This window comes from Methylobacterium soli, from assembly GCF_008806385.1.
GTDB lineage: Bacteria > Pseudomonadota > Alphaproteobacteria > Rhizobiales > Beijerinckiaceae > Methylobacterium > Methylobacterium soli.
Window position 1 is genome coordinate 113,028 of the sequence record NZ_VZZK01000005.1, and the last position, 111,543, is coordinate 224,570.

Annotated in this window: 108 protein-coding genes (2 of these 108 running past the window's edge); 52 read left to right on the top strand and 56 right to left on the bottom strand. The window is 70.7% G+C overall.

All coding sequences use genetic code 11. The annotated features are described in order from the left end of the window. Both F6X53_RS06560 and F6X53_RS06565 read left to right on the top strand, forming a co-directional pair. Nucleotides 1-886, top strand: the 3' portion of a protein-coding gene (locus tag F6X53_RS06560) for a glycosyltransferase family 4 protein (protein ID WP_150998523.1). Its footprint begins 329 nt before the window's first position; the window shows 886 of its 1,215 coding nt (coding positions 330-1,215); its start codon lies off the left edge, out of view; the stop codon is at nt 884-886. Nucleotides 887-1,045: 159 nt separating this feature from the next. Next, nucleotides 1,046-2,581, top strand: coding sequence for an undecaprenyl-phosphate glucose phosphotransferase (locus F6X53_RS06565; RefSeq protein WP_150998526.1), 1,536 nt, complete (start codon nt 1,046-1,048; stop codon nt 2,579-2,581). A gap of 395 nt (nt 2,582-2,976) precedes the next feature. Here F6X53_RS06565 and F6X53_RS06570 read toward each other — a convergent pair whose 3' ends face one another. The 8 genes from F6X53_RS06570 to F6X53_RS06605 all read right to left on the bottom strand — a co-directional run bounded on the left by F6X53_RS06570 (nt 2,977) and on the right by F6X53_RS06605 (nt 8,993). Continuing rightward, nucleotides 2,977-3,336, bottom strand: coding sequence for a hypothetical protein (locus tag F6X53_RS06570; protein WP_150998530.1), 360 nt, complete (start codon nt 3,334-3,336; stop codon nt 2,977-2,979). Between the two features lie 183 nt (nt 3,337-3,519). Beyond that, nucleotides 3,520-4,152, bottom strand: coding sequence for a hypothetical protein (locus F6X53_RS06575; protein WP_150998534.1), 633 nt, complete (start codon nt 4,150-4,152; stop codon nt 3,520-3,522). Further along, entirely contained in the window at nt 4,149-5,033 is an 885-nt protein-coding gene (locus F6X53_RS06580; protein ID WP_150998537.1) for an ABC transporter permease, read from the bottom strand. Before F6X53_RS06580 ends, F6X53_RS06575 begins: the two co-directional genes overlap by 4 nt. A 22-nt stretch (nt 5,034-5,055) precedes the next feature. Next, a complete protein-coding gene (locus tag F6X53_RS06585; protein WP_150998841.1) occupies nt 5,056-5,835 on the bottom strand; it encodes an ABC transporter ATP-binding protein in 780 nt (259 codons plus the stop codon). A 5-nt stretch (nt 5,836-5,840) separates the two neighbouring features. Continuing rightward, complete coding sequence (locus tag F6X53_RS06590) at nt 5,841-6,083, bottom strand: hypothetical protein (protein WP_150998540.1); 243 nt, start codon at nt 6,081-6,083, stop codon at nt 5,841-5,843. 11 nt (nt 6,084-6,094) lie between these two features. Continuing rightward, complete coding sequence (locus F6X53_RS06595) at nt 6,095-6,544, bottom strand: cupredoxin domain-containing protein (RefSeq protein ID WP_373875898.1); 450 nt, start codon at nt 6,542-6,544, stop codon at nt 6,095-6,097. An 86-nt stretch (nt 6,545-6,630) separates the two neighbouring features. Beyond that, nucleotides 6,631-7,617 carry a YVTN family beta-propeller repeat protein gene (locus F6X53_RS06600; protein WP_150998543.1) on the bottom strand — a complete coding sequence of 329 codons (987 nt, stop codon included), beginning with the start codon at nt 7,615-7,617 and terminating at the stop codon, nt 6,631-6,633. Between the two features lie 143 nt (nt 7,618-7,760). Continuing rightward, nucleotides 7,761-8,993 (bottom strand): ABC transporter substrate-binding protein, encoded by a 1,233-nt coding sequence (locus tag F6X53_RS06605; RefSeq protein WP_150998546.1) that lies wholly within the window; start codon nt 8,991-8,993, stop codon nt 7,761-7,763. 298 nt (nt 8,994-9,291) lie between these two features. On the opposite strand from F6X53_RS06605, the gene F6X53_RS06610 reads away from it, so the two are divergent. The 7 genes from F6X53_RS06610 to F6X53_RS06640 are packed head-to-tail and all read left to right on the top strand — an operon-like array spanning nt 9,292 to nt 14,910. Then, nucleotides 9,292-9,840: a DUF3280 domain-containing protein gene (locus F6X53_RS06610; protein ID WP_150998549.1), complete on the top strand. Its 549-nt coding sequence runs from the start codon at nt 9,292-9,294 to the stop codon at nt 9,838-9,840. A 32-nt stretch (nt 9,841-9,872) separates the two neighbouring features. Further along, a complete protein-coding gene (locus tag F6X53_RS06615) occupies nt 9,873-10,595 on the top strand; it encodes a (5-formylfuran-3-yl)methyl phosphate synthase (RefSeq protein WP_150998552.1) in 723 nt (240 codons plus the stop codon). Beyond that, the gene (locus tag F6X53_RS06620; RefSeq protein ID WP_150998555.1) at nt 10,592-11,203 is read left to right on the top strand and encodes an amino acid kinase family protein; all 612 of its coding nucleotides are present in this window, start codon (nt 10,592-10,594) and stop codon (nt 11,201-11,203) included. Before F6X53_RS06615 ends, F6X53_RS06620 begins: the two co-directional genes overlap by 4 nt. Then, nucleotides 11,200-12,765 carry a DUF6513 domain-containing protein gene (locus tag F6X53_RS06625; protein ID WP_150998558.1) on the top strand — a complete coding sequence of 522 codons (1,566 nt, stop codon included), beginning with the start codon at nt 11,200-11,202 and terminating at the stop codon, nt 12,763-12,765. Before F6X53_RS06620 ends, F6X53_RS06625 begins: the two co-directional genes overlap by 4 nt. A 4-nt stretch (nt 12,766-12,769) precedes the next feature. Then, nucleotides 12,770-13,363 (top strand): DUF447 domain-containing protein, encoded by a 594-nt coding sequence (locus tag F6X53_RS06630; RefSeq protein WP_150998562.1) that lies wholly within the window; start codon nt 12,770-12,772, stop codon nt 13,361-13,363. 30 nt (nt 13,364-13,393) lie between these two features. Continuing rightward, nucleotides 13,394-13,930 carry an SRPBCC family protein gene (locus F6X53_RS06635; protein ID WP_150998564.1) on the top strand — a complete coding sequence of 179 codons (537 nt, stop codon included), beginning with the start codon at nt 13,394-13,396 and terminating at the stop codon, nt 13,928-13,930. 5 nt (nt 13,931-13,935) lie between these two features. After that, nucleotides 13,936-14,910, top strand: coding sequence for a beta-propeller fold lactonase family protein (locus F6X53_RS06640; protein WP_150998567.1), 975 nt, complete (start codon nt 13,936-13,938; stop codon nt 14,908-14,910). A gap of 13 nt (nt 14,911-14,923) precedes the next feature. Here the strand turns inward: F6X53_RS06640 and F6X53_RS06645 are convergent, their stop codons facing one another. Together F6X53_RS06645 and F6X53_RS06650 are read right to left on the bottom strand one after the other, a co-directional pair. Further along, nucleotides 14,924-15,124 carry a hypothetical protein gene (locus F6X53_RS06645; RefSeq protein WP_150998570.1) on the bottom strand — a complete coding sequence of 67 codons (201 nt, stop codon included), beginning with the start codon at nt 15,122-15,124 and terminating at the stop codon, nt 14,924-14,926. A 62-nt stretch (nt 15,125-15,186) separates the two neighbouring features. Further along, nucleotides 15,187-16,230 (bottom strand): hydantoinase/oxoprolinase family protein, encoded by a 1,044-nt coding sequence (locus tag F6X53_RS06650; protein WP_238296395.1) that lies wholly within the window; start codon nt 16,228-16,230, stop codon nt 15,187-15,189. 69 nt (nt 16,231-16,299) lie between these two features. On the opposite strand from F6X53_RS06650, the gene F6X53_RS06655 reads away from it, so the two are divergent. Further along, a complete protein-coding gene (locus F6X53_RS06655; protein WP_150998575.1) occupies nt 16,300-17,037 on the top strand; it encodes a HisA/HisF-related TIM barrel protein in 738 nt (245 codons plus the stop codon). 145 nt (nt 17,038-17,182) lie between these two features. On the opposite strand, the gene fae is transcribed toward F6X53_RS06655, so the two are convergent. The 7 genes from fae to F6X53_RS06690 form a co-directional block, all read right to left on the bottom strand. Then, complete coding sequence (gene fae, locus F6X53_RS06660; RefSeq protein ID WP_150998578.1) at nt 17,183-17,695, bottom strand: 5,6,7,8-tetrahydromethanopterin hydro-lyase; 513 nt, start codon at nt 17,693-17,695, stop codon at nt 17,183-17,185. A 215-nt stretch (nt 17,696-17,910) separates the two neighbouring features. Next, nucleotides 17,911-18,777, bottom strand: coding sequence for a triphosphoribosyl-dephospho-CoA synthase (locus F6X53_RS06665; protein WP_150998581.1), 867 nt, complete (start codon nt 18,775-18,777; stop codon nt 17,911-17,913). 4 nt (nt 18,778-18,781) lie between these two features. Next, a complete protein-coding gene (locus tag F6X53_RS06670) occupies nt 18,782-19,726 on the bottom strand; it encodes an ATP-grasp domain-containing protein (RefSeq protein WP_150998583.1) in 945 nt (314 codons plus the stop codon). 204 nt (nt 19,727-19,930) lie between these two features. After that, nucleotides 19,931-20,905, bottom strand: a complete 975-nt coding sequence (gene mch / locus F6X53_RS06675) for a methenyltetrahydromethanopterin cyclohydrolase (RefSeq protein WP_150998586.1) — start codon at nt 20,903-20,905, stop codon at nt 19,931-19,933. Next, nucleotides 20,835-22,043 (bottom strand): ATP-grasp domain-containing protein, encoded by a 1,209-nt coding sequence (locus tag F6X53_RS06680; RefSeq protein ID WP_150998589.1) that lies wholly within the window; start codon nt 22,041-22,043, stop codon nt 20,835-20,837. The genes mch and F6X53_RS06680 overlap by 71 nt, the downstream gene beginning before the upstream one ends. A gap of 37 nt (nt 22,044-22,080) precedes the next feature. Further along, nucleotides 22,081-22,974, bottom strand: a complete 894-nt coding sequence (locus F6X53_RS06685) for an NADP-dependent methylenetetrahydromethanopterin/methylenetetrahydrofolate dehydrogenase (protein WP_150998592.1) — start codon at nt 22,972-22,974, stop codon at nt 22,081-22,083. Nucleotides 22,975-23,170: 196 nt separating this feature from the next. Beyond that, entirely contained in the window at nt 23,171-24,178 is a 1,008-nt protein-coding gene (locus F6X53_RS06690) for a beta-ribofuranosylaminobenzene 5'-phosphate synthase family protein (RefSeq protein ID WP_373876015.1), read from the bottom strand. Between the two features lie 328 nt (nt 24,179-24,506). Here F6X53_RS06690 and F6X53_RS06695 point away from each other — a divergent pair, with 328 nt between their 5' ends. From F6X53_RS06695 to folK, 16 genes are all read left to right on the top strand, one after another. Continuing rightward, nucleotides 24,507-25,580 carry a molybdopterin-binding domain-containing protein gene (locus F6X53_RS06695; protein ID WP_150998595.1) on the top strand — a complete coding sequence of 358 codons (1,074 nt, stop codon included), beginning with the start codon at nt 24,507-24,509 and terminating at the stop codon, nt 25,578-25,580. Continuing rightward, complete coding sequence (locus F6X53_RS06700; protein ID WP_150998598.1) at nt 25,580-27,223, top strand: formylmethanofuran dehydrogenase subunit A; 1,644 nt, start codon at nt 25,580-25,582, stop codon at nt 27,221-27,223. Before F6X53_RS06695 ends, F6X53_RS06700 begins: the two co-directional genes overlap by 1 nt. Before the next feature lie 33 nt (nt 27,224-27,256). Then, nucleotides 27,257-28,195 carry a formylmethanofuran--tetrahydromethanopterin N-formyltransferase gene (gene fhcD, locus F6X53_RS06705; RefSeq protein ID WP_150998601.1) on the top strand — a complete coding sequence of 313 codons (939 nt, stop codon included), beginning with the start codon at nt 27,257-27,259 and terminating at the stop codon, nt 28,193-28,195. Continuing rightward, on the top strand, nt 28,192-28,989 hold the full coding sequence (locus F6X53_RS06710) for a formylmethanofuran dehydrogenase subunit C (protein ID WP_150998604.1): 798 nt from the start codon (nt 28,192-28,194) through the stop codon (nt 28,987-28,989). Before fhcD ends, F6X53_RS06710 begins: the two co-directional genes overlap by 4 nt. A gap of 105 nt (nt 28,990-29,094) precedes the next feature. Next, complete coding sequence (locus tag F6X53_RS06715) at nt 29,095-29,301, top strand: hypothetical protein (RefSeq protein ID WP_150998607.1); 207 nt, start codon at nt 29,095-29,097, stop codon at nt 29,299-29,301. Nucleotides 29,302-30,052: 751 nt separating this feature from the next. Next, nucleotides 30,053-31,672 carry a sensor histidine kinase gene (locus F6X53_RS06725; RefSeq protein ID WP_150998613.1) on the top strand — a complete coding sequence of 540 codons (1,620 nt, stop codon included), beginning with the start codon at nt 30,053-30,055 and terminating at the stop codon, nt 31,670-31,672. Then, entirely contained in the window at nt 31,669-32,373 is a 705-nt protein-coding gene (locus F6X53_RS06730) for a response regulator transcription factor (protein WP_150998616.1), read from the top strand. Before F6X53_RS06725 ends, F6X53_RS06730 begins: the two co-directional genes overlap by 4 nt. A gap of 176 nt (nt 32,374-32,549) precedes the next feature. Next, complete coding sequence (gene pqqA, locus F6X53_RS06735; RefSeq protein ID WP_109896664.1) at nt 32,550-32,639, top strand: pyrroloquinoline quinone precursor peptide PqqA; 90 nt, start codon at nt 32,550-32,552, stop codon at nt 32,637-32,639. 45 nt (nt 32,640-32,684) lie between these two features. Next, nucleotides 32,685-33,584: a pyrroloquinoline quinone biosynthesis protein PqqB gene (gene pqqB, locus F6X53_RS06740; RefSeq protein WP_150998619.1), complete on the top strand. Its 900-nt coding sequence runs from the start codon at nt 32,685-32,687 to the stop codon at nt 33,582-33,584. A 154-nt stretch (nt 33,585-33,738) separates the two neighbouring features. Beyond that, nucleotides 33,739-34,824, top strand: a complete 1,086-nt coding sequence (gene pqqC, locus F6X53_RS06745; RefSeq protein WP_150998623.1) for a pyrroloquinoline-quinone synthase PqqC — start codon at nt 33,739-33,741, stop codon at nt 34,822-34,824. Continuing rightward, the gene (pqqE, locus tag F6X53_RS06750) at nt 34,821-35,966 is read left to right on the top strand and encodes a pyrroloquinoline quinone biosynthesis protein PqqE (protein ID WP_150998626.1); all 1,146 of its coding nucleotides are present in this window, start codon (nt 34,821-34,823) and stop codon (nt 35,964-35,966) included. The genes pqqC and pqqE overlap by 4 nt, the downstream gene beginning before the upstream one ends. Beyond that, complete coding sequence (locus F6X53_RS06755; RefSeq protein WP_373875875.1) at nt 35,963-36,685, top strand: hypothetical protein; 723 nt, start codon at nt 35,963-35,965, stop codon at nt 36,683-36,685. The genes pqqE and F6X53_RS06755 overlap by 4 nt, the downstream gene beginning before the upstream one ends. Beyond that, nucleotides 36,666-37,034 (top strand): hypothetical protein, encoded by a 369-nt coding sequence (locus tag F6X53_RS06760; protein ID WP_150998629.1) that lies wholly within the window; start codon nt 36,666-36,668, stop codon nt 37,032-37,034. The genes F6X53_RS06755 and F6X53_RS06760 overlap by 20 nt, the downstream gene beginning before the upstream one ends. A gap of 238 nt (nt 37,035-37,272) precedes the next feature. After that, nucleotides 37,273-38,052 carry a dihydropteroate synthase gene (folP, locus tag F6X53_RS06765; RefSeq protein ID WP_373875876.1) on the top strand — a complete coding sequence of 260 codons (780 nt, stop codon included), beginning with the start codon at nt 37,273-37,275 and terminating at the stop codon, nt 38,050-38,052. Next, nucleotides 38,049-38,456 carry a dihydroneopterin aldolase gene (gene folB / locus F6X53_RS06770; RefSeq protein ID WP_150998635.1) on the top strand — a complete coding sequence of 136 codons (408 nt, stop codon included), beginning with the start codon at nt 38,049-38,051 and terminating at the stop codon, nt 38,454-38,456. Before folP ends, folB begins: the two co-directional genes overlap by 4 nt. Further along, on the top strand, nt 38,453-38,926 hold the full coding sequence (gene folK / locus F6X53_RS06775) for a 2-amino-4-hydroxy-6-hydroxymethyldihydropteridine diphosphokinase (RefSeq protein ID WP_150998638.1): 474 nt from the start codon (nt 38,453-38,455) through the stop codon (nt 38,924-38,926). The genes folB and folK overlap by 4 nt, the downstream gene beginning before the upstream one ends. A 96-nt stretch (nt 38,927-39,022) precedes the next feature. Here the strand turns inward: folK and xoxJ are convergent, their stop codons facing one another. The 6 genes from xoxJ to F6X53_RS06805 form a co-directional block, all read right to left on the bottom strand. Then, a complete protein-coding gene (xoxJ, locus tag F6X53_RS06780; RefSeq protein WP_191970724.1) occupies nt 39,023-39,877 on the bottom strand; it encodes a rare earth element methanol dehydrogenase accessory protein XoxJ in 855 nt (284 codons plus the stop codon). Then, nucleotides 39,877-40,488 (bottom strand): c-type cytochrome, methanol metabolism-related, encoded by a 612-nt coding sequence (locus F6X53_RS06785; RefSeq protein ID WP_150998644.1) that lies wholly within the window; start codon nt 40,486-40,488, stop codon nt 39,877-39,879. Before F6X53_RS06785 ends, xoxJ begins: the two co-directional genes overlap by 1 nt. 137 nt (nt 40,489-40,625) lie before the next feature. Further along, complete coding sequence (xoxF1, locus tag F6X53_RS06790; protein WP_150998647.1) at nt 40,626-42,428, bottom strand: lanthanide-dependent methanol dehydrogenase XoxF1; 1,803 nt, start codon at nt 42,426-42,428, stop codon at nt 40,626-40,628. Between the two features lie 939 nt (nt 42,429-43,367). After that, nucleotides 43,368-43,655 (bottom strand): hypothetical protein, encoded by a 288-nt coding sequence (locus F6X53_RS06795; RefSeq protein WP_150998650.1) that lies wholly within the window; start codon nt 43,653-43,655, stop codon nt 43,368-43,370. Nucleotides 43,656-43,889: 234 nt separating this feature from the next. Further along, complete coding sequence (gene rnd, locus F6X53_RS06800; protein WP_150998653.1) at nt 43,890-45,077, bottom strand: ribonuclease D; 1,188 nt, start codon at nt 45,075-45,077, stop codon at nt 43,890-43,892. A 125-nt stretch (nt 45,078-45,202) separates the two neighbouring features. Further along, the gene (locus tag F6X53_RS06805; protein WP_191970725.1) at nt 45,203-45,640 is read right to left on the bottom strand and encodes a hypothetical protein; all 438 of its coding nucleotides are present in this window, start codon (nt 45,638-45,640) and stop codon (nt 45,203-45,205) included. Nucleotides 45,641-45,820: 180 nt separating this feature from the next. On the opposite strand from F6X53_RS06805, the gene aspS reads away from it, so the two are divergent. From aspS to F6X53_RS06825, 4 genes are all read left to right on the top strand, one after another. Then, nucleotides 45,821-47,635 (top strand): aspartate--tRNA ligase, encoded by a 1,815-nt coding sequence (gene aspS / locus F6X53_RS06810; RefSeq protein WP_150998656.1) that lies wholly within the window; start codon nt 45,821-45,823, stop codon nt 47,633-47,635. Nucleotides 47,636-47,716: 81 nt separating this feature from the next. Then, nucleotides 47,717-48,589: a glycosyltransferase family 2 protein gene (locus tag F6X53_RS06815; protein ID WP_150998659.1), complete on the top strand. Its 873-nt coding sequence runs from the start codon at nt 47,717-47,719 to the stop codon at nt 48,587-48,589. After that, nucleotides 48,586-49,662: an acyltransferase family protein gene (locus tag F6X53_RS06820; RefSeq protein ID WP_150998662.1), complete on the top strand. Its 1,077-nt coding sequence runs from the start codon at nt 48,586-48,588 to the stop codon at nt 49,660-49,662. The genes F6X53_RS06815 and F6X53_RS06820 overlap by 4 nt, the downstream gene beginning before the upstream one ends. A gap of 8 nt (nt 49,663-49,670) precedes the next feature. Further along, on the top strand, nt 49,671-50,060 hold the full coding sequence (locus F6X53_RS06825) for a hypothetical protein (protein ID WP_238296730.1): 390 nt from the start codon (nt 49,671-49,673) through the stop codon (nt 50,058-50,060). On the opposite strand, the gene F6X53_RS06830 is transcribed toward F6X53_RS06825, so the two are convergent. Together F6X53_RS06830 and F6X53_RS06835 are read right to left on the bottom strand one after the other, a co-directional pair. Beyond that, the gene (locus F6X53_RS06830; RefSeq protein WP_150998666.1) at nt 50,018-50,281 is read right to left on the bottom strand and encodes a DUF3297 family protein; all 264 of its coding nucleotides are present in this window, start codon (nt 50,279-50,281) and stop codon (nt 50,018-50,020) included. The two genes, F6X53_RS06825 and F6X53_RS06830, sit on opposite strands and share 43 nt — an antisense overlap. Before the next feature lie 43 nt (nt 50,282-50,324). Continuing rightward, nucleotides 50,325-50,933, bottom strand: coding sequence for a CatB-related O-acetyltransferase (locus F6X53_RS06835; RefSeq protein WP_150998855.1), 609 nt, complete (start codon nt 50,931-50,933; stop codon nt 50,325-50,327). Between the two features lie 81 nt (nt 50,934-51,014). Between F6X53_RS06835 and F6X53_RS06840 the strand changes: the two genes are divergently transcribed. Then, nucleotides 51,015-53,348, top strand: a complete 2,334-nt coding sequence (locus F6X53_RS06840; RefSeq protein WP_150998669.1) for an NADP-dependent malic enzyme — start codon at nt 51,015-51,017, stop codon at nt 53,346-53,348. Between the two features lie 98 nt (nt 53,349-53,446). Here F6X53_RS06840 and ppx read toward each other — a convergent pair whose 3' ends face one another. From ppx to F6X53_RS06865, 5 genes are all read right to left on the bottom strand, one after another. Continuing rightward, nucleotides 53,447-54,988, bottom strand: coding sequence for an exopolyphosphatase (gene ppx / locus F6X53_RS06845; RefSeq protein WP_150998671.1), 1,542 nt, complete (start codon nt 54,986-54,988; stop codon nt 53,447-53,449). Between the two features lie 133 nt (nt 54,989-55,121). Beyond that, a complete protein-coding gene (locus tag F6X53_RS06850; protein ID WP_244965533.1) occupies nt 55,122-57,635 on the bottom strand; it encodes an RNA degradosome polyphosphate kinase in 2,514 nt (837 codons plus the stop codon). An 80-nt stretch (nt 57,636-57,715) separates the two neighbouring features. Next, nucleotides 57,716-58,447 (bottom strand): P-loop NTPase family protein, encoded by a 732-nt coding sequence (locus tag F6X53_RS06855; protein WP_150998674.1) that lies wholly within the window; start codon nt 58,445-58,447, stop codon nt 57,716-57,718. 88 nt (nt 58,448-58,535) lie between these two features. Beyond that, nucleotides 58,536-59,627 (bottom strand): AI-2E family transporter, encoded by a 1,092-nt coding sequence (locus tag F6X53_RS06860; protein ID WP_150998676.1) that lies wholly within the window; start codon nt 59,625-59,627, stop codon nt 58,536-58,538. A 72-nt stretch (nt 59,628-59,699) separates the two neighbouring features. Continuing rightward, nucleotides 59,700-60,245, bottom strand: a complete 546-nt coding sequence (locus tag F6X53_RS06865) for a CDP-alcohol phosphatidyltransferase family protein (RefSeq protein WP_150998679.1) — start codon at nt 60,243-60,245, stop codon at nt 59,700-59,702. A gap of 318 nt (nt 60,246-60,563) precedes the next feature. On the opposite strand from F6X53_RS06865, the gene purM reads away from it, so the two are divergent. Beyond that, nucleotides 60,564-61,631 carry a phosphoribosylformylglycinamidine cyclo-ligase gene (purM, locus tag F6X53_RS06870; protein ID WP_150998682.1) on the top strand — a complete coding sequence of 356 codons (1,068 nt, stop codon included), beginning with the start codon at nt 60,564-60,566 and terminating at the stop codon, nt 61,629-61,631. Continuing rightward, nucleotides 61,631-62,287 (top strand): phosphoribosylglycinamide formyltransferase, encoded by a 657-nt coding sequence (gene purN / locus F6X53_RS06875; protein ID WP_150998685.1) that lies wholly within the window; start codon nt 61,631-61,633, stop codon nt 62,285-62,287. The genes purM and purN overlap by 1 nt, the downstream gene beginning before the upstream one ends. Nucleotides 62,288-62,326: 39 nt before the next feature. Here purN and F6X53_RS06880 read toward each other — a convergent pair whose 3' ends face one another. Both F6X53_RS06880 and ndk read right to left on the bottom strand, forming a co-directional pair. Continuing rightward, complete coding sequence (locus F6X53_RS06880; protein WP_150998687.1) at nt 62,327-62,692, bottom strand: hypothetical protein; 366 nt, start codon at nt 62,690-62,692, stop codon at nt 62,327-62,329. Between the two features lie 191 nt (nt 62,693-62,883). Then, a complete protein-coding gene (gene ndk, locus F6X53_RS06885; protein WP_150998688.1) occupies nt 62,884-63,306 on the bottom strand; it encodes a nucleoside-diphosphate kinase in 423 nt (140 codons plus the stop codon). 311 nt (nt 63,307-63,617) lie between these two features. Here ndk and F6X53_RS06890 point away from each other — a divergent pair, with 311 nt between their 5' ends. Continuing rightward, a complete protein-coding gene (locus F6X53_RS06890) occupies nt 63,618-64,118 on the top strand; it encodes a DUF2147 domain-containing protein (protein WP_150998691.1) in 501 nt (166 codons plus the stop codon). A gap of 46 nt (nt 64,119-64,164) precedes the next feature. On the opposite strand, the gene F6X53_RS06895 is transcribed toward F6X53_RS06890, so the two are convergent. After that, nucleotides 64,165-64,800: a glutathione S-transferase N-terminal domain-containing protein gene (locus F6X53_RS06895; RefSeq protein ID WP_150998694.1), complete on the bottom strand. Its 636-nt coding sequence runs from the start codon at nt 64,798-64,800 to the stop codon at nt 64,165-64,167. A 262-nt stretch (nt 64,801-65,062) separates the two neighbouring features. Here F6X53_RS06895 and F6X53_RS06900 point away from each other — a divergent pair, with 262 nt between their 5' ends. The 5 genes from F6X53_RS06900 (at nt 65,063) to F6X53_RS06920 (ending at nt 69,237) form a co-directional block, all read left to right on the top strand. Further along, nucleotides 65,063-65,344 (top strand): hypothetical protein, encoded by a 282-nt coding sequence (locus F6X53_RS06900; RefSeq protein ID WP_150998698.1) that lies wholly within the window; start codon nt 65,063-65,065, stop codon nt 65,342-65,344. Between the two features lie 73 nt (nt 65,345-65,417). Then, nucleotides 65,418-65,843, top strand: a complete 426-nt coding sequence (locus tag F6X53_RS06905) for a DUF4345 domain-containing protein (RefSeq protein ID WP_150998702.1) — start codon at nt 65,418-65,420, stop codon at nt 65,841-65,843. Nucleotides 65,844-65,850: 7 nt separating this feature from the next. Continuing rightward, nucleotides 65,851-67,914 (top strand): FUSC family protein, encoded by a 2,064-nt coding sequence (locus F6X53_RS06910; RefSeq protein ID WP_150998705.1) that lies wholly within the window; start codon nt 65,851-65,853, stop codon nt 67,912-67,914. Between the two features lie 4 nt (nt 67,915-67,918). After that, the gene (locus F6X53_RS06915; RefSeq protein WP_150998708.1) at nt 67,919-68,113 is read left to right on the top strand and encodes a DUF1656 domain-containing protein; all 195 of its coding nucleotides are present in this window, start codon (nt 67,919-67,921) and stop codon (nt 68,111-68,113) included. Further along, complete coding sequence (locus tag F6X53_RS06920; protein ID WP_373875905.1) at nt 68,113-69,237, top strand: efflux RND transporter periplasmic adaptor subunit; 1,125 nt, start codon at nt 68,113-68,115, stop codon at nt 69,235-69,237. Before F6X53_RS06915 ends, F6X53_RS06920 begins: the two co-directional genes overlap by 1 nt. 531 nt (nt 69,238-69,768) lie before the next feature. On the opposite strand, the gene gatB is transcribed toward F6X53_RS06920, so the two are convergent. From gatB to F6X53_RS06945, 5 genes are all read right to left on the bottom strand, one after another. Beyond that, nucleotides 69,769-71,241, bottom strand: coding sequence for an Asp-tRNA(Asn)/Glu-tRNA(Gln) amidotransferase subunit GatB (gene gatB / locus F6X53_RS06925; protein WP_150998711.1), 1,473 nt, complete (start codon nt 71,239-71,241; stop codon nt 69,769-69,771). 166 nt (nt 71,242-71,407) lie between these two features. After that, entirely contained in the window at nt 71,408-71,707 is a 300-nt protein-coding gene (locus tag F6X53_RS06930; protein ID WP_150998714.1) for a hypothetical protein, read from the bottom strand. Beyond that, on the bottom strand, nt 71,704-73,197 hold the full coding sequence (gene gatA / locus F6X53_RS06935; RefSeq protein WP_150998717.1) for an Asp-tRNA(Asn)/Glu-tRNA(Gln) amidotransferase subunit GatA: 1,494 nt from the start codon (nt 73,195-73,197) through the stop codon (nt 71,704-71,706). Before gatA ends, F6X53_RS06930 begins: the two co-directional genes overlap by 4 nt. Nucleotides 73,198-73,303: 106 nt before the next feature. Continuing rightward, the gene (gene gatC / locus F6X53_RS06940) at nt 73,304-73,591 is read right to left on the bottom strand and encodes an Asp-tRNA(Asn)/Glu-tRNA(Gln) amidotransferase subunit GatC (RefSeq protein WP_150998720.1); all 288 of its coding nucleotides are present in this window, start codon (nt 73,589-73,591) and stop codon (nt 73,304-73,306) included. Between the two features lie 104 nt (nt 73,592-73,695). After that, the gene (locus F6X53_RS06945; RefSeq protein ID WP_150998723.1) at nt 73,696-73,971 is read right to left on the bottom strand and encodes a hypothetical protein; all 276 of its coding nucleotides are present in this window, start codon (nt 73,969-73,971) and stop codon (nt 73,696-73,698) included. 134 nt (nt 73,972-74,105) lie between these two features. On the opposite strand from F6X53_RS06945, the gene F6X53_RS06950 reads away from it, so the two are divergent. Next, a complete protein-coding gene (locus tag F6X53_RS06950) occupies nt 74,106-74,681 on the top strand; it encodes an SMI1/KNR4 family protein (protein WP_150998725.1) in 576 nt (191 codons plus the stop codon). Between the two features lie 69 nt (nt 74,682-74,750). Next, nucleotides 74,751-75,245, top strand: coding sequence for a Holliday junction resolvase RuvX (gene ruvX, locus F6X53_RS06955; RefSeq protein WP_150998728.1), 495 nt, complete (start codon nt 74,751-74,753; stop codon nt 75,243-75,245). Nucleotides 75,246-75,255: 10 nt separating this feature from the next. Here ruvX and dprA read toward each other — a convergent pair whose 3' ends face one another. The 4 genes from dprA to F6X53_RS06975 all read right to left on the bottom strand — a co-directional run bounded on the left by dprA (nt 75,256) and on the right by F6X53_RS06975 (nt 79,470). Then, entirely contained in the window at nt 75,256-76,464 is a 1,209-nt protein-coding gene (gene dprA, locus F6X53_RS06960; RefSeq protein WP_150998731.1) for a DNA-processing protein DprA, read from the bottom strand. 103 nt (nt 76,465-76,567) lie between these two features. Continuing rightward, on the bottom strand, nt 76,568-77,173 hold the full coding sequence (plsY, locus tag F6X53_RS06965; RefSeq protein ID WP_150998734.1) for a glycerol-3-phosphate 1-O-acyltransferase PlsY: 606 nt from the start codon (nt 77,171-77,173) through the stop codon (nt 76,568-76,570). After that, a complete protein-coding gene (locus tag F6X53_RS06970; protein WP_373875821.1) occupies nt 77,173-78,483 on the bottom strand; it encodes a dihydroorotase in 1,311 nt (436 codons plus the stop codon). The genes plsY and F6X53_RS06970 overlap by 1 nt, the downstream gene beginning before the upstream one ends. Nucleotides 78,484-78,522: 39 nt before the next feature. Beyond that, nucleotides 78,523-79,470 carry an aspartate carbamoyltransferase catalytic subunit gene (locus tag F6X53_RS06975; RefSeq protein WP_150998737.1) on the bottom strand — a complete coding sequence of 316 codons (948 nt, stop codon included), beginning with the start codon at nt 79,468-79,470 and terminating at the stop codon, nt 78,523-78,525. Between the two features lie 217 nt (nt 79,471-79,687). Here F6X53_RS06975 and F6X53_RS06980 point away from each other — a divergent pair, with 217 nt between their 5' ends. The 3 genes from F6X53_RS06980 to topA all read left to right on the top strand — a co-directional run bounded on the left by F6X53_RS06980 (nt 79,688) and on the right by topA (nt 84,352). Next, nucleotides 79,688-80,575, top strand: coding sequence for a cytochrome b/b6 domain-containing protein (locus F6X53_RS06980; protein ID WP_191970726.1), 888 nt, complete (start codon nt 79,688-79,690; stop codon nt 80,573-80,575). 5 nt (nt 80,576-80,580) lie between these two features. Then, on the top strand, nt 80,581-81,429 hold the full coding sequence (locus tag F6X53_RS06985; protein WP_150998868.1) for a molybdopterin-binding protein: 849 nt from the start codon (nt 80,581-80,583) through the stop codon (nt 81,427-81,429). A gap of 193 nt (nt 81,430-81,622) precedes the next feature. Further along, on the top strand, nt 81,623-84,352 hold the full coding sequence (gene topA, locus F6X53_RS06990) for a type I DNA topoisomerase (RefSeq protein WP_150998740.1): 2,730 nt from the start codon (nt 81,623-81,625) through the stop codon (nt 84,350-84,352). A gap of 72 nt (nt 84,353-84,424) precedes the next feature. Here the strand turns inward: topA and F6X53_RS06995 are convergent, their stop codons facing one another. Beyond that, complete coding sequence (locus tag F6X53_RS06995) at nt 84,425-84,613, bottom strand: hypothetical protein (protein WP_150998742.1); 189 nt, start codon at nt 84,611-84,613, stop codon at nt 84,425-84,427. A gap of 327 nt (nt 84,614-84,940) precedes the next feature. Here F6X53_RS06995 and parE point away from each other — a divergent pair, with 327 nt between their 5' ends. Beyond that, the gene (parE, locus tag F6X53_RS07000; RefSeq protein WP_150998745.1) at nt 84,941-87,016 is read left to right on the top strand and encodes a DNA topoisomerase IV subunit B; all 2,076 of its coding nucleotides are present in this window, start codon (nt 84,941-84,943) and stop codon (nt 87,014-87,016) included. Between the two features lie 226 nt (nt 87,017-87,242). Here the strand turns inward: parE and F6X53_RS07005 are convergent, their stop codons facing one another. Then, nucleotides 87,243-88,115: an outer membrane protein gene (locus F6X53_RS07005; protein WP_150998748.1), complete on the bottom strand. Its 873-nt coding sequence runs from the start codon at nt 88,113-88,115 to the stop codon at nt 87,243-87,245. A gap of 409 nt (nt 88,116-88,524) precedes the next feature. Here F6X53_RS07005 and F6X53_RS07010 point away from each other — a divergent pair, with 409 nt between their 5' ends. From F6X53_RS07010 to F6X53_RS07020, 3 genes are all read left to right on the top strand, one after another. Next, nucleotides 88,525-88,791, top strand: a complete 267-nt coding sequence (locus F6X53_RS07010) for a hypothetical protein (RefSeq protein WP_150998751.1) — start codon at nt 88,525-88,527, stop codon at nt 88,789-88,791. Between the two features lie 214 nt (nt 88,792-89,005). Then, nucleotides 89,006-90,571, top strand: coding sequence for a DEAD/DEAH box helicase (locus F6X53_RS07015; RefSeq protein ID WP_150998754.1), 1,566 nt, complete (start codon nt 89,006-89,008; stop codon nt 90,569-90,571). A gap of 132 nt (nt 90,572-90,703) precedes the next feature. Next, complete coding sequence (locus F6X53_RS07020; protein ID WP_150998757.1) at nt 90,704-91,768, top strand: GGDEF domain-containing protein; 1,065 nt, start codon at nt 90,704-90,706, stop codon at nt 91,766-91,768. Between the two features lie 28 nt (nt 91,769-91,796). Here the strand turns inward: F6X53_RS07020 and F6X53_RS07025 are convergent, their stop codons facing one another. From F6X53_RS07025 to F6X53_RS07055, 7 genes are all read right to left on the bottom strand, one after another. After that, nucleotides 91,797-92,177 carry a HesB/IscA family protein gene (locus tag F6X53_RS07025; protein WP_150998759.1) on the bottom strand — a complete coding sequence of 127 codons (381 nt, stop codon included), beginning with the start codon at nt 92,175-92,177 and terminating at the stop codon, nt 91,797-91,799. Between the two features lie 147 nt (nt 92,178-92,324). After that, nucleotides 92,325-92,705, bottom strand: coding sequence for an SUF system Fe-S cluster assembly protein (locus F6X53_RS07030; protein ID WP_150998762.1), 381 nt, complete (start codon nt 92,703-92,705; stop codon nt 92,325-92,327). Nucleotides 92,706-92,717: 12 nt separating this feature from the next. Then, complete coding sequence (locus F6X53_RS07035; RefSeq protein WP_150998765.1) at nt 92,718-93,962, bottom strand: cysteine desulfurase; 1,245 nt, start codon at nt 93,960-93,962, stop codon at nt 92,718-92,720. A 211-nt stretch (nt 93,963-94,173) separates the two neighbouring features. Further along, on the bottom strand, nt 94,174-95,496 hold the full coding sequence (gene sufD / locus F6X53_RS07040) for a Fe-S cluster assembly protein SufD (protein ID WP_150998768.1): 1,323 nt from the start codon (nt 95,494-95,496) through the stop codon (nt 94,174-94,176). A gap of 3 nt (nt 95,497-95,499) precedes the next feature. After that, complete coding sequence (gene sufC / locus F6X53_RS07045; protein ID WP_150998771.1) at nt 95,500-96,252, bottom strand: Fe-S cluster assembly ATPase SufC; 753 nt, start codon at nt 96,250-96,252, stop codon at nt 95,500-95,502. Between the two features lie 80 nt (nt 96,253-96,332). Then, nucleotides 96,333-97,802, bottom strand: a complete 1,470-nt coding sequence (sufB, locus tag F6X53_RS07050; RefSeq protein WP_150998774.1) for a Fe-S cluster assembly protein SufB — start codon at nt 97,800-97,802, stop codon at nt 96,333-96,335. 67 nt (nt 97,803-97,869) lie between these two features. Then, nucleotides 97,870-99,039, bottom strand: a complete 1,170-nt coding sequence (locus F6X53_RS07055; protein ID WP_150998777.1) for a cysteine desulfurase family protein — start codon at nt 99,037-99,039, stop codon at nt 97,870-97,872. Nucleotides 99,040-99,333: 294 nt separating this feature from the next. On the opposite strand from F6X53_RS07055, the gene F6X53_RS07060 reads away from it, so the two are divergent. Next, nucleotides 99,334-99,990, top strand: coding sequence for an alpha/beta hydrolase (locus tag F6X53_RS07060; RefSeq protein ID WP_150966623.1), 657 nt, complete (start codon nt 99,334-99,336; stop codon nt 99,988-99,990). A 100-nt stretch (nt 99,991-100,090) separates the two neighbouring features. Here the strand turns inward: F6X53_RS07060 and F6X53_RS07065 are convergent, their stop codons facing one another. Then, nucleotides 100,091-104,191 (bottom strand): Pls/PosA family non-ribosomal peptide synthetase, encoded by a 4,101-nt coding sequence (locus F6X53_RS07065; RefSeq protein WP_150998781.1) that lies wholly within the window; start codon nt 104,189-104,191, stop codon nt 100,091-100,093. A 229-nt stretch (nt 104,192-104,420) separates the two neighbouring features. Then, nucleotides 104,421-105,008 (bottom strand): histidine phosphatase family protein, encoded by a 588-nt coding sequence (locus F6X53_RS07070; RefSeq protein ID WP_150998783.1) that lies wholly within the window; start codon nt 105,006-105,008, stop codon nt 104,421-104,423. A 144-nt stretch (nt 105,009-105,152) separates the two neighbouring features. Here F6X53_RS07070 and F6X53_RS07075 point away from each other — a divergent pair, with 144 nt between their 5' ends. Beyond that, entirely contained in the window at nt 105,153-106,232 is a 1,080-nt protein-coding gene (locus F6X53_RS07075) for a polyphosphate kinase 2 family protein (protein ID WP_191970727.1), read from the top strand. 28 nt (nt 106,233-106,260) lie between these two features. Here the strand turns inward: F6X53_RS07075 and fabI are convergent, their stop codons facing one another. From fabI to F6X53_RS07090, 3 genes are all read right to left on the bottom strand, one after another. Beyond that, nucleotides 106,261-107,121 carry an enoyl-ACP reductase FabI gene (gene fabI / locus F6X53_RS07080; protein WP_150998786.1) on the bottom strand — a complete coding sequence of 287 codons (861 nt, stop codon included), beginning with the start codon at nt 107,119-107,121 and terminating at the stop codon, nt 106,261-106,263. A 162-nt stretch (nt 107,122-107,283) separates the two neighbouring features. Beyond that, nucleotides 107,284-108,234 (bottom strand): DnaJ C-terminal domain-containing protein, encoded by a 951-nt coding sequence (locus F6X53_RS07085; RefSeq protein WP_150998788.1) that lies wholly within the window; start codon nt 108,232-108,234, stop codon nt 107,284-107,286. 204 nt (nt 108,235-108,438) lie between these two features. After that, nucleotides 108,439-108,960, bottom strand: a complete 522-nt coding sequence (locus F6X53_RS07090) for an RT0821/Lpp0805 family surface protein (RefSeq protein ID WP_150998791.1) — start codon at nt 108,958-108,960, stop codon at nt 108,439-108,441. 87 nt (nt 108,961-109,047) lie between these two features. On the opposite strand from F6X53_RS07090, the gene pdxH reads away from it, so the two are divergent. Next, entirely contained in the window at nt 109,048-109,695 is a 648-nt protein-coding gene (gene pdxH / locus F6X53_RS07095) for a pyridoxamine 5'-phosphate oxidase (protein WP_150998794.1), read from the top strand. A gap of 199 nt (nt 109,696-109,894) precedes the next feature. Then, a protein-coding gene (locus F6X53_RS07100; RefSeq protein ID WP_150998796.1) for a YadA-like family protein crosses the window boundary here: on the top strand, nt 109,895-111,543 show its 5' portion. Its footprint extends 442 nt past the window's final position; 1,649 of the gene's 2,091 nt are visible here — the first part of the coding sequence; it begins with the start codon at nt 109,895-109,897; its stop codon lies beyond the right edge, outside the window.

Consider the following 111,543-nt stretch of genomic DNA (forward strand, 5'->3'; position numbering starts at 1 on the left):
AGCCAAGGGCGGCGTCTATGCCCGCCTCGCCCCCGTCCGCAGCCGCCCGGTGATCCGCGCCTACACGCCCCATGGCGGCAGCTACAATTACCGGCCGGGCACGATGCTGCACCGGCTCTACATGGGCATCGAGGGGCTGCTCGCCCGCCGCACCGACGTGTTCTTGTTCGAGAGCGAGTACGTGGCGGGCCGCCACCAGGCCGATGTCGCCGCCACCGGTGGCCTGCGGCGCATCGTGCATAACGGCATCGGCGAGTCCGAGTTCGCGCCGCTGACGCGTGGGCCGGACCCGTTCGACCTCCTCTATGTCGGCGAATTGCGGGAGGCCAAGGGCCTGCCCGTCCTCCTCGACGCCCTCGCGCGCCTGCGCCGGGAGGGCCGCCCGCTCCGCCTCCTGATGGTGGGGTCCGGCCCCGATGCGGAGATCCTCAAGGCCAAGGCCGAGGCCCTGGGGCTGTCCGAGGCGGTGGCCTTCGAGCCCGCCCAGGCGATCCGCCCGGTGCTCGCCCGCGGCCGGATCATGGTCGTGCCCTCCCTGGCCGAATCCCTGCCCTACGTGGTCCTGGAGGCCGCCGCCGCGGCGCAGCCCCTGGTCGCGACCAACGTGGGCGGCATCCCGGAGATCTTCGGGACGGCCGCCACCGAACTCGTGCCCCCCCGCGATGCGCAGGCCCTGACGCGCGCGATCGCGCGCGTGCTCGACGAGGAGCCGGAGGCGTGCCGCGCGCGCTTTGCCGCGCTCAGCGCCTCGGTGCGGCAGCGCTTCTCGATGCAGCGCATGGGAACCGACGTCCTCTCGGGCTACGCCGCCGCCCTGCGGGCCCGGCCGCAAGGCGCGCCGGCGCGGGGGCAGCCCGCGCAGACCGGCATGGCGGAGCCCGTCTGAGGGGCCCGCCTCTCTTCCGGCCTCGCAGCCCCTCCCCACTGCGGGTCCGAAAACGCGTCATCGCGGCGCGGCGCGGCCTTAAAGATTCCGAGAGGTCGGCCTGCCAGTGTGGGCCCGATCGTCGCGGGGGCGCGACGGCCGGCAGCGGGACCGTTTTCCATGAGTGCGTTCGACGTCCGCGATCTTCTGAAAGTGGCCGGGCAGCCCGGACTCGCGACGAGCGACGGAGCGGAGCCGGGCGCGCCCGCGATGCCGCCGGCCGAGGCCCTCGCCCCGCCCCTACCCGGTCCGCTGATCTCCCCCGTCGTGCTCGCCGGCTGCATCCGCGCCGCCGAGTTCGCCCTCGTGGTCGGGCTCGGGCTCGTCCTGCATCAGGTCATGCTGCGCGGCGTCGTGCCGCTCGAACTGTCCTATCTCACGGCGATCCTCGGCATCGGGGTGATCGCGATCCTGCTGTATCAGGTGAGCGGCACCTACCGGATCGGAGCGTTCCGCAGCGCGACCGGATCGGCCACCAGGATCGCGGCGGGCTGGAGCCTCGCCTTCCTGCTCGTGACGACCGCGATGGTGCTCGCCAAGGTCGCCGACCATTATTCCCGCCTCTGGCTCGCCGCCTATTTCGCGAGCGGGCTCGGGCTCCTGCTGATGGGCCGCGCCGTCCTGGCGCAGGTGATCGGCGCCGAGATGCGCAAGGGCCGCTTCGACCGCCGCACCGCGGTGGTGGGCGGCGGTCCGGCGGCGGAGGAGCTGATCCGCATGCTGGAGATGCAGGGCGAGACCGGCATCCGCATCGTCGGGGTGTTCGACGATCGCAACGACGACCGCTCGACCGACGTGGTGGCGGGCTACCCGAAGCTCGGCAATGTCAGCGACCTCGTCGCCTATGCCCGGCACACCCGCCTCGACCTGATCATCTTCACGATCCCGATCTCGGCGGAGGGGCGCATCCTGCAGATGCTGGCCAAGCTCTGGGTGCTGCCGATCGACATCCGCCTCTCGGCGCACGCCACGAAGCTCCGCCTGCGCCCGCGCGCCTATTCCTATCTCGGCGCCGTCCCGGTCCTCGACGTCTTCGACAAGCCGATCGCCGATTGGGACGTGGTGGTGAAGGCCATCTTCGACCGGGTCGTCGGGCTCGGCCTGCTCCTCGCCCTCTCTCCCGTGATGCTCGCGGTGGCGCTCGCGGTGCGTTGCACCTCGCCCGGCCCGGTGCTGTTCCGGCAGAAGCGGCACGGCTTCAACAACGAGTTCATCGACGTCTACAAGTTCCGCTCGATGTATACCGACCAGTGCGACCTCACGGCCGCCCGACAGGTGACGCGGGGCGATCCCCGGGTGACGCCGGTCGGGCGCTTCATCCGCAAGACCTCGCTCGACGAGCTGCCCCAGCTCTTCAACGTCATTAAGGGCAACCTCTCCCTGGTGGGTCCCCGCCCCCACGCGGTCCATGCCAAGGCCGCCAACACCCTCTACGACCAGGTCGTCGACGGCTATTTCGCCCGCCACAAGGTGAAGCCCGGCATCACCGGCTGGGCCCAGGTGAATGGCTGGCGCGGCGAGACGGACACCAGCGAGAAGCTGCAGCGCCGCGTCGAGCACGACCTCTACTACATTGAGAACTGGTCGGTGCTCCTCGACCTGAAGATCCTGCTCACCACGCCGGTGGCCCTGTTCAAGACCGAGAACGCCTACTAGAGCCGCGCCCGATCGCGTTGCAACGGGCTGGAAAATCGGCAGCCCCGGTCCGGTTCGGCGCGACGGACCCCCTCTCCCGTGCGGGAGAGGGTTGGGGTGAGGGATGAGCGCCTTCAGGATGGAGCATGCGGTCGTATCGCCGATCTCGGCGCCGATCGGGCGCACCTCGTTCTGAACGGTCTCGACCCTCACCCTGTCCCTCTCCCGCACGGGAGAGGGGATCCGCGCCCGCTTCGGCACGGGCGCGGCCGACGGTCCCGTCGCAACGCGATCGGGAACAGCTCTAGTCGCGACCGACCCTCGGGCAGGCGCCCCTCGGCACGGCCCGGCGGGGCCGCCTCCGGAGCGGGGGCGGTCCTTCGCGCGTGATGGGCGAGGTCGCCCGGCGGGGCCCGCTACGGCAGGGCGCCGGCCTTCTCCTTCGCCTTCAGGATCGTGTCGCGGCAGGCCTCGGCCTTGCCGGCCTTGTCCTCGGCCTTGGCCTGCTGGACGAGGGCCTTGGCCTCCTTCACGCCCCCCGCGGTCGAGGTCACGCCCGGATCGCTCGGCTTCCCGCCGGGTGGCTGCGCCAGGGCCTTGTCGGAATGCGAGGAGGTGGCTCCGCCCGGCGGCTCCTTGCCGGTGACCTTCTCGGCCCCGGCGCTGTCGAGGCGCCGCTCGAGGGTCGAGATCTCGTCGGCACAGGGCGTCGCCCTGGCGGGGCCTGCCGCGGCGAGGACGATGAGGGCGGCCGGTAGTGCGTAGGTCATTCGCATCAAGCGCTTCTCCCGAGTGCTGCGCGGGCCGCCGAGGGTCGGCAGCCCGCGTCAGAGGTGCGGGTCAAAGCGATGCGCGCGGCGAGAGTTCCGCAACGCCAGGTCGCCGCCGCTGCCCCCGTCTGCGACCTTGGCGCGCAGGTTCGGGGCGGCGCGGAGGGTCACCGGACCGGGGCGGCTCGCTCAGAGCCTCGCCTGGATCTTCCGGGCGATCTCGCCGAGGCGCTGCTCGAGGAGCTGGGGGACCTCGCAGACATAGGTGAGCGACTGGCTGCGCTCCTGGAAGATGCGGCGGTCCCAGGCGAACTTGGTCTCGAGCTCCGACTGGTCCTTGGGGATCTCGCGGGCATCCTCGGCGCTCGGCGCGTCCTTGGACTGGCTGATCTTGTCGGCCTCGTCGCGGATGCGCTCGGCCATGATGCGCTGGCCGCGAGCGTAGCGGCCGATGCCGCTCATCACCCGGTCGCGCTCGGCGTTGAGCAGCTCGAACACCCCCGCGAAGACGCGGGTGAGATGCTTGTCCTTCTCCGGGTCCTTGGTCTCCTGGAGCTTGGCCAGGTACGCGTCGAGGAGGCCATCGACCTCCGTCAGCTCCGTCCGCCGCGAGGCGAGCTTCTGGGCCAGGGCGGCCGCCTCGAAATCGTCGCCCCAGGGCCCCGCCGCCGCGAGGTCCGGCCCGGTCCAGACCGTGCCGGCACTGAGGCTCGACACCTTGCGCTGGACGCAGGGCCAGTCCGGATCGGATTTGGGCTGGGCGAGCGCGGGGCCCGCGAGCAGGGCGAAGCAGAGGAGGCTCACGAGAGGGCGTGCGGTCATGCGTTGTCTCCGGCCGGGCCGCCGCGCCGGGCCATGATGCCGCGGCCGGGGTCGTAGGCGATCACGGCGAGGGTGAAGAAGGCCAGGGTGGTGCCGACGACCACCGCGCAGGCGACGGGCTCGAACTGCCCGTAGAGGGCGAAGCGAACGAGCTGGACCGCGTGCGTGAAGGGGTTGAGCTCGCAGATCCAGTAGAGCGTCTCCGAGGATTCCCGGATGCGCCACAGGGGGTAGAGCGCCGAGGAGGCGAAGAACATCGGGAAGATCACGAAGTTCATCACGCTGGCGAAATTCTCGAGCTGGCGCACCATCGAGGACAGGAGCAGCCCGATCGCCCCGAGCATCAGCCCGGAGGCGACGAAGGCCGGCAGGGCCGCGAGATACCCGATGGTCGGGATATCGGTCTCCCAGAACCACGCGACGGCGAGAAACGCGTAGGCCTGCACCACCGAGACGGTGACGCCCGCGATCAGCTTGGCGAGGAGCAGGAGCCAGCGCGGATAGGGGCTCGTCAGCAGCACCTTCATGGAGCCGACCTCGCGGTCATAGACCATCGAGAGCGAGGATTGCATGCCGTTGAAGAGCTGGATCATCACGGCGAGACCCGGCACCACATAGACCTCGTAGAGCACGTAGGTCTGGTAGGGCGGCTCGATCGAGACGCCCAGCGTGTTGCGAAAGCCCGCCGCGAAGATGAACAGCCAGACGAGCGGACGCACCAGGGCCGAGAAGAACCGCTCCTTCTGGTTGAAGAAGCGCAGCAATTCCCGGCGCACGATGCCGCCGAGGCAGATCAGATAGCCGACCGCGTCGAGGCGGCCGTGATGGGCGAGCGTCGCCGAGCCCCGCGCGGGGGCGCTCTCGATGGCGGGATTCGTCATCTGCCTGCCCGTTCCTGCCTGCTCATGCGGCCTGCCGCGCCCCGTCCCTCGGCTCGGCGACGAGGCGTCGGAAGGCGGCCTCGAGGGATTCCTCGCCGCCCCCGATGGTGCCGGCCCGGCCCCGGGCCACGATGGAGCCGCGGTGCAGCACCACGGCGTCGTCCTGCGCCTCGATCTCCTCGAAGATATGGGTGGCCCAGAGCACCGACAGCCCCTCCTCGCGCACCAGCGCCCGCACGATCCCGACGATGTCGGCGCGCGATTCGAGATCGAGGCCGACCGTGGGCTCGTCGAGAAGGAGGAGGCTCGGCCCGTGCACCAGGGAGCGGGCGATCTCGATGCGGCGGGACTGGCCGCCGGACAGGGTCCGCACCTTGTCGTCGCGCCGCTCGGCGAGGCCGACCCGGTCGAGGAGCGCGTCGATGCGGCGCTTCGCGGCCTTGCGGGCGATGCCGTGCAGGCTCGCATGGTACAGGAGATTCTGCGCCACCGTGAGGTCGGTATCGAGGGTGCGGGCCTGGAACACCACGCCGAGATGCGCGAGCGCCCGCGAGGGCTCCCGGTCGAGCCCGTGCCCGAAGATCGAGACCCGGCCGTCCTGGTTGGTGTAGAGCCGCGTGATCACCGAGAACAGCGTGGTCTTGCCGGCCCCGTTGGGGCCGAGCAGCGCCATGAACCGGCCGCGCTCCACCGTGATCGAGACGTCCGACAGGGCCGCGCGCGCGCCGAAGCGGTGGCTGACATGGGCCACGTCGAGGGCCGGTGCGGCGTGCAGGGCCGCGCTCGCGGGGCCGCCCGCCATCTCGCTCACTGGCCCATCGCCCGCTTGGCGTCGCCGACGGCGTCGACACACTCGTCGTACTCGCCCTCGCCCTGCTCGCGCTCGGCCACGCGCAGGGCCTTCTTGAGCTTCGGCAGGGCGGCCTCCGACGGGGACTTGGCCAGCGCGTCCTTGATCATCGCGATGCCGTCCTGGCAGGCCGCCTTGTCGTCCGCGAGGGCGGGCGCCGCCAGGAGCAGGCCCGCGAGGGTGAGAAGGCTGAGGCGCATCGGGGGCTCTCCTACTTCACCGTGATGGTGCCGGTCATGCCCTTGGCCTCGAGGCCACGGGATTCCCACTTGTACGCCCCCGGCTTGATGGCGACGAACTCGATCGCGATCTCGCCCGGATCGTCGAATTCGAGGTGATCCGGCGGGCCGCCGCCATGGATTTCGAGATGGTTGATCACGATCTGGTTGAGCCAGATGTAGCGGAAGAATTCCGGCGCGTAGAACTTGTACTCCTGCCGGCCCTTGGCGACGATGCGCAGGCGGTAGGCCTTGCCGGATTCGAGCTCGATATCCTTGTTCTCGACGACGAAGTCGTTGCCCTCCTCGTTGCCGAGGACGAGGTCGGGCAGGTTCTGCCGCTTCTTCGTGAGATCGAGGGCGGAAGCCGGCCAGGTCGCCAGTGCGCCCGCCATCGCGGCGCCCGCGAGGCTCAGGGCCGCCAGCCGAAACATGCGCGTCATTCTAGGTTGTCTCCCCCCGAGCCGCCGCGCGGCGGCCGCGTTGCGTCCTGATCCGTCCCGGTTCCGGCCGATCGCGATCGGCGCCCTCATTGCGGCGAGACCGCAACCCCCCAGGGCAGCAGCCCGACCGGGATGCTCTTGACCACCTTGCCGGCCTGGACGTCGACCACCGAGACGTCGTTCGAGGTGCCGTTCGTGGAGAAGAGGAACTTCTGGTCCGGCGTGAAGGCGAGCTGCCAGACGCGCTGGCCGACGGGCAGGTACTTCTCGACCTCATGGGTCTTTGCGTCGATCACCGCGATGCGGTTGGCCGGGCCGAGCGCCACGAAGGCCTTGGTGCCGTCCTTGGTGATGCGGATGCCAACGGGCTGGATCGCCTCGTCGTTCACGCTCGGGATCTTGAAGGTGATCTTCTTGACGACCCGGCGGGCCGCGACGTCGATGATGCTGACGGTGCCGCCGACCTCGGCCGAGACCCAGAGGAACTTCCCGTCCGCCGTGAACTCGGCGAAGCGCGGGCGGGCATCGACCAGCACGTTGTCGATCACCTGGAAGGTCTTGGTGTCAATGAAATGGGCCATGTTGGTGGTCTCGGAGGTGTTCACCAGGACCTTGCCGTCGGGGCTGAGGCCCATCCCCTCCGGCTCGACCCCGACCGGCACCTCGGCCAGCACCTTGTTCTTCTCGATGTCGATGACCGTGACCTGGCTGTCATCCTCGTTCGCCACGTAGAGCGGGTTGCCCTCGGGGCCGAGGATGAACTGCTCCGGATCGGGGCCGGAGCGGAGCGAGCGCAGAATCTTGCCGCTCGTCGTGTCGAGGACGTCGATGCGGTCGTCGTCGCTGGCGCAGACGTAGAGCTCCTTGCCGTCCCGGCTGACCGTGATCCCGCGCGGGCGCCGCCCGACCTTCCAGGTCGCCGTGACGGCGAGGGTGTTCGCATCGATGACGCTGACCGAATTGCCCTTCTCGTTCGAGACGTAGACCGTGTAGGCCCGCGCCGAACCGGAGGCGGCGAGTAGGGCGGCGGCCATGGCCGCGACGCTCAGGCCCGCCTTGATGCAGCGGCTCATAGGGTTCCCTCCCTGGACGCTCGCCCTGCTGGCGATGCGATTGGCGCAGATTTTAGTGCGTTTTCCGCCGGTTGCGAGCGGCCAAGCCCTCCCGGGCCCGTTCGCGATTGCCGCAGGGCGCCCGTGCCGCCGGCAATCCGCACTCATTTGAACTTGCAGGTGGTCTCCGGCAAATCGACCCCGAGCGTGTCGAGCGGCGTGCGCTGGTGCAGGTAGCCGGCTTCCGGCGAGACCGATACCACCGCCTTGGGCTGCACGATGATGAGCGGCTGGCGCAGCTGATGGTCCCAGGGGCGGAAGCTCAGGGAGACGCCTTTGTAGGCCGGCAGGCTGAAGCTCGGATCGGCGAAGTAGGGGGCGATCACGGCCGGGTCCGCGCTCTTCTTCACGGTCACGGCGTCGCCGACCGCGCGCACCGAGGCCCAGACCTGATAATCGAGGGGACGCATCAGGCGCCCCGAGAGGCGCCGGAAGCGGTTCTGCGCCTGGGCGGCGCCCCAGGTCTCCAGGGTCGGGTGCCAAGTCGTGGCGATCAGCCCCTGCGTGCCGGCGACCGGGCGCGGGTCGACGGTCCGGAAGGGCACGTAATCGCCCCAATCCCCCGCCTCGTCCGCCACCACCGCCATGTCGTAGTCGACGCCCCGGGTGAACACCATCGCCTCGGAGCGGGTCGGGGTGTCGCCGCGCGCCTTGGCGAGCGGCCCGAAGGTCCAGGGCTTCTCGGCCTGGATCTTCAGGGCGAATTTGCGGGCCGAGTTCTTCCAGGCCTCGGCGTAGAGCCTGTCGGCTTCGTTGGGCCCGACGATCAGGAACAGCTTGCGCCAGCGCATGAAGGTCAGGAACTGGGCGAGCGCGTCGGTCTGCATCGCCCGGCTCGGAACGACGTGGAACACGTTCGCACGACATTCCGCGCCGCGCAGGGCGTCGTCGGGCGCGGCGGCGTTGAACACCACCGCCCCCTGCCCCTTCACGGCGTCGGCGACACTCAAGATCTCGGCGGCGGGAAGCGCCAGGATGAGGTACTTCACGCCCTTGTCCACCAGCGCCTTGGCGGCCTCTGCGGCGCCGGGCGTCCCCTCGCCGAGCGCGACCTCGTCGAGGGCGTAGGTCTGCTTGGTGAAGCGGCCCGTGGTGTTGTTGTCCTGGATGGCCATGCGGGCGCCGGCCACGCCCTCGTCCTCCGGCACGGCCTCGGCGTCGTAGGAGGCCGGCGCCTGCTGGGGCCGATAGATCACGCCGATCCGGGTCTCGCTCGCCTGTGCCGGCGCCGGCGGGGGTGCGGCCGGTTCCTGCGCGGAGGCCGGCAGCCCTTGCGAGAGCAGGCCGGCGAGGGCCAGCGCCGGGGCGGAGAGTCGGGAGCGGGGGGGAAGGGGCATGCGGCCAGCACGCTAACAACATCTCGCGCGCGCACTCAACGGCGGATGCATAAGCAATAAATAAGTGAACGGCGCACCGCTCCGGGCCGCGCGCGTTGCGCGCGAGCGCCAGCGCTGCCAGATCGGGGCCGGCGGCACCCGGCGCGCCGATCCCCGCGCGCAGGCGCCGGCTGCCAGGCCAAGCCCGCACGTTGCCAAAACCGGCTCGCGCCCGAGATCAGGGGCCGGGCGCGTCCGGTTGCGGCGCCTGCGCGTCCCGCTCCCGCCTTCGCGCCGCTCCCGACGTGAGATCCGCACCATGGCCAGACGCATCCCGGAACGATCTCTCCGTCCTGCCCTCCGGCCCGTCCTCCTCGGCCTCGCCCTCGCGGCGGTAGCGGCCGGCGCGGCCTCGGCCGCCCCCGAGAAGGCCGCGATCTTCGCCGTGGAACTCTCGGATCCCGGCGTCGTCGGCGGCCGCAAAGCCCGCCCCGACGAGACCCGCAAGCTCGCTCTGGTCACCGAGGAACTGCGCAAGGCGCTCCAGGCGAACGGCGCGATCGAGCCCGTCGACGTCGCCCCCCAGGCGGCCGAGATCGCCAAGCAGGGGCCCCTCTTCAAATGCGACGGCTGCGCGGCTGGCATCGCCAAGACGCTGGGTGCGGACCTCGCCGTGACCGGCTATGTGGAGAAGGGTTCGAACCAGATCTTCAACCTCAACGTCACGATCGCGGACGCGGCCACCGGCAAGATCGTGCGCGGCGGGCAGGTGGTGATCCGGGCCGATACCGACGACACCTGGGCCCACGCCATGCGTTGGGTCGTCAAGAACCGGCTCCTGGCCGAGCCCCTGCCGAACCGGTCCTGAACCGTCCGATCCCCGTTCGTTTGAAGCGTCCCGTGTCAAAACTCCTCCCGTCCGCGCCCGCCCTGCCCCGCCTCCTCGTCAGCGTCCGCGACGCGGCCGAGGCGGGGCTCGCCGCCGCCGCCGGCGCCGACCTCGTCGACGCCAAGGACCCCGCCCGCGGCGCCCTCGGGGCGCTCGCTCCCGAGATGGTGCGGGCGATCGTCGCCGAGATCCGGGGGCGGGCCCTGACGAGCGCGGTGGCGGGCGAGCCGGGCGAGGGGGAGGCCCTCGCCCGCTGCGTGGCCGCCATGGCCGGGACCGGCGTGGACTACGTGAAGGTCGCGCTCACGCCCGCGCTCCGTGCCGAGCCGGAGGCCCTCGCGGCGGCCGCGCGGGCCGCGCCTCAGCGTCTGATCGCCGTCCTCTTCGCCGAGGACGCGCTTCGGCCCGAGGATCCCGCGCGTCTGGCGGCCGCAGGTTTCGTCGGGGCCATGATCGACACCGCCGGCAAGGACGGCCGCCGGCTGCCCGATCTCCTCGATGTCGCGCGGCGCGACGCCTTCACGCAGGCCTGCCGGGCCTGCGGCCTCGTCTCCGGCCTCGCCGGCTCGCTCCGCGTCGAGGATATCCCGCTGCTGGCCGACCACCGACCGGGCTATCTCGGCTTCCGCGGCGGCCTCTGCGCCGGCAACCGCCGCACCGACGCTCTCGATCCCGCCCGGATCGCCGCAGCGGCCGCAGCCATCCGGGCGCTCGCCCGCCGGGACGCCGCGTGAGCGGGCCGAGCCTCAGCGTGGCCAAGGTCGGCGGCAGCCTGCTCGCCGACGGTGGGCGGCTGCGCGCCGTGCTGGCCGATCTCGCGGCGGGCGCGGACGGGGCCTGCATCGTGGTGCCGGGGGGCGGCCCCTTCGCCGACGCGGCCCGGACCGCGCAGGCGTCGCTCGGCCTCGACGACGCCTTCGCGCACCGTCTCGCCCTCGACGCCATGGGCCGCATGGCCGAATTGTTCTGCGCGCTGGAGCCCCGGCTGACCCGATGCGCCGATCCCGCCGCGCTCGCGGATCTGGCGCGGGCCGGCCGGGCGCCGGTCTGGGACCCGGTCGCGCTGAAGGCGGGCCATGCCGCGATTCCCGAGACCTGGGACGTGACCTCCGACAGCCTCGCGCTCTGGCTCGCCACCGAGATCGGCGCAGACCGCTGCATCCTCGTTAAATCCGCGCCGGTTCCGCGTGCCGCGGATCTGGCGGCGGTGGATTGGGGCGCGCTCGCCGCCCGCGGCCTCGTCGACGCGGCCTTCCCGGCCTTCGCGGCGGCCTATCCGGGCGCGATCATCCTGCGGGGGCCGCCGGAGACCGCGACGCGCCGCGCGAGGGCGACCGCGTGAGCGCCCCCGAGCATCTCGTCTTCATCACCGGCCGCCTGGCGCGGGCGCGCCTCGAGAAGGTCGCCGCGACGCTGCCGCCGGAGCGTTTCGCCTGGAGCATCGCGGATGCGGGCGTGAAGGTCGCGGCGCTGATGACCGAGGAGATCATCCGCCGCCGCGTGCAAATTCCCGAGGGCGTCACCCGCATCGTCCTGCCGGGCCGCTGCCGGGCCAATCCGGAGGCCCTGTCGCGGCATTTCGGCGTGCCGGTCGAGCGGGGACCGGACGAGATCGTCGACCTGCCGGCCTATCTCGGCCTCGCGGGGCGCAGAATCGACCTCTCCGGCCACGACCTGCGCATCTTCTCCGAGATCGTCGATGCCTCGAAGATGACCCCCGAGGCGATCCTGGCGAAGGGGCTCGATCTGGCGCGCCGGGGCGCCGACGTGATCGATCTCGGCGGCCTGCCCGACACCGCCTTCCCGCATCTCGAGGACAGCGTGCGCCTCCTGAAGGGCGCGGGCCTCAAGGTCAGCGTGGATTCCTTCTCGATCGACGAGCTGACCCGGGGCGCCAGGGCCGGCGCCGATTACCTGCTCAGCCTCAACGAGGAGACCCTCGACCTCGCCTTCGAGACCGATGCGGTCCCGATCCTGGTGCCGATGCGGCCGGACGATCTGCCGTCCCTCGACCGGGCCATCGAGCGGATGGAGCGTGCCGGCCGGCCCTTCCTGGCCGACCCGATCCTCGAACCGATCCATTTCGGGTTCGTCGACTCGATTGCCCGCTATCACGCGGTGCGCCGCCGCCATCCCGGCATCGAGATGATGATGGGCACCGGCAACCTGACCGAGCTGACCGAGGCCGACAGCCTCGGCGTCACCGCCCTCCTCCTCGGGATGTGCTCGGAACTCAGCATCCGCAATGTCCTGATCGTGCAGGTCTCCAACCACACCCGGCGCACCGTGGAGGAGCACGACGCGGCCCGGCGCGTGATGTACGCGGCCAAGGCCGACGCGGCGCTGCCCAAGGGCTATGGGCGGGCACTTCTGGCACTTCACGACAAGCGCCCCTTCGTGCAGACACCCGACGAGATCGCGAGCCTCGCCGCCGAGGTGCGCGACCCGAATTACCGGATCGCGGTCGCGGAGGACGGCATCCACGTCTACAACCGCGACATCCACAAGGTCGGCACCGACGCGATGGCCTTCTTCCCCGATCTCGCGGTCGCGAGCGACGGTGCCCACGCCTTCTATCTCGGCGCCGAGCTCGCCAAGGCCGAGACGGCGTGGCGCCTCGGCAAGCGCTACGTCCAGGACGAGCCCCTGCGCTGGGGGGCCGCGGCCGATGACGAGGCCGAGGACACCACCGCCTTCAAGAAGGCCGGCCATACCCGGCATTCGGGCCCCGACACGCCGCCCCCGGGCACCCGCGACGCGACGCCCCCGGAGGCGGGTGCGGACGCCCCCGAGACGATCGGGCCCGATCAGGCCCGCGCGGAATCTGCCCCCCTCGCGCCGACCGAGGCCGGCCAGCCGATGCGGATCGTCTGCGGCAAGCTCGTGCCGGCCGAAGGGAACTGATCCGGTGCCGCTGATCCTCGAGACCATCGTGACGACGCTCTCCCCCACGGGCGAGATCCACCTCGTGCCCTTCGGGCTGATCCAGGACGGCTTGGACTTGATCCTCGCGCCGTTCCGGCCCTCGCCCACGATCCTCAACCTCGATGCGAGCCCGGTCTTCGCGGCCTCGAGCCCCCGCGACGTGCGGGTGATCGCGGGCTGCGTCACCGGGCGCCGCGACTGGCCCGTCCTCCCCTGCGACCGGATCCGCGGCCAGCGCCTCGCCGACAGCTACGCCCATGCCGAGTTCGAGGTCGTGGCGGTCGAGGACGACCCGACCCGTCCGCGCTATCGCGGGCGCATGGTCCATCAGGCGAGCCACGCCCCGTTCCTGGGCTACAACCGGGCCCAGGCCGCGGTGCTGGAGGCCGCGATCCTGTCGACGCGCCTCCACATGCTGGAGCCCGAGAAGATCCTCGCCGAGATGCGCTATCTCGCCATCGCGATATCCAAGACAGCCGGGCCGCGCGAGCGCGAGGCCTGGGACTGGATCGAGGACAAGGTCGCCGCCGCCCTCGGGCGCGACGAAAGGATCCTCGCAAACCCCGGCGCCGCGTAGCAGAAGCGGCGGCCAAGGAGACGAACGCTCATGAGAATTCTGGCTCTGACGACGGCCGCGGCGGTCGCCGCCATGGTGGCATCCACCGCGCAGGCGCATGGACCGACCCGCAAGAAGGTCGAGGAGACCGTCGAGATCAACGCCGCGCCCGAGAAGGTCTGGTCGGTGATCGGCAACTTCCAGGACATGAGCTGGCTGCCGCCCGTCGAGAAGACCGAGGGCAAGGGCGGCAACGAGATCAAGGCGACCCGGACGCTGACCCTCAAGGGTGGTGCGACGGTCGACGAGGAGCTGTACAAGTACTCGGCCGAGAAAATGAGCTATTCGTACCGGATCACCAAGGTCGATGTGAAGACCCTGCCGGTGAACGACTACTCCTCGACCATAAAGGTCGAACCGAACGGCGACGGCAAGTCCAAGGTCTCCTGGGACGGCGCCTTCTATCGCGGCTACATGAACAACGATCCGCCGCCCGAGCTGAACGACGAGGCCTCCCAGAAGGCCGTGCGCGGCCTCTACCGCACCGGCCTCGACGCCCTGAAGGCGAAGGCCGAGAAGGGGTCGTAGGCCGCGTGGCGCGTCCCAACCCGACGGGGGGCCGGCGCCGCGCCGGCCTCCTCCTGGCGCTCCTGATCGGGCTCGGCCCGGTCGGGCCTGGCCTGGCCGCCGAGGCCATCGTCACCGCGCAGGGCGACAACCGGGTCGACGTGGTCGATCTCGACACCGACACGGTCCTGGCCGGGATCCCGGTCCCCGGCTCTCCCGCCGGCATCGCGCTGTCGCCCGACCGCCGAACCGCCTACGTCACCCGCCCGGACGGGCCGGGGCTTGCCGTGATCGACCTCGCGCGCCGCGCCGTGACGTCCATGGTCGATCTGCCCGGCGGCCCCCTCGGCATCGGCGTGAACCCGAAGACCGGCGCCGTCTACGCGGCGGATTGGTACGCCAAGCGGGTCTTCGTGCTCGTGCCCGAGGCGGGCGGCCTCGCGCGCGACGGCGAGATCGCGACCGGCGCCTCGCCGTCCGGGATCGCCGTGACGCCGGATGGCCGGACGCTGCTGGTGGCCAACCGGGAGGGCAATTCGGTCTCGGTGATCGATGCCGACACGCGCCGGCAGAGGCAGATCATCCCGGTCGGGGAGCATCCCTTCGGCCTCACCCTCGATCCCGATGGCCGCCGCGCCTACACCGCCAACGTGATCTCGAACGACGTCTCGGTGATCGATCTGGCGGAGGGGCGCGAGATCGCCCGCGTGCCCGCGGGCGAGCGCCCCTACGTGGTGGCGCTGGCGGGCGGGCGCGGCTTCGTCACCAACCAATATGCCGGCACCGTCTCGGTCTTCGACCGCGCGACCCTCAAGCCCGTGGCGACGATCGAGGTCGGCGACCACCCGGAAGGCATCGCCGCCTCCCCGGACGGGACCCGGCTCTACGTCGCCAATTGGGGCTCGAACACGCTGAGCGTGATCGATGCCGCGACGCTTGGAATCCTGCGCGAGATCAAGGTCGCGGACGGCCCCCGCGCCTTCGGCGACTTTCTGCGCTGAGGCCTCCCGCCCCTCATGCGGCCTCGGGCGGTCCGCTTGTGCCGGGCTCGGACGGCGAATTGAGGACATCTTCCAGCTCATCCACCAGCATGTCGATCTGGTCGGAGCTCGCCAGGACCTTCAGGGTCTCGCCGCGCTCGGTGGCGATGGCGAGTTCGATCTCCTCTCCGACCCGCACCGCCAGGATGCGGGCGAGTTTCTGGGTTGGCCTCATGGGCTGCCTCCTCGGTTGCGAACAGGGGAACGCGCGACGCCCGGAAAGGTCCGCGCCGGTTCTCAGAGCGCCGCGAGCAGGCCGACCGCGACGGCCGGCCCGCAGGTCGAGGCCCATTCGGGCTCGCCGGTCATGTGGGCGGCGATCAGGTCCGTGAAGGCGCGGTGGGGGCGTCCGAGCCGGTGCGCCAGGCGCTCCGCCAGGAAGCGCCCGGCCCCGCAGACGATCAGCGGCGCCCCGGCGCCGAGGTCGGGCCGTGACAGGAGCGTCGCGGCGGCATCCTGCAGCGGGCGCAACTGGGCCTCTGCGAAATGCTCCGCGAGCGCCCGCCAGGCGGAGGTGCTGCCCTCGCGATGGTCGCGGCCGATCATGCGGGCGAGGCGGATCTCGGATTCCGGGTTCGACTTGCCCTTGAGGTCGGCGCTGTGCTGCTGGTCTGCGCCCTCGGGCAGGTCGCCGGTGAGGCGGTAGATGTCGGCGGTGGTCGCGAAGGTCTCGGCCATCAGGCGGGTCCGCCGCCCCCCGAAGGGGGCGTGATCCGTGAGCGCGAGGAGCGGGGTGCGCACCACGCCCGAATAGACGAGTTCGCCGGTCTCCAGGCGCTCGGCGTCGCTGTAGCCCGACGCGGCCGGGCGCCCGGCCACGATCGGGATCAGGTCGGCGGTGGTCGAGCCGATATCGACGAGGAGCGCCTCGGACGCGGAGCGCCCGGCGAGGGCGGCGGTGGCGTGCCAATTGGCCGAGGCGATGTCGAGGGCCGCCGCCTCGGCCGCCGCGGGCGCCACGAATCCGGCGCGGCCCGCATAGATCGAGACCGTGCCGGGCAGGTGCGCCTGCGCCCAGCCCGCGATCTGCCCGACGCCGTCGGTGCGGTCCTTGAAGCAATCGGTCAACTCGCCCGTCATGGTGACGGCGTGCCGGGCTTGCCCGCGCGCCCAATCGGGCAGGCCCGCGAGCGTCCCGTCGAGGGCCGGGAGCCCGCGCCAGAGGGGACAGGCGGTCTGCACCACGGCGCGGACCCGGCCGCCGACGATCAGGGCCGCCTTGACGTGGACACCGCCGAGATCCCAGCCGATGACGGTGTCGGACGGGGCGGATTGCGACAAGTCGCGCGGCAAGTCGCGTGGCAAGGTTCGAGTCAAGCGGCGATCCCAGGATCGAGGAGGAAGAACCGGATGGGCAGAGCGTTCGAGGTCATCCCGGTGCTCGACCTGCGGCATGGGCGCGTGGTCCGGGCGCGCATGGGCGAGCGGCACTCCTATGCCCCGATCGAGACGCCCTTGGCAAAGGGCTCGGAGCCCGGCGCCGTGGCGCGGGGGCTCCTCGACGCGGTTCCGGCCCGCATCCTCTACGTTGCCGATCTCGACGCCATCATGGAGGGGGCGCCGCCCGACCGCGCCGCCCTGGAGCGGATCGCCGCGGCCTGCCCGGAGACGCGCCTCTGGGTCGATGCGGGGTTCTCCGACGCGAGGCGCGTGGAGAGCTTCCTCTCCGCCGGCCTTGGGCTCCCGGTGATCGGCAGCGAGAGCCAGGGCGATCCGGACCTCGTGCGGCGCCTCGGCGACCGGGCGGTGCTCTCCCTCGACAGCCGGGGCAGGGAGCGGCTCGGGCCGGCGGCGCTCCACGATGAGCCCGGGCTCTGGCCGCGGGACGTGATCGTGATGGCGCTCGCCCGCGTCGGCGCGGGGGCGGGGCCGGACCTCGCCGGGATCGCGGCGGCGCGCGCCCTCGGGGGGGACCGGCGCGTCTACGCGGCGGGCGGCGTGCGCGGGCCGGAGGACCTGCGGGCGCTCCGCGGGGCGGGGGCGGCGGGCGTCCTCGTCGCCTCGGCGATCCATGACGGCCGGCTGCGCGCCGGGGACCTGCTGGATTGCGGCGCGCCGGAGAATGGCGGCCCTGCGCCCCCAGCATGAGAGCGGGAGGGGCGGCATGAAAAAAGGTGGGACGGCATCTGCCGTCCCACCTTCGGACCTATCGGCCTAGGAAGATCGAAGCCAGTCGCTGGAGCAGGCCCCGCGGTACGGGCGGAGGCTCGCTCTGCCCAGGACTGCCCCCGATCTACGCGTTGGCGGCGAAGGGGTGCTGGGCGGAGTTGCGCTGCTCGGTGACCGTGGCGGCCTTCGGCTCGCCGTTCACGGCGCGCTGAATCGAGAGCTTGGTGGCCTCGTAGTTATACTTCTGGATCTTCGCGTCGTCCGCGGCTTCCCAGTGGATGAACACGCCGACCAGGATGAACAGGTCGTCGGCCTCGTCGGCCGGGATGATGCCTTCGGCAACCGCATCCTGCACCGCCTTGGCGACGCCGTGCTGGGCAGGGCCGAACATCTGGACGGCCTGACGGGCGTCGTTGATGGTGACCTTGTTGAACATCAGCGTGTTGGGCTTGCACGGCAGGTTCGGCGCGATGACCGCGAGCAGGCTGGTGAAGCCGTGCTTGTTGTTCACGAGGCCGTTGCAGAAGGCCGTCTCGGCCGGCGAACCGCGCGGTCCGATGATGAGATCGATGTGGGCGACCTCGTTGCCATCACCGACGAGAGCCTCGCCGACCTGCACCTTGTTGATCTTTGCCATTCGGGGTCTCTCCCTGCAAATCGAAAAGTACGGCCGCCCCCGGAGCAGGCGCGGCCAAGGGCCATCCTTGTTTGCGGACGTTCGGCAAGGAGCCGAACCGGTTAGCCCGGATAGCGGCGCGGACCCTACAGCGGGCCCTCTCCCGTAACAACCCTGCTCAAAGCGCTGAAATCGGTAAATTATCGGGTCAGGGTTGCTGTCCAATCGGGAACCCGTCAGGGTTTCGTGCGTGCCCCCGGCGACGGGCTTCCGAGCGCCGCGCCGGCGCCCGCGAGGGCGTCGTGGAACAGGGTCGCGACGGTGAAATCCGCGCTGGTGCCGGGGTTCAGGCCGCAGCTCTTCAGGCGTGAGTCGTGCGCCAGCAGCGCGGCGACCGGCTCCGTCCGCAGGTCGAGGCCCCCGAGCGCCCGTTCGGCCTCGGCGCGGGCGGCCTCGGCCCGCGCGGAACCGTACTTTCGCGCGATGTGGCTGTCGGGGACCTGCGTCAGGTAGGCGAGATGCACGGCCGTGGTGGTCCAGGGGGCTGAGAGCCCTGCGCTGCGGGCGGCCGCGAGGGCGGGCAGGCCGATCCGGCAAAGCTCGGCGTAACCGGTCACGTAGGCCCGCGCGATCGCGTCGCGCGGGGCGGCCTCCGCCATGGCGGCGGCGAGCGGCGGGACCGGCCCCGGGGCGGCGACGTCGTGGCGGGCCGCGCGGCCGAGGCCGCCGGGATTGGCCCGCCGGATCGCCGCGTAGACGCCCTGCGCGTCGGCCTCGTCGAGGTGATCGAGGATTCCCGGAAGATCGCGGCCGCGCTCGGCCGCCAGCGCCAGGGGCGCGCAGAGGAGAAGGATGCCCAGATTGGTGTTCTGTCCGACGGCGTCCATCGTGGCGCGCATGGCCGCCTCGACCCGGGCGCCGACCCCCGCGCCGGCCCGGGCGAGGTGGGGGGCCGAGACCTCGGCGCTGGTCACGAAATCGGCCACCGCCATGCGGTGGCCGGCCGCGAAGGCGTGGACATTGCCGGGCTTGAGGGCGTCGAGCTCGGCGAGGCAGGCGGCGCGGTAGAGCGAGGCGATCAGGCTCGGCGCGAGGCCCGGCATGGCGTCAGCCCTGCGCGGCGATGCGCGGGAGGAGCGGCGCGGCGGCCGGCACCAGGCGCGGAGGCCGCGCCGCCCGCACCGCGTTGAGGAAGCCTCGGGCGACCGCGCCGGCGATGTCGACCTCCGTCACCTTCTGCAGGCCCGACCAGGCCGGCATGCTGTTGACCTCCAGCACGAGGTATCCCCCCTGCCCGTCCTCGACGAGGTCGATCCCGGTATAATCGACCCCGATCGCCGCCGCGGCAGCCTCCGCCAGCGCGGCGGCCGCCTCCGGCATGGCCCAGGGCAGCGGACGCCCGCCCGCATGGACGTTGGTGATCCAGCCGTCGCCCTCTCGGATCATCCCGGCGATGGCCCGCCCCTCGCAGACGAAGACCCGGTAGTCGCGCCAGAGCCCGTCGGCGCGGGGAATGTAGCGCTGCAGGTAATAGACCCGGGCCACCGCGTCCTCCGAGGGCAGGTCCTCCGGCCGCTCGATCAGCTGCAAGCCCTCCCCCTGCGATCCGAACAGTGGCTTCAGGACGATCGGCCTGCCCGGCCGCGCCTCGCGGGCGACGAGCTCGGCCGCGGCCTCGCGGCTGGAGAACACGAAGGTATCGGGCGTCGGCAGGCCGGCGCGGGCGACGAGGAGGCTCGTGGCCGCCTTGTCGACGGAGCGCTCGATGGCGACGGGGCTGTTCCAGACCGTGACGCCCGAGGCGACGAGGGCGTGCAGCACGCCGAGGCGCAGGGTCGTCGCCTCGAAGGTGCCGCCCGCGATGGTTCGCAGCAGCACCCCGTCGGGAAGCGCCTCGGCAAAGCCCGGCACCCGCAGCGGCTCGCCCTGCCCCGTCACGATGGCGACGTCGGCCAGCGAGAACAGCACCGGTTCGGCCCCGAGCGCCCGCAGAGCGGCGAGGAGCCGCCCCTTGTGCCAATTGCCGTTATCGGCAGCGAGCCCGATGCGCATCGTGATCTGTCCTGTGGGGCCCGGGATGAGGGGAATCCTGCCGCCCGGCCATGTCTGCCCGGCCATGTCCGCTTGGCCATGTCCGCCCGAGGCGGCGCGACGCGGCCCGGATGACGGCCTCCCGATCGCGCGGGCGCGGGAGGCCGTCAACGGCCGCGTCTCACCCGCCACCGCGGGACGGAGCGGTCTCGCGGGGGTGGCGCGCTACGCGAAGGAGGCTTCCACCAGTTCCGGCATCAGGTGGCCGCCGCGGAAGCTCTTGCCGGTGGTGACCGAGGTGACGATGACCTCGGCGGGGCTGAACAGGGCGCCGTCGATCTTGTAGAAGTCGCCGTTCACCCGGCCGAAGACCTCCGCGAAGGGCGAGCCGTGGTCGCTGGAATTCGTCGAGGGCAGCTGCTCGGCGAGCTGGCGCGCATCGGCCTCGTCGGCCTCCACGAAGAGCTGCACCCGGCCGCCATAGATGATGGCGTCGTTGGTGCGGCCCATGGCCTGGATGAAGTCCGGGTGCTGGGGCGAGAGCGGGGCCGAGCCGATGCCGTCCACGATCTTGTGCAGGTCGAACCCGACCGTGTGGGCCTTGTGCAGGGCCACTTCGAGGACGCGGGCGACGACCTGGGTGGAGCCGGCGAGCGATTGCGTCGGCGCGAAGATGAAGGTCACGTCCTCGGGGCGCAGGCCCGCGGCCTCCGCCACCTTGGCGACCACCGAGGCCGGCGGGCCGCTGGCGGCCTCGAGCACCAGGGCGGTCCGCGTCGCGGAATCGCGGTAGCCGAGCTCCTGGTAGAGGTCCTCCACGACCGCGACGGCGCGGCCGGGGCCGGAGCCGAGGGCGAAGAAGCCGGAATCCCCGCTCTCGTCGGCGAGGCTCCAGCCCGCATACTGGCTGCCGAGGCAGGCGATCACCGGATCGGTGGCGTGGACCACCACGGAATAGGGCCAGGACGCGACCGGGCCCGAGGGGCTGATCGTGACCGTGCCTAGGCCTCCGAGGCAGATCTCGGCCATCCGCCGGCCCGCCTCGATCGAGCCGCGCACGCTCGCGCCGGCATCGACCATGCGGGCGCCGCCGGGTTCCTGGGTGACGGCGAGCCGCAGGACCTCCGCGTCAGCGACGAGGCGCTCCACCAGGGGAGCCGTCAGCGCGTTGACGCTCGGATACTTCACGGTCGTGCTCATTCGTTTCCTCCTGGTCGAGGAGGGCCTGCAGATGCGCCGCCCTCTCCCGCAACATTCGCTTCACCGCGTCCGCATCCGCCCCCGTCGCCAGGAGGGTGCAGAGCGGCGCATCCCGGGCCACGTCCGTGCCGGCGCGGGGCCGGTCCCGCGCGTGATCGGGCCAGTCGATCCGCGGCACCGGGTGGTAGTCCCGGGCCCCGTAACAGATCTCGGCGCCGGCTGCATCCACCGGTGGTGGGCCGAGATGCACGAGTCGGCCCGCGCTCGCCGCGACATGCGCGGAGATGAGGCTCGATCCCCGCCGGTCGAGGATGTCCAGGGTGGCGCCGGGGCGCGGGTTGATCTCGGTCAGCCACCATCGCGCCCCGTCCGAGAGGAGGTCGGCGCTCGCGAGACCGCGCAGGCCGGTCTCGGCGACCAGCCGGGCGATGGCCGCCGTGATCGCCGCCACGAGGCCCGGCTGCAGGGCCGGCGCGGCGTCGCGGCCCCGCGCGATCGCGCCGGCATACCGGAAGGGCCGCAGCCGCGACGGCAGGCTCCATTGCTCGGTCAGCGCCAGGACGGCGAGGTCGCGCCCATCCGCCAGGATGTTGAGCGCGAAGGCCCGGCCGGGCATGCGGGCCTGGAAGTAGTGGCCGGTGGGCGCGCGCCCCCGCGTCGCCGCCCGGATATGGCTGCCGCCCGAACCGCCGACGCGCTTGAGCAGGTAGCGCCCCGGTTCCTCCACGGGCCCCGTCGTCACGGCCGGGTGGGGAATGGCGAGGCGCGCGCAGAGGGCCGCCATCCCGAACGGGTCCTTGAGGATCGCCACCGTCTCGGGGGCGGCGCCGAGCAGGCGGTGGCGCGCGGCGATCCGGGCCATCAAATCCGGCGCGCCCTCGAAGCCGCTGCCGAGGACGAGGCCGAGCGAGCGGCCGCCGGCCAGCGCCGCCAGCGCCTCGATCTGCGCCAGCGCGCCGGCCCCGCCGAGCCGCGTCGCCCCGAAGCGGCCCCGCAGGGGCCGGTAGGCCTCGGCCAGCGCCAGGGTGTCGGCGTCGCCGAAGAGGTCGGCGACGTAGGGCCGAAGCCCGGCGCGCCGCGCGGCCTCCGCGAGCGCCCGGCCGGACTGGGCGGCGATCAGGATCGCGTCGCCGCCCATCGGGGCGCGGCCCCGCGCCCTGCCCCGCGCCCTCGCCTCAGCCCGCGATCTCGACGGCGAGCGCGAAGGCGTCGCGGAAATCGAGGCAGAGGGGCTGGTCGGAATCCAGCATCCGGCGGAACAGCCGGCACTGGGTCTGGTACTTCACGTTGCCGACCGCGAGCGCGCCGATGCCGAGGCCCTTGCCGGTGGGCAAGGCCACGTCGACGGCGTTGACGTCGATGCCCGCGATGCCGGCCGGCGGCACGGCGTTGACGTCCGAGGCGACCAGGAGCTTCGGGGCCGATTCAAGGTCCTCCGCCGACAGGATCGGGATGCCGGCGGGGCCGGCCGAGAGGATCACCTCGGCATCGCGGATCGCCTCGCGCCGTGCCTCCGGGGTCGAGCCGTCGACCGCCCCGACCTCGATGCCGAAGCGCCACTTCATCGTGAAGGCGATCTTCGAGACCCGCTCCTCGCCGTCATGGCCGACGAGCACCGACTTGGCGCCCTCGAGCGCCCCGATCACCGCCGCCACGTAGGCGACGACGCCCGCGCCCCCGAAGATGACGATGCGCTTGCCCTTGAGGTCGGTGTTGAACTTCGTCCGCAGGGCGCGCGCCACCTCCGCCACCATGGCGGCGCCGGTGGTGAAGGAGCCGGCGGGGTCGGCGAAGATGTGGTTGGCGAAGGGCGGCACGAAGGCCTTCTTCGCCCGGTCCACCATGTCGAGGGCGTCCTCGGCATTCTTGCCGCCGATGAACAGGCCGGTGCGCGGCCCGTCCTGGGGCGCGCGGGAGAAGATCGAGTCCTGGGTCAGCGAGACCACGTCGGCGAGATCGACCCCCGTATAGGTCACGATGGTCTCGAACCCGGCATCGATGGCCATGTTCACGTCGAACGGGCTCATGTGCTTGAGGGGCGTGAGCATGTGCAGGATCGAGCGGGCCATGGTCGGTCTCCTTCCCCCAAAAATCGTCGCGCGCGCGCCAAGTCCCGGGCGCCGTACGCGTCTCCGTTCCAAAGCCGGTTGCAACCCCTGCGGTCAAGCGCCGGATTGCGGGAGGGGGCCTGCGCCGACGGAGGAGGTGGAGGGTCGCATCCGGCATCGCAGGCCCCGGCGTACACCCCCGTAGGCCGGCAACACCTCACTCCGCCGTGATCGCCGCTCCCGTATTGCGCCCGCGCGCGATCAGGAAGCGCAAGGGACCCGGGCGCTCGATCTCGGCGACGAGGGCCCGGGCCTCCGCCTCCGAGGGCAGGAGGGCGAAGCCGGTCGGTCCCCAGGAGCTCTGGCCGTAGCCGGCGATGCCGCGGGCCGCGATCATTGCCAGAGCCTCGGCGACGGCGGGGCTGGCGTAGCGGCCGCCCTGATGGGGGGCGAAATGGTCGCCGATGCGGCGCTGGATCGTCGTGATGCCGGTCCCGAAGGCCTGCGCGTCGGCCACGATTGCGGCCGGCATCACCTGCATCAGCACGGTCCGGCAGATCTCGGCGGCCTGGTCGGCGGGGAAGCGCGGAAGGTCGCGGAAGGCCTCGACCTCGCGGCTCCCATGCACGCCCGTCATGCCTTCGTCGAGGATCAGGACGACGCGCCAGGCCTCCGGATAGGGCAGCCGGGCGATGACGGGGGGCGGGCTGCCCCCCGCGTCGCGCCCGCCATCCACGATGAGGCCGCCCTGCGTGAAGGCCGCGAGCCCGACGCCGGAGCGGTTGCCGCGATCGAGGGCGTCGGCGAAATCCGCCGGAGCGAAGGGGCGGCCCGCGAGGCGCGCGAGGGCGGCCGCCACCGCGAGGGCGAGTTGCGTGCCCGAGCCGAAGCCCGCATGGGGCGGGATCGCCGCCGCGACCCGGAGGGAGGCGGCCTCGGGAATGCCGAGATGGGCGGCGGCGGCGCGCGCGTAGCCCCGCACGCGCTCGGCCTCGGGGCCCGCCACGTCGAGACGCTCGTTCCGGGTCGCGGTGATCTCGACCGCGGGCGCGTCGACCGCGAGCCCGATGCTGCCGAAGCGCCGGCCGAGGCCGCCATGGAGGTCGAGGAAGCCGAAATGCAGCCGGGCCGGCGCCCTGACGCGGATTGATGCCGCGCGCCTGCCGGCCCCCTCGCCCGCGCCGACCTCCATTACCCCCTCGCTCCGATCCGGGACCTCAGCCACGATGATCCCTCTTGCTCCGTTCCGGTCATGCGGAGGGCCGCTGGCGCCGGTTCCATGGGCGGAACCTGGCGGCCGGACGGGGCTTCGCCGCGAAGCGGGCTTGTCCCACGGAGGGCCCGTTCGGAGCAACCGTCGATCCCGCCCGGACGATCCTGAGAAAGGCGGAAATCTGTCACCGGGCCTTGCTTGGCGCGCTTGACCGATGCAAATGTTCGCCCCCCGTGCATCGGCCGACGGGGGCCCCGAGGGGTCCCGACCGGTCGCGCAGGCCCTGCCTGGGCTGCGCCGACCCCGCGATGCTCCAACAACGCATGCAAGGTGAGGGTGGATGGCAGCCTGGGTGAAGGGTGGGGCGACGGATGCGGAGACCGCCATCGCGGCGGCCGCGACCCTGCTCGCCGCCGCGCGCGCGCCGGTCGTGGCCGGTCTCTGCGCCGAGCTCGCCGCGGTGCGCGCGGCCATCCACCTGGCGGGCACGCTGGGCGCCTCCCTCGACACCGCCGGCGCCGCCGGAACCTACGCGGAGCTCGGCGCGCTGAGCCGCACCGGCGCCATGCTGACGACCCCCGCCGAGGCGCTCGGCCGGGCCGATACGGTGCTGGTCCTCGGGGCCGCGCCCTGGGACGCGCCGATCCTGCCGGCCCTCGCGGCCGGGGCGCCGACCCGCGGGCGCGCGGCCGGGACCGAGCGCGCCCTCCTGTCCATCGGCGGCCCGGGCAACGGGGCGACGCGCCACGTCGCCTATCCGCAGGAATCGGGCGCGCTCGCGCTCTCGGTCGCGCATCTGCGCGCCTTCGCCAAGGGGCATCTTGCCGGCGAGTCGGCCTATGCCGACCTCGCCCGGCGGCTGTTCGCGGCCCAGTACGGCGTCGCGGTCTACGACCCGGCGGAACTCGGCGAGCTCGGCATCGAGATGCTGCAGGGCCTCGTCAAGGATCTCAACGAGACCACCCGCTTCTTCACGCTCCCGCTCTCGGGCCCGAACCAGGACCGGGCCGTGGTCCAGCTCTCGGCCTGGACCACCGGCCAGGCGCCCCGCCTCGGCTTCGGCCGCGGCCTGCCCGAGCATGATCCCTGGCGCTTCGACAGCGCCCGGCAGGTGCGGGCTGGCGAGGCCGACGCCGCCCTCTGGCTCGCCTCCCTGCCCAGCCCCCGCCCCGACTGGCTCGGGCGCCTGCCCTCCGTCGCCATCGTGGGCGAGGGCAGCCCCGACGCGGTGGCGGATGCCGCCGAGATCGTGATCGCGGTGGGCGTGCCCGGTGAGAGCACCGGCGGCGCCCTCTGGAACGAGGGCCGCGCCACGGTGACGTACCAGCCCGCCACCGGCGCGCCCGCCGAACTCACCGCCGCCGACGTGCTCGGCCGAATCCGCGACCGCCTCACCGATCAGAAAGGCGCCTGATGCTGACCCGGATCAGTGGTGGACGGGTCGTCGACCCGACCGCGGGACGTGACGCCGTCGGCGACGTCTGGATCGAGGACGGGCGCGTCGTCGCTCCCTCCGAGCGCCAGCCCGACCGCACCATCGACGCCACCGGCTGCGTCGTGATGGCGGGCGGCGTCGAGGTTCATTCCCATATCGCGGGCGGCAACGTGGTGCTGTCGCGCCTGCTCCTGCCCGACCTCTACGTGAGCGAGGCCGCGCCCGAGGGCCACCCCTTCGCGCATGCGGGCGGCTCGGCCGCCTGGATCGGCGCGAACTATGCCCGGATGGGCTACACCACCGCGGTCGAACCCGCGATGCCCCCGGTCAGCGCCCTCTCGACCCAGCTCGAACTCGCCGACATCCCGCTCCTCGACCGGGCCGCGCTCTGCGTGATGGGCAATGACGACCACCTGCTCCAGCTCCTGCGCGACCGCGAGGGCAAGGCGGCGGTGCGCGACCTCGTGGCGCTCAACGTCGCGACCTCGCGGGCGCTCGGCGTCAAGTGCATCAATGCGGGCGGCGCCTCCGCCTTCAAGGACGGCGCCCTGACGCTGAGCCTCGACGACGAGATCCCGACCTACGGCCTCTCGACGCGCAAGATCATGACCGCGCTCCTCGACGCGGTGGAGGAGATCGGCGTGCCGCACCCGCTGCACGTCCATTGCAACAATCTCGGGCTTCCGGGCGCGGACAATTCCTTCGTGGCGACCCTGGAGGCGGCGGAGGGCCGGCGCATCCACTTCGCGCATGCCCAGTTCTACGCCTACGGCGTCGTCGATCCCGAGAACCCGATGACGGGGGGCTTCCGCTCGGCGGCCGCCCGCATCACCGAGGCCATTGAGGCGCACCCGAACGCGACCTTCGACGTCGGCCAGGTGGTGTTCGGCCAGACCGTGACGATCTCGCTCGACATCCTGCGCCAGTTCGCTGGCCGCAAGGGCGCCAACCCGAAGAAGTGGATCCTCACGGCGGGCGATGCCGAGGGCGGCGGCGTGGTGCCGTTCCTCTACCGGCCGCGGGGCCCGACGAGCTCGTTGCAATGGGCGATCGGCCTCGAGCTGATGCTGCTGTCGCGCGATCCCGAGCGCACCATCCTGACGACCGACCACCCGAATGGCGGCCCGTTCACGGAATATCCGCGCATCATCCACCTGTTGATGGACAAGGAGGCGCGCGACCGCGAGATCGCGACCCTGCCGAAGGTGGTGGGCGAGCGCTCCTCCCTGCCCGGGATCGAGCGCGAGTACACCCTCTCGGAGATCGCGCAGCTGACCCGCTCCGGTCCGGCCAAGCTCCTCGGCCTCGACGATCGCGGCCATCTGCGGGCCGGCGCGCGGGCCGACGTCGCGATCTACCGCGACGACCGGGACCGGACCGCGATGTTCTCCCGGGCGCGGCTCGTCCTGAAGGACGGCGTCACCATCGTGGAGGACGGCGAGGTGGTGGATTGGCGCGCCGGCCACACCCTCGAATTGTCGGTCGAATCCGACAAGGCGATGGCGCGGCGCACCGACACCTACCTGCAGGACCGCTTCGGCCAGGGGCTTGCCAGCTTCGCGGTGCCGGACGAGGCCTTCCCGGTCGCGGATGTGTTCGAGGACGTGGCATGCCGGGCGTGATTGTGAGGCGGTGCGTGAGGACCGGTGGCTGAGATGGCGGAACTCACCCTGAACGGCATCAAGGTGGAGGACACCTTCGCCGAGGCCTTCGACGTCGCGGGCACCGCGATCATCGTCACCAACGACACCGCCAAATGGGCGATGATCGCGGCCGTGACGATGACCGGGTTCGCGACCTCCGTGATCGGCTGCGGCGCCGAGGCCGGCATTGATGCCGAGCTCTCGCCCGAGGAGACCCCGGACGGGCGGCCCGGCGTGCGCATCCTGCTCTTCGGCTTCGAGCCGAACGGGCTGAAGGAGCAGCTCCTCAAGCGCGTCGGACAATGCATCCTCACCTGCCCGGGGACGGCCTGCTACGCGGGCGTCGACGGGCCGACGAAGATCAAGCTCGGCGGCGCCATCCGGTATTTCGGCGACGGTTTCGCGGTGGCCAAGCGCCTGACGGACGAGACCGGAAAGAGCCGTCGCTACTGGCGCATCCCCGTCATGGACGGCGAGTTCCTGTGCGAGGATTTCGTGCGGGCGGTGGACGGCGCGGTGGGCGGCGGCAACCTGCTCTTTCTCGGCCGCAAGCACGCCGACACGCTGAAGGTCGCCGAGATCGCCGTCGAGGCGGCCCGCGCGGTGCCGGGCGCGATCCTGCCCTTCCCGGGCGGCATCGTGCGCTCCGGCTCCAAGGTCGGCGGGCGGACCAAGGGCATGATGGCCTCCACGAACGACGCCTATTGCCCGACGCTGAAGGGCCGGGCCGGCTCCGCCCTGCCGCCCGAATGCGGCGTGGTGCTGGAGATCGTCATCGACGCCCTCACCTCCGGGGCGGTCGCCGAGTCGATGCGCGCGGCGCTCCACGCCTCTACGGAGGTCGGCGCGCGCCACGGGCTCGTGGCGGTCACGGCCGGCAATTACGGCGGCAATCTCGGCCGCCACCACTACCATCTCCGGGACCTCCTCACGAAACCAGGTGCAGCATGAGCGTCCTCACCTTGCGCGAGGCGCCCCCCGAGCGCCTCGATCTCCTCAACATCACGCCGCTCGCGCTCTCGGGTCTCTCGGAGGCCGAGGTTGCCCGGCTCCCGATCGGCACCACGCGCCGGGGCCTGAGCCTCGGGGATTGCTTCACGGTAAAGCTCGACCGCTCCGACAGCCTCGTGATCGAGGGCGGCTCCGAGCGCCTCGACCAGGTCGGGGCGGCGCTCTCGGAAGGCACGATCCGGGTCGCGGGCGATGTCGGCCAGCGCCTCGGCGAGGGCATGGCGGGCGGATCCCTCACGGTCGAGGGCGCGGCCGGTCCCTTCGCGGGCGCCGGCGCGACCGGCGGCCTCATCACGATCGAGGGCGATGCGGGCGACCATGCCGGCGGCGCGGTCTACGCCGCCAAGGCCGGCCTTGACGGCGCGACGCTGATCATCCGGGGCCGGGCGGGCGACCATCTCGGCGACCGGATGCGGCGCGGCGTCATCGTGGCGGGCGAGGCCGGGGCGTTCGCGGGCTCGCGCATGATCGCCGGGACCCTCGCGGCCCTGAAGACCGGCGATCATCCGGGGTTCGGGATGCGCCGCGGCACGCTGCTCGTCGGCGCCCACGGCGCCCTCGGCCCCACCTTCGTCGAGACCGGCACGCATGATCTGGTGTTCCTGCGCCTCCTCGTCCGCTCCCTGCGGGCCCTGAGCCCGGCCCACGCGGATCTGGCGGCCGGCGCCCTCCGGCGCTACTCGGGCGACTTGGCGACCCTCGGCAAGGGCGAGATCTGGACCGCGGCCGCCTGAAGCCCTGGCCGCGGCCCGCCGCTGCCGCATATGACGCGTGATTGACCGGGCCGCCCTCCCCGCGGCGGACCCGGATCCGTCCGTCATGCAACGAGGCGTGGCCCCATGATGATCCTGCTCTCGATCTGCCTCCTGTCGCAGCCGACCACCTGCCGCGAAGACCGGATCAACCTGTCCTACGAGGCCTCGAGCCCCTTCATCTGCCTGCGCAACGGGCAGAGCGCCATCGCGACCTGGCAGGCCGCCCATCCCGAATGGCACGTCGCCCGCTGGCGCTGCGCGGCGCGCGGCAGCGAGCCGAAGAACCTCTAGGCCGGGCTCCCCGGGGCGCCCGACGGCTCCGCGCCTCACCTCTCCCGTCCGTGGGAGGTCGAATCCGCGATAGCGGAACGGGTGAGAGGACAGGTTTTTCCGAAAAGGTCACTTCCCTCAACCCCACCCTCTCCCGCACGGGAGAGGGGGCGCGTCGCGCTATCCGGGCTGGTCCGGATACGCCGCCGCCCATCCGGGCTTGCCTCTGGCGCTCTAAAACGAAGATGGCGCTGAGCGACGTGCGCCCCACCTCTCCCGTTCGGGAGAGGTCGAGTCGGCGCGAGCCGACCGGGTGAGGGGTGCGACCTTTCCGGACAGCGCGCACCCCTCACCCCAACCCTCTCCCGGACGGGAGAGGGGGCGCGTCGCGCCATCAGGGCTGGTTCTGGCACCCATTCCCGCGTCGCTGCCGGTCGCGCGCCAAGCACCACCTCTCCCGTCCGGGAGAGGTCGAGTCGGCGCGAGCCGACCGGGTGAGGGGTGCGGCCTCTCCGGACAACGCGCACCCCTCACCCCGGCCCGCTTCTCGGGCAAGCTCTCCCGCACGGGAGAGGGGGCGCGTCGCGCCACCCGCGCCTGTTCCGACACGCGGCGCGTCATCCAGGCGCCGCGCTGACGGCAGAGCGCATTACCACTCGCGTTCGGGAATGGTCGGATCCGCCGCGCGCCTCTTGGCCTTGCCGCCCCGCGGTGACACTGTCGCGCCCGTGGCCGCCTCGCCGGGAGCGGGTCCGGCCCGGATATGGGGACGATGCGCTCACTCAAGGTCCGTTTCGCGCTGCTGCTCGGCAGCACGACGCTGCTCGTTATCCTGGCGGCGGCCGGCGTGCTCTGGTCGATCGCGGCCGCCGAGACCACCATCGACCGGACGCTCGCGGCCCAGCGCCGGCTGGAATTGCTGGCCGAGTTGTCCGGCCGGCTGACCCAGTTCGGCTTCGCCGCCGTGGAGACCGTCGGCAACCCGGACGGTCAGCCCGAGGCCCTGTCCATCGCCCGCACCAACGTTGACCGGGCGCTCACCACGGTGGACGAGGCCCTGGCGGCCACGATCCTGGCCACCGACGATCCCCTCGACCGGACCCAGTACGCCGCCCGCATCCGGCCGATGCAGCAGATCCGGGCCGCCCGCGTGATCCTCGACCGGCAGGTCTCGCAGATCGAGCGTCGGACCGATCCCGAGAGCCGCAAGAACGCCATCCAGGGGGCGCTGAACGGCTTCGGCGCCATGACGGGCCAGCCCCTCTCCTTCCTGATCGAGGCGGAGCGCCGCACCATGGTGCTCGGCTCCGAGCAGGCGCGGGAGCTGTCCGGGCGCCTGCGTGTCGCGGCCGGCCTCGCGGTGCTCCTCGCGCTTGCCATCGTGATCGTGCTCTACCGCAGCATCACCCGCCCGACGCTGGCGCGGATCGAGGCGGTCCGGAAGGCGGCCGGCGCGATCGGCGGCGGCGCGCTTGGCACCCGCCTGTCGGTCGCGACCCGCGACGAGCTCGGCCTCCTGGTCGCGAATTTCAACCGCATGGCGGCCCGCCTCTCCCGGCGCGAGGGCCGGCTCGCCGCCGACCGCGCTGCGCTGGAGGACACCGTGGCGGCCCGCACCGCGGATCTGCGCGCGGCCAACGAGCGCCTGGAAGCCGTCGACCGCTCGCGGCGCCGCTTCTTCGCCGATGTCAGCCACGAACTGCGCACCCCGCTCACCGTCATCCTCGGCGAGTGCGACCTCGCCACGCGCCCGAGCGCCCGCGAGGTCGATCCCGGGCCGGTCTTCGCCACCATCCGCAAGCGGGCCCAGCGCCTGAAGCTGCGGGTGGAGGACCTCCTGCGCGTCGCCCGCTCGGAATCCGGCCAGATCGAGCTGGAGCGCCGCGCCGTCAGCGCCGTCTCGGTCCTGGCCGAGGCGGTGGAGAATGCGGGCTCCGAGGCCGCGCGCCGCCGGGTTGCCCTGGCGCTGGAGCCGGGCGACCGCGACATCGAGATCCTGGCCGATCCCGAATGGCTGCGTCAGGTCGTCGAGAGCCTGATCGACAACGCCCTGCGCCACGCCGCCGGCCTGACCCGCGTGACGGTGGCGCTGACGCAGTCCGAGGGGCCGGATGGCGGCCTTGCCAGCGTGACGATCACCGATGACGGGCCGGGCTTCGGCGAGGCGGAGGAGCGCCTGTTCGAGCGCTTCCGGCGCGGAGAGCGCGCCGGAGAACCCGGCTTCGGCATCGGCTTGGCACTGGCGCGCTGGGTGATTGAGCATCATGATGGCGCCATCCGTCTCGGGCGGGGCGAGAACGGCCGGGGCGCGCGGGTGACCCTCGACCTGCCGGTGCTCGACCTCGCGGGTCGGCAGAACAAGACGCGCGACACACGGGAGAGCGCCGCATGACGCGGGTATTGATCGTCGAGGATGACAGCGACATCCGCGCCATGCTGGCCCGGGGCCTGGAGGCCGAGGGCTTCTCCGTCGGGATGGCGGGCTGCGTCGGCGACGCGCTGACGGCCGCCCGCGACGAGGCGCCGGAGGCCGTCGTCCTCGACATCACGCTGCCCGACGGGTCCGGCCACGACGTCTGCCGCTCCCTGCGCGAGGGCGGCTATCCGGGCCCGATCCTGTTCCTCAGCGCGCGCGACGAGGTGCGCGACCGGGCCGAGGGCCTGGCGCTCGGCGCCGACGACTACATCGTCAAGCCCTTCGTGTTCGACGAGCTCGTGGCGCGCCTGCGCACCCATCTCCTGCGCCGCAAGGAATCGGACGAGCCGCGCACCATCGTGACGGCGGGGCGCCTCACCCTCGATCTCAATGTCCGGCAGGTCAGCTTCGGGGATGCGACAGCACGCCTCACGCCGCGCGAGGCCGAGCTCCTCGCCATGCTGATGGACCAGGCGAACAAGCCGGTCTCGCGGGGCGACATCTTCGACAAGCTCTGGGCGAGCCAGGGCGGCCTCTCCCTGAATGTCGTCGATGTTTACGTAGGTTATCTCCGAACCAAGATGTCCGACTTCGTCCGCTTCGGCGGTCCGATCCTCACCACCGTGCGCGGGCGCGGCTTCATGCTGGACCTGCGCGGGCAGGATTTCCGGCACTGATCCCCCGCATTTCTCCGGAGGGTTCCGGGAGCATCTGGCAATTTAGCGCTTGAAGAGTCCGGCGGAATTGACGATATAGCTCCCGCGACAGAAACCACTGCGCCGTCAGCATCTTAGGATCTTCTTAGGGAGGTTTCCAGGATGTTTCTGACGATCGAAGAATGAGGAGAAACACCATGAAGTGGGCAGCCCCCGTCGTTTCCGAGATCTGCGTCGGCATGGAAGTCACGAGCTACGAGTCGGCCGAGATCGACACCTTCCACTAAGGTGTGAAGCCGGGCCGGGGATTGCAGGCGGCGTGAGTTGAATCCATGCGTGTCGTGATCCTCGGTTCGGCGGCCGGCGGCGGACTTCCCCAGTGGAATTGCCGCTGCCCGAATTGCAACCTCGCCCGGACCGAGCCGTCCCGGGTCAGGCCCCGCACTCAGTCGAGCATCGCGGTCTCCCCCGACGGGGAACGCTGGCTTCTGGTGAACGCCTCGCCGGACATTCGGCAGCAGCTCTTCGACAATCCCGTCCTGCACCCGCGGGAGGGCCTGCGCCACTCGCCGATCCACGCGGTGCTGCTCACGAACGGCGACGTCGACCACGTCGCGGGTCTCCTGACCCTGCGCGAGGGCCAGCCCTACACCCTCTACGCGACGCGAGGCATCCTCGGCTCGGTCAACGACAACAGGGTCTTCGACGTGATGGCGGCGGACGTGGTCAGGCGCGAGGCGATCAGCCTCGACCAGGCCTTCGAGCCGGTCCCGGGCCTGCGCCTCACCCTGTTCGCGGTGCCCGGCAAGGTGCCGCTCTGGCTCGAGGATGCCGCGATGGAGATCGGCGCCGAGACCGAGACCACGGTCGGCGCCATGATCGAGGCCGGCGGCCGGCGCCTGGCCTATATCCCGGGCTGCGCCCGCGTCACCGACGGCCTGCGCGAGCGCATCGCCGGGGTCGACGCGCTGCTGTTCGACGGCACCGTGCTCTACGACGACGACATGATCCGGGCCGGCGTCGGCACCAAGACGGGCTGGCGCATGGGCCACGTGCCGATGCGGGGCGATGGCGGCTCCGTCGCGGCCCTCCGGGACGTGGCGATCGGGCGGCGCGTCTTCGTGCACATCAACAACACCAACCCGGTGCTGGTGGAGGGCTCCGAGGCCCGTGCCGAGGTCGAGGCCGCCGGCTGGACCGTGGCGCATGACGGGCTCGCCTTGAGCCTCTGACGGGCTCCGGACCGGGCCGGCTGGCAATCGCCGACGCCAGCTTTATCTTTTGCACGATTGAGTCGTGTGGACGCGGCGTTGGTTCGACGGCCCCGCCGCCCCATCTAAAAACGGTTCCAGGAAACGCGAAGCAAGACGGACGCTTGGACACGCCATGACCGCAGCCTTCCCCACGCCCGCCGCCGACGAGAGCCAGCGGCTTCTCAGCCCCGAGGAGCTCGAGGCGGCCCTGCGCGATATCGGCGCCCGGCGCTACCACAACCTGCACCCGTTCCATCGGCTGCTGCACGACGGCAAGCTGAACAAGGATCAGGTCCGGGCCTGGGCGCTCAACCGCTACTATTATCAGGCGATGATCCCCGTGAAGGACGCGGCGGTGCTCGCCCGCATGACGGAGGCGTCCCTGCGCCGGGTCTGGCGCCAGCGCATCGTCGACCACGACGGCGACCATCCGGGCGACGGCGGCATCGAGCGCTGGCTCAAGCTCGCCGAGGGCGTCGGCTTCGCGCGCGACTACGTGCTCTCGACGCAGGGCATCCTCTCGGCGACCCGCTTCTCGGTCGATGCCTACGTGCATTTCGTCTCGGAGCGCTCGCTCCTCGAGGCGATCGCCTCCTCGCTCACCGAGATGTTCTCGCCGACGATCATCTCCGAGCGCGTCGCCGGGATGCTCAAGAACTACGATTTCATCACCAAGGACACCCTGGCGTATTTCGACAAGCGCCTGACGCAGGCCCCGCGCGACGCCGATTTCGCCCTCGACTACGTCAAGCGGCACGCCACCACCCCGGCCCTGCAGCGCCAGGCGATGGCCGCCCTGACCTTCAAGTGCAACGTCCTCTGGACCCAGCTCGACGCCCTCTACTTCGCCTACGTCGCCCCCGGCATGATCCCGCCGGATGCCTGGACGCCCGGCACCGGCCTCGTGGCCGAGGCGCCCGCGGTGGTGCAGGCCGCCGGGACCGGGCGGATCGAGGCGGGCCATGTCCCGCGCCTGCCCCGCGGGGTGCGCATGCGCTTCGACGAGACGCGCCAGAAGCACGTGCTGCTCGCCCCGGAGCGCACCTTCGACCTCGACGACAACGCGGTGGCGGTGCTGTCGCTCGTCGACGGGCAGCGCTCGGTCGCCGACATCGCGGTGCTGCTCGGGCAGACCTACGCGGCCGATCCGAAGGTCATCGAGGCCGACATCCTGGTGATGCTGAACGACCTCGCAACCAAGAGGGTGCTGGAGCGATGAACGCGATCACGCCGAATCCCCAGGCCGTCCCGGCTCCGGTCGGGCTCCTGGCGGAACTGACCCACCGCTGCCCCTTACGCTGCCCCTATTGCTCGAACCCGCTCGAACTCGACCGCCGCTCGCGCGAGCTCGACACGGCGACCTGGCAGCGGGTGCTGACGGAGGCGGCCGGGCTCGGCGTGCTCCATGTCCACCTCTCGGGCGGCGAGCCGACGGCCCGCAACGACATCGTCGAGATTACCGAGACTTGCGCCAAGCTCGGGCTCTACTCGAACCTGATCACCTCCGGCGTCGGCGGGGCCCTGGACAAGCTCCAGGCCCTCTACGATGTCGGCCTCGATCACGTTCAGCTCTCGGTGCAGGGCGTCGATGCGCAGAATGCCGAGAAGATCGGCGGCCTGAAGAACGCGCAGCCGCAGAAGATGGCCTTCGCCGAGAAGGTCACGTCCCTCGGCCTGCCGCTCACGCTCAATTCCGTGATCCATCGCGGCAACATCCACGAGGTCGAGGGCTTCATCGATCTCGCGGTCAGGCTCGGGGCCAAGCGCCTGGAAGTCGCCCACACCCAGTATTACGGCTGGGCCTACGTCAACCGCGCCGCCCTGATGCCCAACAAGGCCGATGTCGACGCCTCGATCCGCATCGTCGAGGCGGCGCGCGAGCGCCTGAAGGGCCAGCTCGTCATCGACCTCGTGGTGCCCGATTACTACGCGAAATACCCCAAGGCCTGCGCCGGCGGCTGGGGCCGCAAGCTCATCAACGTCACGCCCCAGGGCAAGGTCCTGCCCTGCCACGCGGCCGAGACAATTTCGCAGCTTGAGTTCTGGTACGTCACGGAGCATTCGCTGGGGGAGATCTGGACGCATTCCCCGGCCTTCACCGCCTATCGGGGAACCGACTGGATGCAGGAGCCCTGCCGCTCCTGCGACCGCCGGGAGAAGGATTGGGGCGGCTGCCGCTGCCAGGCGCTCGCGCTCGCGGGCGATGCGGCGGCGACCGACCCGGCCTGCTCGCTCTCGCCGCTCCACGCCAAGGTGCGGGCGCTGGCGGCCGAGGAGGCGGCCGACAACCCGCCCGATTACGTGTACCGGACGATCGGCAGCAACGTCCGGTCGCCGCTCAAGGAGGACGCCCCGCTGTGAAGGATCTTGTGACCGCGGCTATCCTGGCGCTCGCCGCCGCGACGGCGCTCACCGGCGCGCCGGCATTCGCGCAGCAGGACGCGCCCCCGGCCGTGACGGCGGCCAAGGCGGATGCGGCGCCCTCCGCCGCCGACCTGCTGTTCGAGCGGCCGCAACTGCGCAACACCGCCCCCGGCGCGACGCTCACCTACGATTACCTGCGCCGCTCCGGCATCAGCAAGGGGCCGTTCGGGCCGCCCCTCAACGACGCGATCACGCTGAAGCTCGAGCCCGGCAAGAACCCGGACGAGCGCAACATCGACGTCCAGATGTTCTCCGGCCAGAACCGCTTCCCGGCCGGCCCCTTCGAGGACATGCCCGGAAACCCCGTGATGACGCTCTTCCTGGAGCATCACCTCGTCAACCTGGCGCGCGTGCTCGAGGCCAATCCGCGCTATCTCAAGAACGCCATCCGCAAGGGCCTGCGCGACCGCGCCACTGTCACCCCCACCAAGGTCACGTATAACGGCCGCGAGGTCGATGGCTGGCGGGTCGAGGCCAAGCCCTTCGAGGGCGACAAGCTGGCCGATCGCATGCGCGGCATGTCGAACATGACCTACACCTTCATCACCTCGTCGTCGGTGCCGGGCGAGCTCGTCTCGATCGAGGCGCAATCCAAGAATGCCGAAGGCGGCGAACTCCTCGAGGAGCGGTTGAGCTATGATCAGAAAGCTGGTTGAGCGCGGCGCGCTGGCGGCCCTCGCCCTCGCGGCCCTGGCGGTGCCCGGGATGGCGGCGGCCGATCTCGAGAACGACTACCCGACCGAGGCGCGGGTCGATTACGTCTTCGGCTGCATGGCGGCGAACGGCCAGACCCGCGAGTCGCTGCAGCGCTGCTCCTGCTCCCTCGACGCCCTCGCGTCGATCCTCACCTACGACATATACGTCCAGGCGAGCACGATCCTGTCGATGCGCCAGGGCGTCGGCCAGCGCGCCAACGAGTTCAAGTCGACGAAGATCTTCGACGACAAGGTCGCGGATCTGCGCCGGGCCCAGGCCGAGGCCGAGATCCGCTGCTTCCGCGGCTGATCGCGGACCAGGATCGCGCGGCCCACGATCGCGGCCGTCCCGCCAAGGCGGGGCGGCTTTTTCATGCATGGCCCGCGGCCTGCCCCCGCCGTTGCGCGGGCGCGGGGTTTCGTCCACATCGACGGTTCCCGACAAACATCCCGGGCCGAGGCCCGCGTGAAAGGGACCGCCTCACGTGAGCCACCCGCCCTCCTGCCTCACCCGATTGCTCCCGGATCTCGGCCGGCGCATACTCGTGATGGGCATCCTCAACGTCACGCCGGATTCCTTCTCGGATGGCGGCCGCTTCGTGGGCGAGGCCGCCGCCCGCGCGCAGGCCGAGACCCTGGCTGCCGAGGGCGCGGCGCTCGTCGATATCGGGGGCGAATCGACCCGGCCCGGCCACACCCCGGTATCGGCCGAGGCCGAGCAGGCCCGGGTGCTCCCGGTGATCCGCAGCCTCGCGCCGCGCCTGCCCGTGCCGATCTCGATCGACACCTGCAAGGCCTCGACCGCCGAGGCCGCGCTGGCGGCCGGAGCCCGCATCGTCAACGATGTCTGGGGCCTGCAGCGCGAGCCCGACATCGCCCGCGTGGCCGCCGCCCACGGCGCGCCCGTGATGGTGATGCACAACCGCGAGACGATCGACCCGGATCTCGACATCGTCGCCGACATGCTGCGCTTCTTCGAGCGCTCCCTCGACATCGCCCGCCGGGCCGGCATCCCGGACGCTGATATCGTGCTCGATCCCGGAATCGGCTTCGGCAAGAGCTGGGCGCAGCATCTCGAGGCCCTGCGCCGGCTGCCCGAGATCCGGGCGCTCGGCTTCCCGCTCCTCGTCGGCGTCTCCCGCAAGTCCCTGCTCGGGCGCCTGCACGACAAGGAGACGAAGCCCGCCGACCGGCTCTACGGCTCCATCGCCAGCCACGTCCTCGCCGGCACGCTCGGGGCCGATATCGTGCGCGTCCACGACGTGGCCGCCCATGTCGACGCCCTGCGGGTCGTCGATGCGGTGATGCGCCCGGAGTCGCGCGCATGAGCGACCGCATCCTCGTTCAGCGCATCGCGGTCTTCGCCTATCACGGGCTCCTCGCCGAGGAGGCCCGCATCGGGCAGCGCTTCTACATCTCGCTGGATTGCAGCCTCGATCTCGCCGCCGCGGGCGTGTCGGACGACGTCGCCCGGACGGTCAGCTACGCCGACCTCACCGAGATCGTCGTCGAGATCGCGACGCAGCGCCGCTTCGCCCTGATCGAGGCGCTCGCGGAGGCGATCGCCGAATCCTGCCTCGCGCGGTTCTCGCGCCTCCACGCCGTCACGGTCCGGGTGGACAAGCCGAGCGCACCGGTGCCGGCGGTGATCGACGGCGTCAGCATCGAGATCACCCGGCGGCAGGCATCCCGGACGGGACCTTCCCTCGCGACGGGGCAGGCCGGCGCATGACACAGGCCTATCTCGGGCTCGGCAGCAATATCGGCGACAAGGCCGCGATGCTCGCCGCCGCCATCGACGGCCTCGCGGCCACGCCCGGCCTCGTCGTCACGGCGCGCTCGCGCGATTACCGGACGCCCCCCTGGGGCGACACCGACCAGGATTGGTTCCTGAACGCGGCGATCGGGGTCGAGACCACGTTGAGCCCGCACGCGCTCCTCGAAGCCTGCCTGGCCGTCGAGGCGGCGCTCGGCCGCGTGCGGGAGCGGCGCTGGGGACCGCGGGTCATCGACATCGACGTGCTGCATTACGCCGGCGCCGAGGTCTCGGACGAGCGCCTCGTCCTGCCGCACCGATTCGTGCGCGAGCGGGCCTTCGTGCTCGTGCCTTTGGCGGAGATCGCCCCTGACCTCGTCATCGGCGGCGAGACCGTCCGGCAGGCCCTGGCCAAGCATGACGCGACCGGGATCGAGCCGGTCTGACGCGGCCGGAATCCAGGGCGCAACCGTCTAAGGCCACGCGAAAGGGCCAGGATCGTGGATCCCGGCCCTTTCGCGTCGTCAGTGCGTGGCGGGTTCTCAGTGCTTGACGGGTTCGAGGAGCCTGTTCTCATCGTCCTCCAGCAGCGGCACCTCGTAATCGCGCAGCACCTGGTCGATGTCGGCGCGGCGCTTGCGCAGGATCGTGTTGAGGGTCCGCTTCCAGTCATTCTCGTTCTGGCGAACCCCCATGGCGATCCGGAAGGTGAGCGGCGGCCGGTCGGGCTCCTGCAGGAGGGGCACCACGTCCATCGCGGCGCCGCTGTTCTTGGCGAGCCAGCCGGCGGCCGGCCCCCACAGCACGGCGGCATCGATCTTCTTCTCGGCCAGATCCGCGATGATCTCGGCCGAGACCGTCTGATGCTTGCGGGCCGGATCGAGCTGGTAGGGCGCGTAGGTCTTCATCGACCCGACGAGGCCGAGCTCGCCCATACGGTTCACGGGCGGCGTGCCGGCGATGACGCCGATCGCCTTGCCCTTCAGCTTCGGGTCGTCGAGCTTCGTCACCCCCGCGAGGTCGCCGTGCCGCGACACCAGGGTGTAGCCCGAGCGGTAATAGGGGTTGGTGTGCTGGACCAGCTCGCTCCCCGCGGCCGATCCGACGATCAGGTCGCACAGGCCGGTCCCGAGGGTGTTCCGGACGAAGCCCGGACCCTGCGTCAACCAGTAATAGCGAACCTTGACCTTGAGTTCATCGGCGATGATCGCCGCGATCTTGTTCTCGAAACCGTCTTCCTTGCGCTCGGAGAACGGCATGTTCCCGGGATCGCCGCAGACGCGCAGGACGTCTGTCGTCACGAGGTCGGGAAGCTGCTGGGCGGATACGGGCCGCGCCCCTGCCGTGATCAGCAGGAGCGCGAGCGCGTTGGCAATCCGACGGGTGCTGCGCGACATTAGCCGCCCATGCACTCCTTCTCGGCCTTCTTGGCAGCCTCAGGCTTCTCCTCCTTGTCGCCCGGGCGGATACGGCCCATGGCGCCGGCGGCGCGTGCCTTGAGGTAGACGTAGAGGTCGTCGGCGTAGCACATGACATTCTTGTTGTCGCCGAAGGCCGGCATGACCTTCTGCTCCGACGAGCTGACGTCCTGCTTGCCGCCGGCCAGGATGCCGATGAATTCCTCGTAGGAGAGGTGCTTCAGCGAGTCCTTGAGAGCGGGCGCGTAGGTCGAGCCCATGCCGTCGGGGCCGTGGCAGACGTGGCACTCGGCGTGATAGCGGCGGTACCCCGAATAGGCGTACCAGTCGAACTTCTTGCCGTTCTCGGTCACGTGGAAGGTCGGGTGACCCTCGGCGTCGAAATACTTGCCATCCTCGACCTTGACGGCCGCATCCTTGGCGAGAAGCTTGTCGTCCTTCTCGGCGGTCTTGTCGTCGGGGTTGAGGGAATTGGCGAGGGACTTATCGGCAGGCTTTGCATCCTCAGCATTTACGGCGACCACGGACACGGTCGCTAGGGCGAGGGCAGCCACGAATGGCCGCAAGGCGACTTGGCTGAGGTGAAGCAACGGACGTTTCTCCCTGAGACTCTGGGGCTTGCATCATGTTGAGGGGAAATGCAGCCTTCTTAGACCACATCTAATCATAAGGATGCCGGCGCGGAAACCCGCGCCGGCACCCAAAGTGGACCGTGTCCTGCGACCGATTAGTTCGGCAGCGTGAAGACGGTCAGCTGACCACCGAGGTTGGTGTAGTTCGACAGGGCCGCGTAGCCGCCGACCGCGCCGAGACCGGCGTTCGGATCGGTGAGGCCAGCCGCGAGGCCGATGCCGGCCCAGCCGCCAACACCCGACAGGATGCCGACATACTGCTTGCCCTTGTGGCTGTAGGTCATCACGTTGCCGATGATGCCCGACGGGGTCTTGAACTTGTAGAGCTCCTTGCCCGTCTTGGAATCGACGGCCTTCAGGTAACCCTCAAGCGTGCCGTAGAAGACCACGTCGCCGGCGGTGGCAAGAGCGCCCGACCACACCGAGAACTGCTCGGCGTTCGACCACTTGATCTTACCGTTGACGCCGTCCCAAGCGATGAAGTTACCCATGCCGCCATGGCTGTTCGGCGCGGGGTACATCGACAGGGTCGCACCGACATAGGGCTGGCCCGGGGTGTAGGTCACCCGGAACGGCTCGTAGTCCATGCAGACGTGGTTGGTGGGCACGTAGAACAGGTTGGTCTTGGGCGAGAAGGCAGCAGGCTGCTGGTCCTTGGTGCCCAACGCCGCCGGGCAGATGCCCTTGGAGTTGGTGTCCTCGCCGTTCTGCTCGGTCGAGTACTTCGACACGACCAGCGGACGACCGAAGGTCTTCGAGCCCTTGTCCATGTCGACCTTGGTGGCCCAGTTCACCACCGGATCGAACTTCTCGGCGACGAGAAGCTCGCCGGTCGCGCGATCGAGGGTGTAGCCGAAGCCGTTGCGGTCGAAGTGGGTGAGGAGCGGACGATCCTTGCCGTCAACCTTCTGATCCGTGAGGATCATCTCGTTGATGCCGTCATAGTCCCACTCGTCGTGGGGGGTCATCTGGTAGACCCACTTGGCCATGCCGGTATCCGGGTTACGTGCCCAGATCGTCATGGACCACTTGTTGTCGCCCGGACGCTGCTTCGGGTTCCAGGTCGAGGGGTTGCCCGAGCCGTAATACATCAGGTCGAGCTTCGGATCGTAGGAGAACCAGCCCCAGGTGCAGCCGCCGCCGGTCTTCCACTGATCGCCTTCCCAGGTCTTCAGCGAGGAATCCTTTCCGACCGGCTTGCCGAGCGCCGTGGTCTTCTCCGGGTCGACGAGCATCTGATCGTCCGGACCCATGGAGTAGCCGCGCCACACCTTCTTGCCCGACTTCAGGTCGTAGGCGGTGACGTGGCACTGCACGCCGAACTCGCCGCCCGAGATGCCGACGATGACCTTGTCCTTCACGGGCAGAACCGTGGCGGTGTTGGTCTCGCCCTTCTTCGGGTCGCCGTTCACGACCGACCAGTTGACCTTGCCGCTCTTGGCGTCGAGCGACACGACCGTGGTGTCGGCCTGGTGCAGGATGATGGCGCCCTCGGCATAGGCGAGGCCGCGGTTGACCGTGTCACAGCACATCACCGGAATCACGGACGGATCCTGCTTCGGCTCGTACTTCCAGACGATCTTGGCGTCGTGGTCGAGGTCGAGCGCGTAGACGATGTTCGGGAAGGGGGTGTGCACGTACATCATGTTGCCGATGACGAGGGGCGAGCCCTCGTGACCGCGCAGGACGCCGGTCGAGAAGGTCCAGGCAACCTGGAGGTTCTTGACGTTCGAGGCGTTGATCTGATCGAGCTTCGAGTAACGGGTGTTGGCGTAGTCAACCGTCTGAAGCGCCTGCTCGGCAGGGTTGTTGAGGTGCTTCATCAGTTCTTCGTTGGCCAGCGCCGGCGTGGCGACGGCCAGACCTGCGCCGAGTGCGAGAAGATGGACCGCTCTCATGGATTCCTCCGACAGGTCTTTGAGCCGCCTCGCGCAATCAGGAGATTACGTAAGAAGACCTGACCTGTTGTTTGCGACAGGGATCGATACGCTTCGGTAGCGGGCGGGGTTTTCGTGTGCCGGAGAGGCACCGAGCCAGAAGCCACCATCCCTTTGGTGGCCCCCTCGAAACCGAAGCTTGAATGAACTCTAAGAAAAATTTGGCCGCCGTCAACTCGCTTGCGGAGGCTCAAAAGCGCTCGCGATCAAGTCCTGGTGAACCGTTTGAATGGGTTAACCGGTCTCCCGCTCTGCAAACGTATATGTTGCAACGCAAAACGAAAGGTGAGGCATTCGAAATTACTTTTCGTCCTAACCGCGTCGATTCATGCAACCTCCGCATACCCCCTCCACCGAATGGGGCGGCCCATGTGCTGCAAGCGTGAGTTTCGGGTTCTTTCGAGCAAAACTGGTACGTGCGCTGGCCTCGGCCGTATGCGCACTGCGAAATGGCCACGCTTGCGCGGCTCGGCTGCGGGCGATCGGGAAACGCCGAGGGGGCTCGGCGCGCGCAATCGGATTGCGTGTGCGCTTTCTCGCCGCAGAGGGGGTCTACGCATTCTGGTTGTGGAAGCTACGCATTGATCGCATGCGCTGCGCACCGGAAACCTCAGAATCAGGGCCCTCACACCCGATGGAGACCGGCCTTGACCGTGTCGGGGGTAAAGGGGACGGAGCGCAGGCGTCTGCCGGTGGCGTCGAAGACCGCGTTCGAGATCACCGACGGGACGATGGCTCGCCCGCCCCGGGGCTTGTCGCGGGGCCGGTCAATCTGAGAGCCGATCCTGGTCGGGGAGCGTCTCCGGCTGCGACCATTGCGCGGCGAGCTGGCGGGAGGCGCGGATGGGAGGCGTGGCCCCCGGGGCCGCGCGTCACCCGGCGGCCGATCCGTGCGTCATCTCAGAAGCCCGCGAGCACGCCCGTGCTCTCGAACTCGGCGGTGTCGCCCACGAGATCGGTCAGGGCGATGTCGACGCGCCGCCCGGTCTTGAGGCGCAGCACCGAATCCGGCTCGAGCCAGATCGGGCGCAGTCCCGCATGGCTGCCGATGAGCGTGCCGTGGGCCACGAGGATCCCCTGTCGCCGCTCGATCACGACGCGGTAGCGCACGCGCACGGTCTCGCAGCCCTCGGCGGAGACGTGGCCGCGCCCGGTCAGCGTCTGCAGGACTTCATTGGGTTCGTACATCGACGGACGATACGCAGACGGGATCCGGGAGGTTCCGGCAATCAGGTTGCCGTTTGATCCCAACTCGTAATGCCGGCACGGCGATCTGTCACCGTCCCGAAGGGCCGCGACCGAACAGGCCGTGCCGTCCGTCGTCTCAGGAAGGGATGGAAGCCGGGCGTGGCGCGACCGGCCGCTCGGCAGCCGCGGGCGCCGCCTGCCCTCAGCGCGCCGGGACGGCGCCGGTGGACGGGCTCAGCCCTGACCGCCCGCCGCGAGGCCGGGCTCGGGCAGGTCGCGCACCACGATGCGCCCGCGCTCCGCCGAGAGGGCGAGGCGGCCGCTCTTCAGGGCGAGGGCCTTCTCGCCGAAGAGGCTGCGGCGCCAGCCGTGCAGGACGGGCACGTCCGCGTCATCATCCTCCGCCACGGCTTCGAGGTCGTCGACGGTGGCGATGATCTTGGGCGCGACGCCCTCGGCCTCGCAGACGGCCTTGAGCAGGACCTTGAGGAGCTCGACGAGGGCCCCGTTGCCGCCGCCGCCGCGGCCGCGGCTGCGCTCGGGAACCGCGATGTCGGCGGTGTCGCGGGCAAAGCCCCGCTCGACGGCGGCCAGGATATCGGCGCCCGTGCGCGAGCGCTCGAAGCCTGCCGGGATCGTGCGCAGCCGCCCCAGCGCCTCGACGCTGCGGGGCGCGGCGGTGGCGACATCGATGACGGCCTCGTCCTTGAGGATGCGCCCGCGCGGCACGTTGCGGCTCTGCGCCTCGCGCTCGCGCCAGGCCGCCACCTCCGTCAGCACCGCGATCTCGCGGGGCTTGCGCATGCGGCCCGCGAGCCGGCGCCAGGCCTGGGCCGGATCGGCCCGGTAGGTCTCGGGCGAGGTCAGGACGCCCATCTCCTCGTCGAGCCAGGCGCCGCGGTCGGTCCTCAGGAGATGGCCGGCCAGCACCTCGTAGACCTTGACGAGGTGGGTGACGTCCGAGAGCGCGTAGGCGAGCTGCGCGTCCGAGAGGGGGCGCCGCGACCAGTCGGTGAAGCGGGACGACTTGTCGATCTTGGCCTTGGCCACGTCGTTGACGAGCTGCTCGTAGGAGACCGAATCACCGTAGCCGCACACCATGGCGGCGACCTGCGTGTCGAAGAACGGGTGCGGCAGCAATTCGCCGAGGAGCCAGATGATCTCCAGGTCCTGGCGGGCGGAGTGGAACACCTTCACCACCCCCTCGTCGGCCATCAGGTCGAGGAAGGGCTTCAGGTCGATCTCCGGCGAGAGGGGATCGACGAGCACGGCCATGCCGTCGGGCCCCGCCATCTGGATCAGGCAGAGCTTGGGGTAATAGGTGGTCTCGCGCATGAACTCCGTGTCGACGGTCACGAAAGCTTGTGCGGCGAGGCGGGCGCAGGCGTCGGCCAGCGCCGGTGTTGTGGCGATCAGGTCCATGAAGCCGGCTATACCGAAGGTTTCGACGGAAAGGGAGCCGATCGCCGCAGAAGTCCCCGACGATCGGTCCGCTATCCGCGATGTACCCAGGCGTACCCCGGACCGACGGGGTGCGGCCCGGCCGCTCAGGCCGCGTGCCGGGGGGCGGCGCGGCGCCGGTTGCGGGCCAGAGCGGCACGCTCGCGCCGCTGCGCCTCGGCCCGGGCGAGCAGGAGATCGAGGATGCCGGCCTCCACCCGCTGGCCGCTGGCGCCATCGGTCAGGCGGCGGATGCGATCGACGCGAAAGCCCCGGTAGCCGCCCCGCCCCCGGTCGATGCCGCCCAGAAGCGTGCGGCCCGGACCGAGCTTCAGCTCGCGCGCCTGCAGCGTCCGGGCGCTCCAGGCGCCCTGGCCGTCCTCGTAGACGAGCTCGAAGCTGCCTTCGAGGGGCAGCACTCGCCAGGCCCCCTCCTGGCGCTCGCCGACCGGAGGCGCGGCGACGTCCCGGTCCCGGGTCGCGTCCCGGGCCGTGGCGGCCGGCTCCTGCGGCCTGTCGGGGCTGAAAAAAACGTGAAAGTTCATAGGACTTATATGGGGAATCGGACCCTGATCCGGAAGGCCCTGGCCCCGCCTCGCGGCCGATTTCGGCGGCCTCGGCGCGAATCCTGCCGCGCGTCCCGCTCCGGGGTTGCTCGGGGCCTCACGCTTGACTTCACGCCCCTCGCGTGAATGGTGCCGGCCTCCGTTTCCAAGAAGTCCGCCATGCACCGTTATCGTACCCATACCTGCGGGGCGCTGCGCCCGTCCGACGTCGGCGAGACCATTCGCCTCTCCGGCTGGTGCCACCGCATCCGCGATCACGGCGGCGTTCTCTTCATCGACCTGCGCGACCATTACGGCCTGACGCAATGCGTCGTGGATTCCGATTCCCAGGCGTTCCCGGCCGCCAACCTGGCGCGCTCGGAATGGGTCATCCGCATCGATGGCCGGGTCCGAACCCGGCCCGCCGGCACCGAGAACCCGGAGCTGCCGACGGGGGCCGTCGAGGTCTATATCGACGCGCTCGAGGTGCTGGGCGCGGCCGCCGAACTGCCGCTGCCCGTCTTCGGCGACCAGGAATACCCCGAGGAGACGCGCCTCAAGTACCGCTTCCTCGATCTGCGCCGCGAGAAGCTGCACGCCAACATCATGAAGCGCGGCGCGATCATCGACTCGCTGCGGCGGCGGATGCGCGACGGCGGCTTCTTCGAGTTCCAGACCCCGATCCTGACGGCGTCCTCGCCCGAGGGCGCCCGCGACTACCTCGTGCCCTCGCGCGTGCATCCGGGCAAGTTCTACGCGCTGCCGCAGGCGCCGCAGCAATTCAAGCAGCTCACGATGATCGCGGGCTTCGACCGCTACTTCCAGATCGCCCCCTGCTTCCGCGACGAGGATGCGAGGGCGGACCGCTCGCCGGGCGAGTTCTACCAGCTCGACATCGAGATGAGCTTCGTCACCCAGGAGGACGTGTTCCAGGCGGTGGAGCCGGTTCTGCGCGGCGTGTTCGAGGAATTCGCCGAGGGCAAGCGCGTCACCGGGGAATTCCCGCGCATCACCTACGCGGACGCCATGATGAGGTACGGCGTCGACAAGCCGGACCTGCGCAACCCCCTGATCATCGCCGACGTCACCGACGAGTTCGGCGAGGAGGCGGTGGAGTTCAAGGCCTTCAAGGGCGTGATCAAGTCCGGCGGCGTGGTGCGGGCGATCCCGGCGACGGGCGCGGCCGGCCAGCCCCGCTCGTTCTTCGACAAGCTCAACGACTGGGCCCGCTCCGAGGGCGCGCCCGGCCTCGGCTACATCGTGTTCGAGGACGAGGGCGGCGCGCTTACCGGCAAGGGCCCGATCGCCAAGTTCATCCCGGCCGAGATCCAGGCCCGGATCGCCAGCAAGGCGGGGGTGAAGGCCGGCGATGCCGTGTTCTTCGCCGCCGGCACCGAGGCGAAGGCCGCGGGCCTCGCCGGCAAGGCCCGCATCCGGATCGGCGACGAGCTGAACCTGTCCGACAAGGACCAGTTCGCCTTCTGCTGGATCACCGACTTCCCGATGTACGAGTGGAACGAGGACGAGAAGCGGGTCGATTTCTCCCACAACCCGTTCTCGATGCCGAATTTCGACCACGACGCCTTCCTGGAACTCGGGGCCGAGGACGAGGCCACGATCCTGGGCATCAAGGCGTTCCAGTACGACATCGTCTGCAACGGCACCGAGCTCTCGTCCGGCGCGATCCGGAACCACAAGCCGGAGATCATGGAGAAGGCCTTCGGCCTCGCGGGCTACGGCAAGGACGTGCTCGAGGCGAAGTTCGGCGGCATGCTCAACGCGCTGCGCCTCGGGGCCCCGCCGCACGGCGGCATCGCGCCCGGCGTCGACCGGATCGTGATGCTCCTCTGCAACGAGCCGAATATCCGCGAGGTGGTGCTCTACCCGATGAACCAGCGGGCCGAGGACCTGATGATGAACGCGCCCTCGGAGGCGACGCCGAAGCAGCTGCGCGAGCTGCATATCCGCCTGAACCTGCCCGAGAAGAAGGCCTGAGGCCCCGGGCCGATCGCGGCGGCGGGACCGGGCGTGGCGTGCACGGCCCCGTCCCGCAGGAACCCCAGACAGGTTTCCCCGATGCCGAGCCTCGTCGCCGTCGTCGTCGCGCATGACAGCGCCGGGGCGCTGCCGGCCTGCCTCGCGGCGCTCGCCGCGGAGCATGTCCCGGCCCTCGTCGTCGACAATGCGAGCCGGGACGGCTCGGCGGTGCTGGCCGAGGCCGCCGGTGCTGCGGTTGTGCGCAATGCCCGCAACGAGGGCTATGGCCGCGCCAACAATATCGGCGTGCGGGCGGCCGAGCGCGCCGTCCACGTGCTGATCCTCAACCCCGACGTGGTGCTGCAACCGGGCGCCGTCGACGCCCTGCTGGCGGCGGCCGAGGCCTATCCGGATGCGGGGCTCTACGCGCCGCGCATCGTGGAGCCCGACGGGCGCTACTTTTACCAGGCCCGCTCCTACCTCGCCCCTTACCTGCCGAACCCAAAGGGCCGCCTCGCCCCGCCCTCGGGGGATGCCTGCGCGCCCTTCCTCTCGGGGGCCTGCCTGATGGTACGGCGCGACCGCTTCCTCGAACGCGGCGGCTTCGACGAGGAGATCTTCCTGTTCTACGAGGACGACGACCTCTGCCGCCGCTTCGCCGATGCGGGCCACGCCCTCGTCCACGTGCACGGGGCGGTGGCCCTGCACGGGCGCGGGCGCTCCTCGGCCCCGGAGCGCGGCCGCGTCTTCCGCACCCGCTGGCACCAGGCGTGGTCGCGCGCCTACGTGGCCCGCAAATACGGCCTGCCCGACCCGAGCCTCGGGATGCTCGCCGTCAACGCCCCCAAGGCCGCCCTCTCGGCCCTGGCGCTGCGGCGCGTCGGCTGGGAGCGCTACGGCGGATCGGCCGCGGGGGCGCTCGCGGCCCTTCGCGGGCGGAGCGCGCTCGCCCGCGAAGGGCTCGACCCGTGAGGACGCCCACCATCGCGACGGCCCTCGGGCGGCCGCATAACGGCTTCTCGATCGTGCGCCTCGCCCTGGCGGTGGCGGTGGTGGTCTCGCACGCCTACAGCGTGACGACGGGCGATGCCGCGGCCGAGCCCCTGGCGCGGATCACCGGCTTCACCCTCGGCGAGCACGCGGTGAACGCCTTCTTCGCGATCTCGGGCTTCCTCGTGACCATGAGCCTGGAGCGGCGCGGGGCCCGCGACTACGCCCTCGCCCGCACCCTGCGCATCCTGCCCGGCCTCGTCGCCGCGACCCTGCTGGTCGCCCTGGTGCTCGGGCCGGCGCTGAGCGTGCTGCCCCTCGCCGAGTACCTGCGGGAGGCGGAGCTGTGGCGCTTCATCCGCGGCACGCTGACGACCTTCAAGAGCAATGCCGCCCTGCCCGGCCTCTTCCCCCACAATCCCTACCGCGCGCCGCTCGGCACGGTCTGGACCCTCAAATACGAGGTGCTCTGCTATCTCGGCGTGCTGGCGGCGGGCGCGGCCGGCCTGTTGCGGCGGCGCTGGTCCGCCCTCCTCCTCACGGGCGGCCTCGCGGTGGCGCTGGTCGCTGCAGAGACCGTCAACCCCGACCTGCCCAAGGGCCTGGAGACGAGCCTGCGGCTGCCGATGATCTTCTCGGGCGGGGCGGCGCTCTATCTCTGGCGCGAGCGTGTGCGCCTGTGGCTCTGGCCGCTGCTTGGCCTCGCGCTTCTCTGCGCCCTGGCCCAGGGCAGCGTCCTCTACCGGACCCTGCTGTTCCTCGGCGAGACCTACGGGGCGCTCTGGCTCTGCCTCGCGCCGTTCCTGGCGCGGCCCTTCCTCGACCCGCCGGCGGACCTGTCCTACGGCACCTACCTGTATGGCTGGCCGATCCAGCAGAGCCTGCACGCCCTCTGGCCCGGGGCTTCGGCGAGCCTGCTCCTCGGGCCGGCCCTAGCGCTGACCGCGATCGCGGCGGCGGCCTCCTGGTACGCGATCGAAGCGCCGGCCCTGCGCCTCAAGGCGCGGGCGCTCGGGCGGCGGACGCTGAACACCATCGAGCCGGCGGGCCCATGATTGCCCCGGTGACTGCCCTCGCGCCGGCGGCGGCCCTGGCGCATGCCGTCGATCTCCTGATGCGGCAGGGCTTCGTGGTGAGCGCCCGCAACAGCCGCGGCGACAGCGCCTACCTGCGCCCGGATGGCTGCGCCTACGCGCTCCGGGTCTCGAACCATGCCCGCACCCCGAAGCAGCGGCGCAACCACCCGGATGCGATCGTCAGCCTGGTGATCCGGGCGCCGCGGCGGCCCGAGCAGGTGGCGGAACTCGTCGCGGCGGCGATCCGGGATTTCGCGGCGGCCCGCGCCCGGAAGGAGGCCGCGGGGCCGGGCGAGGCTCACGCCTCCGGCGGGGCTCACGCCTCCGGCGGGGCTCACGCCTCGGGCGAAGCCTCGGGCGCCGGATCGCGGAAGTAAGGCTCCACGGGCCCCTTCAGCTTCACCGTCATGGGGTTGCCGGCACGGTCGAGGGTCTTGCCGGCGCTGAGGCGAACCCAGCCCTCGCTGACGCAATACTCCTCGACATTGGTCTTCTCGGTGCCCTTGAAGCGCACGCCGACGCCGCGCTCCAGCGCCTTCTCGTCGTAGAACGGGCTGTTCGGGTTCACCGCGAGGCGGTCGGGAGGGGTCTCGGACATCGTCTGGGCCTTGGTCGCATGTGGATCGGGTGCGGTACGGGATTCAGCCGGCCTTCGCAACGCCGCACAGGGCGGCGACCAGCGCGTCGACGCGCCCGCTCTGGAGGAGCGGCACCAGGCGCGTCACCTCCGCGTGCGGCCGGTCCCACCAGGCGCTCGCCAGGAGGGCCGCCACGATGTCCGGGTCGAAGCGCTGCCGCACCGGGCGCGCCGGATTGCCGGCCACGATCGTGTAGGGCGCGACGTCCTGGGTCACGACTGCGCGAGCGGCGACGACCGCGCCGTGCCCCACCGTGACCCCCGACAGGATCATGCAGCCCGAGCCCAGCCAGACGTCGCTGCCGATCGTCACGTCGCCCCGGGAGGCGTGATAGTCGGCCGGGGCCTCGGCGTCCGGCCAGAGGCCCTGCATCGCCGCGAACGGGTACGTGGAGACCCAGTCGAGGCGGTGATCGCCGCCCAGCAGAATCTCCACCTTGTCGGCGATGGAACAATAACTGCCGATCGTCAGCGTACGGCCGGATTCCGGGAATCGCACCTTGGGGCGGCCGTAAGAATAGGCTCCGATGAGGAAACCGTGGCGGCGGGCGAGCTTGGCCAGGTGAAGGCGGGTCTCGTTGTGCGGGTTGCGCCCGTTCCGCAAGCGGTGCAACAGAGCCTTCAAGGGAACCGTCCTGGCATGGGACGGGACCGCGCCGCCGCGAGAACGCGTTCGTTGGAGGGAGAGAGGGCCATGGCCGACAACATGTCCGAGGATCTCAAGTCCGGGGCGCTCGTCTACCACCGCCTCCCCCGACCCGGAAAGCTGGAGATCCAGGCGACGAAGCCGCTCGGCAACCAGCGCGACCTGGCGCTGGCCTACTCGCCGGGCGTGGCCGCCGCCTGCATGGCGATCCACGAGGATCCCCAGGAAGCCGCCACCCTCACGATCCGCCAGAACCTCGTCGCCGTGCTCACCAACGGCACCGCCGTGCTCGGTCTCGGCGATATCGGCCCCCTCGCCTCCAAGCCCGTGATGGAGGGCAAGGCGGTCCTGTTCAAGAAATTCGCCGGCATCGACGTGTTCGACATCGAGGTCGCCGAGACCGACGTCGACAGGCTCGTGGACGTGGTCTGCTCGCTGGAGCCGACCTTCGGGGGCATCAACCTCGAGGACATCAAGGCGCCCGAGTGCTTCGAGGTCGAGGAGCGCTGCCGGGCCAAGATGAACATCCCGGTCTTCCACGACGACCAGCACGGCACCGCCATCATCGTCGCCGCCGCCGTCCTCAACGGCCTGGAACTCGCCGGGAAGGCGCTCGCGGATGTCCGCATCGTCACCTCGGGGGCGGGCGCGGCGGCGCTCGCCTGCCTCAACCTCCTGGTCTCGCTCGGCGCCGACCGGGCGAAGATCGTCGTCACGGACATCAAGGGCGTGGTCTACAAGGGCCGCACCGAGCTGATGGACCGCTGGAAGGACATCTACGCCCAGGAGACCGAGGCCCGCACCCTCGCGGACGTGATCCCGGGGGCCGATGTCTTCATCGGCCTCTCGGCGGGCGGCGTGCTCAAGCCCGAATACCTCGAGAAGATGGCGGACAAGCCGCTCATCATGGCGCTCGCCAACCCCTATCCGGAGATCATGCCGGATCTGGCGCAGGAGAAGCGCCCCGACGCCATGATCTGCACCGGGCGCTCGGATTTCCCGAACCAGGTCAACAACGTCCTGTGCTTCCCCTACATCTTTCGGGGCGCCCTCGATGTCGGGGCGACCGGCATCAACGAGGAGATGAAGAAGGCCGCCGTCAAGGCGATCGCGGCGCTCGCCCGCGAGACGCCCTCCGACGTTGTGGCCCGCGCCTATGGGGGCGAGGCGCGGCCCTTCGGCCCGCGCTCGCTGATCCCGAGCCCCTTCGATCCGCGCCTGATCCTGCGCATCGCCCCGGCGGTCGCGAAGGCCGCGATGGATTCCGGCGTCGCCGGCCGGCCCCTCGAGAACATCCAGGCCTACGCCGAATCCCTCGACCGGTTCGTGCACCGCTCCGGCTTCATCATGAAGCCGCTCTTCTCCAAGGCGAAGGAGAACCCGAAGCGGGTCATCTACGCCGAGGGCGAGGACGAGCGGGTGCTGCGCGCAGTCCAGGCCATCGTGGAGGACGGGGTCGCCAAGCCGATCCTCGTCGGCCGCCCGCGGGTGATCGAGACCCGGATCAAGCGCTTCGGCCTCTCGATCCGCCAGGGCGATGATTTCGAGCTGATCGATCCCGAGGACGATCCGCGCTACCGCAAATACGTCCAGACCTATCTCGACATCGCCGGGCGCCGCGGCATCACGCCGGACGCCGCCCGGACGGTGGTGCGCACCAACACCACGGTGATCGGCGCCATCGCGGTCCATCGCGGCGAGGCGGATGCGCTGATCTGCGGCCTGGAGGGACGTTTCGAGACGCGGCTGCGGGCGATCCGGGACATCATCGGCCTCAATCCCGGCATCACCGAATGTGCCGCCATGAGCCTGATCGTGACGAAGAAGGGCGCCTTCTTCCTCGCCGACACCCATGTTCGCCACGACCCGACCGCGGAGGAGATCGCCGAGGTCGCGGTCGCCTGCGCCGGCCACGTCACCCGCTTCGGCCTGACCCCGAAGATCGCCCTCCTCAGCCACTCGGATTTCGGGCAATCGGATTCCGCCTCGGCGCGCAAGATGCGCCACGCGCTCAGCCTCATCGAGAAGCGCGCGCCGAACCTTCAGGTGGACGGCGAGATGCAGGCCGATTCCGCCCTCTCCGAACTCGTCCGCGACCGGGTGCTGCCCGGCTCGCGCCTCAAGGGCGCGGCCAACGTCATGATCTTCCCCAATCTCGACGCGGCCAACATCGCCTTCCAGTTCGCCAAGGTGCTGGCGGACGCCCTCCCGGTCGGACCGCTCCTGATCGGCCCGGCCAAGCCCGCCCATATCCTGACGCCCTCGGTGACCGCCCGCGGCATCGTGAACATCACGACGGCGGCCGTGGTCGAGGCCCAGTCGAGCGGTTTGGCCGTGGTGGCGGACGGGGCCGAGCCGGGTCTCGGCATGATCTCCGAATAGGTCGCGGCCGCGCAGGACCGCGCGAGCAAGGCCCCCGGATCACCCGATCCGGGGGCCTTGCTGTTCCGGTCAAGGAGCGCGCGAGGTGTTCTGCGGCCTCAGCCGATCTCGACGCGCCCGTCGAGCCCGATGATCCGGCCGAGGCCGCGGACGCGGTTGAGCAGGCGGTCGCCCGCGAGCGCGGCCCATTCGGGGGCGAGGCGCAGCACGATCTTGCCGTCCTCGACGGTGAGCGGCATGCGCTCCAGCGCCCCGCTCATCCCGGCGGTGGTCGGGAAGGCGACGCGCAGGAGCCCGCCGATCAGCCGCGCCCGCTCGAACAGGCGCGGCCCGGCCAGCGCCCGCAGCATCGGGCTCGCCTTCTCGGGCGCCACGCCCTCGTGCCGGAAATACACCGCCAGCGCGAGATAGGCGCGGCCCGGATGGTCGACGCCCACGAAGGCGGCGTTCGTGATGATGTTGATGCTCTGCTCGCCCCGATAATCGGGATGCGCCCGCCAGCCGATATCCGACAGGAAGCAGGCCGCGTGGCGCAGGCGGCGTTCATCGGCGGTCTCGGGCCCGTCGAGGGTCGCGACGAAGCGGTCCGTCCAGACGAGCAGCTCGTCGGCGTGGCGGGGCGCGCGGGCCCGCAGCACGTTCAGCTCGGACGCCGCGGCGAGGAGCGGGTCGAGGGCACGGGTCTCGCGGTCGAGCTGCTCGTAGAGGAGGCCCTCGCGCACGCCGCTCGCCGAGATCGCGACCTCGCGCGGCCGCCCGACCCGGATGATCTCCTCCAGCACGGCCGCCCCGTAGGCCAGGAGCGGGCGACGCGCCTCCGAGATGGTCTCGACATCCTGCAGGAGCGCGGTGTCGACCTGCTCGACCACTTCGAGGAAGTTCAGCTCGTCCGAGGGCTCGACGCTGTAGCCGTGCATGACGTGGACGGGATAGCCGCGGGCGGCCTGATGCAGGCGCGCGAGCGCCCGCCAGGTGCCGCCGACGGCGTAGAAGCTGCGCCCCCGCAGGGTCTCGAGCTGGGGTGCCGCCTTCTTCAGGTGCTCGCGCACGAGCTTGGTGGCCTTCTTCAGGGAGCCGCCCGAGAGGTCCTGCAGGGCAAGGCCGCCGAGCGGCATCGTCACCCCCTGCCCCACCACGGCCCCGCGCACGTCGACGAGTTCGAGGGAGCCGCCGCCGAGGTCGCCCACCACCCCGTCCGGCGCGTGGAAGCCCGAGACGACGCCGAGCGCGGAGAGCTCGGCCTCGCGCCGGCCCGAGAGCAACTCGATCGGCTGGCCGCAGGCCGCCTCGGCGGCGGCCAGGAAGGCGGGGCCGTTCTCGGCGTCGCGCGCCGCCGCGGTGGCGAGGACGAAGAGCCGCGAGACGCGCATGGTCTGGCAGAGCACCCGGAAACGCGCCAGCGCGGCGAGCGCCCGCCGCACCGCCTCCTCGTTGAGACGGCCGGTGGTGAGCACATTGCGACCGAGGCCGCACAGCACTTTCTCGTTGTAGAGGGGCGTCGGCGCGCGGGACAGCCCGTCATAGGCGACGAGGCGCACCGAGTTCGAGCCGATATCGATGATGGCGACGGGCATCGACGCCTCGCGGGGATCGGGGTCGGCGGAATGGGCGAGCGTCAGGTTGGCGCGTTGCGGCCCCAAGGCACGGTTTCCCTCGTTACGCAGCCCGGCGCGGTCCCTCAGGATCGCCCGGGCTCGGCTTCGCTCGGGTGCCCCGGATGGCCCGCCCGCCCCGTCGCCCGCCCGGATCGTCGGCGGGCCTTCGGCGGCGGGATCAGGCGCGCTGCGCTCGGCGACTGAGCGCGCGGGGGCTCGATTTCTTCGACGACTTGCCGCGCCCGGAGAGGCTCGGGTTCGTCATGAAGTACTTGTGCGCGTTGAACGGCTCCTCGCCATCTGCCGGCTGGATGCGCTCGCTCGCGCCCGATGCCAGTACACGCCAGCTTTGGCGGTTGTCGAGGAGGTTCGCCAGCATGATCTGGTCGAGAACCTGCTGATGCACAGTCGGGTTCGTGATCGGCAGGAGCGCCTCCACCCGGCGGTCGAGGTTGCGCTGCATCAGGTCGGCCGACGAGATGTAGACGGTGGCCTTCGGGTGTGGCAGCCCGACGCCGTTGCCGAAGGCGTAGATGCGCCCGTGCTCCAGGAAGCGGCCGACGATCGACTTGACCCGGATGGTCTCGGACAGGCCCGGGATGCCGGGGCGCAGGCAGCAGATGCCGCGCACCACACAATCGATCTGCACCCCGGCGCAGGAGGCGTCGTAGAGCGCATCGATGATCTGCTGGTCGACGAGGGAGTTGCACTTGATCCAGATCGCCGCCGGGCGCCCCGCCTTGGCATGCGCGATCTCCGCCTCGATGTGTTCGAGGAGGCGGGGCTTCAGGGTCAGGGGGGACACCGCCATCCGCTCGAGCTCGGCGGGTTCGGCGTAGCCGGTGATGAAGTTGAAGATCCGGCTGACGTCCCGGGCGATGGCGGGGTCGGCGGTGAAGAAGGACTGGTCGGTGTAGATGCGCGCCGTGATCGGGTGGTAGTTGCCGGTGCCGACATGGCAGTAGGTGACGAGCCGGTCACCCTCGCGGCGCACCACCATCGAGAGCTTGGCGTGGGTCTTCAGCTCGACGAAGCCGAACACCACCTGCGCGCCCGCCTTCTCGAGGTTGCGCGCCCAGCGGATATTGGCCTCCTCGTCGAAGCGGGCCTTCAGCTCGACGAGGGCCGTGACGGACTTGCCGGCCTCCGCGGCCTCCGCCAGCGCCGCCACGATCGGGGAGTTCGAGGAGGTGCGGTAGAGCGTCTGCTTGATCGCCACGACGTTGGGGTCGCGGGCGGCCTGGGCCAGGAACTGCACCACCGAATCGAAGGATTCGTAGGGGTGGTGGACGATGAAGTCCTTCTGGCGGATCGCCGCGAAGACGTCGCCGCCGCTCTCGCGGATACGCTCGGGGAAGCGCGGATTGTAGGGCTTGAACTTGAGGTCCGGCCTGTCGATCCCGACGATCTGGGAGAGCTCGTTGAGGGCCAGCACGCCCTCGACCAGGAACACGGCGTCGTTGGAAATCTCAAGCTCGTCGGTGACGAAGGCGCGCAGATCCTCCGGCATCCCGGCCTCGACCTCGAGACGGATGACGATGCCGCGGCGGCGCTGCTTCAGGGCGGTCTCGAAATGCAGGACGAGGTCCTCCGCCTCCTCCTCGATCTCGAGGTCCGAATCGCGGACGACCCGGAAGGCGCCCTGCCCCCGCACGAGGTAGCCGGGGAAGAGCCGGCCGGTGAACATCACGATCACCTGCTCGATCGCGATGAAGCGGGCGACCGGGTCGTTCGGAAGATCGGGCAGGCGCACGAAGCGGTCGAGAACGGCGGGCAGGCGGATCAGCGCGCGCAGCACCCGCCCGTCCCGGGGCCGCACCAGCATCAGCGCGATGGTGGTGCCGAGATTCGGGATGAACGGGAACGGGTGGGCCGGATCGATGGCGAGCGGGGTCAGGACCGGGAAAACGTGGCTGAGGAAGTAATCCTCCAGCCAGGCGCCGTGCTCGGGCAGGATCTCGCCCGGATCGACGAAGTCGATGTCGACGCCGTGCAGGAGGGTCTTCAACTCGCGCCAGCGCAGCTGCTGGTCCTGGGCGAGGCGCGAGACCTCGTGGCCGATGCGGGCGAGCTGCTCGGAGGGCGTCAGGCCGTCCTGCGAGGGCAGCGTCAGGCCGGCCCGGACCTGGTCGTGCAGGCCGGCGACGCGCACCATGAAGAACTCGTCGAGGTTGTTGGCCGAGATCGAGAGGAAGCGCAGCTGCTCCAGCAGGGGATGCCCGGCATTCGAGGCCTCCTCCAGCACCCGGCGGTTGAATTGCAGCCAGGACAGCTCTCGGTTGACGAAGCGCTCGGGCGAGTGGCGCAGGCTGCGGCCCGCCTCCAGGACCGGCTCGCGGGCGGCGTTGTCGGCTCCCGCCTCGGCCGCAGGCTCAAGCCGCCCCTCGGCGAGGTCCGAGCTCGCGGGCCAATCATCCCCGCCGGCCTCATCGCGGTTCGGGGCGGAGGGCGCGGGCTTCGGCGCCGGCCGCGCGCTGCGGGCGCTCGCGGGCACCCGGCGGGCGCTGGATGTCGGGGCCCCGGAAGCCTGGGCGGCGGAGGTCGGGGCGGCGGAGGTCGGGGCGGGGACGCGCTTGGCGGCCGGGCGCGCCGGGGAGTCCGGCATTCCGGCAGGCGCGTCGGAGACCGCCTCGGCCTCGCGCGCCTCCTGCTCCCGTGCGTACGCGTTCGGCTCCATCTCCGGCAACGCCATTCCTCCTCGCGATCCTCAGGGTGGGCTCCCCTAGCATGGGGAGCCTCGGTTAATTTGACAGTTCGGTGACGACGCCGCCCTCAATTGCGGGCGGCGTCGTCCGGGGCCTCCTCGTCATCCGGCTCCGTCAGGCCGAGCCGCTGCAGCACCGCCAGGGCGAGCGGGCGGGTGATGCGCCGGCCGCGCCCGAGGGCGTCCCGGTCGAGCTCGGCCACCACCTCGCGGGCGCGGGCGAGCGAGCGGTCGATGCGAAGCGCCAGCGCCTCGACCACGCTGAGATCCACCACCAGCTGGCGATCCACGAAGAGCTTGACGATCACCGCCCGCAACAGGGCGTCGTCGGGCGGCAGGATCGCGGCGCCCGGCGCGAGGCGCAGGCGCGAGCGCAGGTCCGGCGTGGCGAGGCCGAGAGCGTCGACACCCTGGGCGCTGGTCAGCAGCACGGGGCAGCGGCGCTCGCGGGCGAGGTTGAGCAGGTGGAACAGCGCCGCTTCGTCCCGGTTCCCGGCCCTGTCGATATCCTCGATCACGAGGGCGCCGTTCGAGATCAGGTGCGTGACGTCGCTCCCGGCGATCTCGGCGGCGGAGACCGTCCAGGCATGGGCGCGCGTCGCCCAGATCGAGGCGAGATGGCTCTTGCCGCTGCCCGGCGGCCCGGTGAGCACCAGCACCGTGTCGGGCCAGTCGGGCCAGGACTCGATCAGGCCGTAGGCCGCCTCGTTTGCCGGGCCGACCAGAAAGTCCTCGCGGCCGAAGCGCGGATCGAGAGGCAGGTCGAAGGCGAGCTGTTTGGGGGGAGCGTTCTCGCGCATGCGGCTCTCAGTCTGGGCCTCGCGGCGGGCGGGTTCAAGGGCGCCGTTCCGCGCCGGCGTTCCGGAATGCCGCAATCCCCTGCCGCGCTCACGGCTCGCGGCGCGGGAGCAGCACCGGCTCGTCGGCATGGTAGAGCTCGCTCTGCAGGTAGCGCCGCAGGACGAAGCGCACGATCACGCCGATCGAGGCCGCCACCGGCACCGCCAGGAGCAGGCCGAGGAACCCGAACAGGGAGCCGAAGGCGAGGAGCGCGAACATCAGCCAGACCGGATGCAGGCCGACGGAATCGCCGACGAGCTTGGGCGAGATGATGTTGCCCTCGAGGAACTGCCCGACGAGGAAGACCCCGATGGTGAGGCCGAGATGCAGCCAGTCGGAGCCTGGCCAGAACTGCACCAGGGCCACCCCCACCGAGAGCAGGAAACCCGTGAGCGTGCCGACATACGGAATGAAGGTGAGGAAGCCCGCGATCAGGCCGATCAGGACGCCGAAATTCAGCCCGACCAGCCAGAGGCCGACGGCGTAGAAGGTGCCGAGGATCACGCAGACCAGGGTCTGCCCGCGCACGAAGCCCGTGATGGCGGCGTCGATCTCGCGGCCGAGGCGCCGCACCGTCGCCCGCTGCCGCGGCGGGACCCAGCCGTCGATCTTGCCCATCATCCGGTCCCAGTCGAGGAGGATGTAGAAGGCGACGACCGGGGTTACCACGAGGAGCGAGGCGATGGAGATCAGCGCCTGGCTCCCCGACCAGATCGACTTGAGGAAGGCCAGGAGCCAGGCGCCCCCCTGCGCCGCGAGGGTGCCGACGGAGGATTGCAGCTCGCTGAGCACGTCGGCACCGCCGACCTTCTGGAGCAGCGGCCCCGCCCGCTCGGCCAGGATGCCCTGGAGCCGCGACACCATGGCGGGCAGGCTCGTGATCAGGGCCGCGACCTGGTTGGCCGCGAGCGGCACCACGATCAGCAGCGTCACCACGAGGGCGACGACGAACAGGGCGAGGATCAGGAGGCTCGCGGCGAGCCGCCCGAGGCCGAGGCGCTCGAGCCGGTCGGCCAGGGGATCGAGCAGGTAGGCGAGCGCGATGCCGGCCACGAAGGGGAGCAGCACGTCGCGCAGCATGTAGAGGAGGAGGATCAGCACCGCGAGCGCCGTCAACCCGATCACCGCCCTGGCCCGCATCCCAAGATCCTCTCCGGGCCGTCCGGCCCTCGTCCCGGCCGGCGCGCAGGCCGGGAGCGATCCAGCCCCCGATCAAGGCCGCGCCGGCCCCGACCCCATGTGCTGCAGCCAGACCCTCAGGTAAAGCGCCGCCGTCAGGACCGTGAGCGCGGCGACCCCCACCGCGGCGGCCGCCTCGAAGCCGCCGAGGCTCAGCCCCGCCGCCCGGCCTCCGAGCGCGAGCGCCGCGAAGGCGATCTGCACGCCGGTATTGAGCTTGCCGAGGGCGAGCGGCCGAATCGCCAGGGGGCGGCCCATCAGCCACGCCACCAGGATGGCGGCGATCACCATGGCGTCCCGCGCCACCACCGCGATGGCGAGCCAGCCCGGGATCGCGCCCTGCAGCGCGAGGGCGACGTAGACCGAGACGAGGAGCGCCTTGTCGGCGAGGGGATCCAGGATGGCGCCGAGTTCGCTGCGCATGGCGAACCGTTTGGCGATGAACCCATCGAGCGCGTCCGACAGGCCCGCCACCACGAATCCCGCGAAGGCGAGCCCCCACGCGCCCTGCCCGATCAGCGCGATGATGACGGGCACCAGGATGATCCGCCCGATGGTGATGAGGTTCGGGATGGTCATGGACGCCTATGCGGTCGGCCTCGTCTCCGGGATCCGGACATCGTCGGTGCCCCCGGGCCGCCGCGAACCAGCATGATGGCATCGGCCCGGGAAATCAGCACCGCCTCGCGGGGAAAATGGCATGTGCTGCCGCCCGCGCCCGGATCGCACGGGCGGCGGAAGACCGCAGCGCGTCGTCGAGCACCCTTGTGCGGGGCGACCCAGGGGATCGGATCTCGTCGGGCCGGCGAAGCGATGTGAGGGCGCGACTCGCCCTCGCGGGCGCGAGCCTATAGAGGAACCGCGAGGTCGCGGCAGCGAGCGACGAGGACAGCGGGCATGACGGCCGAGCGCAACGAGGGCATGACCTACGCGGGAGCAGGCGTCGACATCGACGCCGGCAACGCCATGGTGGAGACGATCAAGCCGCTGGTGCGGGCGACGCGCCGGCCGGGGGCGGATGCCGAGATCGGCGGCTTCGGCGGCCTGTTCGACCTGAAGGCCGCGGGTTTCCGGGATCCGATTCTGGTGGCGGCCAATGACGGCGTCGGCACCAAGGTGAAGATCGCCATAGAGACCGGGCGCCACGACACGATCGGCATCGACCTCGTGGCGATGTGCGTGAACGACATCATCGTGCAGGGCGCCGAGCCCCTGTTCTTCCTCGATTATTTCGCGACCGCCAAGCTCGTGCCCGGCGTCGGCGCCGACATCGTGCGGGGCATCGCGGCGGGCTGCCGCCAGGCCGGCTGCGCCCTGATCGGCGGCGAGACCGCCGAGATGCCGGGCCTCTATGACGGGCAGGATTACGATCTCGCCGGATTCTCGGTCGGCGCGGCCGAGCGGGGCACGCTGCTGCCGCGCGACGGCATCGCCCCGGGCGACGTCGTGCTCGGCCTCGCCTCCTCGGGGGTCCACTCGAACGGCTTCTCGCTGGTGCGCCGGATCGTCGAGAGGACCGGGCTCGGCTGGGACGCGCCCGCGCCCTTCTGGCCGGGGCGCTCCCTCGGCGAGGCGCTGCTCGAGCCGACCCGGATCTACGTGAAGCCGCTCCTGGCGGCCCTGAAGGTCAATGACGGGATCAAGGCGCTCGCCCACATCACGGGCGGGGGCTTTCCCGACAACCTTCCGCGCGTGCTGCCGGACGGCGTCGGCATCTCGATCGATCTCGACGCGGTGCGGCCCCCGCCGGTCTTCGGCTGGCTCGCGCGCGAGGGCGGCGTCGCCGAGGCCGAGATGCTGCGCACCTTCAATTGCGGCATCGGCATGGTCGTGGTCAGTGCCCCCGACAAGGCCGAGGCGGTGGAGGCGGCGCTGGCGCAGGCCGGCGAGGCGCCCGTCCGGCTCGGGCGCATCACCGAGCGCGGGCCCGAGCCCGTCACCTTCACGGGCAGCCTCGCGCTCTGATGGCGGGTTCGCGCAAGACCCGCGTGGCGATCCTGATCTCGGGTCGCGGCTCAAACATGGTGTCGCTGATCGAGGCCGCGAAGGCGCCCGATTTCCCGGCCGAGATCGTTCTCGTGCTGGCCAACCGGCCGGCGGCCGGCGGCCTGGCGCATGCGCGCGCCGAGGGCATTCCGGCCCGCGCCATCGACCACACCTCCTTCGCCGACCGGGCGCAGTTCGACGCCGCGCTCCACGCCGCGCTCACGGCCGAGGATATCGACCTCGTCTGCCTTGCGGGCTTCATGCGGATCTTCACGCCGGGCTTCGTCGAGGCCTGGGCCGGGCGGATGCTGAACATCCACCCCTCGCTGCTGCCGCTGTTCCGGGGCACGCACACCCACAGGCAGGCCCTCGATGCGGGCGTGCGGCTGCATGGCTGCACGGTGCATTACGTGGTGCCGGAACTCGATGCCGGCCCGATCGTGGCGCAGGCGGCGGTGCCGGTGCGGTCCGGCGACGACCCGGACAGCCTCGCGGCCCGGGTCATCGTGCAGGAGCACAGGCTCTACCCGGCGGCCCTGGCGCTGGTGGCGGGCGGACGGGCCCGTCTCGAAGGCGATCGGGTGCTGTTCGCGGGCGATGCCGCACCGGCCGACGGGGCGCTGCTCAGCCTGTAGGATGCAACCGGAGGGCCGGGGCCCTCCGGCGCGCGGGGATCAGACCGGGCGCTGCAGCTTGCAGCTGTCGAGGGCCGAGAGCGCCTTGGCGCGGGCCGAATCGTTGAAGTAGCCCGTGGTGCGGTAGGCCTCGATCTCGGATTCGTCGAGGTTGCGCAGGGTCTGCCGCGCGTAGCAGCCGCAGGGACGCTCCAGGGAGGCTTCCGGGGCGTTGGTCAGGCGGGCCTGGACGACCGCGCAGGCGTGGCGCACGCGGCCCTCGAGATTGGCCTTCGGGGCGGTGCGGAGTGCCGGGTCGGGCTGGTACTGCTCGAAGGGCGCCGAGGAGCCGCCCGCGAGGGCGGCGGTGGCGCCGAGGGCGATGAGGCCGGCGGCGATCAGCGTGGAGAGGCGGCGGGTCGTCATGAAGCGATGGGTCCGTTGGCAGGCTCAAGAAACCTTCGCCGTTGGACTCCCCGGGCGCCCCCGCCGTCAAGGGCGGCCCTGCCACACCGGGCCCCAATCGTGGCCGCGCCATCGCGGAACACCGGAGTTGGGGTGGGGTGTGGTCCGGCGGTCACCGGAAACGGGCGACCGCCGGTCCGGATCGGGGTTCGTCAGCCGACGATGTCGCCGTCCTGGAAGAACTGGGCGATCTCGATCTTGGCGTTCTCGACGCTGTCCGAGCCGTGGACCGTGTTCTCGCCGACCGATTCCGAGAAGGTCTTGCGGATGGTGCCCTCGGCGGCCTGGGCCGGGTTCGTGGCGCCCATCACCTCGCGGTACTTGGCCACCGCGTTCTCGCCCTCGAGCACCTGCACTACCACGGGGCCGGAGGTCATGAAGGTGACGAGCTCGCCGAAGAAGGGGCGCTCCTTGTGGATCGCGTAGAAGGTCTCGGCCTGAGCCTGGCTCATCTGGATGCGGCGCTGACCGACGATGCGCAGGCCCGCCTTCTCGATCACGGCGTTCACCGCGCCGGTGAGGTTCCGCTTCGTCGCGTCGGGCTTCAGGATGGAGAAGGTGCGCTCGGTGGCCATGATGCGTCCGGGTTGTCTTTTGAAAACGTTCGCCGAAGCGCGCGAGCGCGCTTCGGCGCCGGGCTTATAGCGGGCGCGGTCCCGCCCCTCAACCCGAGGCCGAAGCCCCGCAATCATGGCGCCGGCGCAACACTGCCGAAAAATCGCCTGAAAGCGACCGTTAGTTGCAGGGAACGACCCCTACCCGCTCGGCGCCGGCCCGCGACGGACACCGCCCGGCGGCAGCTCGAACCGGGTTCGCCCGCTCCCCGCAACGCCTGCTTGGCAGGCGACACGCCTGCCAAGCAGGCGACAGCCCTGGAGACCAGGATATGCGTATCGCCCTGACATCCGCCCTCCTCCTCGCCGGCCTCTCCGCCGCCGCGGCCGACACCGCGAAGGATCCGTCCGGGACCTGGCTCACCGAGGATGGCCGGGCCAAGATCCGGATCGACCGCTGCGGCGCCGGCCAGGCGCAGGTCTGCGGCAAGGTGGTGTGGCTCAAGATTCCGACGACGGAGAGCGGCGCGCCGCGCACCGACGTGAAGAATCCCGATCCGAAGAAGCGCTCCCGCCCGGTCCTCGGCCTGCAGCTCATCGACAGCCTCAAGCCGGACGAGAGCAAGTTCTCGGGCGAGATCTACAACATCGAGGAAGGCAAGATCTATCAGGTCAGCATCGAGCGCGAGAGCAGCTCGGAGCTCAACGTCTCGGGCTGTGTCCTGAAGGTGCTGTGCGGCTCGCAGACCTGGACCAAGGTGCCGGACGTGAACCAGCAGGCCGCGATCAGCGCCCCCGAGGCACCCGCCGCCAAGCCGGTCCCCGCTCACTAGGGCGCGGCCCGCCTGCCCCCCAAGCAACGGGTGCGGGCGGGCGCTCTCAGACGGCGCCGAGCCCGCGCTGCACGCCGGGGCGGGCCAGCACCGCGTCGAGCCAGCGCTTGACGTTGGGCAGGGTGCCGACATCGACGCCCTGCTTCTGGTGGAACTTGGCCCAGGTCACCGTCGCCATGTCGGCGATGGAGTACTCGCCCGCGAGATAGTCCCGGTCGGCGAGGCGCTTGTCGAGGACGCCGTAGAGGCGGTGGGATTCGGTCGAGAAGCGCTCGATGGCGTAGGGGATCTTCTCCTGCGCGTAGATCCTGAAATGATGGGCCTGGCCGAGCATCGGCCCGAACCCGGCCACCTGCCAGAACAGCCACTGGTCCACCGCGACCCGGGCCCGCTCGTCGGCCGGGTAGAAGCGGCCCGTCTTGCGCCCGAGATATTGCAGGATCGCGCCGGATTCGAAGATCGCGATCGGCTCGCCGCCGGGCCCGTCGTGATCCACGATCGCCGGGATCTTGTTGTTGGGCGAGATCGCCAGGAAATCCGGCGCCATCTGGTCGCCGCGGCCGATATTCACCGGCACCACCCGGTAGGGCAGGCCGCATTCCTCCATCATGATCGGGATCTTCCAGCCGTTCGGCGTGCTCCAGGTGTGGACGTCGATCGGTTTGCCCGTGGCGGCGGCCATCTCGCGCTCCTGCCGGATGTGTCCCAAAGACCTGTCTCGACTGTCTCGCATGCCGCGGGCGGCGCGCAAGCGTGTGTCGCGCAGCTAGCCCGGATTGCCCCCGCGGCTCAAGCGACCCCGGCGCGCGCGTCACGATCGCGAGATCGCCGCCCTGGAAGCGGTGGAGAGCGGGCGCGGGTCCTTGCCCCGCCCTCGGCTTGCCGCTGTGATGCGGACCGGATACCGCCATGCTCGCGGGTTCGTGCCGATCCTCGGGGTCCCAATGCTTCACCGCCTCCTCCTCGCCGCCCTCGCGGCGCCCCTCCTCCTCGCCCAGCCGGCTTCCGCGAAGGAGCCTGCCGCCAAACCGGCGGCACCGGCCGCAGCCGCGACGGCCCCGGCCGCCAAGGAGCCCACGATCGGCCAGTCCGCCGCCCGCGAGCGGCAGAAGAAGTGCGGCGCCCAGTGGCGCGGCCTCTCGGCCACCGAGAAGGCCTCCCAGGGACCGAAATGGCCGCAATATTTCAGCAAATGCGTGAAGCGCCTGAAGGAGCAGAAGGCCTGACCGGGCCGCCTGCGCGAACCGATCGGCGCTTCCGCGAGTTCTCCCGGCCGGGATACGCAGGAGCCTGCGGCGGATGATCGACGAGCGGCGGTTGCTTCAGCGCGTGGTGGCGGCCGCCGCCTGCATTCCGGTGGCGGCCGGATTGTACGGGGTTCTGTTCGGGGTCAACGGCATCGCCGGGGGCGTCGAGAACGTCTCGACCGACAGCCATTTCCGCTACCTCTCGGGGCTTCTCACCGGCATCGGCATCCTGTTCTGGTTCTGCGTGCCGGGCATCGAGGGCAAGACGCGGCTGTTCCGCTTCCTCACCCTGGTGGTGGCGCTCGGCGGGCTGGCGCGGCTCCTCGGGCTCTACCTCACGGGCCTGCCCTCCCTGACCATGCTGGGGGCGCTGGGCGTCGAGCTCGGCCTGACGCCGCTGCTCTGCCTGTGGCAGGCGCGCGTCGCCGCCCGCGCGCGTTCGGGGACCGGACCCGCGCTCTCCGCGCGGGACGCGTGAGGCTCCGATGAGCGAGGCCGCCGCAGCGCCCGTCCCGAATCCGGTCCCGGGGCCCGGCTCCCCTGCCCGCCTCGATCGCTGGCTCGACCGGATCGAGGCCGTCGTGCCGAGGCCCGCCGCCTGGGCCTTCGCCCTCCGCATCTGGCTCGCCATGATGCTGGCGCTCTACGCGGCGTTCTGGCTCCAGCTCGAGAGCGCCTCCTCCGCGGCCGTCTGCGTGGCGATCCTGGCGCAGCCGAAGCGCGGTCAGGCCCTCTCCAAGGCGCTCTATCGCTTCCTCGGCACGCTGCTCGGCGGTGCGGTGGCGATCCTGCTGATCGCGGCCTTCGGGCAGGACCGGGTGCTGCTCCTCGTGAGCTTCACGACCTGGCTGAGCCTCTGCGTCTTCGTGGCGAACTTCCTTCAGGACACGCGGGCCTACGGGGCCATGCTGTCCGGCTACACGGTGGCGATCATCGCCATCGCCAATATCGACACGCCGCAGGCCGCCTTCGAATCGACGGTCTCGCGGGTCGCCGCCATCGCGCTCGGCATCGTGGCGATCACCTTCATCAACGACGCGCTGGCCTCCCCGAGCACGTGGCGCTCGCTCCGCGCCACGCTGATCGAGGTTCTGACCTCCACCAAGGCGTTCGCGCGCGACTGCATCACCCGGGGCGATCCCGGACCGGAGCGGGCGCTCGCCCAGATCCGCCGGATCGCGCCGATGCGGGCGGATGCCAGCGCGATCGCCGGGGAGCTCGATGACGGGCCCCAGCGGGCGGCGGGCGCCCGCAGCGCCGTGGCGGCCCTCTACGCGCTCGCGGCGGCCGGCCGCACCTTCGCGCTGGCCGTGGAGCGCCTGGAGCGGCCGAGCCCGGCGGTGGCGGAGGCCCGCGCGCTCTGCGAGCGCCTCACCGCGGAGGATGGCCCCGGCCCCGGCAGCGCCGACCTGTCCGCAGCCCATGCCCGCCTGCGCGACCTGCTGCTCGGCGCCGTGCGGCGGGACGCGCCCGATCTCGGCGAGGTGGTGGCGCTGCAGCGCGCCCTCGACCTCGTCATCGCCCTCACCTACGCGCAGGATGGGCTCGCGGCCGTCTCGGAGGGGCACCGGCCGCTGCGCGACGTCGCGCTGCCGACGCATCGCGACTTCCCGGTGGCCCTGCGGGCGGCCCTGCGGATCGCCCTCGCCTTCGGGCTCAGCTGCGGGTTCTTCATCGCCGCCGGCTGGCCCGCCACGTCCTTCGCTCTCGTGCAGGTGGCCGCCACCGGCGCGCTCTCCGCGCTCAATCCGGACCCGCGGAAATTCGCCAACGGCGTGCTGATCGGCATGAGCCTCGCCACGCTGAGCGCCGGATTCGTCCTGTTCATCGTGCTGGCGGGCGGGCAGGGCTTCCCGCTGCTCGCCATCGCGATGGCGCCGACCATCATGCTGGCCTGTTTCCTTAGCCTGAACCCGCCGACCTTCGGGCTCGGCTTCATCCTGCTGGTGTTCTTCCCCGTCCTGCTCGCGCCCTCGAACCCGCAGATCTACAATTTGCAGACCTTCCTGCAGAATGGGCTCCTGGTCGTGGTCGCGGCCGTGATCCTGTCGCTCACCGTCCGCTTCGTGCTGCCGGTCTCGCCGGAGCAGGCTCGCGCCTTCGCGTTCGATTCGGCCCACTGGGACGTGCGGGAGGCCCTCCTGGGCGAGGGCGGCGACGCCACCACCCGCACCAGCCTCAACAGCGACCGGGTGGCCCAGTACGCGCAGTGGAATACCGGGCCCGAGCCGGTGCGGCGGCGCCGCCTCGGCCTCGCCTTCGCGATCGCGCATCTCGAGGCCGCCGCGGCCCGGGCCCACGCGCAGTTGCGGGACCTGTGGTCGGTCCCGGACCTGCGCGAATCCTCCGTGCGCGCCCGCGCGGTCCTGGCCGCGGGCCCGGCCTCGGCGATCCCCGACGCGACCCGCGCCCTTCTGGCGGCGGCACGCGGTGCGGACTCGGACACGACCTTGCGCTGCGCGCGCGCGGCGAGCGATCTGGTCGCGGCCTGGCGCGTGATGGACAGACACCGGCGCTTCCTGCACCGCCTCCAGATCCCGAGCCTGTGAGTCGATGCGCCACGAACTCGATATCGGCGGTGTCCTGTTCTCGCCCTTCGTCGCCTACGCGGGGATTGCGTTCCTGATCATGATCGTCCTGCGCTTCGGCTTCGCCCGGATCCGGTTCAGCCGCTACGTCGCGAACCCGCCGCTCGCCGAGGCGGGGATCTATGTCTGCATCCTCGCCCTCCTGGTGGCCTTCCTCTGATGTCCGACGCCAAGATCGACAGCCGCCAGACGGCTCCGAACGCCGCGCGCGAGAGCGGCCGGACGCCGCCGACGGGGCCCGACGCCGACACGGCCCCGCCCGCCAAGCCGGTCCCGCCCGCCAAACCGGCGGCCCTGGCGAAGGCGGATCTCGCTGATCCGCCGATGCTGCCCGGGCGTCGGCGCCTGCGGGCGGCCCGCATCCTCCGGCTCCTCGCCACCTTCGTGATCCTGGCCTGCGCGGTCGTCGCCGCGACCTTCGTCTGGAGCTACTACGTGACCGCGCCCTGGACCCGTGACGGGCGGGTTCGGGTGCAGGTGGCGAGCGTCGCGCCCCAGGTCTCGGGCCAGATCGTCGCGCTGCGCGTCACCGACAATCAGACGGTGCGCAGGGGCGACGTCCTCTACAAGATCGATCCGTTCGACTTCGAGGTCTCGATCGCCTCGGCGGAGGCGGAGCTGAAGAACCGCGAGGCCGATCTCGACGTGAAGCGCACGCAGGCCGCCCGGCGCGAGGCGCTGACGACCCTCTCCACCTCCGTCGAGGAGAAGCAGCAATTCCTCGGCACCGCCAAGATCGCCGAGGCGGCGCTGGAGAGTGCCAAGGCGCAGCTCGCCCAGGCCAAGATCAACCTCGAGCGCACGGAGGTCCGTTCCCCGGTCAACGGCCGCGTCACCAACCTGCTCCTGCGCAACGGCGACTACGCCACCAGGGGCAGCGTCAACATCGCGGTGATCGACACGGATTCCTTCTGGATCGACGGCTATTTCGAGGAGACCAAAATGTCCCACATCCGGGTGGGCGACACGGCCGAGGTGGCGCTGATCGGGTTCGATCCGCTGATCCGCGGCACGGTCGAGAGCATCACCCTCGGCATCAGCACCCCGAATGCCGCCCCGAGCACGCAGGGGCTGCCCGCCGTCGACCCGATCTATACCTGGGTGCGCCTCGCCCAGCGCGTGCCCGTGCGCATCCGCATCGATGAGGTGCCGGCGGGCATCACGCTGGTGGCCGGCATGACCTGCACGGTGTCGGTGGGCGAGCGGGGCGCGCATTTCCAGGATTGGCTCATGGCGATGCGCCGGCGCTTCACCGGCGCCTCCGCGCCGCCGCCGACCCAGTGAGCCGGGCCGAACCTCGGAGAAAATTTGGCATCGCAATAAAATTCGCGCAAATGCCTGGAAACACAGAGGTGCGCCGCGAAAAGCAACCGGCCGGCGCAATCGATGCAAGCTTCACTGCATTTTCAGTCTTGACGTCGTACGAATACGCTCGCAGGCTACGCATGTGCTTCGTAGGAACTGGATTTCACGAAGCGCATGGGGCTCCGAGACGATACATGCGCGCGTCTGCGGACCTGTGCAAAGCTGCAGGAGACAGGCATGACTCCACCTCAGCAGGATGCCGCGACCAGGGTCTAGGGACCGGTTCGGCCCAAGACCCAGCGGGTAGCACGCGAACAACCGGACGGAGGCGGCTCCAGGGGCGCAGAAGCGGCCAGCACGGCACGACTTCGAACACGCGACAGGCCCCATTTCAGCCGCTTCCGCCGCGGATCGCGGCGGAGCCCTGAGGCTTCCGTCGAATCTCAGGCCGGGAACCTGTCCGCCCCCTCGCATGCGCGAGCCGGGGCTTTTAGCTTGCGCGGCCGCGGCTTACGCGATCCCGAGTTTCGCCTTGAGCAGGGCATTGACGGCGGCCGGATTGGCCTTGCCCCCCGTGGCCTTCATGGTCTGGCCGACGAACCAGCCGAGCAGCGTCGGCTTCTCCTTCGCCTGCGCCACCTTGTCGGGGTTCTTGGCGATGATCTCGTCCACCGCAGCCTCGATGGCTCCCGTATCCGTGACCTGCTTCATCCCGCGCGTCTCGACGATCTCGCGCGGGCTGCCGCCCTCGGTCCAGACGATCTCGAACAGGTCCTTGGCGATCTTGCCCGAGATCACGCCCTCGCCGATGAGGTCGACGACCTCCCCGAGCTGATCGGCGGAGACGGGCGTCTCCTCGATTCCCTTGCCCTCCTTGTTGAGGCGGCCGAAGAGCTCGTTGATCACCCAGTTCGCCGCGGCCTTGCCGTCGCGCCCGCGGGCCACCGCCTCGTAGTAATCGGCGGAGGCGCGCTCGGCCACGAGCACGCCCGCATCGTAGGCCGAGAGCCCGAAGGCGGAGACGAAGCGCGCCTTCTTGGCATCGGGCAATTCCGGCAGGCCCTCGGCGAGGCGGTCCACATAGGCCTGGTCGAATTCGAGGGGCAGCAGGTCCGGGTCGGGGAAGTAGCGGTAATCATGCGCCTCTTCCTTCGAGCGCATCGAGCGGGTCTCGCCCTTGCCCGGGTCGAACAGGCGCGTCTCCTGGTCGATGGTGCCGCCATCCTCGATGATCGCGATCTGCCGGCGCGCCTCGGTCTCGATCGCCTGCCCGATGAAGCGGATCGAGTTGACGTTCTTGATCTCGCAGCGGGTGCCGAGCGGATCGCCGGGCTTGCGCACCGAGACGTTCACGTCGGCGCGCAGCGAGCCCTTCTCCATGTCGCCGTCGCAGGTGCCGAGATAGCGTAGGATCGTGCGCAGCTTGGTCACGTAGGCGCGCGCCTCCTCCGACGAGCGCAGGTCGGGCCGCGAGACGATCTCCATCAGGGCGACGCCCGAGCGATTGAGGTCGACGAAGCTCTGGGTGGGATTCTGGTCGTGCAGCGACTTGCCGGCATCCTGCTCGAGGTGCAGGCGCTCGATCCCCACTGTGATCGACTCGCCATCGGGCAGGTCCACCAGCACCTCGCCCTCGCCGACGATCGGGTCCTTGTACTGGCTGATCTGGTAGCCCTGCGGCAGATCCGGGTAGAAGTAGTTCTTGCGGTCGAACACCGAGCGCAGGTTGATCTTGGCCTTGAGGCCGAGGCCGGTGCGGACGGCCTGGGCGACGCATTCCTCGTTGATGACGGGCAGCATGCCGGGCATCGCCGCGTCGACCAGGGAGACGTTGTCGTTCGGCTCCGCCCCGAAGGCCGTGGAGGCGCCCGAGAACAGCTTGGAGCGGCTGGTGACCTGGGCGTGGATCTCCATGCCGATCACGACCTCCCAATCGTGAAGGCCGCCCTTGATCAGCTTCTTCGGGTTCACGGGTGCGTTCATGGTCGTCCGGGCTTGAATCTGGCGGGTCTGGATCTGGCGGGTCTGGATCTGAAATGGCGTCGCGGACCGGTCCGGCCGCTTCGCCTCGCCCCGCAACGCATCCGGGACCCCGGATGGGAGCGGCCGAGCCTCTGATCCGCCAGTTACGGGGCGGCCGCCCCGCCGGTCAAGCGTGCGGCCTGATCAGCCGCCGGGCCGTGAAGCCCGCGATGGCCCACAGGAGCGCCCCCACCGCGCGGACGGGAAAGAAGGTCGGCAGGTCGTGCCCGATCGGGGCCGGCCAGGGCAGCCCGAGGCTGCTCAGGGCCCAGGAGGCCAGGACCGCGACGGCGAAGCCGATGATGGCCGCGATCACCACCTTGCCGAACTGGCTCGCGGTCCATCCCAGATAGACCGAGACCAGGATCAGGATCGGGTCGAAGGCGGCCCAGATCCAGACCGTCCAGGGATAATAGGGGACGCTCACGCCCACCAGGCCCCGGGCAGCTTCGTGCGCCCGGCGGCCTCCTCGATCACCTGCGCGGTGGCGAACAGGGTCTCCTCGTCGAAGGGCCGGCCGATGAGCTGCAGGCCGAGCGGCAGACCCTGCGCGTCGAGGCCGGCCGGCACGGCGATGCCGGGCAGGCCCGCCATGTTCACCGTCACGGTGAAGACGTCGTTGAGGTACATCTCCACCGGGTCCGCGCTCGCCTTCTCGCCGATGCCGAAAGCGGAGGACGGGGTCGCGGGCGTCAGGATCGCGTCGACGCCCGCCGCGTAGGCCTGCTCGAAGTCGCGCTTGATCAGGGTTCGGATCTTCTGGGCCCGCACGTAATAGGCGTCGTAATAGCCCGCCGAGAGCACGTAGGTGCCGATCATGATGCGACGCTTCACCTCGCGGCCGAAGCCTGCCGCGCGGGTGTTCTCGTACATGCCGGCGATGTCCTTGCCGGGCACCCGCAGGCCGTAGCGCACGCCGTCGTAGCGGGCGAGGTTCGAGGAGGCCTCGGCCGGCGCCACGATGTAGTAGGCCGGCAGCGCGTAGCGCGTGTGCGGCAGCGAGATCTCGACAATCCGGGCGCCCGCGGCCTCCAGCCACCTGGCGCCCTCGTCCCAGAGCTTCTGGATCTCGGCCGGCATGCCCTCGACCCGGTACTCCTTCGGGATCCCGATGGTCAGGCCCTTCACGCCCCGCGAGACGGCCGCCTCGAAATCCGGGACGGGCAGGTCGGCGCAGGTGGTGTCGCGCGCATCTGGCCCCGCCATGGAGCCGAGCAGGATGGCGCAGTCGCGCACCGTGCGGGCGATCGGGCCGGCCTGGTCGAGGGAGGAGGCGAAGGCCACCGTGCCCCAGCGCGAGCAGCGCCCGTAGGTCGGCTTGATGCCGACCGTGCCCGTGAAGGCGGCGGGCTGGCGGATCGAGCCGCCGGTGTCGGTGGCGGTGGCGCCGAGGCAGAGGCGGGCGGCGACCGCCGCCGCCGAGCCGCCGGACGAGCCGCCCGGGACGATCGGGGTTTCCGACAACGCCCCGTTCTCCCGGCGGCGCCAGGGCGAGATCACGTTGCCGTAGGCGCTGGTCTCGTTCGAGGAGCCCATGGCGAACTCGTCGAGGTTGAGCTTGCCCAGCATCACGGCGCCGTCGCGCCAGAGATTGTGGGTGACGGCCGATTCGTAATGCGGCTCGAAGCCCTCGAGGATCTTGGAGCCCGCGGTGGTGACGACGCCGTGGGTGCAGAACAGGTCCTTGATGCCGAGCGGCAGGCCCTCGAGGGGGCGCCCCTCGCCGCGCGCGATCTTGGCGTCGGAGACCTCTGCCATCGCCAGGGCGCGCTCGGGCGTCTCCAGGAGGTAGGCGTTGAGCGCCCGCGCCTTCTCGACGGCGGTGATGTGCGCCTGCGTCAGCTCGCGGGCCGAGAAGGTCTTGGCCTTCAGGCCGTCGCGCGCCTCGGCGAGGGTGAGTTCGTTGAGTTCGGTCACGCTGTTCGTCCTCAGCCGCCCTGCCGCCACGCGGCGGGCCTGCCCGTCCCTGGGGAACGGGCGCGTCGCAAGATGCCGGCCCGAAGGATCCGGCCGCAGAGGGGGGCTACTCGACCACCTTGGGGACGAGGAAGAAATGGTCCTCGGTCTCGGGCGCGTTGGCCACCACCTCCTCGGCGCGGCCCCCATCGGTCACGACGTCGTGGCGCTTCTTCATCGCCATCGGGGTCACGGAGGTCATCGGCTCGACATCGGCCACGTCGACCGTGCCGAGCTGCTCGACGAAGGCCAGGATCGCGTTGAGCTCGCCCTGGAGGGGGGCCACGTCCGCCTCGCTCACCGCGATGCGGGCGAGATGCGCGATGCGCCGGACTGTCTGTGCGTCGACCGACATGCTGTCCTGTTCGTCCCGCGCGCTGAATGAGGTCAACCGCCGGCCCGGAGGCTCGGCGGCGGTTCGGCGCGCTATAGCATCGGCGTTCCCGCCGCCGCAACGCGTCAGGTGACGACGTGGTTCGGGGTCACCGACATCTCGATGGTGATCCCGGGCCGGCTGAAGCGATGCTCGGCCTGCGCGAAGCCGAAGATCAGGATCTCGAAGGCGAGGAGCAGCATCAGCTTGTGACGCCGCGGCATCGGCGGGCGCGGTGCCTTGGCGGCCGCGATACCGACGAGGGCGGACGCCGGCACCGCGCGGCGCGGCGCGTCGCCCGGCAATGCGCCTGGAACGACGAGACGGAGATGCGGGGCTTCCCGCATGGGCGTGCTGGACATGGTGAGGGCGCCCGGGACAGGGTTAACGAAACGTTAAATGCGACTATGGCTGAAACGCACCGGCCCGGACCAGATTAACCTCCCGTTAGGGTTAACGGCGGGCCGGAGCGCGGCCGAGGCCCAGGAGTGACGGGATGTGGGATGGGGTTTTCGCCGAGTTCCGCCGCGGCTTCGCCTCGAGCGAGGCCGAGATCGCGCGGGCCGAGGCCGAGCTCGGCTTCCGGCTGCCGGATTCCTACCGCAGCTTCTGCGAGGCCTGCGGCGCAGGGCGCACCAACGATCATTTCCGGATCGCCACCCCCCTGCCCTTCGAGCCCGCTGACCTCGTAACCCGCGCCAACCTCATCGCGCTGAGCGTGAGCGAGGCGCTCCGGGCGCTCCGGGCGAACCCGGACTTCGCCGATCAGCCGATCCGCTTCGAGATCGAGGGCGGCGACGAGGCCATCCTCGATCGGGCCTGCTTCTTCGGCGAGGGCGAGGACGGCGCCTTCCTGTTCTGGGACGTGCAGGGCACCGGCGAGTACGACATCTGGGTGATGGGCGCCGATCTCGAGAGCATCCGCTTCGGGGGCGAGACCCTGGTGGATTTCGTGCGGGCGACGCAGGGCGCTAAGATCCACACCATCCTGGGGCTCGCCGCCACGCCCCTGCCCTCCCGCTTCGACGGGATCGACGAGGCGACCCTGGCGCGGGCGGTCCGACCGGACTAAAGACCGGGCCCGGCGGCGTGAGGATCGGCAGATGGGTTCGAGGACAGCGCGCGACGGGCGGTCCCGCCCGTGAATGCCGAGGAGATGCGCGCCTTCGCGCAGGCCTCGCAGGGCGGCCCGCGCCTGATCGGGGTCGACCTCGGCACCAAGACCATCGGCCTCGCGCTCTCGGATGTCGGCCGGCAGATCGCCTCGCCGCTGGAGACCATCCGCCGGGTGAAGTTCACCCCCGACGTCGCGCGCCTGCGCGCCCTGTGCGAGCGGCACCAGGTCGGCGGCCTCGTCTTCGGCCTGCCCCTGAACATGGACGGCAGCGCCGGCACGCGGGTGCAGTCGACCCATTCCTTCGTGCGCAACATGAAGCCCCTGCTCGGCTTGCCGGTGCTCTACTGGGATGAGCGCCTGTCCACCGCGGTGGTGACCCGGGCGTTGATCGAGGCGGATACCTCGCGGGCGCGCCGCAGCGCCCTCGTGGACAAGCTCGCGGCCGCCTACATCCTGCAGGGCTGCCTCGACGTGCTGCGCGGATTGACCGAGCCGGAGACGGACGACGCGGAATATTAGCGCCGCGGGCCTAGGTCATCAGCGAGACCGCGCCGTTGCCGTGGCGCTCGATCCGGCCATCGAGTTCGAGTTCGAGGAGCGTCGTCTGCACCGCGCGGATGCTGAGACCGGTGCTGCGCGCGAGCTCGTCCGTGCCGATGGGCGTCGGGCTCAGGGCGGCGATGAGGCGGCTGCGCCCGCTCTCCGGCTCGGCAGACCCGGACCTTTCCGCCTCCGCCGCCTCGGAATCCGGGTCGTCGAGGCTCGGAGCCGGCACCGGGAGCGGGCTGCCGTCGAAATCGGTCTCGTCCCAGAAGATCGGCTGGTCGGCGAGGTCCGGGCGGTCGAGGGCGAGGCCGGGGCCGGCGATATCCGCCTCGGCCACCAGGGGCGCCAGCACCGCGAGGACGTGATCGACCTCCGCCACCAGGGTCGCGCCCTGGCGGATCAGGTCGTTCGTGCCCTCCGCCCGCGGGTCGAGGGGGGAGCCCGGCACGGCGAAGACCTCGCGGCCCTGCTCCAGGGCGAAGCGCGCCGTGATGAGCGAGCCGGAGCGGCGGGCTGCCTCGACCACGACGCTGCCGAGGGACAGGCCGGAAATGATCCGGTTGCGCCTGGGGAAGTCCCTGCCCCGCGGCTCCCAGCCCATCGGCATCTCGGCCACGACGGCGCCCCCCCGGTCGAGGATCTCGGCGACGAGCGCGGCGTGGTTGGCCGGGTAGATCCGGTCCTGGCCCCCCGCCAGGACCGCGACGGTGCCGGTCCCGAGCGCCGCCTTGTGCGCGCGCGCATCGATGCCGCGGGCGAGGCCCGAGACCACCACGAGACCGGCCTCGCCGAGGCCGCGCGCGAGACGCTCCGTGAAGGCGAGGCCCGCGGCGGAGGCGTTGCGCGAGCCCACGATCGCGACGGCCGGCCGGTGCAGGACCATTGCCTCGCCCCGGATGACGATGAGGGGCGGCGCCGTCTCGGTGGCCTGAAGCGCCTTCGGATAATCGACCTCGCTCAGGGCGACGAAGCGGGCCTTCAGCTTGGCGGCCGCCGCGATCTCGGCCTCGGCGGCGGCGCGGCTCGGGGGCTGGACGCGCTTTCCGCGCGCCCGGGTGAGGTCCGGCAGGGCCGCGAGCGCCGGGCCCGCCCCGCCGAAGCGGTTGACCAGGCCCCGGAAGGTGCGCGGACCGATGCCCTCGCAGCGGATCAGCCGGAGCCAGTCGATGCGCTGATTGTCGGTGAGCTGCATGGCCCCTCCCCCGAAAGGCCGTCGAGCCGATCCGTCCTGCGGAATCGATTCTTAGCATCGGGGTGGGATAGGACCCGATCACGTTCGCCGGAGCGGGCGCGGTTCAGCCCTTCTGCCCGATCCGCCCCTCGGTCCCGTCCAGCAGCCGGCGGATATTGGGCGCATGCTTCCACCAGAGCAGGGCGGCCAGGACGAGGAACAGCAGCGCGGTGCGCGGCTGGCCGAGGGCCCAGAGCAGGGCCGGCGTCGCCGCCGAGGCCACGAGGGCCGCCAGCGACGAGTAGCGCAGCGCGAAGGCGAGCCCGAGCCAGAGGGCCGCGAAGGCCAGGACCGCCAGCGGGCTCAGCGCCAGCAGAACGCCGATGAACGTGGCCACGCCCTTGCCGCCCTTGAAGCCGAGCCAGGCCGGGAAGAGGTGCCCCAGGAAGGCGCCGAGCCCGGCCACGAGGGCCGTGTCGTCGCCGAAGCGGCTCGCCAGCAGCACCGCGGCCGTGCCCTTCAGGGCATCGCCCAGGAGCGTCGCGGCGGCGAGCCCCTTGCGGCCGGTGCGCAGGACATTCGTCGCGCCGATATTGCCCGAGCCGATCGCCCGCACGTCGCCGAGACCGGCAAAGCGCGTGAAGATCAGCCCGAACGGGATCGAGCCGAGGAGATAGCCGCCGACCAGGCAGGTGGCGAGGATCGGCCACGCGACCGTGGCAGGATCCATCACGCCACCTCCGCGAAATCGTGGGCCCGGTGGACGATGCGGCCGGCGACGATCGTCAGCACCGCCGCGCCCTGGAGCCGCGCCTCGTCGAAGGGCGAGTTCTTGGAGCGCGACCGCAAGGTCCGCTTGTCGAGCAGATAGGGCACGTCCGGATCGATCAGAACGAGGTCCGCCGGCGCGCCCGCGGCCAGGCGGCCGGCCTCGCGCCCCAGGATCTCGGCGGGGCGGGCGGAGAGCGCCCGCAGGAGCTTCGGCAGCGCGATGTCGCCGGTATGGACGAGGCGCAGGGCCGCGCCGAGCAGCGTCTCGATGCCGAGCGCCCCGTCGGCGGCCTCGGCGAAGGGCAGGCGCTTGGTCTCGACGTCCTGCGGGTTGTGGTCGGAGACCACGACGTCGATCAGCCCCTCGTCGAGGGCCGCGACCACCGCGAGCCGGTCGGTCTCGTGCCGCAGGGGCGGCGAGAGGCGGCAGAAGGTGCGGTAATGCCCGATATCGCCCTCGTTGAGGACGAGGTTGTTCACCGAGACGCCGCAGGTGACAGGCAGGCCGTCCTGCTTGGCGCGCCGCACGATCTCGACCGAATCGGCGCAGGAGATCATCGCGGCATGGTAGCGGGCGCCGGTGAGCCGCGCGAGGCGGATGTCGCGCTCGAGCATCACGGTCTCGGCCTCGCGCGGGATGCCGAGGAGCCCGAGGCGCGAGGCCATCTCGCCCTCGTTCATCACCCCGTCGCCGACGAGGTCCGGCTCCTCGACATGCTGGATCAGCAGCGCGCCGAAATCCCGCGCGTAGGTCAGGGCCCGGCGCATCACCTGCGCGTTCGTCACGGCCTTGAGCCCGTCCGTGAAGGCGACCGCCCCGGCCTCGGCCAGCAGGCCGAACTCGGTCATCTCGTGGCCGGCCAGCCCCTTGGTGATGGCGGCGGAGGGCAGGACGTGGATGCAGGCGGTGTCGCGGGCGCGGCGGAGCACGAAATCGACGATGGCCGGCCCGTCGATCACCGGGTTGGTGTCGGGCATGCAGACCAGCGTCGTCACCCCGCCCGCCGCGGCCGCAGCGCTCGCGCTCGCGAGGGTCTCGCGGTGCTCGGCGCCGGGCTCGCCCACGAAGGCCCGCATGTCGACGAGGCCGGCGGTCAGCACGTGGCCGGCGCAATCCAGGATCTCGGCCCCCTCGGGGGCGCCGGGTGCGGCGTCCCAGGCGATGTCGGCGATGCGGCCCTCGCGCAGGAGCAGGTGGCCGCGCCCCTCGCGGCCGGCGGCCGGATCGATCAGGCGGGCATTGGTGAGGAGGAGCGGGCGCAGGGACATGGGTCTCACAGGGACATGGGTCTCACAGGGACACGGGTCTCACGCGTTGGGCAGGTGCGTCGCCAGGGCCTCCAGCACCGCCATGCGCACGGCGACCCCCATCTCGACCTGCTCGCGGATCAGCGACTGCGTCCCGTCGGCGATGTCGGAGGCGATCTCGACGCCCCGGTTCATCGGGCCGGGATGCATCACGAGCGCGTCGGGCCTGGCCAGCGCCAGCTTGTCCCGGTCGAGGCCGAAATAGCGGAAATACTCCTTTACGGAGGGCACGAAGGAGCCGTTCATGCGCTCGCGCTGAAGGCGCAGCATCATCACGATGTCGCAGCCGGCGAGCCCCGCGCGCATGTCGGTGAAGACCTCGACGCCGAAGCGCTCGATTCCCGTCGGCAGCAGCGTCGAGGGGCCGATCACCCGGACCCGGGCGCCCAGCGCCTGCAGCAGGATGATGTTCGAGCGGGCGACGCGCGAGTGGAGGACGTCGCCGCAGATCGCCACCTGCAACCCCTCGATCCGGCCCTTGTTGCGGCGGATCGTCAGCGCGTCGAGGAGCGCCTGCGTCGGGTGCTCATGGGCGCCGTCGCCGGCATTCACCAGCGCGCAATCGACCTTGCGGGCGAGGAGATGCACTGCCCCCGCCGCATGGTGGCGCACCACGATGATGTCGGGCCGCATGGCGTTCAGGGTCGCGGCGGTGTCGATCAGGGTCTCGCCCTTCTTCACCGAGGACGAGGCCACCGACATGTTCATCACGTCGGCGCCGAGGCGCTTGCCGGCGAGCTCGAAGGAGGATTGCGTCCGGGTCGAGGGCTCGAAGAACAGGTTGATCTGGGTGCGCCCGCGCAGCGTCGTGCGCTTCTTCTCGACCTGCCGGGAGATGTCGACGGCGGCGTCCGCGCGCGCGAGCAGGGCCTCGATATCGGGGCGCGACAGGCCCTCGATGCCGAGCAGATGGCGATGCGGGAAGCTCGGAGACTCGGGCGCGGTCATGCTGAGGCCGGGCTATAGGTCGCGGGCTCCGCGACCGCAAGGCTCGCACCGGTTGCAGCCCCACAAACTCGTGAGCGGGCGACGGCTGGCCGGAGGGCTGGCGCGCGACAGGTTAAGGCGTAACCTCGGTCCGGGCACACGCCCTGGTGCGGGCGACGCGGCCCAGACCCGTGGTACGCGAATCCGCGACCCTTGACCGCGAAGGACGACGATTCCCTTGGCTCACGCATCCGCCCCCGCAACTTGTCCGGGCGACACCATCGACCGGGCGGGACGGCGCTGGACCTTCCGGCATCCGCTGGTGATCCGCCTCGCGCACTGGATCAACGTGGCCTGCCTCGCCATCCTGCTGATGAGCGGGCTACAGATCTTCAACGCCCATCCGGCCCTCTACTGGGGCGCCGCCTCGACCTTCGATTCGCCGGCTCTGGCGATCACAAGCGACCAGGATGCCAAGGGCGACCCCCGCGGCATCGTGATGATCGGCGATCGCACCTTCGACACGACAGGCTGGCTCGGCCTCTCGAAGAACGCGGGCGTGCTGTCCGAGCGCGCCTTCCCGTCCTGGACCACGCTGCCCGCCGGGCAGGATCTCGCCACGGGGCGGCGCTGGCACTTCCTGTTCGCCTGGGCCTTCGTGATCAACGGGATGATCTACCTGCTCTACGGGCTCGGGAGCGGGCAGCTGCGCCGCCGCGTGATCCCGGACGGCGACCAGATCCGCGACATCGGCGGCTCGATCCGCGAGCATCTGACCCTGCATTTCCCCGAGGGCGAGGAGGCGCGGCGCTACAATGTCCTGCAGAAGCTGACCTATCTCGTGGTCGTGGCCCTGCTCCTGCCCGTGATGGTCCTGGCCGGGCTCGCCATGTCGCCCGCGATGGACGCGGCCTTCCCGCTCCTGACGCAGGTCTTCGGCGGGCGCCAATCGGCCCGCAGCGTGCACTTCATCGTGGCCAACCTCCTGGTCCTGTTCGTGATCGTGCACGTCGTGCTCGTGCTCGTCTCGGGCTTCTGGAACAACATGCGCGGCATGATCACCGGCTGGTTCACCATCAAGGCCGGGCCGGCCCGCGCGAACGACATCTCGGGAGCCGTCCGGTGAAGCCGATCATCCCCCATCGCCGGCGCTTCCTGACGGCCGCCGCCGGCCTCGTCGGGGCGGCCGTCCTCGGCGGCTGCGACCGGCTCGCCGGGACCGCCTTCGGGCAGCGCGCCCTCAAGCTCGGCGAGGACGCCAATCTCTACGTGCAGCGCCTGCTGCTGACCCCGGCCTCGCTGGCCCGCGAATTCCCCGAATCCGCGATCTCGGCCTATTTCAAGCCGAACGGCACCATCGACCCGCCGGACAAGGGCTACAAGGCCCTCGCGGCCGAGGGGTTCATGAGCTTCCGGCTGGAGGTCGGCGGCCTCGTCGAGCGCCCGCAATCGCTCAGCCTGGACGAGATCCGGGCGCTTCCCGCCCGCACCCAGATCACCCGTCACGATTGCGTCGAGGGTTGGAGCTCGATCGGCAAGTGGACGGGCGTCCCCCTCGCCGACCTGCTCCAGCGCGCCGGGCTCAAGCCGGAGGCGCGCTACATCGTGTTCCACTGCGCCGACACAATGGAACTCGCCGGCGGCGGCCTCGAAGGCCAGGACGGCGAGGCCAAAGGTGGCGAGGCCAAGGAGGGCGAGACGAAGGAGGGCGAGGAGGCCGGCACGCCGATTCGCTACTACGAGAGCATCGACCTCACCGACGCCTATCATCCGCAGACGATCCTGGCCTACGCGATGAACGGCAGGACGCTGCCGGTGGAGCACGGCGCCCCCTTGCGCCTGCGGCTGGAGCGCCAGCTCGGCTACAAGCAGGCCAAGTACGTGATGCGCATCGAGGTGGTGGACGCGCTGGCCCGCTTCGGCGACGGCCAGGGCGGCTACTGGGAGGACCGCGGCTACGAGTGGTACGCCGGAATCTGAGCGCCGCCGCCTCCCCGATCCATTCCGGCCTTGCAGCCCCCGGCGGCGTTCCCGGCGGCGCCGATTTGACAACCCGCCGGCCTTCCACCACTTCTCCCGGCGCAAGGCCCCTCTTCCCGGGGGGTGGCCCGCATCCGCGAAAACTGTATCTGACCGTAAATACGGTGGACTCCGGCGAGAGGCTATACCGTTCATGAAAGTCGTCGTCGTCGAGTCGCCGGCCAAAGCCAAGACGATCAACAAATATCTCGGCAGCGATTACGAGGTCATCGCCTCCTTCGGGCATATCCGCGACCTGCCGGCCAAGGACGGCTCCGTCGATCCGGAGGCCGATTTCCACATGGTGTGGGAGCTCGAGGATCGCGGCTCGAAGCGCGTCTCCGAGATCGCCAGGGCGGTCAAGGGCGCCGAGAAGCTGATCCTCGCCACCGATCCGGATCGCGAGGGCGAGGCCATCTCCTGGCACGTCGTCGAGGCGCTCTCGGCCCGCAAGGCGCTGAAGGGCATCCCGATCGAGCGCGTGACCTTCAACGCCATCACCAAGGCGTCGGTCGAGACCGCCATGCGCCAGCCGCGGCAGATCGACCAGGCGCTGGTCGACGCCTACCTGGCGCGGCGGGCGCTGGATTACCTCGTCGGGTTCAACCTCTCGCCGGTCCTGTGGCGCAAGCTCCCGGGCGCCCGCTCGGCCGGGCGCGTGCAGTCGGTGGCCCTGCGCCTCGTCTGCGAGCGCGAGTACGAGATCGAGACCTTCAAGCCGCGCGAGTACTGGTCGATCGTCGCGACCCTGACGACCCAGGATGGCGGCGTGTTCGAGGCCCGGCTCGTCGGCGCCGACGGCAAGCGCATCCAGCGCCTCGATGTCGGCGACGGCGAGGCGGCGGCGGCCTTCAAGCGCGACCTCGAACTCGCGACCTTCGCGGTGGCGTCGATCGAGGCGAAGCCCGCCAGGCGCCACCCCCAGCCCCCCTTCACCACCTCGACGCTGCAGCAGGAAGCCTCCCGCAAGCTCGGGATGGCGCCGGCCCAGACCATGCGGGTGGCGCAGAAGCTCTACGAGGGTGTCGAGATCGGCGGCGAGACCGTCGGCATCATCACCTATATGCGGACCGACGGCGTGGACATGGCGCCCGAGGCCATCGTGGATGCGCGCCAGGTCGTCGCCAAGGAATTCGGCGACCGCTACGTGCCGGAGGTGCCGCGCAAGTACAGCGTCAAGGCCAAGAACGCCCAGGAGGCCCACGAGGCCGTCCGCCCGACCGAGATGAGCCGGCTGCCCAAGCAGACCGCCCGTTACCTCGATCCCGAGCAGGCCAAGCTCTACGAGCTGATCTGGACCCGCACCGTCGCGAGCCAGATGGAATCGGCCGAGCTCGAGCGCACCACGGTCGATGTCGCGGCCCAGGTCGGCCCGCGCCGGATCGACCTGCGGGCGACCGGCCAGGTCGTGAAGTTCGACGGCTTCCTCACCCTCTACCAGGAGGGCAAGGACGACGAGGAGGACGACGAGAGCCGCCGCCTGCCCCCCATGAAGGCGGGCGATGCCCTGCGCCGCGAGCGCATCGCCGCGACCCAGCACTTCACCGAGCCGCCGCCGCGCTATTCCGAGGCGAGCCTCGTGAAGCGCATGGAGGAGCTCGGCATCGGCCGCCCCTCGACCTACGCGGCGATCCTCCAGACCCTGCGCGACCGCGAATATGTGCGCATCGACAAGAAGCGCCTCGTGCCCGAGGACAAGGGCCGCCTCGTCACGGGCTTCCTGGAGAGCTTCTTCAAGCGCTACGTCGAGTACGATTTCACCGCCGGGCTCGAGGGCCAGCTCGACCGGGTCTCGAATGCCGAGATCGATTGGCGCGAGGTCCTGCGCGATTTCTGGCGCGACTTCTCGGCCGCGGTCGGGGGCACCAAGGAATTGCGGGTCGCCGAGGTGCTCGATGCCCTCAACGACCTTCTGGGGGCGCATATCTTCCCCGAGAAGGCGGACGGCTCGAACCCGCGCGCCTGCCCGACCTGCGGCTCGGGCTCGCTCTCGCTGAAGCTCGGCAAGTTCGGCGCCTTCGTGGGCTGCTCCAACTATCCCGAGTGCAAGTACACGCGCCAGCTCGCGGCCACGGGGGTCGAGGGCGACGGCGAGGGCACCTCGGCCGAGGGCGGCCAGCCCGGCACGCGGGTCCTCGGCAACGACCCGGTGACGGGCCTGCCCGTGACCCTGCGCGACGGGCGCTTCGGCCCCTTCGTGCAGCTCGGCGAGGCCCCGACCGAGAAGGGGGCGGAGAAGCCGAAGCGCTCCTCCCTGCCCAAGGGGCTCAGTCCCTCGGGCGTCGACCTCGAGAAGGCTCTTCGGCTGCTCGCCCTGCCCCGCGAGGTGGCGCGCCATCCCGAGACCGGCGAGCCGATCCTGGCCAGTCTCGGCCGCTTCGGGCCCTACGTGCAGCACGGCAAGACCTACGCCAATCTCGGCAAGGACGACGACGTCCTGGAGATCGGCGGCAACCGGGCGATCGACCTCATCGTCGCCAAGGAGCAGGGCGGCGGGCGCGGGCGCCCGGCGGGCGATCCCGGCCGCGTCGTGGGCAAGGACGAGGCCTCGGGGCGCGACCTCGTGGTCAAGGCCGGCAAGTACGGCCCCTACGTCACGGATGGGGACGTCAACGCCACCCTGCCGAAGACCCTGAGCGCCGAGGCCCTGACGCTCGAGGAGGCGATCGGCCTCGTCAATGCCAAGCGGGCGGCGGGCGGCGGCAAGTCGTCGGCCAACGGCTCGGCCCGCGGCCGCAAGGCGCCGGCCCGCGGCGCCAAATCCGCCACGCAGGCCGCCTCGGGCGAGGGCGGGGACGCGGCCGCCCCGAAGAAGCGGGCGGCAGCCAAGCCCGCGGCCAAGACCGCGCCGAAGCGCGCCGCCGCCAAGAAGGCGGCCGGCTGAGGCGCCGACAATCGGTGGCCGGCAGGATAGTTCCTGTGGGAGCCGGCCCGTGAGTTGCGGGCTGGCGGCGGCTCAGACCAGGTAGGTGATCGTCGCCGCGAGGGCGGCCGCGAAGGTCGCTAGGGCGAATGTGGTCGGGAGCACGAAGCGGGCGCGGCCGGCGGAGAGCGGAGCCTCGTCCGGGCAGCCGAAGGCCTCGCCGGCGACGCGCTCCAGACGAATGAGAGTGAGATGGCGCGCTTTCGCTGCGGCAAGGCTCATCGGCGTTCTGCTCCCTCGGCGTCGCGGCGCGCGTTTACGGCTAAGCTTTGTCATCATAATGCATGATGCCGCGCCGGGTTCCAGCGCAGGGTCCGCGTCAGGCGATCTTAACCATCTCTCCTGCATCACTTTGATGACCATCGCGGAGGATGGCGCGCCGGCCCGGTCGCGAGCCGGGGGCTCGGCTGGCCCGGTCGTTGCGCGCATGCGATGGTCCACCGCACGCGCGTGGCGGTGCAGCCCTTGAATGTTTCCGGTTTGTTCCGGTACAAGGAGCGGATGAAGGCGAATGCTGCGAGACGAAACCCACCCGCACGGGGCGCGCGCGTGAGCGATCCGGCCCGCGATCTCTTCGGCCCGGGGGGCAAGCCCGCCGCCGTCTCGTCCCTGCCGGTGCGGGAGAGCGAGCGCCGGCGCAAGCTCAGCCCGACGCCGCCCGCCCCCCTGCCCGCGCCCGAGAGCACCGAGGCCGGCTACAACGCCTCGACCATCGAGGTGCTGGAGGGCCTGGAGCCGGTTCGGCGCCGGCCGGGCATGTATATCGGCGGCACCGACGAGCGGGCGCTGCACCACCTCTTCGCCGAGGTGATCGACAATTCCATGGACGAGGCAGTCGCCGGCCATGCGAGCTTCATCGAGGTGGAACTGGAGGAGAGCGGCGCCCTCGTGGTCACGGATAACGGCCGCGGCATCCCGGTCGACCCGCATCCGAAATTCCCCGGCAAATCCGCCCTCGAAGTGATCATGACCACCCTGCACGCGGGCGGAAAGTTCGACTCGAAGGTCTACGAGACCTCCGGCGGCCTCCACGGCGTCGGCATCTCGGTGGTGAACGCCCTCTCGGATCTCCTCGAGGTCGAGGTCGCCCGCAACCAGACGCTCTATCGCCAGACCTTCTCACGCGGCCACGCGCAGGGCGGGCTGGAGACGATCGGGCGCGTGCAGAATCGGCGCGGCACCCGGGTGCGCTTCCATCCCGATGCCGAGATCTTCGGATCGTTGAAGTTCGATCCCCGGCGCCTGTTCAAGATGGCCCGCTCGAAGGCCTACCTGTTCGGCGGCGTCGAGATCCGCTGGCGCTGCGCCCCCGCCCTGCTGGAGGGCCTGCCCGACGTGCCGCCCGAGGCGGTGCACCGCTTTCCGGGGGGCCTGCGCGACTATCTCGCCCGCGACATCGAGGGGAAGGAGCTCGTCACCGACGCGATCTTCTCCGGTAAGGTCACGAAGCCCGGCAGCCACGGCTCGCTCGAATGGGCGGTCGCCTGGATGGTGCAGGATGACGGCGTCTCCGCCTCCTACTGCAACACCATCCCGACGCCCGAGGGCGGCACCCACGAATCGGGCCTGCGCGTCGCGCTCCTGCGGGCCCTGCGCGAGCATGCCGAGCGGGTGAACCAGGCCAAGCGCATGACGGCCGTTACCACGGACGACGTGATGGCGACCTGCGCCTCGATGCTCTCGGTCTTCATCCGCGAGCCCGAGTTCCAGGGCCAGACCAAGGACAAGCTCGCCACCGTGGAGGCGTCGCGCATCGTCGAGACGGCGATCCGCGACGCCTTCGACCATTGGCTCGCCGCCTCCCCGGCCCAGGCGAACAAGCTCCTCGATTGGGTGATCGACCGGGCCGAGGAGCGCCTGCGCCGGCGACAGGAGAAGGAGGTCGCGCGCAAGACCGCGACCCGCAAGCTGCGGCTGCCCGGCAAGCTCGCGGATTGCTCCACCGCCGGCATGGCGGGCTCGGAGATCTTCATCGTCGAGGGCGATTCGGCCGGCGGCTCCGCCAAGCAGGCGCGCGACCGGGCGACCCAGGCGATCCTGCCGCTGCGCGGCAAGATCCTCAACGTGGCCTCGGCGAGCCGCGACAAGCTCGGCGCCAACCAGCTCATCGGCGACCTGACCCAGGCGCTCGGCTGCGGCACCGGCGGACAATACCGCGGCGAGGACCTGCGCTACGACAAGGTCATCATCATGACCGATGCCGACGTCGACGGCGCCCACATCGCCTCGCTCCTGATCACCTTCTTCTACCGGCAGATGCCCAAGCTCATCGACAAGGGGCACCTCTATCTCGCGATCCCGCCGCTCTACCGGCTGCAGCAGGGCACCAAGACGGCCTATGCCCGCGACGATGCCCACAAGGAGCAGCTCATCAAGAGCCTCTTCAAGAGCGGCAAGGTCGAGATCGGCCGCTTCAAGGGCCTCGGCGAGATGATGCCGGCGCAGCTGAAGGAAACCACGATGGACCCGAAGAAGCGCACCCTCCTGCGCGTCGCGGTCCTCGATGAGGCGCGGGAATCCACCGGCGACACGGTGGATCGCCTGATGGGCAACAAGCCGGAGGCGCGCTTCGCCTTCATCTCCGAGCGCGCGGTCTTCGCCGAGGGCAGCGACCTCGATATCTGATCGCGGCCGAGAAGGCCCCAGAGATCCGAAGCCCGGCCGAGAGGCCGGGCTGTTTTCGTCTGGGAGCCCGAGGAGACGTCGTCAGGGGCATGGCGGGCAGCGAGACGGATACGAAAAAGCCCGGCCTCTCGGCCGGGCTTCTTCACGCGATCACGCGGGATCGGGCAGGATCACGCTGGGACCGGGCGTCCCGCGGGCGATCGGCCCGCGGGACGTTCGGTTCGGCTTAGTAGCTGCCGAACTTGTAGTTCAGGCCGGCGCGCACGACGGCGAACTCGGTGTCCTGGCGGCGGCCGCCAAGAGCGGTCGACAGAACGGTGCCGTTCGGGGTGACCGCGAAGGCGCCGTTGTTGCGGTTGCCGCGGTCGAGGTTCACGTACAGGCCTTCGACCTTCAGCGTCACGGCCGACGAGCGGAAGAAGTTCAGGAACGAGTCGGTGGGGAGCGCGTACTCGATACCGCCGCCGGCAGCCCAGCCGGTCTGGAAGTTGTCGGTCGAGCTGTTGGGCAGGCCGAACTGGCGACCGCCGCCCGAGCCGTAGGCGAAGCCGCCGGTGCCGTACACGAGGGTGCGGTCGAAGGCGTAGCCGAGGCGACCGCGGACGGTGCCGAAGTAGTCGAGGCTCGACAGGCCGTTCGGGTTGAACACCAGCGAGCCGGCGTTCAGGCCGGGGGTCGCCGCGAAGCGGTTCCGGTTACGGCCGAAATCGGCGTACTGGGCATCGGCCTCGATACCGATCACGACACCCGAGCCCGGGGTTAACTGGTAGTTGTAGCCGATCTGACCACCGCCGACGAAGCCGTCGTTGTTGTTGCGGTTCGAGAAGGCGACGACGCCGGCAGCCGGAGCGCCCGCGCCGGTGACGAACAGGCTGGAGGCGGCGGTCGGGCCGGCGGGGACGCCGATCACGGTCGGGGCGCGGTCATCCTGAGTGCCGAAGCCGTAGCCGGCGTTGAAACCGGCGTAGAAACCCGTCCAGGTGAAGACCGGAACCGGAGCGAAGACCGGCGGGGGGGCGGCGCGGCGGGGAAGGTCGGCCGCCGACGCGACGGCGGTCATGCCGGCGAGAACGGTCGAAGCGAGGAGGAGCTTTTTCATTTTTTCACTGGTCCTGGTTGGCGAAAGCCGGCGTGCTTTTAGGCCGTGATGGTCGTCGGGTCTGTCGCTTTCCTGCAACAAGCAGCCTCAGATAAGGGACGATGTGTCAACGAATGGTGAAGGTTATGAGCAGGTAAGAATGTGTCCCGGAGAGACGTGTTCTGGCGCACATGCGGCACAGGGCAAACATTGGTCGAGCTGCAATCTGGCGTTGTTCGACGAATGTTGCCGCCTCTCCAGAATCCGCCCGGCTATCCTGCATGATGATGCTGGCGATCCGCTGATCCGAACTTTTAGTTCCGTTTTCGCCCGCGTCCGATCGCCCGACGCGTAAGGCCGGCATTAACCCTGTTCGGCGATCTTCCTTCCGCGACCGGCGCCCGTCCGCTCGCGCAAAGGGGGGAGCGCGATGCCCCAGGATGAGACCGAGAGCCCGAGCCGGACCGGCGCCGTCGCCTGGGCCATGCGGATCGTCGCGGTGTCGGTCCTCGTCGGGTGCGGCGCGACGCAATATCACGCGCGGGCCGTGTCGACCTCCGCAGATCCGGCGCAGGTCGCCTCCAGGGCGGATTACCGCGACCCCAACCTCCGTGACCCGGAGACGACCGGCTCGATCGCCGGCGCCGCCCGGTCCGTCGCCCTCGATCCCTGTGCCCTGCGCCTCACGGGCCGCTGAATTCGCGCCGTGGCTTTCCGTTGGCCCTCGAACCGCCGGGATAAGACGCGGCCGGCCGCCCTCGGCTGATTGACAGGGCGCGCCAAGGCTCTAAGTGTCCCCGCACTCGCATGCGCGGCGGGTTCGTAGACGAGACAACCGTTGATGCCGTTGCCGCGATGATCTCCTCCGCGCCGGCCGGCCACTTCGCGCGCGCAACGGTTCTCTGATAACAATGTCATTTGCCGATCTCGGATTGAGCGACAAGGTCCTCCAGGCCGTCACGGCTGCGGGCTATACCGAGCCGACCCCGATCCAGGCCCAGGCGATCCCGCACGTGCTGGAGCGCCGCGACGTTCTCGGCATCGCCCAGACCGGCACCGGCAAGACGGCGGCCTTCACGCTGCCGATGCTGACCATGCTGGAGAACGGGCGCGCCCGGGCCCGCATGCCGCGCACGCTGATCCTCGAGCCCACCCGCGAGCTCGCCGCTCAGGTCGTGGAGAATTTCGAGCGCTACGGCACGAACCACAAGCTCAACGTCGCGCTGATCATCGGCGGCGTCTCCTTCGCAGACCAGGACGCCAAGCTGATGCGCGGCACCGACGTGCTGATCGCGACGCCCGGGCGCCTGCTCGACCATTTCGAACGCGGCAAGCTGCTGCTCACCGGCGTCGAGCTCCTGGTGATCGACGAGGCCGACCGCATGCTCGACATGGGGTTCATCCCCGATATCGAGCGCATCGTGAAGATGGTGCCCTTCACGCGTCAGACGCTGTTCTTCTCCGCAACGATGCCGCCGGAGATCGAGCGCCTCGCGGACATGTTCCTGCACAATCCGCAGCGCGTCGAGGTCGCCCGCCCGGCCTCCACCGCCACCACGATCGTGCAGCGCCTCGTGGCGACCGGGTCGGAGGGCCACGAGAAGCGCGACCGCCTGCGCCGCCTGATCCGGGGCGAGGCCGAGCTGAACAACGGCCTCATCTTCTGCAACCGCAAGCGCGACGTTGCGCTGCTGCAGAAATCGCTGGCGAGCCACGGCTTCAACGTCGCGGCGCTTCACGGCGATATGGATCAGCGGGCCCGCACGATCGCCCTCGACGGCTTCCGCTCCGGCGAGGTTCCGCTCCTCGTGGCGAGCGACGTGGCGGCGCGCGGCCTCGACATCCCGGCCGTGAGCCACGTCTTCAATTTCGACGTGCCCCATCATCCGGAGGATTACGTCCACCGCATCGGCCGCACCGGCCGGGCGGGCCGGGCCGGCAACGCCTTCACCCTGGTGGGCCGCGGCGACGACCGCTCGCTCCAGGCCATCGAGACCCTGATCGGCCAGCCGATCCCCTGGCTCGACGGCGACCTCTCGGCCCTCGCCGAATCCGGCGAGGCGGAGGGCGAGACCCGCACCCGCCATCGCGGCCGCTCCACCCGCGGCACCGCGGAGCCCGCACGGCGCTCGCGCGGCCGTTCCGCCAGCGGCGAAGGTCGCGGCGGCGAAGGTCGTGGTGGCGAGGCCCGCGGCGGAGAAAGCCGCGGCGGCGCCTCGGCGCGCCGGGCCGCGCCCGAGCGCAGCCGCTCCGAGGAGGTCGAGGCCGCCCCGCCGCGCGCCGAGGCCCCGGTCTCCGTGGCTCCGGTCGCCGCCGCGCCGTCGCGGTCCCGGCCCGAGCGCGGCGAGGATCGACGGCAGGATCGCGGGCCCCGCGGGCGCCACCGCGAGGAGGATGACGGCGCCACGCCGGTGGGGCTCGGTGCGCATGTGCCGGCGTTTCTGCTGCGCCCGGCCGTCGTCAAGAAGCGCAAATAAACGCCAGATTCAACGCCGTCCTGAGCCTCCGCTTTTAACCCTCCATGCACGGTCGCCGGGCCATGATGGCCAGTGCGGCAGGCGCCTGCCGGCGAAGGTCGGCAACGGCCCTGATCGGATGATGGTGATCGGATGAGCGACGGGAGTCACGGCGACCGGGATCGAACCTTCGCGCTGGCAGACCGTGCCAACCAGCTGATGCGCGATTACGGTCCCTCGGCGAGCCCGCGCGCCTATACCGTCTGGTACACCTATGTCTCGGGGGCCCAGCCCCTGATGAACGATGCGATCAAGCGGCTGACCACCCAGAGCGGCTGCCTCACCAACGACGACATCGATTCCCTGCACGACACCTATATCGACGGGCGCCGCCTCTCGGTCGCGGCCGAGAAGATGAGCGCGAGCGTGCTGTCCGAGATCGAGGGCATCACCGAGATGCTCGACCTTTCCCTCGGATCGACGGCGCAATACGGCGAATCCCTGCGGGCCTTCTCGCACGACCTCGCGGGCGCGACCCTGAACCGGGTTCGCATCCGCGAGATCGTGGCCGCCCTCGTCACCACCACCCGCGAGGTCGCGGCCAACAACCGCACGCTCGAAGCCCGCATGCGCGAGAGCCGCTCCGAGATCGAGTCCCTGCGCGAGACCCTCGAGGCCACCCGCATCGAGAGCCTGACCGACCCGCTCACCGGCCTGTCGAACCGCAAGCACTTCGAGGCGATGCTGGCTGAAACCGTCGAGACGGCGGCGAGCCGCGCCACGCCCTCGAGCCTGATCGTGCTCGACATCGATTTCTTCAAGCGCTTCAACGATCTCTACGGCCACCTGACGGGCGATCAGGTCCTGCGCCTCGTCGGCATCGTGATGCGGGAGCATATGCGCCCCGGCGCGACGCTGTCGCGCTTCGGCGGCGAGGAATTCGGGATCCTGCTGCCCGACACCGACCGGGCGACCGCCCTCGGCATCGCCGAGCACGTCCGGACCAGCGTGATGGGGCGCGAACTGGTCAAGCGCTCGACCGGCGAATCGCTCGGCAAGGTGACGGTCTCGCTCGGCATCGCCGCCTATCAGCGCGGGGACACGCCGGTCTCGCTCCTGGAGCGCGCGGACCTGTGCATGTTCGCAGCCAAGCGCCAGGGGCGCAACCGCTGCGTCGACGACAGCCGCCCCCTCGACACCCTCTCGCACGTCGCCTGAGCGGCGACGCGGCGTTCGGCCGACGGCCTCAGGCGAAGGCAGCCCTCAGGGCGTCCGGGTTCACGGGCGTAATGGCGACGGATTCGCCGCAGCCGCAGGCCGAAGTCTGGTTCGGGTTGTTGAACACGAATTGCGACGCGAGCTTCGTGGTCTGGAAGTCCATCTGCGTGCCGAGCAGGAACAGGACCGCCTTCGGGTCGATGAAGACCGTGACGCCCTTGTCCTCGATCGTGTCCTCGCCGGGCTGCGGGCCGTCGGCGTATTCCATCGTGTAGGACATGCCGGCGCAGCCGCCGTTCTTCACGCCGACCCGCAGCCCCGCGATGGGCCGGTCCGCGTCGGCGATGATCGCCTTGATCCGGTCGGCCGCCGCATCCGTCAGCGACATGACCTTGAAACGTGATGACATCAGGTGCTCTCCGGCGGCCGGGTTCAAGGCCCGGGCGGGTGCGTGAGTGGCGACATCCTCGAAGATAAGCATCCGCCCGGCCGGGGTCCACCGGCAGCCGCAATGTCGGAAGCGATCATAACCGGGGCGATCCCGGGCGGGGCCGCCTCACCACATGTCGAGCGCGACCCGGGCCTCGTCGGACATGCGGCTCTGGTCCCACGGCGGGTCGAACACCATCGTGACCGAGCAGGATTGAACGCCCGGCACCGCCGAGACGGCGTTCTCGACCCAGCCTGGCATCTCGCCGGCGACCGGGCAGCCCGGGGCCGTCAGGGTCATGTCGATGGCGACCTTGCGGTCATCGGCGATGTCGACCTTGTAGATCAGGCCGAGCTCGTAGATGTCGGCCGGGATCTCCGGATCGTAGACGGATTTGAGCGCCGCCACGATGTCGTCGGTGAGGCGGTCGAGCTCCTCGGGCGGGATGGCGGAGGCGCCCTCCATCGCGGGGGCGTGCGGGCCGCCGGTGATCGTTGCGTCGGACATACTCGTTATCCCTCAGGCGAACAGCATCTCGGCCTTGGCGAGCGCCTCGACCAGCGCGTCGACCTCCGCACGGGTATTATACAGCCCGAACGAGGCGCGACAGGTGGAGGTCACCCCGAAGCGGTTGAGGAGCGGCATGGCACAATGCGTGCCCGCCCGCACGGCCACCCCCTGCCGGTCGATCACGGTGGCGATGTCGTGGGCATGCGCGCCCTTCATCTCGAAGGCGATGACCCCACCCTTGTCCTTGGCCGTGCCGATGAGGCGCACGGAATTCATCGCGCGCAGGCGCTCCTCGGCATAGGCCGTGAGGTCCGCCTCGTGCGCGGCGATGCGCTCGCGGTCGAGGCTCATCATGAATTCCAGCGCCGCGCCGAGGCCCACCGCCTCGATGATCGCGGGCGTCCCGGCCTCGAAGCGGTGCGGCGGGTCGTTGTAGGTGATGGCGTCCTGGGTGACGGTACGGATCATCTCGCCGCCGCCCTGGTAGGGGGGCAGGCGCTCGAGCCATTCGCGCTTCCCGTAGAGCACGCCGATCCCGGTCGGTCCGTAGACCTTGTGGCCGGTGAAGACGTAGAAATCGCAATCGAGGGCGCGCACGTCGACGCTGCGGTGGACGGCGCTCTGGGCCCCGTCGAGCAGCACAGGCACGCCGTGGGCATGGGCGATGCGGACGATCTCCTCGGCCGGCGTCACCGTGCCGAGCACGTTCGACATGTGGGTGATCGCCACCATCTTGGTGCGGGGCGTGAACAACTTCTCGTACTCATCAACGAGGAAATTGCCCGCGTCGTCGACGGGCGCCCACTTGATGACGGCCCCCCGGCGCTCGCGCAGGAAGTGCCAGGGCACGATGTTGGAATGGTGCTCCATGATCGAGAGGATGATCTCGTCACCCTCCTGGATCATCCCGGCCCAGCCCATCGAGCTGGCCACGAGGTTGTAGGCCTCGGTGGCGTTGCGGGTGAAGATGATCTCGTCCGTGGAGCTGGCATTGAGGAATTGGCGCGTGGTTTCGCGCGCGCCCTCGAACCCCTCGGTCGCGGCATTCGCCATGAAATGCAGGCCGCGATGGACGTTGGCGTAACCCGTCTCCATGCAGGTCACCATGGCGTCGATCACCGCGCGCGGCTTCTGCGACGAGGCGGCGTTGTCGAGATAAACCAGGGGCTTGCCGTAGACGGTCTCGGACAGGATCGGGAATTGCGCCCGGATCGCGTCGACATCGTAGGGGGTCTGCAGCACGGGTGCGTTCATGGAATCAGCCCTGAACCTCTCGGGATCACCCCGCCCCCGCCTCGGGAACGAGGCGCCGGAGCGAAGCGGATGGCCTCGCGGGCAGCCCCGGGATCCCGGGCGGGGAGCCGGAGGCTGCCGTTGGAGGCGTTCCGGAAGCGGCACCACCCGAGGGTGAGGCCGCGGAGGGGATGCCCGCGACGGGCCGGAATAGTGGCCGGCCCGCCGGATCTCAGCCGCGCCTGGCGAGCCAGGCCTCGACTTCGCTGATGAGCGCCGCGCGGGCGCCCTCGTGGCTCACCGCCTCGACGGCCTCGCCGAGGAAGGCCTGGACCAGCAGGCTCTCGGCCTGCGGCTTCGGCAGCCCGCGGGCCATGAGGTAGAACAGGAGGTCGTCGTCGAGGGCGCCGCAGGTGGCGCCGTGGCCGCAGGCCACGTCGTCGGCGAAGATCTCCAGCTCCGGCTTGTTCATCATCTGCCCGTCATCCGACAGAAGCAGGCAATCCGACTTCATCTTGCCGTCGGTCTTCTGGGCGATCTGCTCGACGATGATCTTGCCCTGGAAGACGCCGGTGGAATCGCCGTCGATCACGGTCTTGAACAGCTCGCGGCTGACGCCGCCCACCGCCGCATGGTCGGCCAGCAGCGTCGAATCGGCGAGCTGGCCATGGCCCAGCATCGTGGCGCCGTTCACCGTCGCGGTGGCGTTCTCGCCCGCGAAATGCAGGTAGATCTGGTGGCGCGACAGCACCGCCCCGACCACGAGGTTGACGGTCTCGATATGCGATTCCGCCCCGAGGCGGGCGGAGATCGTCGAGAGCGCGACGGCCGCCTGGCCCTCGGTGTTCAGGCGCGTGTGGTGGAAGCGCGCCCGGTCGGCCACGACCACGTCGAGGGCGTCGTTGGGCTGATACGCGATCCCGTCCGGCCCCTCGTGGCTCTCCAGGATCGTCACCTCGGCCCCCTCCTCCACCACCGCGAGGACGCGGGTGGCGGTGGAGAACGCCGCCGAGCCCGTGCCGATGAAGCGCAGGTGGATCGGGGTCTCGACCTTGGCGCCCGCCGCGACGCGGATCAGCGCGCCATCCGCCATGAAGGCGGCGTTGAGCTGGTAGATCGGGTTCTCGCGGGTCTGCGCCACCGGCGCGAGCCGGTCGAGCAGCGGATCGCCGTTCGCGAGCGCGTCGTTCAAGGGCGTGATCGTGACCTGCCCCGGGACCCGGTCGAGGTCGGAGGCCCCGAGGTCCAGGTGGCCATTGACGAAGGTCAGGCGCACGGCCTCGATCCCGGCAAAGCCCTTGGCATCCTGGACCGCAGCCCGCACGACCTCCGCGGCCGGGCTCTCGGCCGGGGCGGCCGCCTCCTTCAGGGCGGCGCGCAGGTCCGTATACTTGAAGGCCTCGACCCGCCGGCTCGGCAGGCCCACGGCCTCGAAGTAGCGGAAGGCTTCCTCGCGGGCGATCGAGACGCCCGTGGGGAACTGCATGCGGGCGACCTCGAACAGCTTGCTGAGGCCGGCCTCTGCGGCGGTGCGGAGATTGGTGACGTCGGCCATGGCTTACGCAGCCTCGCTCGCGCGGTACTCGGCATAGCCCGAAGCCTCGAGCTCCAGGGCCAGCTCCTTGCCGCCGGACTTCACGATCCGCCCCTGCGACATGACGTGCACGGTGTCGGGCACGATGTGGTTCAGGAGGCGCTGGTAGTGGGTGATGACGAGGAAGGAGCGCCCTTCGGCGCGCAGCGCGTTCACGCCCTCGGAGACGATGCGCAGGGCATCGATGTCGAGGCCGGAATCGGTCTCGTCGAGGACGCAGAATTGCGGCTGCAGCAGCGCCATCTGGAGGATCTCCATGCGCTTCTTCTCACCGCCGGAGAACCCGACATTGAGGGCGCGCTTGAGCATGTCCCGGTTGATCTCGAGGGTCTCGGCGGCGGCGTTGACCTTCCGGATGAAGTCGGGCGTCGAGAGCTCGCCCTCGCCGCGCGCCTTGCGCTGCGCGTTGAGGCAGGCCTTCAGGAAGGTCATGGTGCCGACGCCCGGGATCTCCAGCGGGTACTGGAAGGCCAGGAACACGCCCGCGGCCGCGCGCTCGTCGGGGCCCATCTCGAGGATGTTCTCGCCGTTGAGCAGGATCTCGCCCTCGAGGACCTCGTAATCCACCTTGCCGGCGATGACGTAGGACAGGGTCGATTTGCCCGAGCCGTTCGGGCCCATGATGGCGGCAACCTCGCCGTCACCCACGGTGAGGTCGAGGCCGTTGAGGATGCGGTTGTCCTCGATCTGCACGACGAGGTTCTTGATCTCAAGCATAGTGCGTTCCGAAAGTCAGAAATAAGAATGATGGCGGGGTGGGCCGCGCCCCGGAGGAGCGCGGCCGCATTCGCGCCGCCCTAGCCGACCGAGCCTTCCAGGCTGATCGAGATCAGCTTCTGGGCCTCGACGGCGAACTCCATCGGCAGTTGCTGCAGCACGTCCCGGACGAAGCCGTTGACGATGAGCGCCGTGGCCTCCTCGTTGGAGAGCCCGCGGCTCTGGCAGTAGAACATCTGGTCCTCGGAGATTTTCGAGGTGGTGGCCTCGTGCTCGAACACCGCGGACGCGTTCTTCGACTCGATGTAGGGCACCGTGTGGGCGCCGCACTGGTCGCCGATCAGGAGCGAGTCGCAATTGGTGAAGTTGCGGGCGTTCGTCGCCTTCTTGTGGGCGGAGACGAGACCCCGGTAGGTGTTCTGCGAGCGCCCGGCCGAGATCCCCTTCGAGATGATCCGGCTGGTGGTGTTCTTGCCGAGATGGATCATCTTGGTGCCGGAATCGACCTGCTGCATGCCGTTCGACACCGCGATCGAGTAGAACTCGCCCCGCGAATTGTCGCCGCGCAGGATGCAGGACGGGTATTTCCAGGTGATCGCCGAGCCGGTCTCGACCTGCGTCCAGGAGATCTTGGCGTTACGCCCGCGGCAATCGCCGCGCTTGGTCACGAAGTTGTAGATGCCGCCCTTGCCCTCGTTGTCGCCCGGGTACCAGTTCTGGACGGTCGAGTACTTGATCTCGGCGTCGTCGAGCGCCACGAGCTCGACCACCGCGGCGTGGAGCTGGTTGTCGTCGCGCTTCGGGGCGGTGCAGCCCTCGAGATACGAGACGTAGGAGCCCTTGTCGGCGATGATCAGCGTGCGCTCGAACTGGCCGGTATCGCGCTCGTTGATGCGGAAATAGGTCGACAGCTCCATCGGGCAGCGAACGCCCGGCGGGATGTAGACGAACGACCCGTCCGAGAACACGGCCGAGTTCAGCGTCGCGAAGAAATTGTCCGTCACCGGCACGACCGAGCCGAGATATTTCCGCACGAGCTCCGGATATTCCCGGATCGCCTCGGAGATCGGCATGAAGATCACGCCGGCCTTCGACAATTCCGCCTTGAAGGTCGTCGCTACCGAGACCGAGTCGAACACGGCGTCGACCGCCACCCGGCGCTCGGGGGCGATGCCCTCCAGCACCTCGACCTCGCGCAGCGGAATGCCGAGCTTCTCGTAGGTCTTCAGGATCTCGGGGTCGATCTCGTCGAGGGACATCGCGGCCGGGCGCTTGGGCGCCGCGTAGTAGTAGATGTCGCTATAATCGACCTTGTCATAGGAGACCCGGGCCCAATCGGGCTCCTTCATGGTCTGCCAGCGCCGATAGGCGTCGAGGCGCCATTCCAGCATCCATTCCGGCTCGTCCTTCTTGGCCGAGATGAAGCGGATCACGTCCTCGGAGATGCCCTTCTCGGACTTCTCCATCTCGATGGTGGTCTCGAATCCGTACTTGTATTGATCGACGTCGATGGCGCGAACGCGATCGACCGTGTCCTGCACTGCAGGCATCAGGCTTCTCCTACCATCACCGGCGTCAAGGGCCGGGGGTTCCTGAAATGGCTCGGGCGTCCGGCGATCATGCCGCTTCCCCTCGCCGCTTATATAGGGACGAACCCACGCGATCGAAGGCGTCGAGGAAGCGGACCCCGTCGCTTTCGAGCGTGTTCCAGCCCAAACTCACGCGCAGCGCCCCCGCGGCCAGCGCAGGGCTCACGCCCATCGCGGCCAGGACCGGGGAGCGCGCGACCTTCCCCGAGGCGCAGGCCGATCCCGAAGACACGGCCACCCCGGCAAGGTCGAGGGCGATCAGCGCGGTCGCGGCATCGAGCCCCGGCAGCGCGAAGCACAGGGTGTTCGGCAGGCGGGGCGCGCCCCGCCCGAACACCACCGCGTCGGGTGCCCGCGCCAGCACGCCCGCCTCCAGCCCATCCCGGAGGCGTTCGAGCCTCGCGGCCTCGGCCGAAAGGCCCGCTCCGGCCATGCGAGCCGCCTCCCCCATGCCGACGAGGCCGGGGAGGTTCTCGGTGCCGCAGCGCAGGCGCCGCTCCTGGCCGCCGCCCCTCAGGAAGGCGGCCTCGAGGGTGATTCCGGGGGCGAGCACCAGGGCGCCGACGCCCTTCGGGGCGGCGAACTTGTGGCCTGAGAGCGTCAGCGCATCGAGTCCGCTCCGGTCGAAATCCACCGCGATCTTGCCGATCGCCTGCACGGCGTCGCTGTGGACGAGGGCGCGGCCATGCGCGCGGGCCAGCGCCACGACCGCGTCGAGGGGCTGCACCACGCCGGTCTCGTTGTTGGCCGCATGGACGGAGATCAGCACGGTCTCGCCGCGCAGCGCGTCGAGCCGGGCGCCCAGCGCGCCGAGATCGATGCGGCCCGTCCCCTCGACGGGAATGGTCTCGACCGCGTCCGGACCGAAGCGGTGCCCGGCCGAGACGCAGGGATGCTCGGTGGCACCGATCAAGAGACGGGTCGGGGCCGGCAGGCCCTGGCGCCGGAGCGCGCCGGACAGGACCGCGTTCGCGGCCTCGGTGCCGCCGCTCGTGAACACGATCCGGGCCGGGCTGCTGCCCACGAGGCCGGCCAGAGCCTCGCGCGCCGCCTCGAGGGCGGCGCGGGCCTGCCGGCCCTCCTGGTGGATCGAGGAGGGGTTTCCGGGAAGCTCCAGCGCGCGCGCGACCGCCGCCGACACCTCCGGCCGGACCGGCGAGGTGGCGTTGTGGTCGAGATAGGCGCGAGCCTGGTTCATGAACAACCCATCGCGAGCGTCCGGCCGATTGCCGACATTTCCTTGCTTTTGCCCCCCCGCATCATGCTAAGGCCCGCGCAGCACATGCAGTCCATGCAGCCGACGACGGGGTGGCGACCGACGGCGTACGGACCAAGCCGTGTTCTTTAGAATAGTTCCAATCGTCTAGAACGATTCTAAGAGCGCTTGTAAGTTCGCCGTTCCGTGAGTCAAGGCTCAGGCCAGCATTCGTCGTCGCGCATGGCCGCCCCCAAACGAGCGCGTCGGCGACGGCAAGAAGGAGTTTTGAACACGATGCCCGAGGTTATTTTCACGGGTCCCGCCGGTCGTCTCGAGGGGCGCTACCAGGCACCCAAGAAGAAGGGCGCCCCGATCGCCATCGTGCTGCACCCGCACCCCCAGTTCGGGGGCACGATGAACAATCAAATCGTGTACAACCTTTTCTACACGTTCGCCAACCGGGGCTTCGCGGCCCTGCGCTTCAACTTCCGCGGCGTCGGGCGCAGTCAGGGCGCGTTCGACCACGGCTCGGGCGAGCTCTCGGACGCGGCCGCCGCCCTCGACTGGGTGCAGTCGGTCAACCCCGAGGCGCGGGCCTGCTGGATCGCGGGCGTGTCCTTCGGCTCGTGGATCGGCATGCAGCTGCTGATGCGGCGTCCCGAAATCGAGGGCTTCATCTCGATCGCCGCCATGGCCAATCGCTACGACTTCACCTTCCTGGCGCCCTGCCCCTCCTCCGGCCTGTTCGTGCACGGCTCCGAGGATCGCGTGGCGCCGGCCCGCGAGGTGATGCCGGTGATCGAGAAGGTGAAGACCCAGAAGGGCGTCATCATCGAGCACCAGATGGTGGAGGGCGCCAATCACTTCTTCGACGGCAAGGTCGACGAGCTGACCCAGACCGTCGACACCTATCTCGACAAGCGCCTCGGCAAGCGGGAAGAGGCCGCCTGAGCGGGCCGCGCGCCGGCCAGCGGACTCGGCGCAATCCACAGGAACGCGGCGGGCGCGGACATCCCTCGATGTCCGCGCCCGCTTTCGCATCCGGGGTCATTCAGGGCGCTTCGTGCACCACCGGCACGGCGGGCGCGCCCTCCCACTCGGAATGGGCCGGGATCGATTCGCCCTTCATCACGATGGTGAGCGGGCGAAGCCGGGCGTAATCGCCGACGCGGGTGTCGTAGAGCACCGTCGAGAAGGCGCCGACCGAGACGCCGCGCCCGACCGCGACCCGGCCGACCTTCATGATCCGGTCCTCGTAGAGGTGAGTCTGGAGGGCCGAGGTCCGGTTGATGGTGGCGTAGTCGCCGATGCTCACGCAGTCGAACTCGGTGATGTCGGTGGTGAGCATGCAGACCCCCTGCCCCACCTTCACGCCGAACAGGCGCAGCGCCCAGGGCAGGAACGGGGTGCCCTGCAGGTGCTCCAGCAGGACCTTGCCGGCCAGGCCCCAATAGGCCACCGCGATCGCCTCGGTGCGCATGGCCCACCAGGACCACATCGGCCGCATGCCGGGCTGGTAGCGGCCCATCAGCAGCCATTTCAGCCCGATCACGGCCGAGGACTGGATCATCGCGATGGCGACGCTCACCACCACGAAGCTGACGGCGAGGCCGAGCCAGTCGCCCGCCAGGATCGCCGGGTAGAAGTACCAGTCGATCGCCGTGATCGCGAGGGTGATGTAGAGCATCGGCGAGAACGAGGTCGCGAAGGCCTCGAAGATTCCGCGCCGGAGCTTCGGGCCGAGGCCCGGCTCGTAGGTCTGGGCGAGCGAGCCGAGATCGACCTTCTGGCGCACCGGCAGCTTGATCGGCGGCGAGCCGAACCAGGTTTCGCCCGGCGCCATCATGGAATTGGCGGGGGGCTTCGACTTGATGCCGATGAGAACGTCGTCGGGAATCACGGCGCCGGGCGGCACCACCGCGTCGTTGCCGACGAAGACCCGGGCGCCGGTGCGGGCCTCGTGCAGGTGCATCCAGCCGCGGCGGATCTCCTCCTCGCCGTAGACCACCTCGTCGGCGATGAAGTTGCGCGCGCCGATCGCCGCGAGGTCGTGGCGGCTGCCGAGATTGGTCGAGATCTCGGCGCCCTGCCCCATCCGGGCGCCCATCAGCCGGTACCAGGCCCGCATGTAGACGGTGGCGAAGAGGGAGGACAGCGTCTCGAGGGTGACCTCGGCCGCGAGCGCCACGGTCCATTTGCGCAGGTAGAAGCCCGAATGGACCGAGTAGGTGCCCGAGCGCCGGCGCGGCAGGATCGCCCAGCGGATCCCGGCGATCAGCATCACGGTCCCGGCCGTCATCAGCATGGCGGTCGGCCAGGTCAGCAGCGGCAGGTACCAGTGGTAGTCGATATCCGTGATGGTGCCGAGGCTGTCGCTGATCTGGTCGAAGATGAAGAAGGCCGGGAAGATCGGCAGCAGGCCGACCGCCGGGATCGCCGCCAGGAGCAGCGTGTAGGCGGCTAGGAAGGCGGCGCGGCGTCGAGGCGAGGCGGTGGCGGGCTCGGGCAGGCCGCTCGGATCGGCCAGGCCCACCTTGCGGCCGGGCGAGCCGTCCCAGCACTCGCGGGCGCCGACCCGGGTGCCGGCCGGGATCGTCGTGAGGTCGGCGATCTCGGCCTGATCGCCGATCTCCGTGTCGTGGCTGATCACGCAGGAGGTGCCGATGGCGACGTCGCGCCCGATCGTGACGCTGCCGATCACGAGCTCGTTGCCGGTCACCTCCGCGTTGGCGATGACGAGGCGCCCGCCGAGCGACGCGCCGTCGCCGATGCTGAGGAGGTCGGGGGCGCCGATGTCGGTGTCCGAGATCAGCGTGTCGCGCCCGATCCGGGCACCGAGGAGACGGAGGTAGATCACGATGGCGGGCGAGCCCTGCAGCCACTTCACGTGGACCAGCGGGGTCAGGCGCTGCGTCAGCCACCAGCGGTAATAGTAGACGCCCCAGAGCGGGTAGCGCCCGGGCCGGGTGCGGCCGAGGATCAGCCACTTGGCGGCCACCGCGATGCAGGCCGTGACGGCGTTGATGCCGATATAGACGAGGAGCAGCACGGCGAGCTCGCCGAAGAAGCCGAGCGAGCCGCCGGTGAGCAGCAGGTAGGTGACGAAGATGCCGAGCCATTGCGCGGTCGCGAGCGCGATCACGAAGGGCAGCGCGACCGCCTGGGCGAGGCCGCAGAGGGCGCGCCGCAGGAGCGGCGGCGCCGCGAAGGCGAGGTCGCGGGACACGGCCTGCGAGCCGGCCCCGCCGGTGCGCTCGATCAGGGCGTCCGACATCGCCCGCAGGGTGCGGCGGGCATAGACGTCCTGCAGGGTGATGGCGGCGAGCGCCGGCGCCTCGCGCACCGCCGAGACGAAGCGGGCCGCCAGCAGCGAGTGGCCGCCGAGATCGGTGAAGAAATCCCCGTCGAGGAGGATCGGCTGCGGCCCGAAGACCTGGTTCGCCGCGGCGAGCAGGGCCGCCTCGGTCTCGTTGGCGGGGGGCTCCTGCTCGCCCTCGACGACCGCGATCGTCAGGGGCGCGGCCCTCAGGGCCTTGCGGTCGACCTTGCCGGAGGTGAGCCGCGGCAGGACCGGCACGAACTCGAAATGGCCCGGCACCATGTAGGGCGGCATCTGGGCCGCGAGCGCCTGGCGCAGAGCGGCCTTGTCGATCTCCGCCCCGCGCTCGGGCACCAGGAAGGCGACGAGGCGGTCGACGCCGTCGTCCTGGCGCAGAACCACGGCCGCCTGGTTGAGGCCGGCCTGCGCCTGGATCCGCGCCTCGATCTCGCCGAGCTCGACCCGGAAGCCGCGGATCTTCACCTGGTCGTCGATGCGCCCCTGGAACAGGATGTTGCCGGCCGCATCCAGCGTCACCGCGTCGCCCGAGCGGTAGAGGACCGGGTCGGCGCCGTCATCCGCGAAGGGGTTGGCGACGAATTTCTCCGCCGTCAGCTCGGGCCGCTGGAGATAGCCCCCGGCAACGCCGGGGCCGCCGATCAGCAACTCGCCCTGCTGGCCGGGCGCGAGCAGGTTGAGGGCCTCGTCCGCGACATAGATCGTGTAGTTCGGGATCGGGCCCCCGATGGTGACGGGCTCGCCCGGCCGCATCTCGGCCGCGGTCGCCACCACGGTGGCCTCCGTCGGCCCGTAGGTGTTGAAGAGCTGGCGCGAGGGGGTCGCCCAGCGGGCGACGAGGGGCTCCGGCAGGGCCTCGCCACCCAGCAGCACGAGGCGGACGGTCGGCAGGTCCTGGCTGATCATGGCAAGCAGCGTCGGCACGGTGTCGATGACGGTGCAGCCGGCCTCCGTCAGGATGCCGGGCAGCGCTTCGACGTCGCCCATCATGGCGGGCGAGGCCACGAACAGGCTCGCGCCGACGAGATACGGGACCCAGATCTCCTCCATCGAGAGATCGAAGGCGACCGAGGCGCCCTGGAACACGACGTCGTCGCCCCGCATGCCGTAGAGGGCGTTCCCGGAGCGCAGGAAGTGGCAGATATTGGCGTGGCTGATGACGATGCCCTTGGGCACGCCGGTCGAGCCCGAGGTGTAGATCAGGTAGGCCGGGTGCCGCGGCGTCAGGCCGGCGGCCCGCAGGTCGGGGATCGGCGCGTCGGCGGGGGTGCCGGCGGCAAGCTCGTCCGGGGTCAGGGCGGGCGCGGCATCCGGCGCGCCGGGCCGCAGCGCCGAGGAAACCAGGAGCGCCTTGGCGGCCGCATCCGCGAGGCAGACCGCCACCCGGTCCGCCGGCGCCTCGGCGTCGAAGGGCAGCCAGGCCGCCCCCGACAGGGTGATGCCGATCTGCGTGACCAGGAGGTCCGGCCCGCGCGCCATCCAGAGGCCGACCACGTCGCCGGGGCCGATGCCGCGATGCGCCAGCCCCCGGGCGATCCGCCCCGCTTGCGCGACCACCTCCGCGTAGGTCAGGTGCGGATGGCGCCCGTCGGGACCTTTCCGCGCCCCGTCGATCAGGGCCGGGTGGTCGGGCCGTGCAGCGGCGGTGGCGAGGAAGATCTCCGGCAGAACCTCGTCGCGGATCAGCTCGGGCTGGACCGCTCCGCGCAGGAAGGCCTTGCCCGACAGGCTCGCATCCACCGCGCGCGCCGCGACCACGCGCTCCTGCGCGTGCGTCTCCGCGACGGGCCGGGTCATCTCGGCGAGACTGCTCATCCGCTGCTCCGCTGCCGGCCCCGTCACCGTGGGAACCGCCTTGTCTGCCGGTCCATGGTCCCGGATCGTGCCGTTATCGAGGCGGGCCGCCTCTCCGGGCAAGCCAGCCGCGCCGCTCGCCCACGGGCAAGGCGGCGGATACCGCAGGACGATCACGCGATTCCGCTCCCCGGTCCGGCAGCGGATCCTAGGCATATAGGGCGTCTGCTTGAACCTGAGTTGAATACGCTCAGGCCCAGCGCCAGCCCGCCGCATCGAGCACGAGGATGCTGCCCTGCCGCACGCCGATGCGCGGGGCCGCCCAGGGATCGAGATGGCCGAGCGCCACCAGCATGGCGCGGGCGATGCCGCCATGGGCCACCACCACCGTGGTGCCGCGCAGGCCCGCGACGACGGGCGCGACGCGCTCGGTCAGCATCGCGTAGCTCTCGCCCCCGGCGCCGGGCGGCTGGTAGCCCCAGCGGTCGCGGTCGCGCGCCGCCGCGCCGGCCGGGTCCCGCCGGCGGATCTCGGCCCAGGTGGACCCCTCCCAGGCGCCGAAGCCGATCTCCTTGAGGCGCGGATCGGTGCGGTACTCCTCCGGCGGCAGGTTCAGGCAGGCGCGCAAAGCCTCCATGGTCCGCCGGGTCCGGATCAGGGGGCTCGCCACGAAGTCGGTCTCCGCGAGGGCGTCGCCCGTCAGGGCGCGCAGCCGGTCGGCCGCCTCCTCCGCCTGCCGCAGCCCGGTGGCGTTGAGGTTGGTGTCGCGCTGTCCCTGGAGACGGCCCTCCGCGTTCCAGTCGGTCTGGCCGTGGCGGACGAAATAGATCGTCGGCATGCGGGGGCTCAGCCCCCCGCCCGGCATGGGCCAGGGCATCCGCCCTTGCCGGAACGGCTCAGCCTGCCGATTGTTGTCGCACTCACGCGACCCTCCTCAGTGCCCCTGCCGGGGCGCGTCGATTGCGAGCAACAGAATTTCGTCATGTCGAAGAAGCACGGCAAGCATGGTCGGGGCCAGCGCGGGGAGAGGTCAGGCGTAACAAAGTCGCAGGATCCTCGCGAGCCGAATCCGCGCGCACCCGGCCCCGCCGCGGGGCCGCCCGGCCAGGGCTCGTCCAAGGCCTCGTCCCGGCAGGCGGCGCGGCAGGCGGCACGGGAGGCGGCGCCGTCCTCCGCCCTCTGGGCCGCCGCCGCCGCCGAGATCGCCGGCCTCAGCCCCGCCCTTCTGGCCGGCCACATCCCGGCCCTGCCGCCGGCCGCCGCCGGCATCGTGACGATCGAGCCGGGCCGCCCCTGCCTCCTGTCGCGCATCGACCCGGATGCCGATGGCGGCCTCGACAAGGACGAGGCCAAGGCGGCGCTGAGCGTGGAGCGGGCCCGGATCCAGGGCCTGCAGGAGCGCCTCTATGGCGAGGGCAAGCGCAGCCTCCTGGTGGTGTTCCAGGCGATCGACACCGGCGGCAAGGACGGGACGATCCGGTCGGTGCTCGAGGGCGTGAACCCGCAGGGCTGCCGGGTCTGGTCCTTCAAGGTGCCGAGCACGGAGGAACTCGATCACGACTTCCTCTGGCGCTACCACAAGCGCACGCCGGGGCGGGGCATGATCGGGGTGTTCAACCGCAGCCATTACGAGGACGTGCTCGTGGTGCGGGTGAAGGATCTGGTGCCGGAGGAGGTCTGGCGCGCCCGCTACGGGCTGATCAACGATTTCGAGCGCCTGCTCACGGCCTCGGGCACCACCGTGCTGAAGTTCTTCCTGCACATCTCGAAGGACGAGCAGAAGGAGCGGCTCGAATCCCGCATCGCCGACCCCGAGAAGCACTGGAAGTTCGATCCGGCCGATCTCGTCGAGCGCCGCTCCTGGGACGCCTATCAGGCGGCCTTCGACGACGCGCTGACCCGCTGCTCGACGCCCTACGCCCCGTGGCACGTGGTGCCGGCAAACCGGAAGTGGTTCCGCAACCTCATCGTCGCCCGCACCATCGCCGACACCCTGGAGGCGATGAACCCGCAATTCCCCGCGGCCGCCGAGGGGATCGCGGGCCTGACGGTCCCGGATTGACCGCGCGCACCGTCGGGCGCGCCCGGTCTCAATCCCGGTCGAGGGAGAGGTCCGGCGCCTCGGGGTTCTTCATGCCGACGACGTGGTAGCCCGCGTCGACGTGCAGGATCTCGCCGGTCATGCCGCGGGACATGTCGGAGACGAGATAGGCCGCCGTCTCGCCGACCTCGTCGATGGTCACGGTCCGGCGCAGCGGCGCGTTGTACTCGTTCCATTTCAGGATGTAGCGGAAATCGCCGATGCCGGAGGCCGCGAGCGTCTTGATCGGGCCGGCCGAGATCGCGTTGACCCGGATGTTCTGCGGCCCGAGATCGGCCGCGAGGTAGCGCACCGAGGCTTCGAGGGCGGCCTTGGCCACCCCCATGACGTTGTAGTGGGGCATCCACTTCTCGGCGCCGTAATAGGTCAGCGTCAGGAGCGAGCCGCCGTTGCGCATCAGCTTCTCGGCGCGCTGCGCCACGGCCGTGAACGAGTAGCAGGAGATCAGGAGCGACTTGGTGAAGTTGCCCTCGCTCGTCTCGATGTAGCGGCCGGTCAGCTCGTCCTTGTCCGAGAAGGCGATGCAGTGGACGACGAAGTCGATCCCCTCCGGGAAGACGCGCCCGGCTTCCGCGAAGACGGCGTCGATCGAGGCCGGGTCGGTGACGTCGCAATGCCCGACGACCTGCGCGTCGAGCTCACGCGCCAGCGGCTCGACCCGCTTCTTCAGGGCATCGCCCTGGTAGGTGAAGGCGAGCTTGGCGCCGTGCGCATGCGCGCTCTTGGCAATGCCCCAGGCGATTGAGCGGTTGTTGGCGACACCGAGGATCAACCCGCGCTTGCCCGCCAGCAGCCCGCGCCCGGTGGAGCCGGAGCCGTCGCGATCGTGAGCCGGGTCGATATCCGCCATGATTCACCTGAAACGAAGCGCCGCGGCGTGCCGGGAGGGCGGCCCGCCGCGGATGCGGACGGGCCATGCGCGCCGCGGGCATCCTTAGCGGAGGTGCGCGGAGGACGGAAGTGCGGGCGAGGAAGTCGCGGCGGCAACGCCGCGGCGCCGCGATCCCGCCGGTCACTCCGCCCGGGCGCGCCGCGCCTGCGCGTATTCGGTGAGCGCCGCGTCCTCGCCGGCCGGCAGGGTGATGGCGGTGGTCGCCAACAGGTCGCCGCGGCTGCCGTCCTTCTTGGGCAGGCCCTTGCCGCGCAACCGGAAGGTGCGCCCGGAACTCGTCATCGGGGGCATCCGCATCTCGACCGCGCCGGTCAGGGTCGGGACCCGGATCGCCCCGCCCAGAACCGCATCCTCCAGCGGCACCTCGACGGTCGCGCGCAGATCCGCCCCCTCGACCTTGAAGCGGGGATGGGGGAGGACGTGGATGGTCAGGAGCGCGTCGCCGGGCTCGCCGCGCGCGCCGCCGGGCTGGCCGAGGCCGCGCAGCCGGATGGTCTGGCCGTCGACGACGCCCTTGGGGATCATCACGTCGACCTCGCGCCCGCCCGGCAGGCCGAGGCGCAGCTTCTCCTCGCTCGCGACCTGCTCCAGCGTCACCTTCAGCTCCGCCGCGACGTCATCGCCGCGGGCGGGGCCGCGCTGGAAGCCGCCGCCCATGCCCCCCGGCCCGGCGCCCGCAGGGCCCGCGCCGCCGGCGCGAAAGGCCTCGCCGAACAGGTGCGAGAAGATGTCCTCCCCGATGCCGCCGCCGCCGCGGGGGCGGCCCATGCCCTCGAAATCGAAGGAATTGGCTCGGCCACCGCCGCCTCCGCCGAAGCCCGAGAACCCCTCGAAGCCGGTGGCGCGGGGCTTGCCGTCGCCGTCGATCTCGCCGCGGTCGAACTGCGCGCGCTTGGCCGAGTCGCCCAGGATCTCGTAGGCGGTGTTGGCCTCGGCGAAGCGGTCCTTCGCCTTGGCGTCGTCCTTGTTGCGGTCGGGATGGTAGGTCTTGGCAAGCTTGCGGAAGGCCTTCTTGATGTCGGCCTCGCTCGCGCCCTTCGGGACACCCAGAACGTCGTAAGGATTGCGCATCGGACTTTCGGATTTCGGTGCCGCGCATGGCGGATCATGACACGTGTCCGGGTATGTGGACGACGTGTTGCTTCTTTGCAACGCAGTCACTGGCAAAAGTCGGCGCAACATCCCGCCGCGTCAAGCCGCAGGTGGGGATCTGGACCGCCCAGACGAATGCGGCGGAAGATCACTCCTCGGGGCGCATCGCTAAGAGGGCGTACCTCAGCTGTCCTTGGCCGAGCGGACCCGCTTCAGCTCCCAGCTGCCGCCCGAGAGCTTGCAGCCCGTGCCGCGCACGAAGCGGCTGTTCTCCGGCGTGATCACCGAGGCCAGGAAGTCGCGGCAGATCTCGTCATTGGCGACGTAGGGCAGGCCCGTCGGGTTGACCGAGCCGCGCAGGCTCGATTCCGGATTGTCCCATTTCACCGGGCGCCCGTTGCCCTGCGGGTCGAGCGCCACCGTCAGGGCGGCGTGGGCCCGGCGCCAATCCTCCTCGCCGAGATCGGCCCCGAAGCTCATCGGCCGCTTCGCGATGCTGCCCGTCACGGTCGGTTCCGGGCTCAGCTCGGCGGCCGGGGCGGGCTTGGCGGCCTCGCTCTGGAAGATCAGCAGCGGCTGGCTGCAGCCGCAGAGCGGCGCCAGGAGGCAGAGGGCGATGAGCGGCCCGGCCGGCGCCCGGGCGGGTTGGCGGCGGAAAAGCCGCTGTGTCGCTGCGGCGGGGCCTTTACAGTCGCGACGACGCATTACACCTGAACTCACGACGGGACGACGCGCTCGATCATTCTCCACGTCGGTGCCCCCGACCCGGATGTCACAGGCGAGGAATAGACCTTGGACCGGTTAAGGATCGATGATTCCACCGCGCAGGCCGCGCCCGACTTCACCCTGAGCGAGGATCCGTACGCTCTGTTCTCGGCCTGGATGGCGCAGGCCGAGGCGGCCGAGCCCGAGGACCCAAACGCGATGGCGCTCGCCACGAGCGGGGCCGACGGGCTCCCGGACGTGCGCATCGTGCTCCTGAAGGGCGTCGACCGGCGCGGCTTCGTCTTCTACACGAACATGGAATCCGCCAAGGGCCAGGAACTGGCGCAGAACCCGCAAGCCGCACTGGTGCTGCACTGGAAGAGCCTGCGCCGGCAGGTCCGCGCCCGCGGCCGGGTGACGCGGGTCACGCCGGAGGAGGCGGATGCGTATTTCGCGAGCCGCCACCGGGAGAGCCGGATCGGCGCCCATGCCAGCCGGCAATCGCGCCCCCTCGCCGACCGGGCGACCCTGATGGCGGAGGTGGCGGACCTCGCCGCCCGCTACGAGAACGCCCCCGTGCCGCGGCCCGAGCACTGGACCGGGTTCCGCATCGAGCCGGTCAGCATCGAGTTCTGGCAGAACGGCGATTTCCGCCTGCACGACCGGGTGCGCTTCACCCGCGCGGGCGACGCCGCCCCCGACGCCCCCTGGAGCCGGTCGCGCCTCTACCCGTGAGCCGGGGCGGATCCGCCCGAAAAGATATTTTTCTGCTCAAATAACTTCGGTCGGCTACGTGATCTCTCTGATTGATGAGATTGATCTCATCTGGCTGTGGACTTCCGCGGGATGCTGATCATGGCCGATTAAACCGAGGCTGCCATGGTTATCGGCGCGTCAAAATTTTGTCGGCAAGACGCTTCGCCGGTTCCCCACCATGCTCATCCACGCATCGATCGGCCGGGCCCGCCCCGGCCGGGTCACCGCTCCGGGCCGCCCCGTCCCCACCGCGCCGGTCTCGGCCGAGGTCGGCTCCGCAGGCCTCGGGCGCAGGCTCCCGGCGGCGGCGATCCTGACCGCCGCGCTTCTGTCCGCTGCCCTTCCCCTGCTCTGGTCCGGGCTGGCCCGCGCCCAGTACGCGGCCGGCACCGGCGCGAGCGCCACCGGCGCCGGTGCCACGGCGGTCGGCGAGAACAGCACGGCCAACGGCCTTGCGGCCACGGCCGTCGGAAAAGGCGCGCAGGCCATCGGGCCCTACAGCTTTGCCCAAGGGTTCAACGCCGCGGCCGGATCCGCCTACGCGATCTCGGGCTCGGCCGGCGGCATCGCGATCGGCACGGGCGCCACCGCCGGTTCGCTCATCGGCGGATCCAATATCGCGATCGGGAGCCAGGCCATCGCCACGAGTCCCGACGGGACGGGCGACAACATCGCGTTCGGCTCCGACGCGAAGGCGACCGGCCGCGATTCCACGGCGATCGGCGCCCAGACGACGGCGAGCGGGACGAACAGCATCGCCATCGGCAACAACTCCACCACCAGCGCGAGCAGCGACTCGATCGTGGTCGGGGTGGGCTCGCGCGCCCCGAGCAATGCCGCGGGCTCCGTCGTCCTCGGCAACAGCGCCCAGTCCGGCGCGGCGGGCGGCGTCGCCCTCGGCTTCGAATCGGTGGCCCTGCGCGGCGCCCTCAACGGCCCGGAGGCCTTCTCCGGCGCGGCGGTGGCCGGCACCCTCGGGGCCGTCTCGGTCGGCAACGCCACCAATCTCCGCCAGGTCACCAACCTCGCGGGGGGCACGCAGGACACGGACGCGGTCAATCTCCGCCAGCTCCGCGGCGCCGGCAACGCCCTCGCGGGCGCCCTCGGGGGCGGTGCCGCCTTCTCGGCGGATGGCAGCCTCACGGCGCCGAAATATTCCGTGCAGGGCCAGGTCCTCAACACGGTCGGGGGCGCGATCAGCACCCTCGATTCCGCGATCACGACGCTCAACACCGCCGGGAGCCGCTACGTCGCCGTTCGGACCACGGGACCGGCCGCGCAGGCGCTCGGAGCCGACAGCGTGGCGATCGGGGCCGGCGCCACCGCCCTCGCCCTCCGGGGCGTCGCCCTCGGCACCGGATCGGTGGCCGATCGCGCCGGGCTCAACGGCGCCGCGGAGGCATTTTCCGGGACGAGCGTGGCCTCGAATGCGGGGGCGATCGCGGTGGGCGCGGTCGGGGCCGAGCGCCAGATCACGAACGTGGCGGGCGGGACCGCCGAGACCGATGCGGTGAACCTGCGCCAGTTGCGCGCCGTCGGCGGCAATCTCGCGAGCGCCCTCGGCGGCAATGCGGGTTTCGGGGCGGATGGCCGCTTCACGGGCCCGAGCTACGCCGTCAACGGGCGCGCCTACGGCAGTGTCGGCGGCGCTCTCGCGGCCCTCGACACGACGGGCGTGAAGTACGATGTCGACGCGTCCACGGGCGGGCGCGCCAACAGCGTCACCCTGGCGGGGGGCGATCCGAACCAGCCGGTGCTCCTGCGCAACGTCGCGGCCGGGGTGGCGGCGACCGATGCGGCCAATCTCGGGCAGGTGGCCGCGCAGGT

Bases quoted from the DNA above. Each gene is read 5' to 3' on its own strand.
- F6X53_RS06565 (WP_150998526.1), top strand. From the start codon at position 1,046: ATGAGTGCGTTCGACGTCCGCGATCTTCTGAAAGTGGCCGGGCAGCCC.
- F6X53_RS06570 (WP_150998530.1), bottom strand. From the start codon at position 3,336: ATGCGAATGACCTACGCACTACCGGCCGCCCTCATCGTCCTCGCCGCG.
- F6X53_RS06575 (WP_150998534.1), bottom strand. From the start codon at position 4,152: ATGACCGCACGCCCTCTCGTGAGCCTCCTCTGCTTCGCCCTGCTCGCG.
- F6X53_RS06580 (WP_150998537.1), bottom strand. From the start codon at position 5,033: ATGACGAATCCCGCCATCGAGAGCGCCCCCGCGCGGGGCTCGGCGACG.
- F6X53_RS06585 (WP_150998841.1), bottom strand. From the start codon at position 5,835: ATGGCGGGCGGCCCCGCGAGCGCGGCCCTGCACGCCGCACCGGCCCTC.
- F6X53_RS06590 (WP_150998540.1), bottom strand. From the start codon at position 6,083: ATGCGCCTCAGCCTTCTCACCCTCGCGGGCCTGCTCCTGGCGGCGCCC.
- F6X53_RS06595 (WP_373875898.1), bottom strand. From the start codon at position 6,544: ATGACGCGCATGTTTCGGCTGGCGGCCCTGAGCCTCGCGGGCGCCGCG.
- F6X53_RS06600 (WP_150998543.1), bottom strand. From the start codon at position 7,617: ATGAGCCGCTGCATCAAGGCGGGCCTGAGCGTCGCGGCCATGGCCGCC.
- F6X53_RS06605 (WP_150998546.1), bottom strand. From the start codon at position 8,993: ATGCCCCTTCCCCCCCGCTCCCGACTCTCCGCCCCGGCGCTGGCCCTC.
- F6X53_RS06610 (WP_150998549.1), top strand. From the start codon at position 9,292: ATGGCCAGACGCATCCCGGAACGATCTCTCCGTCCTGCCCTCCGGCCC.
- F6X53_RS06635 (WP_150998564.1), top strand. From the start codon at position 13,394: ATGAGAATTCTGGCTCTGACGACGGCCGCGGCGGTCGCCGCCATGGTG.
- F6X53_RS06645 (WP_150998570.1), bottom strand. From the start codon at position 15,124: ATGAGGCCAACCCAGAAACTCGCCCGCATCCTGGCGGTGCGGGTCGGA.
- F6X53_RS06655 (WP_150998575.1), top strand. From the start codon at position 16,300: ATGGGCAGAGCGTTCGAGGTCATCCCGGTGCTCGACCTGCGGCATGGG.
- fae (WP_150998578.1), bottom strand. From the start codon at position 17,695: ATGGCAAAGATCAACAAGGTGCAGGTCGGCGAGGCTCTCGTCGGTGAT.
- F6X53_RS06665 (WP_150998581.1), bottom strand. From the start codon at position 18,777: ATGCCGGGCCTCGCGCCGAGCCTGATCGCCTCGCTCTACCGCGCCGCC.
- F6X53_RS06670 (WP_150998583.1), bottom strand. From the start codon at position 19,726: ATGCGCATCGGGCTCGCTGCCGATAACGGCAATTGGCACAAGGGGCGG.
- mch (WP_150998586.1), bottom strand. From the start codon at position 20,905: ATGAGCACGACCGTGAAGTATCCGAGCGTCAACGCGCTGACGGCTCCC.
- F6X53_RS06680 (WP_150998589.1), bottom strand. From the start codon at position 22,043: ATGGGCGGCGACGCGATCCTGATCGCCGCCCAGTCCGGCCGGGCGCTC.
- F6X53_RS06685 (WP_150998592.1), bottom strand. From the start codon at position 22,974: ATGGCCCGCTCGATCCTGCACATGCTCACGCCCCTCAAGCACATGAGC.
- F6X53_RS06695 (WP_150998595.1), top strand. From the start codon at position 24,507: ATGGCAGCCTGGGTGAAGGGTGGGGCGACGGATGCGGAGACCGCCATC.
- F6X53_RS06700 (WP_150998598.1), top strand. From the start codon at position 25,580: ATGCTGACCCGGATCAGTGGTGGACGGGTCGTCGACCCGACCGCGGGA.
- fhcD (WP_150998601.1), top strand. From the start codon at position 27,257: ATGGCGGAACTCACCCTGAACGGCATCAAGGTGGAGGACACCTTCGCC.
- F6X53_RS06710 (WP_150998604.1), top strand. From the start codon at position 28,192: ATGAGCGTCCTCACCTTGCGCGAGGCGCCCCCCGAGCGCCTCGATCTC.
- F6X53_RS06715 (WP_150998607.1), top strand. From the start codon at position 29,095: ATGATGATCCTGCTCTCGATCTGCCTCCTGTCGCAGCCGACCACCTGC.
- F6X53_RS06725 (WP_150998613.1), top strand. From the start codon at position 30,053: ATGCGCTCACTCAAGGTCCGTTTCGCGCTGCTGCTCGGCAGCACGACG.
- F6X53_RS06730 (WP_150998616.1), top strand. From the start codon at position 31,669: ATGACGCGGGTATTGATCGTCGAGGATGACAGCGACATCCGCGCCATG.
- pqqA (WP_109896664.1), top strand. From the start codon at position 32,550: ATGAAGTGGGCAGCCCCCGTCGTTTCCGAGATCTGCGTCGGCATGGAA.
- pqqB (WP_150998619.1), top strand. From the start codon at position 32,685: ATGCGTGTCGTGATCCTCGGTTCGGCGGCCGGCGGCGGACTTCCCCAG.
- pqqC (WP_150998623.1), top strand. From the start codon at position 33,739: ATGACCGCAGCCTTCCCCACGCCCGCCGCCGACGAGAGCCAGCGGCTT.
- pqqE (WP_150998626.1), top strand. From the start codon at position 34,821: ATGAACGCGATCACGCCGAATCCCCAGGCCGTCCCGGCTCCGGTCGGG.
- F6X53_RS06760 (WP_150998629.1), top strand. From the start codon at position 36,666: ATGATCAGAAAGCTGGTTGAGCGCGGCGCGCTGGCGGCCCTCGCCCTC.
- folP (WP_373875876.1), top strand. From the start codon at position 37,273: ATGGGCATCCTCAACGTCACGCCGGATTCCTTCTCGGATGGCGGCCGC.
- folB (WP_150998635.1), top strand. From the start codon at position 38,049: ATGAGCGACCGCATCCTCGTTCAGCGCATCGCGGTCTTCGCCTATCAC.
- folK (WP_150998638.1), top strand. From the start codon at position 38,453: ATGACACAGGCCTATCTCGGGCTCGGCAGCAATATCGGCGACAAGGCC.
- xoxJ (WP_191970724.1), bottom strand. From the start codon at position 39,877: ATGTCGCGCAGCACCCGTCGGATTGCCAACGCGCTCGCGCTCCTGCTG.
- xoxF1 (WP_150998647.1), bottom strand. From the start codon at position 42,428: ATGAGAGCGGTCCATCTTCTCGCACTCGGCGCAGGTCTGGCCGTCGCC.
- F6X53_RS06795 (WP_150998650.1), bottom strand. From the start codon at position 43,655: ATGTACGAACCCAATGAAGTCCTGCAGACGCTGACCGGGCGCGGCCAC.
- rnd (WP_150998653.1), bottom strand. From the start codon at position 45,077: ATGGACCTGATCGCCACAACACCGGCGCTGGCCGACGCCTGCGCCCGC.
- F6X53_RS06805 (WP_191970725.1), bottom strand. From the start codon at position 45,640: ATGAACTTTCACGTTTTTTTCAGCCCCGACAGGCCGCAGGAGCCGGCC.
- aspS (WP_150998656.1), top strand. From the start codon at position 45,821: ATGCACCGTTATCGTACCCATACCTGCGGGGCGCTGCGCCCGTCCGAC.
- F6X53_RS06815 (WP_150998659.1), top strand. From the start codon at position 47,717: ATGCCGAGCCTCGTCGCCGTCGTCGTCGCGCATGACAGCGCCGGGGCG.
- F6X53_RS06830 (WP_150998666.1), bottom strand. From the start codon at position 50,281: ATGTCCGAGACCCCTCCCGACCGCCTCGCGGTGAACCCGAACAGCCCG.
- F6X53_RS06840 (WP_150998669.1), top strand. From the start codon at position 51,015: ATGGCCGACAACATGTCCGAGGATCTCAAGTCCGGGGCGCTCGTCTAC.
- F6X53_RS06850 (WP_244965533.1), bottom strand. From the start codon at position 57,635: ATGGCGTTGCCGGAGATGGAGCCGAACGCGTACGCACGGGAGCAGGAG.
- F6X53_RS06855 (WP_150998674.1), bottom strand. From the start codon at position 58,447: ATGCGCGAGAACGCTCCCCCCAAACAGCTCGCCTTCGACCTGCCTCTC.
- F6X53_RS06860 (WP_150998676.1), bottom strand. From the start codon at position 59,627: ATGCGGGCCAGGGCGGTGATCGGGTTGACGGCGCTCGCGGTGCTGATC.
- F6X53_RS06865 (WP_150998679.1), bottom strand. From the start codon at position 60,245: ATGACCATCCCGAACCTCATCACCATCGGGCGGATCATCCTGGTGCCC.
- purM (WP_150998682.1), top strand. From the start codon at position 60,564: ATGACGGCCGAGCGCAACGAGGGCATGACCTACGCGGGAGCAGGCGTC.
- purN (WP_150998685.1), top strand. From the start codon at position 61,631: ATGGCGGGTTCGCGCAAGACCCGCGTGGCGATCCTGATCTCGGGTCGC.
- F6X53_RS06880 (WP_150998687.1), bottom strand. From the start codon at position 62,692: ATGACGACCCGCCGCCTCTCCACGCTGATCGCCGCCGGCCTCATCGCC.
- ndk (WP_150998688.1), bottom strand. From the start codon at position 63,306: ATGGCCACCGAGCGCACCTTCTCCATCCTGAAGCCCGACGCGACGAAG.
- F6X53_RS06890 (WP_150998691.1), top strand. From the start codon at position 63,618: ATGCGTATCGCCCTGACATCCGCCCTCCTCCTCGCCGGCCTCTCCGCC.
- F6X53_RS06895 (WP_150998694.1), bottom strand. From the start codon at position 64,800: ATGGCCGCCGCCACGGGCAAACCGATCGACGTCCACACCTGGAGCACG.
- F6X53_RS06900 (WP_150998698.1), top strand. From the start codon at position 65,063: ATGCTTCACCGCCTCCTCCTCGCCGCCCTCGCGGCGCCCCTCCTCCTC.
- F6X53_RS06905 (WP_150998702.1), top strand. From the start codon at position 65,418: ATGATCGACGAGCGGCGGTTGCTTCAGCGCGTGGTGGCGGCCGCCGCC.
- F6X53_RS06910 (WP_150998705.1), top strand. From the start codon at position 65,851: ATGAGCGAGGCCGCCGCAGCGCCCGTCCCGAATCCGGTCCCGGGGCCC.
- F6X53_RS06915 (WP_150998708.1), top strand. From the start codon at position 67,919: ATGCGCCACGAACTCGATATCGGCGGTGTCCTGTTCTCGCCCTTCGTC.
- F6X53_RS06920 (WP_373875905.1), top strand. From the start codon at position 68,113: ATGTCCGACGCCAAGATCGACAGCCGCCAGACGGCTCCGAACGCCGCG.
- gatB (WP_150998711.1), bottom strand. From the start codon at position 71,241: ATGAACGCACCCGTGAACCCGAAGAAGCTGATCAAGGGCGGCCTTCAC.
- gatC (WP_150998720.1), bottom strand. From the start codon at position 73,591: ATGTCGGTCGACGCACAGACAGTCCGGCGCATCGCGCATCTCGCCCGC.
- F6X53_RS06945 (WP_150998723.1), bottom strand. From the start codon at position 73,971: ATGTCCAGCACGCCCATGCGGGAAGCCCCGCATCTCCGTCTCGTCGTT.
- F6X53_RS06950 (WP_150998725.1), top strand. From the start codon at position 74,106: ATGTGGGATGGGGTTTTCGCCGAGTTCCGCCGCGGCTTCGCCTCGAGC.
- dprA (WP_150998731.1), bottom strand. From the start codon at position 76,464: ATGCAGCTCACCGACAATCAGCGCATCGACTGGCTCCGGCTGATCCGC.
- plsY (WP_150998734.1), bottom strand. From the start codon at position 77,173: ATGGATCCTGCCACGGTCGCGTGGCCGATCCTCGCCACCTGCCTGGTC.
- F6X53_RS06970 (WP_373875821.1), bottom strand. From the start codon at position 78,483: ATGTCCCTGCGCCCGCTCCTCCTCACCAATGCCCGCCTGATCGATCCG.
- F6X53_RS06975 (WP_150998737.1), bottom strand. From the start codon at position 79,470: ATGACCGCGCCCGAGTCTCCGAGCTTCCCGCATCGCCATCTGCTCGGC.
- topA (WP_150998740.1), top strand. From the start codon at position 81,623: ATGAAAGTCGTCGTCGTCGAGTCGCCGGCCAAAGCCAAGACGATCAAC.
- F6X53_RS06995 (WP_150998742.1), bottom strand. From the start codon at position 84,613: ATGAGCCTTGCCGCAGCGAAAGCGCGCCATCTCACTCTCATTCGTCTG.
- F6X53_RS07005 (WP_150998748.1), bottom strand. From the start codon at position 88,115: ATGAAAAAGCTCCTCCTCGCTTCGACCGTTCTCGCCGGCATGACCGCC.
- F6X53_RS07010 (WP_150998751.1), top strand. From the start codon at position 88,525: ATGCCCCAGGATGAGACCGAGAGCCCGAGCCGGACCGGCGCCGTCGCC.
- F6X53_RS07015 (WP_150998754.1), top strand. From the start codon at position 89,006: ATGTCATTTGCCGATCTCGGATTGAGCGACAAGGTCCTCCAGGCCGTC.
- F6X53_RS07020 (WP_150998757.1), top strand. From the start codon at position 90,704: ATGAGCGACGGGAGTCACGGCGACCGGGATCGAACCTTCGCGCTGGCA.
- F6X53_RS07025 (WP_150998759.1), bottom strand. From the start codon at position 92,177: ATGTCATCACGTTTCAAGGTCATGTCGCTGACGGATGCGGCGGCCGAC.
- F6X53_RS07030 (WP_150998762.1), bottom strand. From the start codon at position 92,705: ATGTCCGACGCAACGATCACCGGCGGCCCGCACGCCCCCGCGATGGAG.
- F6X53_RS07035 (WP_150998765.1), bottom strand. From the start codon at position 93,962: ATGAACGCACCCGTGCTGCAGACCCCCTACGATGTCGACGCGATCCGG.
- sufD (WP_150998768.1), bottom strand. From the start codon at position 95,496: ATGGCCGACGTCACCAATCTCCGCACCGCCGCAGAGGCCGGCCTCAGC.
- sufC (WP_150998771.1), bottom strand. From the start codon at position 96,252: ATGCTTGAGATCAAGAACCTCGTCGTGCAGATCGAGGACAACCGCATC.
- sufB (WP_150998774.1), bottom strand. From the start codon at position 97,802: ATGCCTGCAGTGCAGGACACGGTCGATCGCGTTCGCGCCATCGACGTC.
- F6X53_RS07055 (WP_150998777.1), bottom strand. From the start codon at position 99,039: ATGAACCAGGCTCGCGCCTATCTCGACCACAACGCCACCTCGCCGGTC.
- F6X53_RS07060 (WP_150966623.1), top strand. From the start codon at position 99,334: ATGCCCGAGGTTATTTTCACGGGTCCCGCCGGTCGTCTCGAGGGGCGC.
- F6X53_RS07065 (WP_150998781.1), bottom strand. From the start codon at position 104,191: ATGAGCAGTCTCGCCGAGATGACCCGGCCCGTCGCGGAGACGCACGCG.
- F6X53_RS07070 (WP_150998783.1), bottom strand. From the start codon at position 105,008: ATGCCGACGATCTATTTCGTCCGCCACGGCCAGACCGACTGGAACGCG.
- F6X53_RS07075 (WP_191970727.1), top strand. From the start codon at position 105,153: ATGTCGAAGAAGCACGGCAAGCATGGTCGGGGCCAGCGCGGGGAGAGG.
- fabI (WP_150998786.1), bottom strand. From the start codon at position 107,121: ATGGCGGATATCGACCCGGCTCACGATCGCGACGGCTCCGGCTCCACC.
- F6X53_RS07085 (WP_150998788.1), bottom strand. From the start codon at position 108,234: ATGCGCAATCCTTACGACGTTCTGGGTGTCCCGAAGGGCGCGAGCGAG.
- F6X53_RS07090 (WP_150998791.1), bottom strand. From the start codon at position 108,960: ATGCGTCGTCGCGACTGTAAAGGCCCCGCCGCAGCGACACAGCGGCTT.